We start from the raw sequence: 81,960 nt of genomic DNA on the forward strand, positions 1-81,960 counted from the left end.
CGGCCGGGTCGGGATGGCCGAGTTCAATGCGATCTGGACCGGACCCGACACCCTGCCGCTGCTCGCCGAGATCGACGACCCCGAGAGCTGGATCGCCCGGGTCCTGGCATGAGCCGGCCGCCGTTGCCCGAGGGACCGGCGTTGCTGGAGGTGCGGCACGCCGTCCGGCGCTGGGTCGCCGCGCACGGTGCCGGCACGGGTGTCGCGGTGGCCCTGTCCGGTGGGGCCGACTCGCTGGCGCTGACCGCTGCCGCGGTCGCCGAGGCCGGGCCGGTGCATGCCCTCGTGGTCGACCACCGGCTGCAGGAGGGCTCGGCGGCGGTGGCCGAGCAGGCCGCCGCCCGCGCCCTGGCACTCGGCTGTGCATCGGCGCGGGTGCTGACGGTGAGCGTCGACCGCGACGGCGGGCTGGAGGCCGCCGCCCGCCGCGCCAGGTACGAGGCGCTCGGCGCCGCACGGGCAGACCGGCCGGTCCTGCTCGGGCACACCCTCGACGATCAGGCGGAGACGGTCCTGCTCGGGCTGGCCCGAGGCTCGGGACCGCGCTCGCTCGCCGGCATGCGCGACTTCGACGCGCCATGGGGTCGGCCGCTGCTCATGGTGCGCCGCGGCGTCACGGCCAAGGCCTGCGAGGAGCTCGAGCTCGACCCGTACCGGGATCCGCACAACCGCAGTCCCGAGTTCACCCGGGTGCGGTTGCGCTCGGAGGCGCTGCCGCTGCTCGAACAGATCCTCGGCGGCGGTGTGGCGCAGGCGCTGGCCCGCACCGCCGACCAGCTGCGCGAGGACGGCGAGGTGCTCGATGCGATCGCGGTCCGGGTGCTCGCCGACGCCGGATCGGGCGGGGTCGACACCGCCGATGCGGTGGGCGGGCTCGACGTGGCCGAGCTGGTCGACATCCACCCGGCGGTGCGGCGCAGGGTGCTGCGTCTGTGGCTGCTCGGGAACGGCGCCAGGGACCTGACCGACCGGCAGCTGCGGGCCGCGGACGACCTGATCGGGCGGTGGCGCGGGCAGGGCGGCGTCGCGATCGGCGGGGGTCGCCCGGGAGCCAGGTTGGTGCTGTCGCGGCGGCATGGCAGGCTAACGCTCGGGCTGACAGCGATCGGCCCGGACCGGTGAATGAACAGTTCCGTCCATGACCAGGTCAGTCGAAATGAAGGGATTCGCGCCGTGTACGAAGGCGACATCGCATCGGTGTTGATTTCCGAGGAACAGATCCAGGACAAGATCGCCGAATTGGCCGGGATCATCGCCGAGCGCTATCCGGTCGGCGCACCCGAGGGCGACCTGCTGCTGGTCGGCGTCCTCAAGGGCGCGGTCTTCTTCATGACCGACCTGGCGCGGGCCCTGCCGATCCCGACCCAGATGGAGTTCATGGCGGTGAGCTCCTACGGCTCGTCGACCTCCTCCTCCGGTGTCGTCCGGATCCTCAAGGACCTGGACAAGGACATCGCGGGACGGCACGTGCTGATCGTCGAGGACATCATCGACTCCGGTCTCACGCTTTCCTGGCTGATGCGCAACCTGCGCACCCGCAACCCCGCCTCGCTCGAGGTGGTCACCCTGCTCCGCAAGCCGGACGCCATCAAGGTGGACGTGGAGGTCGCGAACGTCGGCTTCGACATCCCCGACGAGTTCGTCGTCGGCTACGGCCTCGACTACGCCGAGCGGTACCGCGACCTGCCGTACATCGGAACGCTCGAACCCACGGTCTACGGCGGCTGACAGGCCATACTCGTGGCATGTCCACGGATCTGACCGCTGCTGCCATTGCCGCGCAGGTGCGCTCCGGCGCGCTGACCCCCCGCGACGCCGTTCATGCGGCCCTGGCCCGGATCGCCGAGCGGGATCCGGGGCTGGGCGCGTTCGTCACGGTCCGCGCCGAGCAGGCCCTGGCCGAGGCCGACGCGGTCGGAGAGCGCTCCGACCTCGCCGCGCTGCCGCTGGCGGGTGTCCCGATCGCGGTCAAGGACAACGTCCCGGTGGCGGGGCATCCCCTGGGCAACGGCTCGAGGGCGAGTTCCCGCGAGCCCTCGCCCGCGGATCATCCGGTGGTCGCGCGCCTACGTGCGGCCGGCGCGGTCGTTGTCGGTCTCACATCGGTGCCGGAGCTGTGCCTGTGGGGGAGCACCGACACCCCGGACACCGTCACCAGGAACCCGTGGAACCCCGGCCGGACGACCGGCGGTTCCTCCGGTGGTTCGGCGGCCGCGGTCGCGGCCGGGATGGTGCCTGCGGCGCACGGGGCGGACGGGATGGGCTCGATCCGGATCCCCGCCGCCTGCTGCGGGCTGGTCGGCATCAAGCCCGGCCTCGGCGTGGTGCCAGCCGAACTGGGTGTCGACTCCTGGTTCGGGATGGCCGAGAACGGCCCGCTGGCCACGACGGTCGGGGACGCGGCGCTGATGCTGTCGGTGATGGCGGACCGCCCTGAGTTGGCGACCGTCGCCGAGCCCGGTCCGCTGCGGATCGCGGTGGCAACCGGTTCGCCGCTGCCGCTGGTGCGGGTCGATCCGTACTGGCGGGCGGGCGCGGAGAGCGCGGCCGCGGTGCTGGGCGGGGCAGGCCACCACCTCGCGACGGCCCGGCTGCCCTATCCGGCGAACCCGCTGGTGATCTTGGCGCGCTGGATGGGGGGTGCCGCGACCGACGCGACCGGACTCGATCCGGCGTTGCTGCAGCCGCGGACCCGCAGGCACGTCGCCGTCGGACGCGTGCTGACCCGATTCGTCGACCCCGCGCAGGTGCGGAAGGTGGACGCCGCGTTGCGCCGGGTCTTCGCCGACTCCGACGTGGTGATCACCCCGACGCTTGCCCGGTTCCCGATCGAGGCGCTGCGCTGGAGCGAGAAGTCCTGGCTGTCCAACCTCGCGGCCAACATCCGCTATGCCCCGTTCCCGTCGCTGTGGAACCTGGTCGGCTGGCCCGCGGCGAGCGTGCCGGTGGGGATCCATCCGGAGTCGGGCACCCCGCTTGGCGTGCAGATCGCGGCCCCGCCCGGCGGGGAGGCGCTGATCCTGTCGGTGGCGGCGCAGCTGGAGCGCCTGCGGCCGTGGGAGCGTACGGCGCCGAGCTGACGGCGCGGCGTCAGCCCACGCCGAGGGCCGTCAGCAGCACCAGGACGACGGTGACGACAGCGAAGGTCCCGTGGCCGGCGACGGCGGCCACCGGGAAGTGTTTCTCCGGCGCGCCGTTCGGGGCCGAGCCCGGCGCCGAAGCCCCGCCGTTCCCCGCGCTCACCCCGGCCGCGCGGTAGACGGGGATCCAGCGGATCAGCATCGTGAAACCGAGGAGCGCAACCGGGAGCAGCAGCACGAAGGCTGTCCACGCGAGGGCGTCCTCGTCGACGACGAGATACACGATCCAGACGACCAACCCGATCACGGCAAGAAGGAAATGCCCGAAGATCACGGCGGGCGGGAAATGGCTCGTCCGTGGTTGCCGCACACCGCCTTTGGCGATCCAGGTCGCGAGTAGGTAGAAGCCTCCTGCGGCCGTCAGTAGCCAGGTCACGAGAGCTGCGATACCCATGTCATCTCCTATGCGGGGGTGGACGGATCGGGTCTATGGGTGCCGGTCGAGTCGGGAACGGTGCTCGAATGCGTCGGCCTGGGTCGCTTCGTCCGCGACCCGCACCCCGTCGCGGAAGACGAGCCGGCCGCCGAGATAGCCCGCGGCGGCCAACCCGGCCAGCGACACCGCGGAAAGCGCGAGCTGGCCGATGTCCACCGCGTCCGGGGTTCCGTGGTCGGCGTGGCGCCACACGAAGTTCACCGCATACGAGGCGGTGACCGCGAGGTTCAGCGACATGTGCGTCACACCGGTTCGGAATGCCGGGGTCCCCGTGGGGATGGCCATCAGGTCGAGGAATCCGATCGTCGCCGCGGCCAGCGCGCCGAGCACGCCGATCGCGATGAGCCACAGCGACCCCTTGGTCAGGAAGCCCGGATCCCCGACGATTCGGGAAGAGACGTCGAACACCAGGCTGCTGACCCACGCACCGATCGGCACCGTCACCAGGATCGGGTGGAAAGGATGCCCGTACGGCCCCGCGAGTACCGCGCTCACCGGGCGCTTTCCGTGATCTGCTTGCTCAGACATGCATTCACCGACCCACTGGTCTGCAGGTTCACCTATCAGCCTGTTCCTCGCTCACCCGTCGGTCAAGACGCGAGGCCGAGGGAATCTCGGCTACGACCTCACGGCTGCGCCGGTCATGTGGACCGGGTCGCCGGCTCGTGCGAGACGACCCGCTCCAGCGCGCGCAGGTCCTTCTCCAACTGCCGGAACAGCCAGTACACGACGATGAAGGCGGCGATGGCCCCGACACACAGCACCCGGACGGCCACGATCACGGACGTGATCTCGTCGGAGGACAGGAAGGTCACCCCGGCCACCCCGACCAGCGGCACCGAGGCGGCCAGCGCCAGGTAACGGACGCTGCGCCTGCTGAGCCCGCGCAGTTTGCGGGCGTCGTCGCTGCTGGTGATCCCCTGCGGCAGCATCATCGGATAGATGCACCGCATCAGGTAGAAGGTCACCAGGAAGAACGGGTACGCGACCGCGATCGCCCCGCACACGATCAGCGAGCCGATGAAATGTATGTAGGCGTCCCGCGGTATCTCACCCGCGACGGCCTGCAGGGAGATCGGATACGCGATTCCGGCCACCGACCACATCCCGAAGACGACGAGCACGGTCCGGTCGGCCAGCAGCAGGGTGTCGCTTCGAGCCTTCGCCAGCGTCTGTTTGTCATACGTCCGGCCTTTGCGCAGCCCACGCGGCATCCGCATCGGATAGCGGCTCAGGTACAGCACCACCACGATGCCGATCGGGAACGCGATGCTGTTGATCACGGTCTGGACCTGCTCGAACTTCTGCTGGGCCTCCAGTGACAGGTTGCTGACGATCAGCGATTTGTTGTGGTGGTAGTTGTAGACGCTCGCCAGCACGTTCGGGACCAGCACCGCCAGCACGGTGATCGGGACCACCAGGCGTCGCAGCCGCATCCGCCAGCTCCGCGGATCGGGGTCGACGAGGTCCCGGGCCCGCGGGTCCAGACACAGTTCGAACTGCTGGGCCAGCTCTGCACCCGTCGACCACCGGCGGCTCGGGTCCGGTGCGAGGCAGGTCAGCAGCACCCGCTTCATGGCGGCGGGGCAGTCGGAGGGCAGCTGGGCCTGCGCCTCCGCGTCGACGCCGCGCTCGCGGACCGCCAGCATCCGTTCCAGCGACTTCTCCGACTGGCCGCCCGCCTCGGAGTCGTCGAAGGGGCGCGTGCCCGTGAGCAACTCCCACAGCATCACCCCGAGCCCGAAGATGTCGCTGCGGGTGTCGAGGTCGCTCGCCGTGCCCGGCAGGCCCGGATGGCAGGCCTCGAGTTGTTCGGGCGACATGTAGGCCAGGGACCCGCCGAAATACGCGACGGGGCTCGTGCCGGCCACGGTGTCGCTGAAGCTGATGTTGAAGTCGGCGAGCTTCGGCACCCCGTCGGCGGTGAGCAGCACGTTCGCCGGTTTGATGTCGCGGTGCAGCACGCCGTGTTTGCCCGCGTAGTCCAGTGCCTCCGCCAGTCGGCGGCCCAGCCACGCGACGGTCTCCGGCCAGCTCAGGGATGCGATCTCGGGCCGGACGCTGGAATCGGCAGGCCGGATCTCGCCCTTGGCCTCGAGCGCATCGTCGATCACGTCCAACAGGAGCTCTCCGCTGCGGTCCTCGGGCGGTATCGCCTGGACCCGCCGCAGCACCCCGAGCAGGGTGCCCCCGGGCACGTACTGCATGTAGAGCAGTTTCAGCTTGTGTTCGTCGAGGACCCGCTGGTCGAAGACCCGGACGATGTAGTCGTGGTCCAGCTGGGCCAGGGTCTGCGGTTCGGTGCCGTGGTCGTGGGACATCTTCACCGCGACCAGGCGTTGCATCGAGAGTTGGCGGGCGAGGAAGACCCGGGCGAACGCGCCCCGTCCCAGACCCATCAACAGGTCGAAGTCGTCCACCCGCTGGCCGACGTCGATGTCGTCGAGCGCCGTCTCCGCGGCGGGCTTCGCGATCAGCGTGGACTTCTCGTCGCCGGGAATCGGCGATTGCTCGATCACGTGGGACTCCTCCGGAAAGTCCCGCGAGTAGTCGCTGGCCTCCACGGTGAGCCCGCTCTGGCGCCGCAGGCGGAACTCCTCATCGATCAGCTCGGGCGGCAGCGGCTCGGACTTCAGCTCGGGGAACTCCTCGCGATAGGCGGCGAGTCTCTTGGGCTTGTCGTAATCGAGCCATCGGTATCGCAGGTCGACCCTGATCAGTTCGATCAACGAGCCGCGCCGCTGGTCCGCCCGCTCGTCGGGGAGGTAGTCCGCGAGATTCGGGGGAGTGCCGGTCGTCTCCCACTGGGCCGTGAAACGGGCGACCGGGGACTGCGCCGCGACCGTCGAGTCCAGCGATGACTGCGCCGCGACCGTCGAGTCCAGCGATGACTGCGCCGCGACCGTCGAGTCCGGCGAGGATTGCGCCGCGACCGTAGGGTCCGGTGCTGGTCGAATGGTCCGTTTCGTCACGAAAACCTCGGACTGTCTCGTGCGCCTGCGGCGCTCGATGTCGTGAGGGAAGCCCCTCGTCAGGATAGCGCCGCTGGGGTGTGAGCGCGGAGGCTCAATGCGGGACCGGGTTCGCCCGACACCACTCGTTCGAGTGCGTGCAGGTCCTGCTCGAGCTGCCGGAACATCCAGTAGGCCCCGACGAACGCGACGATCGCTCCCAGGCAGAGCACCCGGATCGGCACGACGACCGCCCCCAGCTCGTCGACGGGCAGGAACGTCGCCCCGGCGATCCCCACCAACGGGATGGAGGCGGCGACGGCCAGGTAGCGGGTACTGCGCCGCTCCAGCCCCCGCAGCAGCCCGGCGTCGATGCCGCTGATGATGCCCGGCGGCAGCAGCACCGGGTACACGCAGCGCACGACGTAGAAGGTCACCAGGAAGAACGGGTAGGCCACCGCGATGGCGCCGCACACCACGGTAGAGGCGAGGAAGTGCAGGTACGCCCCCGGCTGGATCGATCCGCCGGCGACATGCAGCAGGATCAGGTTGACGGCGGTCGCGACCCACCAGGCCGCGAAGAAGAGGACCACCACCCGGTCGCCGAGCAGCAGGGCGTCGGTCCGGGCCCGGCCGAGGGTCCTGGCGTCGAAGACACGGCCGCGCGCCAACGCCCGCGACACCCGGATGGGGCGCCTGCACAGGGAGGCCAGCAGCACCGCCATCAGCGGGAAGGTGATCACGGTGATGACCAGCTGGATCTGCCCGAAATGGTCCTGCGCCGCCAGGGACAGCTTGCTGACGATCAGCGTGCGGTTGTGCGTGTAGTTGTAGAGGCCGGCCAAAGCGTTGGGCACAAGGATCCCGGCCACGATGATCGGTACCGCCCACGGGCGCAGCCGCAGCCGCCAGCTGCCGGGCGGCGGATCGACCAGGTCGCGGGCTTGCGGATCCAGGCACAGCTCGAATTGCTGGGCCAGATCCGCGCCCGTCGGCCAGCGGTCCCGCGGGTCGGGTTCGAGGCAGGTCAGCAGTACGCGGCGCAGGGTGGCCGGGCAGTCGGGCGGCAGCTCGGCCTGGATCTGCGGGTCGATCCGATGTCTGCGCAGATCCAGCATGGTGCCGAGCGAGGCGTCCGACTCGTCGGCGTCGATCGCGTCGCGGAAGGGCCGTTTGCCGGTCAGCAGCTCCCACAGCATGACGCCGAGCGCGAAGATGTCGCTGCGGGTATCGAGGTCGGCGGCGGTCCCGGGCTTGTTCGGGTGCCGCGCAGCCAGTTGCTCCGGCGACATGTAGGCCAGCGAGCCGCCGAAGTACGCGACCGGACTCATGCCGTCGAGGCGGTTGCTGAAGCTGATGTTGAAATCCGTGAGTTTGGGGACACCCTCCGCGGTGAGCAGCACGTTCGCCGGCTTGATGTCGCGGTGGATCACGCCGTGCCTGCTCGCGTGGTCGAGCGCCTCGGCGAGGCGCCTGCCCAGCCAGGCGATCGTCTCCGGCCAGGACAGGGCGGCGATCTCGGCCCGCACGCTGGAGTCGGTCGGCCTGATCTCGCCCTTGGCCTCGAGCTCGCTGTCGATCGCGTCGAGCAGCACCTGGCCACCTCGTGGCTCCTGCGGGGCCTTCCGGATCCGGCGCAACACGGCGAGCAGGGTGCCGCCGGGGACGTACTGCATGTAGAGCAGCTTCACCCCGAGGCCCTCGAGTTGGCGTTGGTCGAAGACCCGGACGATGTAGTCGTGGTCGAGCTGGGCCATCGTCTGCGGTTCGGTGCCGTGGTCTCGCGAGATCTTCACCGCGACCAGCCGGTGCATCGAGCGTTGCCGGGCGAGGAAGACCCGGGCGAACGCGCCGCGACCGAGCCTCATGAGCAGGTCGAAGTCGTCGATGCGTTGTCCGACGTCGACATCGATGTCGCCGACCGCCTCGCTCGGACCGAGCGACGATGAGCGTTCGTCGTCGATCCGTTCGGGGGACAGGATGCGCGGGTAGGAATCACCCGTCGAGTCCGCCGCGACCGTCGCCTCGGGCGTCGACCGAACGGTCGGGTCCATCAGCGACTGACCGCCTTCTTGTAGCGATGGATCGCGAACGGCACGAACACCACGAGAATCCCGACGATCCAGGCGAGGGAGGCCACCACCGGGTTCTGCAGGGGCCACACGTCCGGTACCACGAGTGCGGGGTTGGTGTTGCCGAACAGTTCGCGGACCGCCTGCGTCACCGCCGAGACGGGGTTCCACTCGGCGATGACCTTGAGCACCGGGGGCAGATTCGTGGTGGGGACGAAGGTGTTCGCGATGAACGAGAGCGGGAAGATCACCATGAAGCTGGCGTTGCTGTACACCTCCGGCGTGCGGATCCACAGCCCCACCACGGCCATCACCCAGGACAGGGCGTAGGCGAACAGCAGCAGCAGCACGTAGGCGGCCGCGGCCTCGAGCACGGAGGTGTGGATCCGCCAGCCCACCGCCAGTCCGGCCAGCGACATCACGACCAGGCTCACGACGTTGATCAACACGTCGCTGGTGGTGCGCCCGACGAGCACCGCGGACTGGGCCATCGGCAGCGACCGGAACCGGTCGATGAACCCCTTCTGGATGTCCTCGGCGAGCCCGAGCCCGGTCCAGGTGGCGCCGAAGATGACCGACTGGGTGAAGATGCCCGCGATCAGGAACTCCTTGTACGACATCCCCGGCACCTCGATGGAGCTGCCGAAGACGTACGCGAACAGCAACACGAACATGATCGGCGACAGCGTCGTGAAGATCAGCAGGTCCGGCACCCGCCTGATCTTGATGACGTTGCGCTTGGCGATCGTCGCCCCGTCGCGGACCGCCATCTCCAGCCCGTTCACGACGCACGCTCCCGATGCCGACCTTCGCTGCTCTGGTTGCCGACATCGGCCTTGTCGGCTCCGTTCCCGGCCTGCTCGGCCTGGTGGCCGGTCAGCGCGAGGAACACGTCGTCGAGGGTGGGTCTGCGCAGGGCGACGTCGGTGACCGTCACGTTCCGTCCCGCCAGGCTCCCAAGGGCGGCGACGAGGGCGCTGGACCCGTCGGCCACCGGAACGGTGATCCGGCGCGCGTGCTGATCCACCTGGATCTCACCGTCGGCCAGCGCGGTCAGTGCCGCCCGCGCGTCATCGAGGCTGGCGCCCGGGTCGAGGGCGAGCTCGATCCGCTCCCCGCCGACCTGGTCCTTGAGCTCGTCCGAGGTGCCTCTCGCGATCACCCTGCCGTGGTCGACCACGGCGATGGAGTCGGCAAGCCGGTCCGCCTCGTCCATGTACTGGCTGGTGAGCAGCAGCGTGGTGCCGCCAGAGACGAGTTCGTCGATGACGTCCCATAGGCCGAGTCGCGCCCTGGGATCGAGCCCGGTCGTCGGCTCGTCGAGGAACAGCACCGGCGGGTTCGCGACCAGCGCCCCGGCCAGGTCGAGGCGGCGGCGCATACCGCCGGAATACCCCTTGACCGGGCGGTCGGCGGCGTCAACGAGGTCGAACTGATCGAGCAGCTCGCGCGCCCGGTCCCTGCTGAACTTGGTGCCGAGGTGGTACAGGCGCCCGACCATCTCCAGGTTCTCGAAGCCGGTCAGGTACTCGTCCACCGCCGCGTACTGGCCGGATGCACCGATCCGGGAGCGAAGGTCCTTGGCGTCGGCGACCACGTCCAGTCCGTCGACGGTCGCGTGCCCCTCGTCGGGTTCGAGCAGTGTCGTGAACACGCGCACCGCCGTCGTCTTCCCGGCACCGTTCGGTCCGAGTAGCGCGAGGACGGTGGCCTCGGGTACCGCGAGGTCGAGCCCGTCGAGGGCGACCACCTTGCCGTACCGCTTGACCAGTCCCTCGGCCACGATTGCATCAGCCATGCCTACCTCCGCGTGACGTGGATGGTTGGGGCTTGCCCTGCAACGATCGCACTCCGGTCCGGTGGCAGCAACCGTTTTCGCTCCATACGCGGGTCTTGGGAACCTGCCATGGGGTGGTCGATCCCAACCCCTGGGTCCCTGGCGACGCGTGCCGTGAGGCCGGAGGATCGAGTGAACCAACCAGGTGAGGCGGTTATCGCGTATGTCCAACCCTTCGGTGGAGACCCTGTCCACCGGCGCCCGACTCGAATTCACCGCTGCCGCGATCGCGGCCGGGGTGCGCTCGGGTGCGCTGTCGCCGATCGACGCGGTCGAGGACGCGTTGAGGCGGATCTCAGAACGTGATCCCGAGCTGGACTCGTTCGTGATCGTGCGTGGCGAGCAGGCGCGTGCGGAGGCCGCGGCCCTCGCCGGGCGGCCGGACCTGTCGGCGTTGCCCTTGGCGGGCGTGCCCATCGCGATCAAGGACAACATCCCGATCCTGGGGCATCCGCTGGGGAACGGATCCGCGACCACCGTTGCGGAGGCCTCGACCGAGAACCATCCCGTGCTCGATCGGTTGCGCCGGGCGGGTGCGGTTCCGGTGGCCATGACCAGGCTGTCCGAACTGTGTGTGTGGCCGTCGACCGATTCGCACGATTCGATCGTCAAGAACCCGTGGAACCACGAGCTGACGGCGGGTGGGTCATCCGGCGGCGCGGGCGCCTCGGTGGCCGCGGGGATGGTGCCGGTGGCACACGGATCGGATTGTCTCGGCTCGATCCGGATCCCGGCCGCCGCCTGCGGGTTGGTGGGCATCAAACCCGGCAGCGGCCTTGTGCCTCGCGAGCTGGGTGAGAACTGGTTCGGGATGGCGGAGAACGGTCCGCTGACGACGACCGTCGAGGACTCCGCGTTGCTGTTGTCGGTGATGGCGGACCGCCCGGAGTTGGCGGAGCTCGCCGATCCGGGGCGGCTGCGCGTCGCGGTGGCAGCAGGCTCGCCGAGCCCGCTGACGCCAGTGGACCGGCACTGGCGGGCCGGGGCAGAGCGCACCGCACAGGTGCTCGGCGAGACCGGGCACACGGTCATGCCCGCGAAGCTGCCTTACCCGAGGAGCCCGATTCCGTTGGTGTCGCGCTGGACTGCGGGCACGGCCGCCTACGCCGAGGGGCTCGACCACACGTTGCTGCAAGCGCGAACCCGGACGCACATCGCGGTCGGGCACGCCATGCGCAGGCTCGTCCGGGCTCGGCAGGTGGACAAGATGGAGGCCGCGATGTGGGCGTTCTTCGCGGATTTCGACGTGGTGCTGACCCCGACGCTGGCCAGGCCGCCGATGGCGGCGCACGGCTGGAGCGATCGGTCCTGGCCGTCGAACGTCATGGCGGCCGTGCGTTTCGCGCCTTTCACCCCGGTCTGGAACCTGATCGGCTGGCCGGCCGTGACCGTGCCGGTGGGAATGCACCCCGAGTCCGGCACCCCGCTGGGTGTGCAGATCGCGGCGCCGCCGGGCGGGGAGGCGCGGATCCTCGCGCTGGCCGCGCAGCTGCAGGCGCTGCAGCCCTGGCCGCAGGTCGCGGCCGTGTGAGAGCGGCGGGTCAGAACGGCCAGGCCGGCAGCTCGGGGAGCCCTGCGCGCGTCGGCCTGCCGACCAGCCAGGCCAGCAGCTCGGCCCGGGGCAGCTCCGGCGGCACGACCTCGGGCGCCGCCTCGGCGAGTTCGGGCAGATCCCGCGTCAGGATCTCCTCGACGAACGCGTCGGGCCAATCCGGGGCGGTGTATCCGGTGCCGAGGTCGACGTGATGGATCTCGAGCTCGCACCAGCGGAGCGCGGGGATGCCGCGTGCTGCGGTCGGCTTGCGCCACGACACCGGGGTGTCGAGCTGGTCGGCCCCGATTTTCCGCAGTGATTCGATCACCCGTCGCCCGGCGAATCGCAGGTCGGCGTCCAGCAGCTCGACGGGGCGGTCCGCACCCTCCTCGATGGCGGCGCCCCGTGCCTCCCGCCCGCCCGGGTACATCTCGGGCCGGGTCCCGGACAACACACCGGCGGCCAGCCGGTTCAGCGCGTCGGCGTTGCGAGCGAGGTGCGTGACGACGTGACCTCGGCTCCAGCCCGGCAGCAGGGAGTCGCCCCTGGCCTGCTCGTCCGACAGTTCGGCGACCGCGGCCTCCAGCCGCGCCTGCGAGCGCTCGATCTCCGCAAGGACCTCGGGGTACGGCAGCGTCATGGCCGCAGCCTATCGACATCCGGATCCGGCCGCCCGCGGTGGCGGGGCTCACGGAACCATCCGCTGTGCCCGCGCGTTCTACTTGGCAGAAGCCGCTGCGACAGCTGCTCCGCGCCGATGCCCGCGCTAACGGACACTGCCCGCGGCGGTCGCGGTAACCTTGAACCTCCGGTGAGCAGCCGGAACCCGGCGCACTGTGCTCGACCGGAACTGGAAAGGACTGGCCTGCAGAGGCTGAACCTGTATGAATCGCAAGACTGTGTTTCGCAACCTGGCGATTGTCGCCGGCATCCTGCTGATCATTTACGCGTTCAGCTATTTCGGTAACGACACCCGCGGGTACAAGAACGTCGACACCTCGGTGGCCATCGCCCAACTCGACGCGAAGAACGTCACCGATGCGCAGATCGACGACCGCGAGCAACAGCTCCGCCTGACGCTGAAGCAGGGCAACGACGCGACCGACAACTCGAACCAGATCCTCGCGAAGTACCCGAGCGCGGCCTCCGAGCAGATCTTCACCGCCGTCCAGAACGCGGGCGTGGAGAAGTACAACACCAAGGTGAGCCAGGAGAGCTGGCTGACCTCGATCCTGCTGTTCGTGCTGCCGATGGTGATCCTGCTCGGCCTGTTCGTCTTCGTGATGGGTCGGATGCAGGGCGGTGGCCGCGGCGGCGTGATGGGCTTCGGGAAGTCGAAGGCCAAGCAGCTCACCAAGGACATGCCCAAGACCACGTTCGCGGATGTGGCAGGCGCCGACGAGGCCGTCGAAGAGCTGTACGAGATCAAGGACTTCCTGCAGAACCCGGCCCGCTACCAGGCGCTCGGCGCGAAGATCCCGAAGGGCGTCCTGCTCTACGGCCCGCCAGGAACCGGTAAGACGCTGCTCGCGAGGGCCGTCGCGGGCGAGGCCGGGGTGCCGTTCTTCACCATCTCGGGCTCGGACTTCGTCGAGATGTTCGTCGGTGTCGGTGCCTCCCGGGTGCGCGACCTGTTCGAGCAGGCCAAGCAGAACAGCCCATGCATCATCTTCGTCGACGAGATCGACGCGGTCGGCCGTCAGCGTGGCGCAGGCCTCGGCGGCGGACACGACGAGCGCGAGCAGACCCTCAACCAGCTGCTGGTCGAGATGGACGGCTTCGGCGACCGCACCGGCATCATCCTGATCGCCGCGACCAACCGTCCTGACATCCTCGACCCGGCGCTGCTGCGTCCTGGCCGGTTCGACCGGCAGATCCCGGTGAGCAACCCGGACCTGGCGGGCCGCCGGGCGATCCTCAAGGTGCATTCGCAGGGGAAGCCGCTCGATCAGCACGCGGACCTCGAGGGCCTGGCCAAGCGGACCGTCGGTATGTCGGGCGCTGACCTGGCGAATGTCATCAACGAGGCCGCGCTCCTGACCGCACGCGAGAACGGCGCCCTGATCACGGAGGCGGCGCTCGAGGAGTCGGTCGACCGCGTCATCGGCGGCCCGCGCCGCAAGAGCCGGATCATCAGCGAGCACGAGAAGAAGATCACCGCGTACCACGAGGGCGGGCACACCCTTGCCGCCTGGGCGATGCCGGACATCGAGCCGATCTACAAGGTCACCATCCTGGCCCGCGGTCGCACCGGCGGACACGCCATGACGGTGCCCGAGGACGACAAGGGCCTGATGACCCGCTCGGAGATGATCGCCCGGCTGGTGATGGCGATGGGCGGCCGCGCCGCCGAGGAGCTCGTCTTCCACGAGCCGACCACCGGTGCATCGTCCGATATCGACCAGGCCACCAAGATCGCCCGCGCGATGGTCACCGAGTACGGCATGAGCGCCAAGCTGGGTGCGGTCCGCTACGGGCAGGAGCAGGGCGATCCGTTCCTCGGCCGGTCGATGGGGGTGAGCTCCGAGTACTCACACGAGGTCGCAAGGGAGATCGACGAGGAGGTGCGCAACCTCATCGAGGCCGCGCACACCGAGGCGTGGGCGATCCTCAACGAGCACCGCGACCTGCTGGACGTGGTGGCCACCGAGCTGCTCGAGCGCGAGACCCTCACCCGCAAGGATCTGGAGCAGATCTTCTCGAGTGTGGAGAAGCGACCCCGGATCACCGCGTTCAACGACTTCGGTGGTCGGACGCCGTCCGACAAGCCGCCGGTGAAGACGCCGCGTGAGCTGGCGATCGAGCGCGGTGAGCCGTTGCCCGACGACTCGGTGCGGCAGCCGACCTTCAGCAAGCCCCGCGAGACGGTTCCGCCCACGGCTCCGGTCCCGGGTCCGCAGAACGGCTACCCGATGCCGGCTCCGAACGGCGGCGGTTACCAGCCGTACCCGGACCCGCGACAGCAGCAGCCCCAGCACGGCACCATGCCGGACTACGGCGCGCCTGCCGGTTGGTCGGCGCCCGGTTGGCCGCCGCGGGATGCGGGCGAGCACCAGCAGCACCAGCAGCCGCAGCAGCACGCCCAGAACCCGCAGAACCCGTACGGCGGGTATCCGCAGTGGAGTCCGCCGCAGAAGCCCGAGGACGAGGGCGGGCCGGCAACCGAGCGCTGGGAAGGGCCGAACGGCCAGCAGTAGTCCGGCGGTAACTAGGCTTACCCACTGATCGCGTCGCACGGCGTGGTCGGTGGGTAACGGTCGGCGAGAGTGGAGGTTCGGTCGCGTGTCGGTCAATCAACTCGGTGGTGCGAATTCCCGTGACGCATCGACGTCACAGGAACGCGACGCAGCGGAGGCCCCGGAGCGTGTCGCCGCGGCGCCGCTCGAGTGCGTCGAGACCGGGCGGGTCTTCGACCAGCCGCGCGCCGAGGCCGCGATTCGTGAACTGCTGATCGCGGTCGGCGAGAACCCGGATCGGCCGGGTCTGCTCGACACCCCGGCCCGGGTGGCCCGGGCATACCGGGAGGTCTTCGCGGGCCTCTACACGGATCCGGATTCGGTGCTCAACACCACCTTCGACGAGGGACACCAGGAACTGGTGCTGGTCCGCGACATCCCGATGTACTCGACCTGCGAGCATCACCTGGTGTCGTTCCACGGCGTCGCACACGTCGGCTACATCCCGGGCTCCACCGGGCGGGTCACCGGGCTCTCGAAGCTCGCGCGACTGGTCGACCTGTACGCGAAGCGTCCGCAGGTGCAGGAGCGGTTGACCAGTCAGATCGCCGACGCGATGGTGCGCAAGCTCGATCCCCGCGGGGTCATCGTCGTGGTGGAGGCCGAGCACCTGTGCATGGCCATGCGCGGCATCAGGAAGCCGGGCGCCAGCACCACCACCTCCGCCGTGCGCGGTCTGCTGCAGTCGAGTGCCGCCTCGCGTTCCGAGGCTCTGGACCTGATCCTGCGCAAGTGACGGTGCCGATGCCGGGCCGCTGCGTGGTGATGGGAGTCCTCAACGTCACCAGCGACTCGTTCTCGGACGGCGGCCGCTACCTGGACCAGGACGCCGCGATCGAGCACGGCCTCGAGCTGAGCCGGCTGGGCGTGGACATCGTGGACGTTGGCGGCGAATCGACCCGGCCCGGTGCGGCGCGGGTGGATCCGGTGGTCGAGGCCGAGCGCATCCGCCCGGTGATCGCGGCCCTGGCGGCCGAGAAGATCACGGTCAGCGTCGACACCATGCGCGCGTCGGTGGCCGCGGCCGCGATCGAGGCGGGGGCCACGATCGTCAACGACGTCTCCGGTGGCCGCGCCGATCCGGCGATGGCCGCGGTGATGGCGGACGCTGGCCTGCCCTGGATCCTGATGCACTGGCGCTCCGCGGGCGAATACGTGCACGCAGGCGGGGTGGAACACTACGACGACGTGGTGGCGGAGGTCGGCGAGGAACTGCTGACCCAGGTCGACCTCGCGGTTCGGGCAGGCGTCGATCCGAGCCGGCTGATCCTCGATCCCGGGCTGGGATTCGCGAAGACCGCCGAACACAACTGGGCGCTGCTCGGCGCGCTGCCACGGCTCAACGCGCTGGGTTTCCCGGTGCTCATCGGGGCCTCCCGCAAGCGCTTCCTCGGCAGCCTGCTCGCGGATGAACACGGCGACCGCGCACCCGACGGACGCGAGGTCGCAACGGCCGTCGTCTCGGCCCTCGCCGCGCGCGGCGGCGCCTGGGGCGTGCGGGTGCACGACGCACGGGGATCCCTCGACGCGATCGCGGTCGTGAACGCGTGGAGCGCGGCTGAGGAGAAGCACGATGGCTGATCGAATCGAGTTGCGCGGGTTGCGGGTCCGCGGCAATCACGGCGTCTTCGAGCACGAGAAGCGGGACGGCCAGGACTTCGTCGTCGACGTCACGGTGTGGATGGACCTGGCGCCCGCCGCGGCCTCGGACGATCTCGCCGACACCATGCACTACGGCGAGCTCGCCGAGACCGCGGCCGCGATCGTGGCAGGCCCCTCGCGCGACCTCATCGAGACGGTGGCGGGGGAAATCGCCGACGCGGTGCTGACCGACGATCGGGTGAACGCGGTGGAGGTGACGGTCCACAAGCCGTCGGCGCCGATCCCGCTGACCTTCGTCGACGTCGCCGTCGTGGCGCGCCGTTCCCGCAAGGGCCTGCGCGGATGAGTCGCGCGGTGCTCTCCATCGGGTCGAATCTCGGCGACCCGTTCGAGAACCTGCGATCCGTCGTCGACGCGCTCGGCGATCGCCTGGTCGCGGTGTCCGGGGTGTACGCGACGGCGCCGTGGGGCGGCGTCGAGCAGCAGGATTTCCTCAACGCGACGCTGATCGCCGACGATCCCGAGCTGGACTGCCGCGGCTGGCTGCGGTTCGGGCAAGAGCTGGAGGCTGCCGCGGACCGGGTGCGCGAACAGCGCTGGGGTCCGCGCAGCCTGGACGTGGACGTGGTCGACTGCGACGGCCTCGTCAGTGCCGACCCGGAATTGACGTTGCCGCATCCGCGGGCCCACGAGCGGGCGTTCGTGCTCGTCCCGTGGCTGGAGATCGACCCCGATGCCACGCTGACCGTGCGGGGAGCCAGGGTGCCCGCCCGAGAGCTGCTCGGCGACCTCGACGCCACCGAGCGCGACGGGGTGCGGCGGACCGAGCTCCGGTTGGTGCGGCCGTGACGGTGGTGCGCCGGTGATGTCGACCACCCGGATCCGGGACCTGCTCGGGCTGGCGGCCTTCGCGGCCATCGCGACCTGGCTGCTGGTTCGCGCCTTCTATGGGTCGCTCCCGCCGATCCCGCTGTTCGCCGGCGCCTCGCTCTATCCCGTCGCCGCCATCGAGATGGGCGTCGCCTTCATGATCCGTTCGCGGGTCAGGGGGCATCAGCTCGGGCAGGGCCCGCGCCAGCTCCACCCCATCACCGCGGCGCGGGCGGTGGCGCTGGCCAAGGCTTCGGCGCTGGTGGGGGCCGCCACTTCAGGTGTCTGGCTCGGATTGCTCCTGTATCTGCTGCCGCAGCGCTCGACGGTTCAGGCGGCGTCCGATGACACCGCTGGCACCGTCGTCGGTCTTGTCGCGGGCGTGGCGCTGGTCGCCGCGGCGCTCTGGCTCGAGCACTGCTGCAAGGCCCCGGACGAACCGCCGGACGAGCCTGCAGTCTAGCGGCGGCTCAGCCGGATTGACGCTCGACCACCCATGCGGCGATCTGCGTGCGGGAGTTGAATCCCAGCTTCGCCAGCACGTGCTCGACGTGTCCCTGCGCGGTCCGCTGCGCGATCACCAGCTTGGCGGCGATGGCCTTGTTGGTCAGGCCCTGCGCGACCAGCTCGGCGACCTGGAGTTCGCGCGGCGTCAGGGCCGTCGCAGCACCCGCCGGCTGCGGATTCTCCTCGCCGAGGTCCTCCCCGAGCGCGAACGCGATCGTCTCCTGCGCCGTCCAGCGCTCGCCGCTGCGAAAGGCCGACTCGAACGCCTGCTCGCCCAGCGCCCTTCGGGTCCGTCGCTCGCACTCCTCGTGGTACGACTCCAGCTTCGGGACCACCGCTCCCGGGCTACCCACCCGCTGCCACATGGTCCGCGCCGCGCCGAACAGCAGCGCGGCACGGCGGGCCCGGTCCGTGACGATGGCCGTCCATGCCTTGGCCTCCACGCACATCGCGGTCGCGAGCATGTCGTCGGCCTCACGGGAGAGCCGCAGGCCCTTCTCGAGCAGCCCGTCCGCCCGCTGCGGATCGGTCTTCCACAGCGCCAGCCCGAGGGCGCAGACCGCGTAGGCGCGGTAGACGAACTCGCCGGTGGCCTCGCTGATCGCGAGGGCCTGTTCCTGGTACTCGATGGCACGAGCGGCATCGTCGAGCAACCCGTACGCCACGGCGAGTCCGAGCAGGGTCGAGATCTGTCGGATGGGATTCCCCTGCGTGCGGAAGACCTCGAGGGCCTCCTCCAGACAGGCCACCGCGCGGGGGAGATCACCGCTGAAGGCGGCCAGGTACCCGGCAGCGTGCATCACGAGCGCGCGGGTGCCCGGATCGCCGAGTTCGTCGGCGAGCTGGAGCGCCTCCTCCGCCTGTGCCGTCCCTGCGGCGATGTCGCCCTGGTTGCTGGTGAGCAGGCAGTCGGCACACAGCGCCTTGATCCGATGGGCGGTCGGGACCTCTCCGGGCAGGCCGAGTGCGCGGTCGAGCCAGTATCGCCCCTCGCTGAGCAGGCCACGGGAGAGCCAGAACGGGAACAGGGCGATGGCGATCCGCAGGGCGTGGTCCGCCCCGCCGGGCTCGGTCGCACTGAACTGCATGGCCTCGCGCAGATTCGGTTGCTCCCTGGCGATACGGACCATCAGATCCGGCTGTCGGGGGCCGATCCACTCGGAGCGTGCTCCCAGCACCAGCCCCTCGTACCAGTCCCTGTTCCGCCGGAGCAGGTCATCGAACTCGTCCGCTTCGTGCAGTTTCTCGCGCCCGTACTCGCGGAGGGTTTCGAGCATCCGGTACCGCACCGCGGCGCCTGCCTCCTCGCGGATCAGGATCGACTTGTCCACCAGCGAGGCCAGCACGTCGAGCAGGTCGCGCGGATCGACCATCCCGCCCGCACAGACTCCTTCGGCGGCATCCAGCCCGAAGCTGCCCGCGAACACCGAGAGCCGGCGCCACAGCACCTGCTCGGTCTCCGTGCACAGCTCGTGGCTCCAGTCGATGCTCATCTGCAGCGACTGCAGTCGTGTCGGCGCGCCGCGATTGCCGGTGGTCAGCAGCCGGTACCGGTCGGTCAGCCGGTCCAGGATCTGCTCCGCGGTCATCGCCCGCAGTCGCACCGCGGCCAACTCGATCGGTAGCGGCAACCCGTCCAACTGACGACAGATCTGTGCGACGGCCTCCAGGTTCTCCTCGGTGAGAGCGAAGCCGGGCAGCGCCGCGGCGGCGCGCTCGACGAACAGTGTCACCGCCTCGGAGCCCGCCAGGGCCTGCGGCGTCGGGGTGGCATCGGGGACCGTCAGCGCGGGCACCCGCAGCACCGCCTCGCCGCCGATGACGAGCGGTTCCCGGCTCGTCGCGAGGATCCGCAGGTCCGGGCAGGACCGGAGTAGGGAATCCGTGAGCTTCGCGACCGCGTCGATCAGGTGCTCGCAGTTGTCCAGCACCAACAACAGGGTGCGGGTGGCCAGGTACTCGGTCAGCAGGACCAGCGGCGGGTGCGCCGGATGTTCCCGGAGGCCCAACGCGGTGGCGACGGTGTCGGGTACCAGCGCCTCGTCCTGGAGCTCCCCGAACTCGACGAGCCACACCCCGTCCTCGAACGCGCGACGCGAGTCCTCCGCCACCCGTAGTGCGAGACGGGTCTTCCCGACGCCGCCGATCCCGGTCGGTGTCACCAATCGGGCAACAGAGAGCAGCCGTTTGGCCTCGGCGAGTTCGGGCCGACGCCCGACGAAGCTCGTCGGTTCGATGGGTAGGTTCCCGATGACCTTGGCCCGGGTGGCGGGCGGCATCGCACCGTCCCTCTCGTCTCGTGGTCCCCTCTGGCTACGGTACCGTTCGGCCGCACATCCCCGGGTCGTCTCAGCTCAGGACATCCCTCCCGAATTCCACCGAGTCCGCTCCGGCCGGACACGGGCTCGGCCCGTTGCGACGGCGGGTGGTCGGTCCGGACGGCTATCCTCGGCTGCATGACGGTTTCTGGTCGCGCGGGCTCGCTTCGGCGGTACAAGCGCAGCACGAGCCAGATGTTCGTCGCCGCGCTGGTGGCGTTGGCGGTGATCGCGAGCCTGTTCATGATCTTCAGCAACAGCGTCCAATTGCTGCGTGTCGGCCTGGTCGTCGCACTCTGGGCGGCGGTCATCGCGGCCATCGCGATGACCAAGTACCGCCGCGAGTCGGCCGCCGACAAGGCGAAGGTGCGCGATCTGCAGACTGTGTACGAGTTGCAGCTCGAGCGTGAGATCACCGCCAGGCGCGAGTACGAGATGGGCGTCGAGGCCAAGGTCCGCGATGAGGCGAATCTCGATGTCTCCGAGATCGCGGCCCTGCGGGCGGAGTTGGCGGCGCTGCGCGGCAGCCTCGAGGTGTTGTTCGAGGGCAGGCTGCCGGTCGACCGGGTCGCGCTGCAGGCCGATGCCAGCCGGATCCCGGAGCTGGCGAGCCCGGCGCGGCCGAAGACGTTCACCCCCGACCCCGCGTACGCGGCCACCCCAGGCGCGAGGCCGACGTTCGCCACACCGGACGACGATCCGGTCACCGCCGAGGTCATGGTCGTCGGCGAGTCCGAGCCGGAGCCCGCCGCTTCGGCAGAGGCGTTCCCGATCCCGAGGCAGGTGCCCCCACCGCGCCAGGCCCCTCAGCCCGCCGCGACGCAGCCGCCGCCCGAGCCGGTGCCTCCGATCCCGGTTCCCGAGCCGGTGCCGCCCGCTCCGGAACCCGCACCGCTGCCCGAACCGGAGCCCGTTCCGGTGCCCGAGCCGGGGCCGTCGCCCGAGCCCACGCCTACGCCCACGGACGAGGTCTCGTCCCGCAGGGCGCGGCGGCGCGCAGCGGAGTCGGAGCCCGCGGCCGAGGCCGAGGGTGAGCAGGCCGTTCCTGCAGGCGCGCACTCGACGGGGCTCTCGGTCGCCGAGATCATGGCGAACATGAAGACCCCGGAGCCCGAGACGGACGGGCCGAGGTCCGGTCGTCGTCGTCGCGACTGAGCCGATCCCCTCAGGGGGCGTGCCCTAGATCACTCTGTTCCGCCATGGCGGCCGTCCCGGCGCGGCGGCTATCCTCGCTGTGAACGTCTGGTACCCGCCCTGCGGGACTGGAACGAACGAGAGGACAACGGTGACCTCCTCCGAGATCACTCAAGACCCCGCGCCCGCACGATTGACCATCGGAATCGTCTCGGCGGGACGCGTGGGAACGGCGATCGGTGCCGCGCTCGAGCGCGTCGGCCACATCGTCGTCGCCTGTTCCGCGGTGTCCGACGCGTCGATTCGCCGGGCCGAGACCAGGCTTCCCGAGACCGAGATCCTGCCCGCCGCCGAGGTGGCGTCGCGCTGCGAGCTGTTGCTGCTTGCCGTCCCGGACGCAGAGCTCGCTGGGCTGGTCAGCGGCCTGGCCGCCACCCGCTCCGTCAAGCCAGGCACCCTCGTCGCACACACCTCGGGCGCCAACGGCGTCGGTGTGCTCGAGCCGCTGACCGCCCTCGGCGCGCTGCCGATGGCGATCCATCCCGCCATGACCTTCACCGGGCACGACGAGGACACCGCGCGGCTGTCCTCCGCGTGTTTCGGTATCACCGCGGCGGATGAGATCGGCTACGCGATCGCGCAGTCCCTGGTCCTCGAGATCGGTGGGGAGCCCGTCCGGGTCCGCGAGGAGGCCCGTGCGCTGTACCACGCGGCTCTCGCCCACGGCAGCAATCACCTGGTCACCCTGGTCGTGGACGCCGTCGCCGCGCTCCGCGTCGCCCTGGCGGGGGACGAACTCCTCGGCCAGCAGCTCGTCGACGACCAGCCCAACGGGGTGGCCGAGCGGGTGCTGGGCCCGCTGCTGTCGGCCGCCCTTGACAACGCGCTGCGGCGCGGTCCGGCGGCGCTGACCGGGCCGGTGGCCCGCGGCGACGCCGCGGCCGTCGCGACCCACCTCCGGGTCCTCGAGGACGTCGACCCCCGGATCGCGGCCGGCTACCGCGCCCTCTCGCTCCGGTCCGCTCAGCGGACCGGGTCCAAGCCCGAACTGATCGAGATCCTGGAGGGCCGCTCGTGAACGGCTACACACGCGGTGAACTGACCGTGCACCACGAACCCGCCGAGCTGACCAAGGTCACCAAGGCGCTGCGCGGCGTCGGGCGCCAGGTGGCGTTGGTGCCGACCATGGGCGCGCTGCACGCGGGTCACCTGGAGATCGTCCGCCAGGCCAAGCTGCGCGGCAGCGTGGTGGTGGTGTCCATCTTCGTCAACCCGTTGCAGTTCGGTGCGGGCGAGGATCTCGACGCGTACCCGCGCACCCTGGATCGGGACCTCGAACTGCTGCGCGAGGCCGGGGTGGAGCTGGTGTTCGCACCGTCGGCGGCCGCGATGTACCCGGCGGGCAGGCGCACCATGATCCACCCGGGTCCTCTGGGCAGTGAGCTCGAAGGCGCCAGCCGCCCGACGCACTTCGCCGGGATGCTGACCGTCGTGAACAAGCTGTTCCAGATCGTCGGACCCAACCTCGCGTACTTCGGTGAGAAGGACTACCAGCAGCTCGCGCTGATCCGACAGATGGTCCGCGACCTGAACCTGGACGTCGAGGTCTACGGCGTCCCGACGGTGCGCGAGCAGGACGGCCTCGCGCTGTCCTCGCGGAACCGGTACCTCGACGAGGCCCAGCGCACCGCGGCCGCGACCATCTCTGCCGCGCTGGTGGCGGGCGCGCACGCGGCGGCCGGTGGAGCCGAGGCGATCCTCACCACCGCCCGCGAGGTGCTGGCGACGACCCCGGAGGTGGAGGTCGACTACCTCGAGGTCCGTGGCGTCGACCTGGGACCCGCGCCCGAGCGCGGGGACGGGCGGCTGCTCGTCGCGGCCAAGGTCGGTAACACCCGATTGATCGACAACGTCGGCGTCGCCGTCGGCACCGGATTCCTCGAACGGGAAGAGGATTCCCGCACCACGCAGACGACAGCGGCGGGGTAAGAGCGCCCCCTCTTCCGACCCTGATTTCCAGCCAGACCCGAAGGACACAACATGTTTCGCACCATGATGAAGTCGAAGATCCACCGCGCCACCGTGACCCACGCCGACCTGCATTACGTCGGTTCGGTCACCGTGGACCAGGACCTGATGGACGCCGCCGACCTGCTCGAGGGCGAGCAGGTGTGCATCGTGGACATCAACAACGGCGCCCGCCTCGAGACCTACGTGATCGCGGGTGAGCGTGGCTCCGGGGTGATCGGGATCAATGGTGCGGCAGCGCATCTGGTTCATCCCGGCGACCTGGTCATCCTCATCGCCTACGGCGTGATGAACGAGCAGGAGGTCCGCGACTACCAGCCGCGTGTGGTCTTCGTCGACGCAGACAACAAGGCCATCGAGCTCGGTGCCGACCCGGCGCACGCCCCCGAGGGGTCGGGCCTGATCACGCCGCGGATGCTCTCCACCCTCGAAGACGCCTCGGCGCTGGTGTAGCCGTGCTGCTCACCGTCGACGTCCGCAACACCAACATCTCACTCGGGTTGTTCGCCGGCGCGGGTGACCACTCGAAGTTGGTGCGGGACTGGCGGATGCGCACGGATCCGCGGATGACGGCGGACGAGTTGGCCTGGATGCTGCGGGGCCTGCTCGGCGAGAGCGTGGACCAGATCGTGGGTGTGTCGGCGCTGTCGACCGTTCCGTCGGTGCTGCGGGAACTGCGGGTGATGCTGTCCCGCTACTGGGAGCACGTCCCGCACGTGGTGGTCGAACCCGGTGTGCGAACCGGGGTGCCGCTGCTGGTCGACAACCCGAAGGAGGTCGGGGCCGACCGGATCGTCAACAGTCTTGCCGCGCACCACCTTTACGGGGGACCGTGCATCGTCGTGGACTTCGGGGTCGCGACCTGTGTCGATGTGGTCTCGGCGAAGGGCGAGTTCCTGGGTGGCGCGATCGCGCCCGGTCTGGAGACCTCGACGGACGCACTCGCCTCGCACTCGGCGGCGCTGCGGAAGTTCGAGTTGGTGCGTCCGCGGGCGGTGGTCGGCAAGAACAGCGTCGAGTGCATGCAGGCCGGGGCGATCTTCGGGTTCGCCGGGTTGGTGGACGGTCTGGTGCGACGGGTGCGCGCCGAGGTGCCTGCGTTCGCGGGCAACGACGTGAACGTGATCGCCACGGGGGAGAGCGCCCCCCTGGTGATGCCGGAGTCGGAGACCATCGCGCACATCGAACGGGACCTCGCGCTCGAGGGGCTGCGGATCGTCTACGAGCGCAACCAGGCCCGACGGGCCGCGAAGCACCCGCCGGTCGGCTGACAGCCAGCCGATGGCCGGAGGGTTTGCCAATCCGGAGTTCTGTGCCACACTGGTTGCCGTGAATCGCCGCATGGTTGCTCAGGAGTGTTGTCGAGGCTGAACGCCGCCTCGATTCGTTGAGGCACGTCACAACGGCCTTGACCAATTCACCCTCCTGGAGTCTCTCCCATGCTTTCCACATCTGTGGTCTCTTCTTTGGTGCCATCACCAGTCAACGCGCTGTCCTCGCCGAGCCGTTTGCGGCCGGCCGACCTGCTGCGCATCACCGACCAGGGCGCGCAGGACGTGCTCGACGGCCGCTTCGCCGATCTGCTGCCCGGTACCGGGTCGTGGCCGACGGACGAGCGCTGGTCCACCCGCCTGCACGCCGACGATGACGTCGACGTCTGGCTGATCAGCTGGGCTCCCGGCCTCGCGACCGAACTGCACGACCATGCCGGATCGCTCGGCGCGCTCACCGTGCTGAGCGGTGTGCTGGCCGAATATCGTTGGAGCGGCGGTGAACTGAAGTACCGCACGCTCGACGCAGGCGATCAGGCCTCGTTCCCGCTCGGCTGGGTGCACGACGTCATGCAGGCCCCCGGCGACGCTGTTGGTCCGACCGCTCCGACGCTGAGCGTGCACGCCTACTCGCCGCCGCTTTCGGCGATGTCCTACTACGAGGTGACCGATCAGGGCACCCTGCGGCGTACCCGCACCGAGCTGACCGATCTCCCGGAAGGACAGTCGGCATGACCATCGACGAGATGCTCGAGAAGGCCCGCGGCAGCTTCCGCCGCATGTACGTGTTCGAGGTCGCCGAGGCCGTCGCCCGCGGCGCGATCATCGTCGACATCCGGCCGCAGGCCCAGCGTGCCGCCGAGGGCGCGCTGCCGGGCGCGCTGGCGATCGAACGGAACGTGCTCGAGTGGCGCCTCGACCCGGCGAGCAGCGCGCGCATCGCGCTGGCCGCCGACCACGACGTCGAGTGGATCGTGGTCTGCTCGGAGGGCTACACGTCCAGCCTGGCGGCCGCGGCGCTGCAGGAACTGGGTCTGCACCGGGCCACCGACCTCGTCGGCGGGTACCAGGCGCTCCGTTCCGCGGGCTTGCTCGGCGTCGCAACCAGGGCCCGGCACTACGTTCGGGAGGCCGCGGCCGTCGCCGCTCACTGAGGGCGCATTATGCTGGTCACCCGTGAGTGATGCAGCAATCCAGCCGGCCGATGACACCCCCGAGCAGCTCCGGATCCGCCGAGAGAAGCGGGACCGGATCCTGGCGCAGGGGCAGGAGGCCTATCCGGTCTCGGTGCCGCGCACCCACTCGCTCGCACAGGTGCGCGCGCAGCATCCTGACCTGGAGCCGGACACGGCCACGGGCACCGAGGTCGGCGTCGTCGGCCGGGTGATCTTCGTCCGCAACACCGGCAAGCTCTGCTTCGCGACGTTGCAGGAGGGCGACGGCACCCAGCTGCAGGCCATGATCAGCCTGGCCTCCGTCGGCGAGGACGCGCTGGCCGCGTGGAAGTCGGACGTCGACCTGGGCGACTTCGTCTTCGTGCATGGCGAGGTGATCAGCTCTCGCCGCGGTGAGCTCTCGGTGATGGCCGACGCCTGGCAGATCGCCTCGAAGTCGCTGCGTCCGCTGCCGGTCGCGCACAAGGAGATGAACGAGGAGTCGCGGGTCCGTCAGCGCTACGCCGACCTGATCGTGCGGCCCGAGGCGCGGGAGATGGCCCGCAAGCGCGTCGCGGTGGTCCGTGAGCTGCGCAACGCGCTCGAGCGGCGTGGGTTCCTCGAGGTGGAGACCCCGATGCTGCAGACGCTGGCGGGCGGCGCCGCGGCGCGCCCGTTCATCACCCATTCGAATGCGCTCGACATCGATCTGTATCTGCGTATCGCCCCGGAACTGTTCCTGAAGCGATGCGTCGTCGGCGGTATCGAGAAGGTTTTCGAGATCAACAGGAACTTCCGCAACGAGGGCATCGATTCGACGCACTCGCCGGAGTTCGCGATGCTCGAGACCTACGAGGCGTACGGCACCTACGACGATTCCGCGACGATGACCCGCGAATTGATCCAGGAGGTGGCGCAGGCCGCGTTCGGTACCCAGCTGGTGACGCTCGCGGACGGCACCGAGTACGACCTCGGCGGCGAGTGGAAGACGCTCGAGATGTACCCGTCGTTGTCCGAGGCGATCGGGGTGTCCGTCACCCCCGAGATGACCGTCGACGAACTGCTGGCCCTCGCGGAGAAGGTCGGACTCGAGGTGCCCAAGGACAAGGGCTACGGCCACGGCAAGCTCGTCGAGGAGCTGTGGGAGCACCAGTGCGGCGACCAGCTCTTCGCGCCCACCTTCGTCCGGAACTTCCCGGTGGAGACCTCGCCGCTGACCCGTCAGCATCGCAGTGAGCCGGGGGTGACGGAGAAGTGGGACCTCTACGTGCGCGGGTTCGAGCTGGCCACCGGCTACTCGGAACTCGTCGACCCGGTGATCCAGCGCGAGCGGTTCGTCGACCAGGCGCGGCTGGCATCGGCCGGCGACGACGAGGCGATGGCCCTGGACGAGGAGTTCCTCGCCGCGATGGAGCAGGGAATGCCGCCCACGACGGGCACCGGGATGGGGATCGACCGCCTGTTGATGGCGTTGACGGGATTGGGTATCCGCGAAACTATCCTCTTCCCAATTGTGCGACCCTCGGCTCGCTGACCTCTTTCAATTGCTAATTTGCTTTTCTCCGGTATTGCGTCCGTCGGAATGGGCGTAGACTCGTCGCAGCCGGCGCGGGGAAGCGCAAAATTGCAGTTCATTGAAAGGAAACTCGATCCATGGCGAAAAAGGTCACCGTCACCCTGATCGATGATGTGGACCAGGAAGCGGCCGCCGACGAAACGGTCGAGTTCGGTCTCGACGGCGTCACCTACGAGATCGACCTGTCGTCAGCGAATGCCGCAAAACTGCGCGAGCAGCTTGAGGTTTGGGTTTCCCACGCACGACGGTCCACCGGGCGTCGGCGGGCCAAGACCGCGGTAGCAGGCGGCAAGAGTCGGGTGGCGATCGACCGCGAACAGAGTGCGGCGATTCGCGAGTGGGCGCGGCGCAATGGCCACAAGGTTTCGGCCCGCGGTCGTATCTCGGCGGAAATCACCGAGGCGTACAACAAAGCCAACTGATCTTCCCGAAGTTTTGTGCTCTCGTTTCGCCCGCCCCATCGCATGCAGGCTGTTAGCCTCGCGATCGGGCGGGCGGACGAGGGAGCAACTCGAGGGGGAGTGTCATGCGCTGGCGAATTGTGATCGGTTCATTGATTTCGGCGGCCGCGTTGTTCTGGAGCACAGGCGCCGCGGGCGCAGCGCCCCTCCCCGAGCCCGATACCTTTCTTTCCGGCGTCATGCCGGAATTGACCAATCCGGGCGGATCGGCGCCCGGCAGCAATGACTGGTCGTGCCGGCCGACCGCGGAACATCCCACACCCGTCGTCCTGGTGCACGGCACCGCGGGCAATCGGCAGACCAACTGGGCCGCGTACGCGCCGATGCTGGCGAACGAGGGTTTCTGCGTCTTCGCCATCACCTATGGCAACTTCGCCGACCTCCCGGCGCCGCTGAGCGGGATCGGCGGCATGCTCCCCATCGACGAGAGCACCGAGCAGCTCGCGGCGTTCGTGGACCTGGTGCTCGCCGCGACCGGCGCCGACAAGGTGGACCTGGTCGGCCACTCCCAGGGCACCGTGGTGGCCAACAACTATGTGAAGTTCGGTGGCGGGGCGACCAAGGTCGGCCGGATCGTCTCGTTGGCGCCGCCGTGGGACGGCACCTACGGGGTCGACGGGTTCAGCCTCGGCGCCGCGCTGCGCGGGTTGGGCGTCGACGACGAATTCCAGCTCGGGTTCCCTGCGTGCAAAGCATGTCCCGAGATGATGCACGGCTCGGCGTTCGTTGACCGCATGCGGTCCGGCGGCCTGTACGTGCCGGGTATCGAGTACACCAACATCGTCACCCGCTACGACGAGATCGTGGTTCCGTACACCTCCGGCATCGAGCCGGGGCCGCAGGCGACCAATATCGTCGTGCAGGACGGCTGCGAACAGGACTACTCGGACCACCTCTCGATCGCGGGCGAGCGGCGCGCGCGGACGATGGTGCTCAACGCCCTCGATCCCGCGCATCAGCGCGAGGTGCCCTGCGTCTTCGTGCCGCCTATCGCCGGCTGAGTCCTTCTCCCGATCCACTGCGCACACCTTTTGACAAGGTCGCACACGCGTTGGGTGTGCAATCGCTGTGCGATCTTGGGAAAAGGTGTGCGGCCGATGCCGCATCTGCCCCTGTTCGCTGCTGGCGTAGAGCTGACGGGAAACGAAACCCCTGGCTGCTGCGTTAGGACCAGTAAGCAGGCACACTGTCCCGCAGTGAATGGGATGGAGGCGGCGCAGGTCGTACCACTGGCCACTAGAGTAGAGGTGCGGCTCGTGGATTCCGTGTAGGGATCTACCCCAAGAAGAACGTGAGGGAGAGCGATGTTCGAGAGGTTCACCGACCGCGCGCGGCGCGTTGTTGTCCTGGCCCAAGAAGAGGCCCGGATGCTCAACCACAACTACATCGGCACAGAGCACATCCTGCTCGGCCTCATCCACGAGGGTGAGGGCGTGGCGGCGAAGTCGCTGGAGTCGTTGGGTATCTCCCTTGAAGGCGTGCGCAGCCAGGTGGAAGAGATCATCGGCCAGGGTCAGCAGGCCCCGTCCGGTCACATCCCCTTCACCCCGCGCGCCAAGAAGGTGCTGGAGCTGAGCCTGCGCGAGGCGCTGCAGCTCGGCCACAACTACATCGGCACCGAGCACATCCTGCTCGGCCTCATCCGTGAGGGCGAGGGCGTGGCAGCCCAGGTGCTGGTCAAGCTGGGCGCCGACCTGAACAGGGTCCGTCAGCAGGTCATCCAGCTGCTGTCCGGCTACCAGGGTAAGGAACCCTCCGAGGCGGGCGGCACCCGCGGCGAGGCGGGCACCCCGTCGACGTCGCTGGTCCTCGACCAGTTCGGCCGGAACCTGACCCAGGCCGCCCTCGAGGGCAAGCTCGACCCGGTCATCGGCCGCTCGAAGGAAATCGAGCGGGTCATGCAGGTGCTCAGCCGCCGGACCAAGAACAACCCGGTCCTCATCGGCGAGCCGGGCGTCGGCAAGACCGCGGTCGTCGAGGGCCTGGCACAGGCCATCGTCAACGGCGAGGTCCCCGAGACGCTCAAGGACAAGCAGCTGTACACCCTCGACCTGGGTTCCCTGGTCGCGGGCAGCCGCTACCGCGGTGACTTCGAGGAGCGCCTGAAGAAGGTGCTCAAGGAGATCAACACCCGCGGCGACATCATCCTGTTCATCGACGAGCTGCACACGCTGGTCGGTGCGGGCGCGGCCGAGGGCGCCATCGACGCGGCCTCGATCCTCAAGCCCAAGCTGGCCCGCGGCGAGCTGCAGACCATCGGTGCGACCACCCTCGACGAGTACCGCAAGTACATCGAGAAGGACGCCGCCCTCGAGCGCCGGTTCCAGCCGGTCCAGGTCGGCGAGCCCACTGTCGAGCACACCATCGAGATCCTCAAGGGTCTGCGGGACCGCTACGAGGCGCATCACCGCGTCTCGATCACCGACGGCGCGCTGGTGGCCGCGGCCACCCTGGCCGACCGGTACATCAACGACCGCTTCCTGCCGGACAAGGCGATCGACCTCATCGACGAGGCGGGCGCCCGAATGCGCATCCGCCGGATGACCGCGCCGCCGGACCTGCGCGAGTTCGACGACAAGATCGCCGACGCGCGCCGGGAGAAGGAGTCCGCGATCGACGCGCAGGACTTCGAGAAGGCCGCGAACCTCCGCGACAAGGAGAAGCAGCTGGTCGCCCAGCGCTCCGAGCGGGAAAAGCAGTGGCGTTCCGGTGACCTGGACGTCATTGCCGAGGTCGACGACGAGCAGATCGCCGAGGTCCTGGGCAACTGGACCGGCATCCCGGTGTTCAAGCTCACCGAGGAGGAGACCACCCGTCTGCTCCGCATGGAGGACGAGCTGCACAAGCGGATCATCGGCCAGGAGGACGCTGTCAAGGCGGTCTCCAAGGCGATCCGCCGCACCCGTGCCGGCCTGAAGGACCCGAAGCGTCCGTCCGGTTCGTTCATCTTCGCCGGCCCGTCCGGTGTCGGTAAGACCGAGCTGTCCAAGGCGCTGGCGAACTTCCTGTTCGGCGACGACGACGCGCTCATCCAGATCGACATGGGCGAGTTCCACGACCGCTTCACCGCCTCGCGGCTGTTCGGTGCCCCTCCCGGGTACGTCGGCTATGAGGAGGGCGGCCAGCTCACGGAGAAGGTCCGGCGCAAGCCGTTCTCGGTGGTGCTGTTCGACGAGATCGAGAAGGCGCACCAGGAGATCTACAACACCCTCCTGCAGGTGCTCGAGGACGGCCGTCTCACCGACGGTCAGGGCCGCACGGTCGACTTCAAGAACACCGTGCTGATCTTCACCTCGAACCTGGGCACCGCGGACATCTCCAAGGCCGTCGGGCTGGGCTTCACCTCCGGCACGGGCAACGAGTCGAACTACGAGCGGATGAAGCTCAAGGTCAACGATGAGCTCAAGAAGCACTTCCGGCCCGAGTTCCTCAACCGCATCGACGACATCATCGTCTTCCACCAGCTGACCAAGGATCAGATCATCCAGATGGTGGACCTGATGATCGGCCGCGTCGAGAAGCAGTTGAAGAACAAGGACATGGACATCGAGCTGACCGAGCAGGCGAAGTCGCTGCTCGCCAAGCGCGGGTTCGATCCCGTCCTGGGTGCGCGGCCGCTGCGTCGCACCATCCAGCGCGAGATCGAGGACCAGCTCTCCGAGAAGATCCTCTTCAACGAGCTCGGTGCCGGCCAGATCGTGCTGGTCGACGTCGAGGGCTGGGACGGCGAGAGCGCCGGCGAGGACGCGAAGTTCACGTTCACCGGTAGTCCGAAGCCGGTCAAGGTGCCCGATTCGCCCGCGGAGGCGCTGGCGGGTGCCGGTGAGGCCCCCGTCGAGGGCGGTTCCGCAGACTAGGTTTCACGTACGACAAACGCCCCGCGAGCGAGAGCTCGCGGGGCGTTTTCGTGTCTCAGGCGGAATTCGCGGTTCAGGAGAGCGGCGTCACCGGGAAAGGGAGATCCGAGGATCCGCCGCCGTCGTCGATCTTCACCTCGACCAGTACCGTCTCGATGCCGCTGTCCGCGACCTTCTCGCCTGCCGCGTAGGCGCGGGTGCCATCGAAGCCGAAGTCGTTGTCGGAGATCAGGATCAGCCGGTTGCCGTGCATCGCGGCGCCCTCGATCTTGCCGGGCACGCCCGCGACGCCCGCGAGATTCGCGAACAGCGTCTTGTCGGCGCTGGTGATCAGCGCGCGGCCGGGGTCCAGGTCCACGGCGTGGAACCGGGCCTCGGTGTCGGTGCGCTCCTCGACCAGGACCCGGGTCTGCGACAGCGGGATCAGCGCGGAGATCTTCAGGTCGCGGCCCCTGGTGCCCGCGGCGAAGGTGGACGGGTCGTCGAACTGGTAGCCGAACTCGTGCACGGTGGCACGGGTCGCGGTGTCGAAGGTGAGCAGCTCGGTGACGGTGCGGTCCTTGTCGCCGCTGACCACGAGCGAACTCTGCAGCGCGACGGCGACGGTGTGGCCGTCGGGCAGCAGGGCGATGTCCTCGAAGCCCCGGTTGGCCTTCCGGTCGGCCAGGCCTGCGGGGAGGCTGCCGGTCACCGGGTACGCGACCCCGGCCGCGGCGTAATCGTCCTCGAGCCCGGCGGGCACGTGCCGGGCGACGACGCGGCCCTTGGCGTCGGCCTCGACGATGGAGGGACCGTACTCGTCGACCAGCCAGAAATGGCCGTCCGGAGTGCGGACCACGCCCTCGGTGTCGAGTCCGTTGGGGTTCAGCGGGAGCGGTGTGGCGGCATCGGCGGCGTACGGCTTCTCGTCGCGCGGGAGATTCGACAGGCCGGTGACGGGCGCGCCTGCGGGGGTGGTCAACGGCAGGGTCTCGAGGACGGAGATGCGGTCGCCCACGACCCGGATCCGGACCAGTGCGGGGGTGAACTCCGGGACGACGAAGGTGCGGCGGTCCGAGCCGTCCACCTTCACCTCGCCGTTGGGCCCGCGATCGGTGACGGTCCAGTACTCGTTTCCGCCCATGGGGAAGATGCCGCTGCCGATGCCGCCGAGATTGACGCCCCGGTCGTCGGCGATCTGCTTCTGGACGTCGGAGAGTGGGGTGGCGGGCAGCGTCGCGGACGACTTCACGATCGGCGCCGCGGGCGGCGCGGCGGAGGCGGGAGCCGCCGCGACGGCGGCGAGCACCGCGGCGGCGGCCGCGGTCAACATGGTTGTGTGAGTGCGCATGAGGGCTGAACCTAGGGCGGCCGGGTGACCACCAGCCGTCGGCCGGGCGAACATCGGGGTGTGGCGGGTCATCTCGGTCGGGTCGTGATCTCGTCCGTCCGTTCGTCCGGTGCCGGACCGGTCAGGAGATGTTCGATGACGGGACCCGCCCACCGCGTGATCTCGGCGTGGCCGGCCTCGGCTATCCCGGGGGTGGCGAGCACGTAGCGGGCGGTGGCCAGACCGATGATGAACGAGCCGACCATGCCGATCCGCCGGGCGGGTTCGTCGGGTGTGACCACCGACAGTGCGGGCGTCACCTGGGTGACGAAGACCGCTCTCATGGTGGCCGCGGCGCTGTCGCTGGTCATCGCCGAGCGGAGCAGGGCGAGGAATGTGCTCTGGCCCTCCCATACGGCGAAGAAGCGGGGGAGCAGGACCTCGGCCAGCCTGTCGGGTCGCACGCCGCGCAGGTCCGGGAAGTCGAGCGTGACGTGGGCGGCGGCCGCGAAAAGGTCCTTCTTGCTGCCGAAGTAGCGAATCACCAGCGCGGGATCGATTCCCACGTCTGCCGCGACGGCCCGCAGGGTGGTGCGGTCGAATCCGTCCGCGGCGAAGCGGGCTCGGGCCGCGGCGAGGATGTCAGCGCGGGTCTGTTCGGCGTTCCTGGCGCGGGTGGGTCCGGTGTTGTCGACGCTCGTGCTGCTCATTCCCCGAACCTATCCCGCACGATCGGATAAGTCACCGAGCGTGGACTTGAAGGATGGAGCGGCGTACCGTTTATGTCAACAGTCGGTGACATAGCGGGAGCGCGAGTCATGGAACAGGTCGATGTGGTCGTGGTGGGCGGTGGCCCGACGGGCCTGACGATCGCCGGTGATCTGGCCCGCGCCGGACGCGAGGTCGCCGTCCTGGAACGCTGGCCGCAGATCAATCCGTCCAGCCGGGCATTCGCGACGATGGCCCGCACGCTGGAGGTGCTCGACAGCCGCAACCTGGCGGACGGTCTGCTCGAACTGGGCACCACTATTTCCGTGGTGCACCTGTTCGCAGACGCGACACTCGACCTGGCACGGCTGCCGTCGCGATACCGGTATGCCCTGATCACCCCGCAGACCAATATGGATCAGACCCTCCTGCGGTACGCCTGCGAGCAGGGCGCCGTCATTCACCGGGGTACCGAAGTCGTTGGCCTGGAACAGGACGCCGACGGTGTCACCGTCACCGCTCGGCCCAAGGGCGGCGGCACCACCCGAGCCTGGCGGGCCCGTTACGTCGTCGGTGCCGATGGCGCCCACAGCACCGTTCGCGAGTTGCTGGGCGCACCGTTCCCCGGCAAGACCGTCCTCGAGTCCGTCGTCCTCGCGGACGTCCGTCTCGAGAACGGCCCAGGAGGCGGCGGGCCCGTACTCGGCAGCACCGCGAACGAGTTCGCGTTCCTCGTGCCGTACGGCGACGACGGCTGGTATCGGTCCGTGACGTGGGACCGCAACCACCAGCTCCCGGACAGCGCCGGGGTGGAGTCAGGGGAGGTCGAGGAGGTGCTCGGCCGGACCCTTGGCCATACGGTCGGCGTCGCCGAGATCAGCTGGCGGTCGCGGTTCCACTGCGACGAGCGGCAGGTCGAGAACTATCGACACGGACGCGTGTTCCTGGCGGGCGACGCTGCCCACGTGCATTCCCCGATGGGCGGCCAGGGCATGAACACCGGCATCCAGGACGGCGCCAACCTGGCCTGGAAACTCGACCTGGCTCTCGGCGGCGCCGATGACGCGATCCTCGACACCTACCAGTCCGAGCGACACCCGATCGGCCGCCGCGTGCTGTTCCAGAGCGGCGCGATGATGCGGGCCGTGACGCTGAGGCCGGCCCTGGCGCGGTGGGCCCGCGACCTCCTCGCGCCGAGGGTCCTCGAGTTCCTGCCGATCTCGAACCTGATCGCCGGCGCTTTCTCCGGCGTCACCCTGCGCTATCAGCACGGTCGCGGGCAGCACTCGCTCGTCGGCACCCGCGCCACCGAGGTCCCGTTGCGGCAGGGGCGACTGACCGAAATGCAACGCACCCCTGGGTTCGTGCTCGTCCGTCGTCGCGGTGCGACCCGCTGCGACACCGACGTCCTCCAAGCCGAACGAACCGACGCCGGGCCCGATCTGCTGGTGCGCCCCGACGGATACATCGCGTGGGTCGGGACCACGGCAGGTGACGGTGGCTGGCGCACGGCGCTGGGTGCGTGGACGGGGTCACCCTCGCCCGGACGTCAGTGTTGAGCGCTCCGCGGGATCCCCGTTGACGGTCGCCCCGCGTCGCGCGAGCGCGATCGCGCAGGCGGCGGTGCCGACCAGCACGAACAGGCCGGTGTCCCCGGCCAGGTATTCGTTGACGACTACGGGGTGGTCGGTGGTGATCACGTAGGTGGCGAGAACCGCGAACGAGGCGTTGTGCGCGAAGTGCGCGAGGACGGCCGGCCACACGCTGCCGGAGCGAATGCGCAGGTAGCCGAACAGGAACGAGAACGCGACCACCGCGGCGCCGAACAGGATGAGCACGAGGGCGCGCTGCCCCTCGGCGTGGTAGTACGGCGTCAGCAGGATGTAGGGGAGGTGCCAGCAGATCCACACCACGGCCACCACGAGCATCGCCCGCCGCTCGCCGAGGAACTCAAGGCGCGGCTGCAGGTATCCCCGCCAGCCGATCTCCTCGGCGAACGCGAGGATCGGCCCCGTGATGCAGAGGATGAGCGAGGACTGCAGCCAGTCGCCCGAAGGGGCGGTGAGGCTCCCCGCGCCTGCCAGCGCGACGCCGACGATCGCGAGTGCCGATACGCCCGCGGTGGCCAGCAGCGCGAAGGGCCAGTACCGCAGGCCGAGGCGGGTCATGCCGAGCGGGCGCCACCCGTCGCGCCGGTAGCCCTCCCGCGTGACGACCAGCATCATGACCAGAACCACCAGCAGTGGCGAGAAGGCGAGCAGCAGTCCCTCGGCGATGTTCGCGGTGCCGAGCGCGACCACCAGAACCAGGACGATGTAGACGATCGACGCGGTGCGATCGGGCAGGCGTGGGAACACGCGGGGACCTTCTTTCGGGAGACCGACCGGCTCAGCCTCGCGCGGGCACCCCTCCGGGGGCATCCACCCCGGAACTGATCTTGGTCCCGCCGGTCTCCTACCGTGGGCCCAGTGACGGGGACTTCAGGCCCGGCGCCGCACCGGTACTCGTGATGACGACGACGTGGGCGGCCCGCCGCGTCCGGTCCCGCCCGAACAGCGCCGCCTCCTGCCGGGCCCAGCGGTCCCAGTGCGGCCGGAACATGTCGCCGTCGCGCCGCAGGGCGCGCCGCATCCGCTCGTCCGGGTCGGCGTCGACCCACACCCGCACCGCGTAGTACCCCCGCGCCCGCCCGGTCGTCGCGCCGGCGCCCTCGACGATCAGGTATCGATGGCGGTGGACCGCGCGCCACTCCGCGTATCCGCCGCGATGCCAGTCGTAGCGCCGATAGCGCGGGACCAGGCCGCGCCCGGCGGGGGAGAGTACCCACCGCACCAGCCGGGGAACGGCCGCGGCAAGGCCGTCCCAGCCGGGGTACAGGTCGTCCATCCGGACGACCGGCGCATCGCCGAGTGCCGCGGAGACGTGCTCGGCGAGGGCGGATTTCCCTCCGCCTGAAGGGCCGTCGATGCCGACCAGGACCGGCCCCCGCCTCCGCGGCCTCCTCCTGTGGGCCGCGCGCGCCAGCACCACGATCCGGATGGCACCGCCGGCAGGCGCCGGGGTTGTCGGATCGTCATCGGGGATCATGAACAGCACGCTATGCCGTCGTCGCGGTCAGTCGACTCCGAGCCGGTCGAGGGGGTTGAGGCGGAGGGGGATCCGCATCCCGCTGCGCCACAGCACGGCGACCGTCGATCGGGGCCTGACCCGGCTCTCGTGCCTGGCCAGCTCGCCGAACTCCGCGCCCAGCCCGTCGCGGGGGAGTGCCGCGATGACGGAGCGCAGCACGTCCGGAGGCAGGTCCCGGACCCGATACCCGGCGACGTCGAGGTGGGCGGCGTCGTGCAGCAGGGCGGCCTCGGGGCCGTGCCCGGTGGGCGTGCGCGGGTCCATGTGACGCGCGATCGCGGTGGCCACCGTCTCCGCCGAGGCGGCGGGGGCGCCGCGGGCGACCACGAACCGCCTGGCCTCGTCGGCCCCCAGCAGCGCGAAGCAGCCGGCGTGCGCGTCGGCGGGCGCACCCAGTGCCGTGTCGTGCAGGACGCACGCGACGAACAGTGCCTCGGGGTCGGGTTCGAGGCCGTCCACCGCGCGAAATCGCATGGCCCACTGCCAGCATCGCAGGCTGTGCGCGAGGACGCCGGGGCTGAGCAGCTCGCGGGCGTGCTCGAGGGCCTCCCTGGCAAGGGCGGAACCGGGCAGGTCGATCAGTGCCGGGGTCGCCGGGCCGGACTTCGGCACTCTCGCCAATTGGCTTGGCAGCGCGCGGGTCTGGATGGTGGCCGCCTGCAGCATGATCCGGAGCCGGTCGGCCCGGCCCAGTTCACCTCTGAGCATGTGCCGACTCCTTCAATCTGCGGGCGCCGTCCGACCGGGCCATCTCGATGAGCGAATCCGCGCTGGCGCGGGAGATCGTGTGGCGAAGCTCGAGGCTGAGCACGCCGTTGACGGTCGCCCACGCCAGCAGCACGATCTCCTCGGTGCCGGGGAGGGTCGAACCGATCGCCGCCACCAGGTCGCGGGTGATCCCGATCAGCGTCGCGTCGATGCGCATTCGGGCCTGCGTCACGATCTCGGAATCCCGGTCGTCGACGTCCGTCAGGCCGAGGATCCGGAAGGCCAGCGGTCGGGCGCGATGGAACGCGACGTACGCGTCGAAGGTCGCCAGGAGTCGGTCCTCGGCGGTGTCGCCGGTCATCGCCTCGCGCATGCCCTCCGCGTGCTCGCTCGCCGTGCGGCAGGCGAGGGCGGCGTACACGTCGGACTTGCCGCCGGGGAAGTTCGCGTAGATGGAGCTGAGCGCGACATCCGCCTCGTTCGCCAGGGCATCGACGCTCGTCGCGCGGTAGCCGTCCCGGGTGAACAGCAGATCCGCGGCGTCGAGGACGGCCGTGTGTGTGCGGCGGCGCCTGCGGTCGGCCGGCGGGTCTAGGCTCATGCCAGAAACCGTAGTACAGTTCCGAAAACGTAGTCAAACTCTGATTAAGGGGTGAGGTCATGTCCGAGGCAACAATCCAGGCACCCACCACGGGCTCCGAGGCGATGCGGCTGTTCCTGCCGCATTCGCCCTTCGTGCAGCACCTCGGTATCGAGCTCGTCGACATCGGCGACGAGCACGCACGCCTGCGCATGCCGTTCCGCGAAAACCTGGTCACCGTCGGCGAGATGGTCCACGGCGGTGCGCTCGCGGGGTGCATCGACATCGGGATCATGGCCGCGGCGTGGGCCGGGCCGAGGGTCCCCGAGAAGCTGCGGGGCGTCACCGTCGCCATGTCGATCCAGTTCCTGGAGCCGGCGTTCGCCGAGGACGTCGACATCATCGGAACGCGAGTGCGGCAGGGCCGTCGACTGAGCAGTTGCTCCGTCGACATCGTGACCACGGCCGGGGGCACGCTGGTGGCCAGGGGCATGGGGACGTATCAGGTCGGCTGAACGGCGGCGATTCTCGCCGGTGGCGTCATTCGCGCTCGAACCGTTCCCGCACCGCCTCCATCTTCGACCGCAGCTCTTCCTGGTCGATGATGCCCAGGTCCAGCAGGGCGTGCGCGGTCACCACCGCCGAGCGTGCCCGGACCGGGAAATCGAGGTAGATGGTCTCGCCGAGCTCGTCCTCGGCCTCGCGTCGCTCCAGGTTGTCCAGTGCCCCCCGCCAGGACAGGCATTCGCAGGTGGCCTGCATGCTCGACTCCCACGGCGCGGGCTTCCCGTCCAGCTCGGGCAGGCTCGACTCGCGCCGCGATCCGGGCTCGAGCGTGTCGAACAGCACGCGGTATCCGTCGCTCATCACGCACCGACCTTCGACGGGGGCTCGGAGGCGGTCCAGTCGACCTGGGGTAGCGCGACCCCGATCATGGTGTCGCGCGTGACGATGGCGGCGAGCTGTTCCTCGGTCCACCCCTCGGTGCCCTCGGGTCGCATCGGCATCACCATGAACCGCGACTTCTGGTTCGAGTCGTGCACCCGCACCTCGACCTCGGGTGGCATGTGTAATCCGAACTCCGCGAGCACCTCTCGCGGCCAGCGGACCAGGCGCCTCCGATAGTTCGGGGTCCGGTACCAGTCCGGCGACATGCCGAGCACCGGCCGCGGGTAGCAGGAACACAGGGTGCAGACGATCACGTTGTGCACCGTCGGGGTGTTCTCCAGGACGTAGAAGTACGTGTAGTCGCTCGGGGTCCCGGACCCGGTCGGATCCCGCCAGTCGATGCCGACCTCCTTGCAGGTCTCGGTGCCGTCGGCGAGCAGACGTGCCTTGAACTCGGGGTCCGTCCAGGCCTTGGCCACCAGCCGCGATCCGCCAGCGGGACCGACGGACTCGGCCCACTCCGAGAAGCGCCGGTGGTCCTCCGCCGAGAACAGGCCCTTCTCGATCGCCAGTTCCCGGACGGCGGTCTCCAGGATCTCGAACTCGCTGATCTCTCCTGACTCCTGGATCGGTGCGTGGTGATCGTGCGTCTGGCTCACTTCGGCTCCTCCTCGGCGGGTTCCAGCCACCGCTCCGAGCACTCGGTCTCGAGGGTGTCGGCGTCAAATCCGGTGTACTTCGGCCACAGGTCGCGCTGCAGGAACCGCACGACGTAGAAGGGTTCTTTGCGGCCGTCCTCGCGTCCCCACGCCTCGTCCTCGGGGATCACCCACTCCGGGCGGTGCTCGACCACCACCCCGGTCCGGCCGCGGGTGTACGCCTGGGTTCTGGTGTGGAACATCGACGTCGCGTCCTTGACGGTGACGCGGTCTCCGATCTGGAACCTCGTCATGACGCCGCCTCGGTCCGTGCCCGCACCTCGTCCAGCTTGGCCGACAGTTCGTCTGGGGTGATCAGACCCTTGTTGATCAGGGTCTTCGCGGCGACGGTGGCCCAACGGGCGTAGTAGGGGAGTCCGAAGTAGAGCGTCGCGCCGAGGTCGTTCTCCGCCCGGCGCCGCTCCTCGGAGTTCCACACGCCGCGCCAGCCCAGGCATTCGCAGGTGACGTACGTGCTCATCTCCCAGGGCTCTTCGACCTTCTCCTCGTACTCGATCGGGAGGTCGGGTTGGCCGCCGACGTCGTGGAGGACGTGCCGCAACGCCGCGAACATCTCGTTGGAGAGCTCGTAGGGCGAGTCGAGCGGATTGCGGTAGACCGGTGCGATATCCGCGACCCGAGTCTGCAGTGCGTCGAAACTGTTCGGTGAACTCATCGAGGTCTCCGTCGTTCGTGAGCCTCTTGCCGATCGTGTTCGCTGCTTCGGCTAGTGACAGGGCAAGCCGAGCAGGTGACGGCCGTCGTGCATCAGTTCGTGCATGTACATGCCGGTGCGTGAGATCGCTCCCTGGTCGAATCCGACCAGGTAGAGGGTGAGCAGCGCGAGCAGGATCACGCCGACGACGAGGGTGATCGCGCGCAGCGACTCCGCTGTCCCGCTTGGTGAATGGACTAGGGCCATGGTTCCTCCTGGTGACGGGACGTCCCGTGATCCAGCTGAAGCTCGGCGTGTGCCCGCGGCGCGGGGGAGTGATCCCCATCACGTTCACCGCAATCTGAGGCTACACCGCGGCTCCGCGCCGATCCCGGCTTTTCCGCGGAGTCCCGAAGGGCCACGTGGGCGCGCCGATAGGGCGGCGGGCCCGGGTTTGGTGTGAACTTGGCGGGTGGCGATCACTACCTCAGGAGACCGGCCCTCGCGGGCCCCACTCGTCCTGCTCTCGCTCATCACCGTCGCCGCCGTGGCGAACCTGAACCTCGCGGTCGCGAACGTCGCGCTCCCGGACATCGGAAAGGCGTTCGACGCCAGCCAGACCCAGCTGAACCTGATCGCGGTCGGCTACTCGGTCGGTCTAGCGGCGTCGGTGCTGTACCTGGGCGCCCTCGGCGACCGGTACGGCCGCAAGACGATGCTGGTGCTGGGCATGGTGTTGTCGATACCGGCCAGCCTGGTGGCCGCCTTCGCGCCGAGCGTCGAGGTGCTGTTCCTGGCTCGGCTGTTCGGCGGAATCAGCGCGGGGCTGGCCTTCCCGACCACGCTGGCCCTGATCACGGCGCTATGGTCCGGCCCCGCGAGGACCAAGGCGATCGCGCTGTGGTCGTCGATCGGCGGCGGCATCTCGGCGCTGGGGCCGCTCGCGTCGGGGGCGTTGCTGCAGTGGTTCGACTGGGGCTCGGTCTTCTTCATCACGCTGCCGCTGGCGTTGATCGCGCTCGTCCTGGCGATCACCTTCGTACCCAGCCACGTCAACGAGTCCACCGATCCCGTCGATCATCTCGGCGGCATGGTGTCCGTCGTCCTCGTCGCCGCGCTGGTCCTCGGCATCAACTTCGCGCCGGTCGACGGGATGGGCGCCACCGCGGTGGGGCTACTCATCATCGCGTTGGCGGCAGGCGTGGTCTTCGTGTTCCGGCAGCTGCGCGCACCCGCGCCCCTGTTCGACCTGCGGATCGCGAGCCGACGGATCTTCTGGGTGGCCGCGGTGGCGGGCATCGTGGTGTTCGGAACCCTGATGGGCACGATGTACATCGGCCAGCAGTTCATGCAGAACGTGCTGGGGTACTCCACGCTCGCCGCGGGATCGGCGGGGCTGCCCGCAGCCGCGGTGATGGTGCTGGTCGCGCCGCAGTCGGCAAAGCTGGTCGAATCCCACGGTGCCCGGTTCACCCTGCTGCTCGGGTACACGGCAATCCTGGCGGGGCTGGTGGTGGCGTTGCTGCTGTGGAAGGAGGACGCACAGTACTGGAAGATCGCGCTCGGCTACATCTTCCTCGGCATCGGGGTTGGGCTCGCGGGTACGCCTGCTTCCCGGTCGCTGACCGGCTCGGTTCCGGTGTCCAGGGCCGGGATGGCCTCAGGCACCGCGGATCTGCAGCGCGACCTCGGCGGCGCCATCGTCCAGTCCGTGCTCGGCGCGCTTCTGACAGCGGGCTACACGGCCTCGTTCACCGCGGCCCTCAACGCGACGCCAGAGGCGAGCCAGGTCAGCTCGGAGGTGGAGTCCACCCTGGAGAAGTCCTTCGCAGGCGCCGCGAACATCGCAGAGCGGTATCCGCAGTACGCCGAGCCGATCATGACCGCGGCACGGTCGGCCTTCCTCGACGGCGACACCAAGGCGTACGCGGCGGCGATCCTCATCGTGCTGGTCGGCGCCGTCCTGGTCTTCTTCGCGTTCCCGAAGCGCGAGGAGGAACGAACCCTCTTGGCGCGCTACCACGAGGTGGACACCGCCGCGGAGCAGCCGAGCGGCGTGTAGCGCCGGGATCGGGTGCCGGATTCGGGTGGTTCGGGGCGCGAACCCGGGGAACACTGGTCCTGACCGCACTCTCGCCTGACGGAAGGAACACTCATGCCGACACGCACCGCCCGCACGGCCTGGAACGGCACCCTGCAGGAAGGGTCCGGTCAGGTCGAACTCAGCAGTTCCGGTGCGGGCACCTTCGAGGTCTCGTTCCCCAAGCGTGCCGCCGACGATGCCGACGGGACCACGAGCCCGGAGGAGTTGATCGCCGCGGCGCACACGTCCTGCTACGCCATGCAGCTCTCCGCGTTGATCGCCGAGGCGGGCGGCACCCCGCAGAGCCTGGAGATCACCGCGGACGTGACGTTGGGACCCGACGACCCCGGATTCAAGCTGACCGGGATCGCGCTCACCGTCCGAGGCGAGGTCGACGGACTCGACGCCGACGGATTCGCCGCGGCGGCGCAGGCCGCCAAGCAGACCTGCCCGGTGAGCAAGGCCCTGACCGGGGTCCCCATCACCCTCGATGCGGCGCTGGTCACCTAGCGGGTAGTGGCAGGGCGCGGGTGCACGAGAGCACCACCCCTCGAGGTGCATCCGGCGCCCGCACACGGCCTCCCCCCCCACGCGACCGATACGACCGATGCCCTTGGTCGGATGACTCACGACGCCTGACGCATGGTCAGGCCGCCGAGCGCGATGACGTACTCGCGTGCCTGCTCGTCGAAGCGGACGGAGTAGACGGTCGGGTAGTAGCCGGTGCTCTGATACGAGGCCGGCTGCTTCACGTCCTCGCGCAAGGAGGGCCGGGTCTTCAGCCATTCCAGCGTCATCATCGGTTCGATGAAGGTGAACTTCCCGTCCCAGGATCCGGTGAGGAGCACCTCGGTGAAGTCGAAGGACCCGGGGACCGCGTTGTCTGCGTCATCGGTCCAGTGCAGTCCCATGAAGGGCACCGCATTCGCCGCCGCAGGCCCCGGTGGGGGTGCATATCCCTGCGGAATGTATTTCGGATCAGGCAGATTCGCCGCCTGCCGTGCGAAATCCGGTGCAGTGGGATCGATGTCGTGCTGCACGGCCTCCGTGTAGAAATGCATGTCGAAGTGCGGTTTGCCGAAGAGTGCCGCCGGCTCGTGGCCGTGGGGGTTCCAGTCGAGCATGACGTGATCGAAACCCGTGTCGGGTGCGTCCGATGGCAACGCGAGCATCGACATCTGAGTGGTCGCATCGGGACCGTCGGGCAGCCCGTCGAGTGCGGCTTCCGAGATCCGAATGCCGACCTCAGTGGGGCGTCCGGCATCGTCACTGACGACGTAGGTCCTGGAAGTTCCGAGCCCCAGTGGGCTCTCCTCGCCCAACTGGGTGCCCGTGGCGGCACCGGCAGCGCCGGTCGACCCACCATGCGCGTGCGAATGCGACGGTGCGCTGCATCCGGCGAGCAATGCGGTCGCGCACGCCGCGACCGTCATGCGGGCAGCAGTCCGAATTGTGGTCATGGTGAAGCCTCTCGATGCGGTGGTCGGTCGTGCAGTCTCGCGGTTGCGGGTTCACGCCGGAGTGCGCACGACCTGACCGATGCGCAGGACCCCGCGCGGGTCGTGCTCGTTTGCCAGGGCGCTGAGCCAAGCAACGGTGTCCTCGTCGTAGGACCGCGCGATCCGTTCCGGGTCGGCGCTGGCCGCGAAGTTGGGCAGGGTCGCTCCGGTGGTCCACGCCGCCATCGCCTGTTCGACGACGAGAGCGTGTTCGACGACCGACTGTGCGAGTGGCGGAGTCAGCACGCCCGCACCCATCAGTGCGAACGAGGCATCTCGATGGCAGAAGGCGCTGCGGTGCCGTGGTTCGCGGGCCAACGCGCCACCGAGCAGTCGGAGCTCGATCACCGTCTGCGGCGATCCGGAACCCGGTCCTGCCACCGCGAGCAGGGCGTCGACGGCCTCGTGTGACAGCGGCCCGGTGAGGCCACTGAACTCGTGGACCGGCATCGGGTCGACAGGATCGGCGTGTATCGCGGAGAGCGCCGCATAGGGCATCACACCGATGGCATCGATCAGTGGCGTTGCCACCGCGCGCAGTCGCGCGATCAGGTCCTCGGCCTCGTGTTCTTGTGCGACACTCGCGAACCTCACGGCGAGCGTCAGCCGGCCGGCGAGGGGCGGTGGAACCTGCGGCAACGGGGGAAGTTGCAGGAACGCGATCGACGTCGAGCTGTGCTCGGGCAGGTCGCGGCACCAGTCGAGCCACGCATGGGCAACATCCACAGCATCCGAACCGTCGAAATAGAGTGCACCACCGTAGATCTGGGTGATCGGAAGCAGATCGATCTCCACCGCAGTGACAATCCCCAGAGTTGCCTTGCCGCCGCGCAGGCCCCAGAACAGTTCGGCATGCTCGTCGGGGGTGACACGCAGCTTCTCGCCGTCCCCGGTCACGACGTCGAACGCCCGCACCTGGTCGGAGGACAGTCCGTAGGTCCGTACCAGCGGCCCGATTCCGGCTCCGGTGAGAAAGCCTGCGACTCCGACGGTGGCGGAGGAACCCGTCAGCGGTGCCAGGCCGTGTGGTGCCGCCGCGTCGAGGACGTCCTGCCAGATCGTCCCGGCCCCGACTCGCGCGGTGCGGCCGAGGGGATCGACGAAGCACCCGTTCAGTTGCCCGGTGTGTACCAGGAGAACGTCATCGCGAAGTGCGACCGCGCCGTGCCCGGTGCGCTGCACGGCGACCCGGAGACCGTGCTGTGCCGCGAAGCGCATGGTCGCCGCGACATCGTCCGCGTCGGCCACCGCGACGACCGCGCGCGGTGCGACCGGGATCGCCAGGTTCCACGGCGTGGCCAACTCGTAGCCGGGTTCGCCGGGAAGGGAAACCGATCCGTTGAGATGTGCACGCAACGACGCGATGGTGGCATCGGCTGCAGAGGTCTGGAGCTCCATCGAAACTTCCTTTCGTTGTCCGCTTTCGGGACGTGAAGGAAGAATGTCCGGGCCCTCTTGGGTGGTTCTTGCGACGAGCACGACCGCGGATCCAAGATTCCACCAAGTCGGCGGCCCGAGGTCAGACGAGCAGCAACCGTGCCTGCGCCGTCAGCCCGCGCATGCCGCGGCGCTCGGATTCCTCCGCAATGGCGGACAACTCAGCGGCGCGCTCCGGCGAGTCGGGTGCGAGCTGCGCGCGGAGCAGTCTGCATCGCAGCAGCGTCGGCGCACCCGACGTCCGGCCCCCGATCTGCTCGGCCTGCTCCAACAGCGCCGATGCCTGGTCGGTCTGCCCGAGCATCGAGTGCAGACGCGCGACCGCCTCCGCAACCGTCCCGACGACCCCGACCTGCCCGACGGTCGCGATCCGATCCGTGAACGGTGCGAGGAGTCCGAGAAACAGGTCGGCATACTCGGACAGGGACAGGTCGGCGATCACGTGAGCGATCAACGTCTGGTGTCCCAGTGTGGTCCACACGTTCGGTCCCGGATCCGACGTCCAGCGCGCAATGCCGTCGGCCGCGGCCCGCCGGTCCCCCCTCGCCGCCGCGATCGCGATATCCCAGGCCCTCGGCTCGACAAAGCCCGGCGACATGTCGGCCAGCTCGCCCTGCGCCCACTTCAGGCTGTTCACGGCGAGGTCGTCGCTGCCCGCGGTGTACAACTCGGTTTGCAGGTGAATCTGCCGTGCCGTGTCGTATTGCTGCGCGGTCCGCTCGAAGTCGCCGCGCCATTCCGCGAGAGTTCCTTCCATCCACCTCAGTTGGACTCGAACCACGGGTAGGCGCAACAGGTCGCAACCGATGATTCCCTGACGCACGTGCGCGATGGCGGCCTCGGTATCAGCGAGGTTCATCTGCGTCATGCTCGCGACGGCGTGCGCGATCACATCGTCGACCCGCGACTGCTCGTGTGGCAGTTGTAAGAGTTCGGTCAACAATTCGACGGATTCTCGGCTGTGCCGCGCCACCCCCGAGAAGAGGAGTATCCGTCCCAGCAATGCGTCGGCCACCACGTCCGGATCCCCGTGGGTGCGAGCCAGCTCGAGTGCCCGGCGGCTCATCTCGTCGGGCACCTCCCCGTCCGGGTGATAGCAGCTGCCGACGGCGAGCGCCGCGAGGACCTGGGCATGTGCGGCTCGATCGGACGCGACGAACGGTTCCAGTGCTCCGAGGCGTTCGAGCAGGGGCCCCGGATCCCGGCCGTACGACACCCATGGCCACGCCCCTGCAGCACGCAGAAGGGTGGCGGCCAAACGGCCCGCACCCGAGGTGCGGCCCTCACGTACCGCATCGAGCAGACACTCCTCGACGACGTCGAGAACCGTCTGTCCACGGCCTGCGCGCGCCAGTGCCTCCACCCGGGCCACCAGTAGATCGTCACGATCGTCGGGCGAGCGCTCCGATGCCGGCAGCAGGTCGAAGGTTCGTACTGCAACCTCCCACCAGTGCGCCGCGGTCTCCGAGCTCCATCGTTCTGTGGCCTCCCGTGCCGCGACAATGCACGCGTCGAGCACTTTCCGTGGATCCACCAGTGGCAGTGCGGCGCACAGGTGTTGGGCGCGCCGACTGGATCGGTCGGCATCGGAGGATTCCGTCAGGATATCGGCGACACGCGCATGGATGCGCTGTCGACGTAACGGGGGTATGGCCTGCAGAACCTCGTGCCGCAGCAATCCGTGCGCGAAACCGTAGCCCGCGGACCCGGGCGCTGTCACGATGATTCGTTCGTCGGCGGCGTCGTCGAGATAGTCGGCCAGCGTGTCCATGTCGAGGCGGGACGCCGCGGCCAGGACGTCGACCTCGATCGCGTCACCGAGCACGGCGGCCACTCGGAGCACCTGCAACACAGCAGGTTCCACGGCCGCGAGCCGTCGACCCAGCACCGACCGAACGGCTGTCGGGATCCCGTCACCGAGTCGCTCGTCGCGCGGCAGCCGCGCGTACTCCGAGACGAACAGCGGGTTGCCTCCTGTCCGGTCGGTCAGGACGCGCACCTCGGCCGGGCTCAGCTGCTCACCGGCGACATGGCAGGCCAGCTCCTCGACCTCGCTCGGTTCCAGTGCAGGCACCTCGACGTGCCGGTTGCCTTCCCCGCGAAGGACGGCATCGAGGAGTTTGCCGACCGACCCGGCGTCGGAGTCGCGCAGCGTCAGCACGAACCACACCGCGCGGTGGCGGAGTGCCCCGACGAGATACGTCAGGCAACGCAGCGAGGTCGGATCGGCCCACTGGATGTCGTCGATGACGATGGTCAGCGCGGGCTTGCCTGCGGCCGCCGTTTCGATCGCCCCCAGCACCCGTTCGTACACGGCGAACCGCGCCTCGTCCGGATCGACGTCGGTCGGGGGGATCAACACCGAATCCGCCTCGCCGCCGAGTTCCCGCACCATTCGGCGTATCGGCCACCAGGCCGGCGCCCCGTCGTCCTCCGGGCACCGCGCCCAGACCGCCGACCCGCCCACAGCCGTTGCTCGTGCCGCGCACTCCTCGGCCACCCGAGTCTTCCCGATCCCGGCCGGGCCGGTGAGCGTCAACCACCGTGTCGATCCCCCGAGGACATCGTCGAGCATGCGCTCGATCACGTGTGTCTCGCTACCGCGCCCGACGAACACGCGTCTCGGCTCCGCTGCCGCGGCCGCGTCGCCCGATCCGGGTGCGTCATGGTGGGAGGACGGGGACACAGGCAGTGGAACCTGATCTGCCCCAGTCCATCCCGGTGTACGTGGCCACGCTGCCAGGCCCGGGTCATGACGGAGTATCGCGCCCTGGAGTGCGTGCAGTTCGGTCCCCGGCACGAGCCCCAGCTCCGTGTCGAGCCGGATGACGTGCGAGCGGAACTGCTCCAACGCCTCTGACGACCTGCCCGCCCGGTGCAGGGCGAGCATTCGGAGCCAGCACGTGCGGTCCCGGAACGGGAATTCGCTGCACAACTGGGTAGCCTCGACGAGGGCGGGTGGGACCCGCCCCAGCGCGAGCAGCGCCGTGATCCGGGTCTCCCGGCACTCGGTCCGTACCTCGTCGAAACCGGCGGCCTCCACCTGAACCCAGTGCTCGTCACTCAGATCCTCGAGCAGCTGTCCGCGGACCGAGGCGAGTGCTCGATCGGCCGTCTCGAGCGCCCCTTCCCACACCCCGTCCTCCGCGAGTCGCCGCGCGTTCTCGGCATCGTCGAGGAATGTCGCGAGGTCGATCTCGTCGGCAGAGACGTCGAGGACGTAGCCCGGTGGCTGCCGCACGATCGGCGACGTGGCCCCGGTCTCGACGCGAAGCACTCGCCGCAGGTTGGAGATGTAAGCCTGGATGCTCGCCATCGCGCTCGCAGGCGCGTCGTCACCCCAGAGGGCGTCGATCAGGCGGGCGGTGGACACCACCCGGCCGCGACTGAGCAGCAGCACCGCCAGCACCGCGCGCTGCTTGCGCGGTCCCAGGTCGAGAACTCGCCCGCCGGAGTCGGTTCGAGCCACCTCCAGCGGTCCGAGCAGCCGGTAGATCATGCCCGCACCCCCGCGACTGTCGACTCCGGACCGCTCGAGTGTAGGGACCGAGGTGCGTCGATGCGCGATAAAACGGTCATCGAAGCGCGGACACGACCTCACGCTCACCGTCGGAGTCGATACGCGCGGAACGACGCGCGGGCAACGTGACCGCGCAGACCAGCGCGCCCGCCGCCGCAATGAGCGCGGCGACGAACAGGGCCCGGTGCAGTCCCGAGACGAACTCCTCCGGCGATCCCCCGCCCAGCATCGACTGCGCGGGCAGGAACACGCCGAGGCCTGCCACACCCACCGCGATGCCGGTCTGGCGGAACGCGTCGTTGATTCCCGCGGCCAATCCCGCGTGGTCGGCCGTGCTCTCGCCGAGCACCAAACCGCTCATGACCGGATTGAACACCCCTGCGCCAACACACGCGATGACGAATCCGGGCAGGATCGCGTATTTCGAGCTGGACACGTCCACGACGGTCATCATCACCAGGCCTGCGGCCACCAACATCAGCGAGCAGGTCAATGTGATCGACACGGCGATACGTCCGTCGAGTTTCGCGGTGGCGCCCGCGACCACGAACATGGCGACCGTCGCGGGCAGGTACACCAACCCTGCCGCGACGGGCGACAGGTGCAGGATGCTCTGCAGGTAGATCGTGGTGTAGACGAACACAGCGAACAACGACGCCGAGATCGCGAAGGCGGCGATCTGCGCGCCCGCAAACGCTCGGTTCGCGAGCAGGTGCGGGGGCAACATCGGCTCGGCGGCGCGCCGTTCGTATCCGGCGAATCCGACGAGCGCGGCGGCGCCGACCACCAGGGCGGTCACCGGCACCGGCTCGCTCCAACCGGCCTCGTTGCCGCGCAGTAGCCCGAGGACGACGGCCCCCAACCCGATGCAGACCAGAATCTGTCCGATGACGTCGGCGCCGCGCGGATTCGGGTCACGCGATTCCGGCACCCACCGGAGCGTGACTGCCAGGGTGAGCAGTCCGATCGGAACGTTGATCAAGAAGATGGCGCGCCAGTCCACCAACTCGGTCAGAAGCCCGCCCACCAGCGGCCCGACCGCGAACGCGCCCCCGATCGTGGCGCCGTACGCGGCCAGCGCAGTCGCGCGTGCAGGCCCCTTCTCGAACACGTCGGCGAGCAGCGCGAGCGAGCAGGCGAACAGCAGGGCGGCTCCGACCCCCTGTGCGGCGCGCGCGAGGTCGAGTACCCAGATGTTCGGCGCCAGCGCGCACAGCAGGGAGGTGAGGGTGAACAGCACGATTCCCACCAGGAACACATGGCGACGTCCGCGACGATCCGCCCAGGACCCCGCGCTGAGTACCACGGTCGCCAACGCCAGCGTGTAAGCGTCGACGACCCACTGCAGTCCGCTGACACCCGTGTCCAGGTCGGTCGCGATCGACGGCAGAGCGGTGTTGACGACCGCGATGTCGAGCATCAACATCGCCGTGGTCACACACACCACGGTCAGGGTTGCGCGCCTCGTGGCCGCGTTCTTCGGAATGGTCTCGACTGGCATGGGCTGTCCTCGGTCTGTCGTGGGAGAGGTGCGACGTGCTCGCACCGTCACCACCGTGCGCCCGCACGCTTGGCTTGCATCAGGCGAAATCCTTGGACGCGCGCCGGATGCGCCGAGCACCCAGTCGAGCCGTCTGACCGGAGGAACAGAAACGGGATGGTGGACGTTTCAACCATCTGTGAGCCTCGAAACGAACAACAAGCCCGAATCCGCCACCGAGCCCGCCGTGGTGATGGAGGTCTGGTCGGATATCGCCTGCCCGTGGTGCTACATCGGTAAGCGCCGCTTCGCGGCCGCACTGGAACAGTTCGAGCACCGTGACCGGGTGCGGGTGGTGTGGCGTTCCTACCAACTCGCCCCCGAGACGCCGGTCGGTGCCAGGGCAAGCGAGCTCGAGGCACTGGCCCGGCACAAGGGCCTGCCCGCCGATCAGATCAGGCAGATGTTCGCCCACGTCGCGTCCACCGCGGCGGCCGACGGCCTCACGATGGACTTCGACACCGTGATCGCCGCGAACACCTTCGACGCCCACCGGCTCGTCCACCTCGCGGGGGACCGGAGCGAGGACGTGATGGAGGCGCTGTTCCGCGCCCACTTCACCGACGGCCGCGTGGTGGACGACCGCGACGAACTCGTCGCGATCGCCGCCGAGATCGGGCTCGATGCGACCGCGATCCGCGCCGCGCTCGAGACCGACGCCGCGGCGGAGCAGGTGCGCGCGGACATCGAGGAGGCGCGTCTGCTCGGCGTCACCGGGGTGCCGTTCTTCGCCGCCAATCGGGCGATCGGCATCTCCGGCGCGCAGCCCGTCGAGGTGTTCGTCCAGCTGCTCGAGCAGGCCTACGCGCAGTCCGGGGCGATCGCCGTGCTCGGCGACGACGCAGGCAGCTGCGCCGACGACTCCTGCGCCGTCTAGGGCACGTCTCCCAAATCCCCGTACGGCGCCCCTGGCGCCCGATCGCAGCCCAGCTGCGTTGTCGTCGTCGCCGATACAAACCCGGTATCGGCTCCTCCTCCGCCTTGCCGGACAACGATCGCTTCACCAGGTGCATCCGGAAGGATTTGAGAGACGCGCCCTAGCGCGCGAAGTACCTCCTGGCGCCCGCGCCCAGCAGCAGGCCGAGCCCGGTGACCACCGCGATCAGGTGGACGGTGCGCGCCAGACCGATGAGGGTCGACGCGACCGTGAGGTCCGCGACGTCGAATCCGTTCGCGGACAACAGCCAGGCCGCCGGCTCGATGACCAGCGACCCGATTCCCACCGTCCCGAGGCCGACGAGCAGGGTCAGCCGGGCGGGGTTCGAACCGCGCCGCATCGCGACGGCGAGCGCGTACACCGCGCCGTAGATCGCCAGCCGGATCGCGCCCTGGACGGCAATCGCGGACGGACTCGCGCCGCCTTCTTCCAGCGCGCGAGCGGCCTGGAGGATCGCCTCGACGATGCCCGCGAGCAATGCGACGGAGAGCAGGGTGAAGGAGAGCTCGACCTGGTGCGGTGGGCGGGTGCGGATCTCGGTGGTGGTCATGGTTTCCGAGCGTGCCGCTCTGCAGCGGCAGCGGGCATCACCCTGTGGCATGAATCCGGGCTCACCCCACGGTATCGGTCGACCGTGTGGGACAACGGAAGAAGCGGTGGATCCCGGTGCAATCACCGGGATCCACCGCTTCGCTCGCGTGGTGACCGTCAGCGGGCGGTCAGCGCCTCCGACCGGGAGCTCGCCTTCGCGGCGCGCTCGGTGAGGAACGCGAACCCGAGGCCGAGCGCCAGCCACAACGTGGCCTGGATCGTCAGCGAGGACACCCGGAAGTCCCACAGCAGGCTGGCGGGGAAGTCGGGGCCGACCTCGTTGATATCCGGGAGCACCAGGTAGCCGATTCCGGCCACAGCCAGGAAGGCGAGCAGCGGTGCCGCGATCCGGACGGTCAGGAACTGGTTGGCCGCCACCACCTTTGCCACGTACGCGGCGATCGACACCGCGGCGAGGCCGAGCGCCACCGCGGCCAGCCACAGCCAGGTCCGGTTGTTGATGGTCTCCGGGTCCCCGACCGCCGGCGGGTTCGCCGGATACTTGAAGAACGGGACCGCCTCGACCGCAAGCCAGCCGAGACCGGCCAGGGTCAGCGCGAGGATCGGTCCGGACAGGCCGCTGACCCGCCGCGCGTAGTACGCGACCACAGCGAACAGGGCGCCGAGCGCGAGACCGGCGAGGCTGGTCGCGAGGAACAGGCCGAATCGCTGCCCGTCCCTGCTGACCAGCGGCTCCTCGGAATCGCCGTGCGAGTGCCCAGCGGGCTCTTCGGTCACGGCCTCGGTCGCTGCTGCGCCGTGCCCGTGCGGCTCGACGGGCGCAGCCGCGGCCTCCTCGATCGCGATGGCCGCGTCGATGTGTGGTTCGCCGATCACGAACGCGACAGCACCGGCGAGCAGTCCGGCGACGAGGCCGGCCAGCAGACCGCGGATGAGGAGGTTCTTGAAGGTTCCGGTCAGTGGCACGGCAGGCCCAGCAGGTGCCGACCGTCATGCATCAGTTCGTGCATGTACATGCCGGTGCGCGAGACCGCACCCTGGTCGAAGCCGACCAGGTAGAGGGTCAGCATCGCGAGCAGGACCACGCCCGCGATGATCATCGCGATGCCGACAGAATCGGTCGCCGTGCTGGGATTGTGTACGAGTGCCATGGTTCCTCCTGGGATTCCGCGTCCCTTAAAAAGCCCATGCGATGGCCCGGTATCTGGCTGTCGAGGGTGTGCCTCGATCACAGTGGCGCGACCGCTCCGGACTCTCACCGGATTCCCGTCAACCATCGCTATTACCAGCGCACTCTCGCATTCGCCAGCCGGTGGTGTCAATCGCACCGCGTCCGGTCGACCGGCGAGACGTTCGCGCGCACTTCATCGGGCGGTCCGCGACTGTTGGCGGGATCGCCATGCCGACAGGGATCGATGGGTCGGTGCGAATAGTGCAGCTGGCCAACTTCTACGGTCCCCGATCGGGCGGGCTGCGCACCGCGCTGCACAACTGGGGCGCCGGCTACTGCGGACGCGGGCACGAGGTGATCCTGGTGGTTCCTGGCAGGCGCGATGCCGAGGAGGTGATGCCGAGCGGGGTCCTCCGGATCACCCTTGCGGCGGTGCCGATCCCCGCCACCGGTGGTTATCGCGCCGTCAATCCGCACCGGGTGGCCGACGTGGTGCGGGGGCTGCGCCCGGCCGCCCTCGAGGTGTCGGATCGGCTGACGCTGCGCGGCTTCGGGCAGTGGGCGCGGCGGCGTGACGTGTGGAGCGTGGTGGTGTCCCACGAGCGACTCGACCGGCTGCTCGGGCAGGTGCTGCCGCCGCGCACGGCGCGGTCGTGGGCGGACGTCGCCAACGCGCGGATGGTGCGCAACTTCGATGCGGTGGTCTGCACCACCGCGTTCGCGTCCGAGGAGTTCGTCCGGATCGGCGCGGGAAACCTGTTCCGCGTTCCGCTGGGCGTCGACCTGGCGCTCTTCCATCCGGATCGGCGGGACGAGGGCGTGCGCGAGCACTACGCCCGGCCGTCGCAACGCCTGCTGCTGCACTGCGGACGGCTGTCGGTGGAGAAGCAGGTCGATCGCAGCATCGACGCGGTCCGGTCCCTGGTCGGGCAGGGACAGGACATCCGGCTGGTGATCGCCGGGGACGGGCCGAAGCGAGAAGCCTTGCGGCACAGGGCGCGGAAGCTGCCGGTGCACTTCACCGGGTTCATCGGCGACACCGGCCGGCTGGCGACGCTGTTCGCCTCCGCCGACGTCACCCTGGCGCCCGGACCGCACGAGACCTTCTGCCTGTCGGCCCTGGAGTCGCTGGCCGCGGGGACGCCGGTGGTCGCGGCGCGATCGTCCGCCCTGTCCGAGATCATCACCCCGGGGTGCGGGGCGATTGCGCACGGGCGGGGCGTCGCGCTGGCGGACGCCGTCACCGGGGTGCTGGACATCCCGGCGGTCGCGCGCCGGGAATCCGCTCGGCTGCGGGCCGAACAGTTCAGCTGGTCGGCGTCAGTCGACGGGATGCTCTCGGTGCTCGCGGGGAACTGAGGGCGGGGTGGACAGCGCCAGCCGCAACGCGGCCGCGACCCGGCCCATCGCCTCGGGACCCGAGCGGCCGACGCCCACCATGTTCGCGAAGGAGTGGATCAGCCCGGGCTCGAGGACGTACTGCACCTCGACCCCCGCCGCACGGAGCTTCTCGGCGTAGGCCTCGCCCTCGTCGCGCAGCGGATCGAAACCGGCGGTCACGACGTAGGCGGGCGGCAGGCCGGTGAGATCGCCGTAGATCGGTGACAGCAGCGGATCGGTCCGGTCCGCGCCCGCGGGGACGTAGCTCTCGTCGGCCACGTCCATGAACCGCGTGGTCAGGAAGAATTTCGCGAAGGTCGCCCGGCTGGGCCGTTTGACGGCGAAATCCACTGCGGGATAGATCAGCAACTGGAACGCAGGCGGCACCCCGAGTTCCCCGTGCGCGGCGCGCTGGGCCAGTACGGCGGCGAGGTTGCCGCCCGCGCTGTCACCACCGACCGCGATCCGGTCCGGGTCGATGCCAAGGCCGGCCGCGTTGGCGGTCACGAACGAGTACGCCGCCTCGACGTCGTGCACCGCGGCGGGGAAGGGCGACTCGGGGGCCAGCCGATAGTCGACGGCGACGACCCGCACCCCGGCCCGCTCGGCGAGGAAACGGCACAGCGCATCGTGGCTGTCGAGGTCGCAGTAGACCCAGCCGCCACCGTGGATGAAGAACAGTGCAGGCGAGGTGGTGGTCAGGCCGCGGGGGGTGTAGATCCGCAGCCGGAGCGGGCCTGCCGGGCCGTCGATGTCGCGGTCGGTGACCGCGCCGATCGGCAGGTTGCCGCCGACGACCCTGGAACTGGACAGCAGCACGCGCCGACCTTCAGGGATCGGACGCTCCTCGAACGGCCCGCCCTCGACCTTCTGCAACGCGAGGATGAGCTGCATCTCGGGGTCGAGGACGTTGCCTTCGATCTCCACCGGCCGCCCCGCCACGCGGCGGAGGACGCCCGCGGGCATCCGCAGGAGGGTCTGCAGCGTGTGCCGCCTCGCGGCTTCGAGCGCCAGGGTCATACGTGCGAACGTACCCGCTCGACCAGGGGCGTTTGCCCGATTCGGGGCTCAGGCGTCCTTCGCCGCGGCGGCCACGTCGAGCACGACCTCGAACTCGAGCAGGGATGCACCGGTTGCCACCGGCTTGGCGCGCTCACCCGAGTGCGCGGCCCGGGCCGGGCCGTCGGACCACGCCTTGAAGGCCTCCTCGGATTCCCACTGCGTCACGACGAAGTAGCGCTCGTCGCCCTTGACGGGACGCAGCAACTGGAAGCCGAGGAAGCCGGGGGAGTTCTCGACCGCGTGCGCGCGGTTCGCGAAGCGCTTCTCCAGCTCGGGGCCTGCGCCCTCGGGAACCTCGATTGCATTGATCTTCACGACTGCCATGCGGGCGAGCGTACTCCGCTCGCGGTCAGGCGCCGGTGGTGTCGGGTTCCGCGAGATGCTCGGTCAGCACGGCCAATTGGATCTTGCCCGCGTCGGCGTGGACCGCGCGGCCGGCATCGGTGACGTCGACGAAAACCCCGCGACGATCCGATTCGCACAGCGACCGTGCGACCAGCCCCGCCTTCTCCAGCCGCGCGACGCTCCGGGAGAGGGCGCTCGGGCTCAGGTACATGTCCGCGGCGAGCTCCTGCATCCGTGGGTGCTTGCAGGTGACGCTCATCAGGCGGTCGAGGGTCTCGAAGTCGCTCATGCTCAGGCCGTGCGCGTTCTGCATCTGGCGATCGAGGTCGCACGCGATGCCGTTGTACCGGTCGAGCAGCGCTCGCCAGGTGCCGCGGAGCTCAGCTTCTGACGTCATGGCCGCATCCTAGTTCCCGTCCACCGATTGATGCAAGCGAATTAAATGTTAACGAAATTAGTGCTTGCGCATTGATTGCACATGCACATACAGTCCTCGACGTGACTATCACCGAAACCACTCCGAACCTCACCGCCTCGCCGGGTTCGACCGCTCCTGCCGCAGGGCAGGCATGGACGGCCCGCCTCTGGGGGATCCTCGCGGTGCTGTGCGTCGTGATGTTCCTCGATGGGCTCGACGTCTCGATGGTGGGCGTCGCGCTGCCCTCGATCGGCACCGAACTCGGCCTGGACACCACCTCACTGCAGTGGATCATCAACGGCTACGTGCTCGGCTTCGGCGGCCTGCTGCTGCTGGGTGGCCGCACCGCCGACCTGCTCGGCAGGCGCAACGTCTTCCTGGTGGCGTTGGCGGTCTTCGCCGTCGCCTCGCTGGTCGGCGGGCTCGTCGACAACGGCACCCTGCTCATCGTGACCCGCTTCGTGAAGGGCCTCGCCGCGGCCTTCACCGCGCCGACCGCGATGTCGATCCTGACCACCACCTTCAAGGAGGGGCCTGCCCGCAACCGGGCGCTGTCCATCTTCTCCGTGTTCGGTGCCAGCGGCTACTCGTCGGGGCTGATCCTCGGCGGACTGCTCACCAGCGCCGGCTGGCGGTGGACGTTCCTGATGCCGGTGCCGTTCGCCGTCGCAACCCTCGTCGCCGCCGTCGTCCTCATCCCGCGGGACCAGCCTGCCGACACCGGCGGGCACGATCTGGTGGGCGCGGTCACCCTGGTCGCGGGCATGATGCTCGCCGTCTACACCGTTGTCTCCGCGCCCGCACGGGGTTGGGCTGATCCGCTCACGCTCGGACTCTTCGCGCTCGCGGCGGTCCTGCTGGCCTCGTTCGTCTTGGTGGAGAGGCGAATTGCGCATCCGCTCGTCCGGTTGAGCATCCTCAGGGTGGGCGCGATCGTGCGGGCCAACCTGAGCATCATCGCGTTGTTCGGTTCCTACCTGAGCTTCCAGTTCATGGTGACGATCTTCCTGCAGTCCGGGCTCGGCTGGTCGCCGCTGAAGATGGCGATGGCGCTGCTCCCGGCCGGACTGATCGTCGCGTTCGGTTCGCCGTTCGTGGGACGTCTCGTCGACCGGTTCGGCACGCCGCGGATGATCATCGCCGCGCTCGGCTCGCTGAGCCTGGGCTACCTGTGGTTCCTGTTCGTGGGCAGCGACCAGCCGAACTACGCGGTCGCCATCCTGCCCAGCGTGATCCTGCTCGGTCTCGGATTCACGTTCGGCTTCACCTCGATCATGGCCCAGGCCACCTCGGGCGTCGACGACTCCGAGCAGGGCCTGGCCTCGGGTCTGGTCCAGACGTCGATGCAGGTCGGCGCGGCGCTGGTGCTCGCGCTGACCACCGCGCTGGTCACCGCCGGTTCGCACACCGGGGCGGGCACCGCGAGCTTCGAGCAGTTCCGCCCCGGCCTGATCCTGGTCACCGGCGTTGCACTGCTCGGGCTGGCGATCACCGTCTGGCCGCTGATCCGCGGGCGCCGCTACTCGGCCGTGCCGGAGACGAGCCAGGCCTGACCGGGCACACCGACCGCGAGGCAGCACGGCACCGGGATAGCCTCGGTGCCGTGCTGCATGACGAGGGTGGGACCGGTCGGCCGATTCTGTTGCTCCACGGACTGATGGGCAGCGCCAGGACCTGGCGCAGGCACGTGCCGTGGCTGCGCGAGTACGGGCACGTCTACACCTTCGACGCGGCCGGGCACGGCAGGCCAGCCCCCGCCGAACTGACCACCGAGGCATTCGTCGAGGACCTCACGGACGCACTGACGCCGATCACCGAGCCGATGGTGGTGATCGGACATTCGATGGGCGGGCTGCACGCCTGGTGCTTCGCCGCCGCGCACCCCGACCGCGTCAGCGCGCTCGTCGTCGAGGACATGGCGCCCGACTTCCAGGGGCGCACCGCGCGCGACTGGGCCGAGATGATCGGGTCCTGGCCGCAGCCGTTCCGCGACCGCGAGCACATGATCGACTTCTTCGGACCCGTTGCGGCGCAGTACTTCATGGATTCCTTCGAGGAGCGGTCCGACGGTTTCCATCTGCACGGCGAGGTGCCGGTGTGGCGGGACATCTCCGAGGAGTGGGGGACCCGCGACTTCTGGGCGCAGTGGTCCGCGGTCCGGGCACCGGCCCTGCTGCTTGAGGGCGAGTTCACCATCACCCCGGCCGGGCAGATGCGCGCAATGGCCGACACGGCAAGGGAATCGGAGACGCGCTACGAATTGGTCGCGGGTGCCGGTCACCTGGTGCACGACGATCGGCCGGTCGAGTACCGCGTTGCGGTGGAGGCGTTCCTCGAGGAGTTGCCCGTTCGCGCGACCGGTCGGTGAACAAGGCCCCGGGCGTCTGTGGCCAGACGCCGCGGCGCACTGTCGCACCGCCTGGGTACGGTCTCGGCATGGCGACACCCAGTGATTTCGATGCCCTCCGCCCGGTTCTTCTCGTCTCCGGCGACAACAGTTCCAGCATCATCTACTCGCCTGGCGGCCCGGAGTATCACCAGCACCGGTCCGCGCTGGAGGCGCACGGCATCGAGGGCTCCGGGTACGAGTTCGCCGGTGCCCTTCGGGCGGTGCTCACCGACCGAGCCCCTGCCGCCCTCGGCGCGGTCGGCTTCGATCCGGAGGCAGGCATGGTGAGCGTCTACGGGAACGATCTCGATGCACTGCTCGTCGCGGCGCGGACCCTGCACACTCTGGTGCTGGACGCGGACGCCCTCGACGCCGCGCTGACCCGCGCCGTCGAACTCGGCGTCGACGACGACTAGTCCGGGCCGCGCGACTGCCGTCAGGCTTCCCCTGCGAGGGCGAACATCCCGTCCTCGGTCTGCTCGACCAGCCCGTCCACGAGAAGCGAGTCCAGCGCCCGGTCCCGCTGCGCGGGGTCCGTCAGCCACGCCTGGTCGAGCCGCGCCCGTTCGACCGGCGCATGCGTCTCCCGCAGCACGTCCAGCAAGCGGCCGCGGACCTGGCGATCGGTGCCCGCGAACTTCTGCACCTTGCGCGCGGGCCCGGTGTGGGCCGGGCGACCCGCGCCGACCCACGCGCAGTCGGTCAGCGGGCAGCGGTCGCAGTCGGCATTGCGCGCGGTGCACACGGTCGCGCCCAGCTCCATCAGCGCGGCCGAGAACACCGCGGCCCTCGCCCTGGTCCGCGGGAGTAGCGCGTCGACATCGGCGAGGTCGCGAGTGGTCGACGGATTGCCGGGCTCGGCGGCGCCGTGCACGGCCCTTGCCACCACGCGCCGGACGTTGGTGTCCACCACCGGGACCCGCTGCCCGTAGGCGAAACAAGCCACCGCGCGCGCGGTGTACGCGCCGATTCCCGGCAGGCCGAGCAGGATCTCCACGTCGTCGGGTACCTCGTCGCCGTGTTCGGCGGCCAGCACCCGTGCGCACTCGTGCAGCCGCAGGGCCCGGCGCGGGTAGCCGAGCTTGCCCCAGGCACGCAGCACCTCGCCCTGGCTCGACGCGGCCATCAACGAGGGCACCGGCCAGCGCGCCACCCACTGCTCCCAGATCGGCGCGACGCGGACCACCGGCGTCTGCTGCAACATGATCTCGCTCATCAGGATCTGCCACGCGGTGACGCCCTCGCGCCTCCACGGCAGGTCCCGGGCCTGACGCTCGTACCACGCGATCAGTGCGGAGGTGTTCACTTGAACTTCACACCTCCCATTTCACAGTTTTGCCAGGTGGCGAACGAAACGCAGAAAGTACCGGGTGCACAATGGCTGACATGCCCAACTCGAACCCCATCTCGGCCTGGAAGGCACTGAAGCAGGGTAACGACCGCTTCGTGAACGACGCCTCGCTGCACCCCAGCCAGGGCATCGCCGACCGGGCGAAACTCGTCGACGGACAGCACCCAACGGCGGTGCTGTTCGGTTGCGGTGACTCGCGCGTCGCCGCGGAGATCATCTTCGACCAAGGCCTCGGCGACATGTTCGTGGTGCGCACGGCCGGCCACGTCATCGACAGCTCCGTGCTCGGTTCCATCGAGTACGCGGTCGAGATCCTCAACGTGCCGCTGATCGTGGTCCTCGGCCACGACAGCTGCGGCGCGGTCAAGGCGACCCTCGACGCGCTCGACAAGGGGGCGATCCCGAACGGCTTCATCCGCGACGTCGTCGAGCGGGTCGCGCCGTCGATCCTCATGGGCCGCAACGAGGGCCTCAAGGAGATCGACGAGCTCGAGGCCCGGCACGTCGTCGAGACCGGCAGCCTGCTCATGCAGCGATCCCGGATCATCGCGGACCGAGTGGAGCGGGGATCCTGCGCCATCGTCGGCGTCACATACAAGCTCTCCGACGGTCGCGTGAAGCTGCAGGCCTCCGTCGGCGACATCGGAGAGGTTGCCGACTGAGCGACACGCCGGGGCTGGTGGAGGTCCGCCCGGGCCCGGGGACCTAACGTGGGTTCTGTGTTGGAACCAAACGGGCCGCTGCCCCCCGAGATCTACTGGCGACGACGCGCGCTCGCAATCGGGGCGGGTGTGGTCGCGCTCATCCTCTTTGTCTGGATCGTGACGTCGCTCGGTGGCGGCGGCGACGACCCGGAGGCCGAGGCCGCCGCCGCCAGCAGCTCGCAGAGCAGTACCTCGTCCGGCCAGGCGGCGCCCAGTTCCGCGGGCGACGCGGGCGGGTCCGGTTCCGGATCCGGATCCGGTGAGGCTTCCGCGTCCGGTTCGGGATCCGGCGGTTCGGGCGGCGACACCGCGGTGTCCGGGTCCGTCTCGGGTGGGGCGGCGGCGTCCTCGTCGGCAACGGTCCCCGCGGGCCAGTGCCCCGACCAGTCGCTGGCCATCAAGGCCAGCTCGAACCAGCCGAACTATCCGGCGGGCCAGGAGCCGCAGTTCGGCATCGTGGTCACCAACATCGGCTCCGCGACCTGCGAGCGCGATCTCGGCGCGGGCATGCAGCAGGTGCTGGTCTACAGCCTGGACGGGCAGCAGCGGATCTGGTCGAACACCGACTGCTTCCCCAACACGGCGCCGGACATCCGCTCCCTCAAGCCCGGCGAGCAGGCCGCGTTCACGGTCAAGTGGTCGGGCGCCACGTCCGAACCCGGCTGCACCGCCCCGCGCAACCCGGTCGGTGCCGGCGCCTACACGGTCGTCGGCCAGCTCGGCGCGCTGCGCAGCACCCCGGAGCCGTTCAACATCAGCTGACGCCGCTCCGCGCGGTTCGCGGTCAGTCGAACGGGCCGGAGATCGAGGTCTCGGCGAGGCGGGACAGGCCCTCCCTGATGTGCCGGGCCCACAGCCCGCCGATGCCCTCCACTGACTGCAGGTCGGCCGCGGTCGCGGCGAGCAGGCCCTGCAGGGTGCCGAACGATCCGACCAGCCGGTGGATCTGGTGGAACTGCAGGCGCGGCACCCGGGTCAGCACCCGGTAGCCGCGTGGGCTCATCGGCGCCTCGAGCGCCTCGATCGTCGCCGGGTAACCGTAGGCGCGGGCCAGCGTGGTCAGGTCGAGCAGGTCCGCGTCGGTGAGCTTGTCGAGCGCCGCGAGGGTTCGCTCGACGGCCTCGGTCGGGGCCTGGCCCTGGCCTGCCAGGTAGTCGCGGGCAACCAGCTGACGGGCGATGTCGTTGTCGCCGACCAGTTCCTCCAGCTGCAGGGCGAGTTGCCTGCCGTCGGTGCCGAGCTCGAGCACGTCGCGCTCGATCTCCACCGACACGCGGCGCACCATCTCGAGCCGCTGCGCGACGGTGAGGGCGTCGCGCAGGGTCACGAAGTCCTCGATCTCCACGACGGAGAGCTGGTTGGTGACCTGGTTGAGCCTGGATTTGTACCGCTCGAGCGTCGCGACGGCCTGGTTCGCCCTCGACAGAATGGTCGGCGAGCCCTCGAGCACGTGCCGGATACCGCCGACGTACACGCTGACGATGCTCATCGACTGGCTCACCGAGACCACCGGGTAGCCGGTCTGGATCGCGGTCCGCTCCGCCGCGCGGTGCCGGGTGCCGGATTCCACGGTCGGGATCTTGTAATCGGGGACCAGCTGCACGTTGGCCCGCACGATGCGGGTGCCGTCGGTGGACAACACCACGGCCCCGTCCATCTTGGAGAGTTCCCGCAGCCGGGTCGGCGCGAATTCGACGTCCAGCTCGAAGCCGCCGTCGCAGAGTTCCTCGATCTCGGCGTCGTAGCCGAGCACGATCAGGGCGCCGGTACGGCCGCGCATGATCCGTTCCAGGCCGTCGCGGAGCTCGGTCCCCGGCGCCAGCCGAGCGATCGTCTCGCGGACGGTGGCAGACGGCGTGGCGTCGTCCATTGCCGTCCCCCTCGCTCGCGGTGCGCGGCGCCTCATCGCCGGGCGGAGTCGGTCGATCCGCCGTCGCTTCGCGTCCAGGTTACCCAGCGGGGGAGAGGCGGCGGCCTCCCCGGGGCCGGACGCGCCGGTGCGGGACCGGCCAGGGGCGCATCGGGACCGCGATCGGCGAACCGATACTTTGTTAGCTGTGAGTAGTACCTGGACCTTGCCCGATGATCTCGTGTTGCCGATCCGCCCCGACTTCTTCCCCGCGCCGGGCGGTGCCCTCCCGCAGCACTGGTCCAAGTGCTTCGGTTGCGGCGACGACCAGCCCGCCGGGATGGCGATGACCTTCACCGCGGGTGAGGGCCTCGAGGTGTCCGGCCGGCTGACCGTGGCGAACCGATACCAGGGCGGACCAGGGGTGATCCACGGCGGCATCCTGTCCGTCGCCTTCGACGAGGTCCAGGGCATGGCCTGCATGGTGCTCGGCGGCCCCGTGGTCACCGGTCACCTGGAGATCGATTTCGCGAAGCCGATCCCGCTCGGATCGGTGCTCGAGTTCCGCGCCCGGATCGACGGCATGGTCCGGCGCAAGGTCTACACCACCGCCGAGGCCCGGATCGTCGAGGGACCGACCGCCGGTGACGACATCGTCGCCACCTCGCGCGGGCTGTTCCTGACCATCAAGCCCGAGCACTTCGCGCCGATGCAGGACTTCGTGGACGGCGACGCGACCTCGCCGTTCGGCACGTCCTCCTCGCTGTAGGCCCGCTCAGCCCCGGGGCAGCACCCGCAGGGCCTCGCCGAGATTGGTGACCTCGGTGGCCCGCATCCCCGGCGGCGGTGTCCCGGAGTCGCGGGGCACCACCGCGTGGGTGAAGCCGAGCCGCTTCGCCTCGGCGAGCCGCCGGTCGACGCCGGTGACGCGGCGCACCTCGCCCGCCAGCCCGACCTCACCGAGCACCACCACCCCCGGCGGCAGCGCCGCGTCCTTGAACGCGGACGCCACCGCGACGGCAAGGGCCAGGTCCGCGGACGGTTCGGTCAGCCGCATTCCGCCGACCGTCGCCGCGTACACCTCCTTGTCGGAGACCTTGACCCCGCAGCGCCGTTCGAGCACGGCCAGCACCATCGACACCCGCGCCGAGTCCATGCCGCTGACCGCGCGCCGGGGCGAGGGGTTGTGCGAGGTCGCGACGAGGGCCTGCACCTCGCCGAGCAGCGGGCGCTTGCCGTCCATGGTGACGGTGACGGCGGTGCCGGGGACGGTGTCGTCGCGGTGGTGCAGGAAGAGCCCGGACGGGTCGCTGACGCATTCGATGCCGTCCTCGCGCAGTTCGAAGCAGCCCACCTCGTCGGCCGCGCCGAAGCGGTTCTTGACGCCCCGCACCATGCGCAGGGTGGAGTGCTTGTCGCCCTCGAAGTGCAGCACCACGTCCACCAGGTGCTCCAGGGCACGCGGCCCGGCCACCGCACCGTCCTTGGTGACGTGTCCGATCAGCAGTACCGGGATGCCGCTGGACTTCGCCAGCGAGGTGAGCGCGCTGGTGATGGCGCGGACCTGGGTGACGCCGCCGACCACGCCCTCGACATCGGCGGCGAGCATGGTCTGCACCGAGTCCACGATCAGGAGTGTCGGGCGGACCTGCTCGACGTGCCCGAACACGGTGGCCAGGTCCGACTCGGCGGCCAGGAACACCCGCTCGTGCACGGAGTTGGTCCGGTCGGCCCGGAGCCGGACCTGCCCGGCCGACTCCTCGCCGGTGACGTAGAGGGCGCGGTCCTGCGGGTCGCGCTGCGCCCACCGGTGCACGACCTCGAGGAGCAGGGTCGACTTGCCGACGCCGGGCTCGCCTGCGAGCAGCACCACCGAACCGGGGACCAGGCCGCCGCCGAGCACCCGATCGAGCTCGGACACACCCGTGGGTTTGGCCCTGGTGGAGGTGCCGTTGATCTGAGAGATCGGGGTCGCAGGGGAGGTCGGCACCATGGACACCCCGCGGGCGGCGGTGGCGCCCGGCCTGCTCGCGACGGCGGCGAGTACCGCCACCTCCTCGATCGAGCCCCATGACCCGCAGTCGGGGCAGCGGCCGACCCATTTGGCCATCGAGTGCTGACAGGACGAGCAGCGAAAGCTCGATTTGGGTTTGGCCACCACCGCAGCCTAGGGGTGGGGTCCGACACTCCGGCCGGAGTGTCGCGGCCGGAGTGTCGTTCGGGTCGAAATGTGCTGTGCCGCAACGACGAGAACGGCCCCGACGCTGAGCGTCGGGGCCGTTCTCGTCGAACCGTGGGGACTAGTGTCCGCCGCTGCCGAGGGGCTCGGCACCCGCGTTGCCGGACTTGTCCGACTCGTGGCGCTCGGTCCTCGGCCCCGCATCGACCGGCACCGAGACGACGATGTCGCCCGCGCGCTCGAAGCTGAAGGTGATCGGGACGGTCAGGCCGGGGTAGACGCCCTCGTTGATGTCGTTGAGCACCACCAGGACCAGCTGGGTGGGGTCCTCGGGGTTGTCGAGGATGGTCGCGGCGCGGGTGCCTGCGCCGAGGGAGGTCTGCGGCTTGATGATCCGGCCGCCGACCTCGCCCGCGATGGTGACCGAGTCGGCCGCATCGGTGGTGATCTTGGTCAGGCGGTCGGCCTTCTCCTCGTTGTTGTTCACCGCGGTGAACGCGAGAGCGGCCTTTCCGCCGGGCTCGAGGCTGTACTCCTCGCTGTCGGGGTACAGGATGTGCACGTTGCGCAGGGAGATATCACCCTGGTTGGCGTAGTTGCCGTTCACGGCCGCAACCTGGGTTGCGGTCTGGGTGATCTGGCCCGCGCTGCAGGCGGACAGCGAGATCGCCGCGGCTGCGGCCAGGGCAACGGCGGTCGCGACTCGTCGAGTCGGCGCATTCAGGGCTGTCACGGGTTGTCCTCCACGGCGTCGGGTCGTACTCCACTAGGCAGAGTAGTAGTCAGGTCTGCGGACCGGGTCCCGGGGTCGTCCTTCGGGGCTTCGCGGCGGGGTTCGCGACGCCGAAACCTGAGGCCAGATGGTCGGTTTGGGCCCCACTGGATGCACGTTCAGGTCCGGCTGTCAACCCCTCCGGTCACCCCTCTGTGCCCCTGACCAGGGCCGTTGGAAGCTGCGCCGCCAGACCCCGTGTTAAACTGTGAAGATCGAAAGGGGCACGGGACAGATGATTTTTAAGGTCGGAGACACCGTCGTATACCCCCACCACGGAGCGGCGCTGATCGAGGCAATCGAAACTCGCACCATCAAGGGTGAACAAAAGGAATATCTCGTTCTCAAGGTCGCTCAGGGCGACCTGACCGTCCGGGTCCCCGCGGACAACGCCGAGTACGTCGGTGTCCGTGATGTTGTCGGGCAGGAAGGCCTGGACAAGGTCTTCCAGGTGCTGCGCGCGCCGCACACCGAGGAGCCGACCAACTGGTCGCGCCGGTACAAGGCCAACCTCGAGAAGCTCGCCTCCGGCGATGTGAACAAGGTTGCCGAGGTCGTCCGCGACCTGTGGCGTCGTGAGCAGGACCGCGGTCTGTCCGCGGGCGAGAAGCGGATGCTCGCCAAGGCACGTCAGATCCTCGTCGGTGAGCTCGCGCTCGCCGAGGGCACCGACGACGCCAAGGCCGAGATCATCCTCGACGAGGTTCTCGCAGCAGCGTCCTGACACATGAACAACGTCACTGACCCGGCCGAAGTGCGCAGCGGAGGCCGGGTCATTGCTTTGGTGCCCGCTGCCGGGCGCGGGGAGCGCCTCGGGGAGGGCATCCCGAAGGCGTTCGTCACGGTGCGCGGTGTCTCTATGCTCCGGCTCGCCGTCGAAGGACTGATCGAGTCCGGTGTCGTCGACCGTGTCGTGGTGATCGTCCCCGCGGACCGGATCGATTCGGTGCGCGCGGAGCTGCCCGAGGGCGTCGACGTCGTCGCAGGCGGCGCCGAACGGACCGACTCGGTGCGTGCGGGGCTCGCGGCCGCCGAGGACGCGGACCTGCTGCTCGTGCACGATGCTGCCCGGGCCCTGACCCCGCCGCCCCTGATCGCCCGCGTCGTGGCGGAGCTGCGTGCCGGCCGCGACGCGGTGGTGCCCGCGCTGCCGGTCTCCGACACCATCAAGACGGTTGACCTGCTCGGTGCGGTGACCGGCACCCCGGAACGCTCCGAGCTGCGAGCCGTGCAGACGCCGCAGGGATTCACCGCGGATCTGCTGCGGCGCGCCTACGCGGCCGCCGACTCACTTGCCACCGACGACGCGGGCCTGGTCGAACGGATCGGCGGGCGGGTCCGGACCATCGTCGGGGATCCGCTGGCTTTCAAGATCACCACCCCGCTGGACCTGGCGCTGGCCAGGGCGCTGGCGAACGACGAACCGATCGAGCAGTAGGGAGCCGGGCAACCGTGCGAGTGGGAATCGGCACCGACGTCCATCCGATCGAGGTCGGCAGGCCGTGCTGGATCGCCGGGCTGTTGTTCGTGGACGAGGACGGCTGCGCCGGGCACTCCGACGGCGACGTCGCCGCGCACGCGCTGTGCGACGCGCTGTTGTCGGCCGCGGGACTGGGCGACCTCGGCTCGGTGTTCGGCACCGGAAGGCCGGAATGGGACGGGGCCAGCGGTGCGGTGCTCCTGACCGAGGTGCGCAGGCTGATCGAGGCCGACGGCCTGCGGATCGGCAACGCCGCGGTCCAGGTGATCGGGAATCGTCCCAAGATCGGTCCGCGCCGGGTGGAGGCGCAGGACGTGCTCTCCGAGGTGCTCGGGGCTCCCGTCTCCGTCTCCGCGACGACCACCGACGGTCTCGGACTCACCGGCCGGGGCGAGGGCATCGCGGCCGTCGCGACCGCGCTGGTACTTGACACCGGTTCGGGCCGGTAAGATCGCACGTCGTGACCCTGCGCCTATTCGACACCGAGACGCGGGCCCTGCGTGACTTCGTTCCGCTGGCCCCCGGACACGCGTCGATCTATCTCTGTGGTGCGACCGTCCAGGGCGAGCCGCACATCGGCCATGTGCGCAGCGGCGTCGCGTTCGACGTGCTCCGGCGCTGGCTGCTCGCGCACGACTACGACGTCGCGTTCATCCGGAACGTCACCGACATCGACGACAAGATCCTGAACAAGGCAGCCGATGCCGGGCGGCCGTGGTGGGAGTGGGCGGCGACCTACGAGCGCGCCTTCGACTGGGCCTACGACCGGCTCGGCGTGCTGCCGCCCTCGGCGGAGCCCCGCGCGACCGGCCACGTCACCCAGATGGTCGACATGATGCAGCGCCTGATCGACGCGGGCCACGCGTACGCCGCCGCGGGTGACGTGTACTTCGACGTGCGCAGCTACGCGCCGTACGGCGCGCTGTCCGGGCACAAGCTCGACGACGTGCACCAGGGCGAGAGCGCGGCCGCGGGCAAGCGCGACCCGCGGGACTTCACGCTGTGGAAGGCCGAGAAGCCGGGGGAGCCGTCCTGGCCGACGCCGTGGGGGCGCGGACGTCCGGGCTGGCACCTGGAGTGCTCGGCGATGGCGGAGGCCTACCTGGGTGCCGAGTTCGACATCCACTGCGGCGGCCTGGACCTGGTGTTCCCGCACCACGAGAACGAGATGGCGCAGAGCCGGGCGGCGGGCGACGGGTTCGCCCGGTACTGGCTGCACAACGGCTGGGTCACCATGGGCGGCGAGAAGATGTCGAAGTCGCTCGGCAACGTGCTGTCGGTGCCGAACGTGCTGAAGAAGGTTCGGCCGCAAGAGCTCCGGTACTACCTGGGCGGAGCGCACTACCGCTCCATGCTCGAGTACTCGGACCACGCGCTCGAGGTGGCCGCCGAGTCCTACCGCGGCCTGGAGGCCTTCATTCTCAAGACCCGCGAGCGGGCGGGTGAGATCCCGGTCGGCAAGTGGACCGAGGGGTTCGCGGCCGCGCTCGACGACGACCTTGCGGTGCCGAAGGCGCTGGCCGAGATCCACGGCAGCAAGACCGAGGGCAACAAGGCACTCGATGCCGGCGACCTGACCGCGGCGTTGGAGATCGCCGGTCAGGTGCGGGCCATGATGGGCATCCTCGGGGTGGACCCTCTCGACCCGCACTGGGCGGCCGATGCCGATGACGGCTCGGCGGCTCACGCGGCGCTCGATGTTCTGGTGCGCGCGAATCTCGATGCGCGCCAGAAGGCGAAGGCGGACAAGGACTGGGCCGCCGCCGATGAGATCCGGGACCGGCTCGCCGCGGCGGGCGTCGAGGTCACCGACACACCGAGCGGGCCCGAGTGGTCCCTCAAGACGAACCACAACGAAGCGGGACTGTAATGGCAGGCAATTCGAGCAGGCGCGGCGCGATCCGCAAGACCGGCACCAAGAAGGGCCAGGTCGCGGGCTCCGGAGGCAAGGGCAGGCGCAGCCTCGAGGGGCGCGGGGCCACCCCGCCCGCGGTCGAGCGCACCAAGCACCCCGCCGCCAAGCGGGCCAGGGCGGCGGCCCGCGCCGCCGACGCGAGTGGCCGCACCGGTGGCAGCGCGCCGCGCGGCCGCGGCGGTTCGCCGCGCAAGGGCGACGCCGGACCCGAGAACGTGTTGGGCCGCAACCCGGTCGTGGAGTGCCTGCGGGCGGGTGTGCCCGCGACCGCGCTGTACGTCGCGGTCGGCACCGAGAGTGACGAGCGGCTCACCGAGAGCGTGCAGTTGGCGGCCGAGGCGGGTATCTCGATCCTCGAGGTCCCGCGCACGGACCTGGACCGGATGAGCGCCAACGGGTTGCACCAGGGCGTCGCCCTTCAGGTGCCCCCGTACCGGTACGCGCACCCGGACGACCTCATCGCCGAGGCGCGCAAGCACCAGGAGCCCGCGCTGCTGGTGGCGCTCGACAACATCACCGACCCGCGCAACCTGGGCGCCGTGGTGCGTTCGGTGGCGGCGTTCGGCGGTCACGGCGTGGTCATCCCGCAGCGCCGCAGCGCCAGCGTCACCGCGGTCGCGTGGCGCACCAGCGCGGGCGCGGCGGCCCGGCTGCCGATCGCGCAGGCCACCAACCTGACCCGGACGCTGAAGGACTGGGCGGCCAAGGGCGTGCAGATCGTCGGCCTCGATGCCGGGGGCGACACCACCCTCGACGAGTACGACGGCACCGGGCCGGTTGTCGTGGTCGTCGGCTCGGAGGGCAAGGGCCTGTCCCGTTTGGTCCGCGAGTCCTGCGACTCCATCCTCAGCATCCCGATGGCGGGCCCGGTCGAGTCGCTCAACGCCTCGGTCGCCGCGGGCGTCGTGCTCGCCGACATCGCCCGGCAGCGGAGGCGATAGGCGGCTCCGCCGCCCGTGCGTGAATTGCACGCCCATAGGGGCGCAATTCACGCACAGTGCCTGACCAGGAGGTTTCCGTGGTCGACCCGACCGTGTGGCGGGAATTCGGCACGCCCCTGGCCCCGCCGACCGGGCGGGGACCCCTTGACGGGATGACCGTCGCGGTCAAGGAACTGTTCGACGTCGCCGGGTACCCGGTCGGGGCCGGCAACGAGCAGTGGCTCGCCGAATCCCGACCGGCAATGTCGACGGCGCCCGTCGTCGCCGCCCTGCTGGAGGCGGGTGCGGCGATCGCCGGGATCGCGCGAACCGATGAGTTCGCCTACAGCCTGGCGGGCACCAACCCCCACTACGGGACCCCGCCGAATCCGAGCGCGCCGGACCGGATTCCCGGCGGGTCCAGCGCGGGACCGGCCGCGGCGGTCGCGCTCGGCGATGCCACCATCGGGCTCGGCACCGACACCGGCGGCTCGATCCGCGTCCCCGCCTCCTACCAGGGGCTGTTCGGGATCCGTCCCACGCACGGCGTCGTCCGCGCCGACGGCGTGCTCCCGCTTGCGCCGACCTTCGACACCGTCGGGTGGCTGACGCGCGACCCGGACACGCTGCTGATGGTCGGGCAGGTGCTGCTGCCCGACACCCCCGAGCGCGGGTTCGCGCGGGCGGTCGTGTCCGACGAGCTCATCGGGCTGGCCTCGCCGCAGGTGCGCGACGCGATCGACGGCGCGGTGGCACTGTGGCGAGGCGCGGGCGACCTCCCGCCGATCGAGCGGAGCGCCTTCGACGCGAGCGTGCTGCCCGGCTGGGCCGAGGTCTTCCGCACGGTGCAGGGGTGGGAGGCGTGGCGGGCGCACGGTTCATGGATATCCCGGCATCGCGACAGCCTCGGCCAGGACGTCGGCTCACGGTTCGAGACGGCGGCCGGCTATGCCGTCGCGCAGCGGGACCGTGCCGTCGCCCGGATGCGGCAGATCCGCGACGACATCGACCGATGGCTCGGCGACGACCTGCTGGTGCTGCCGTCCGCGTCATCGGTGGCGCCGACCCGGGCGGACGCAACGCTCGGCGGCCCGGTGATCGAGGGCACTCGCGCCACCACCCTGGAGCTGACCTGCATCGCGGGTCTGAGCGGCCGGTGCGCGGTGAGCGTGCCGCTGCCGACAGCCGACGGCGTCCCCGTCGGGTTGTGCATCCTCGGGCCGCGCGGACGCGACCTCGACCTGCTGCGGCTGGCCCCCGCTCTGGTGCCCGCTCTTCAGCCCGGCTGAGTCGACCTGCCCGCCCGCTCGAATCGCACCTGTGCGCCCGGCACCAGCTGCGCGGCCACGCCCAGGTCGGCATCGATGACCACCGCGATCACCGGATAGCCGCCGGTCACGGGATGGTCCGCCAGGAACAGCACCGGCTGTCCGCCGCTCGGCACCTGCAGCGAACCCGGCACCATTCCCTCGCTCGCCAGCTCGGTGGTGTCCCGGCGCCGCAGCGGCTCGGCGCCCTTCAGCCGCGCGCCCACCCGGTTGCTGTCCGTCGACACCGTCCACGGCTGGCCGAACAGCGTGTCGACGGCGGCGGTCTCGAAGAGTTCCGATCGCGGCCCGAGCCGAACCCGCAGCCGAGCGGGGGACGGGTTCGCAGGGGGCGGCGGGATGATCTCGTCGGCAGGCCAGTCCGAGCTCAGTTCGCCGACGGCCAGCCGGTCGCCTGCCCGCACCGGCTCCGGGCCGAGCCCGGCGAGCGTGTCGGTGGCGCGACTGCCGAGCGTCGGCGGGGCGTCCACCCCGCCGCGCACGGCGAGGTAGCAGCGCAGGCCGTCGGTGGCGTTGCCGAGGGCCAGCACGTCGCCGTCGGACAGGTGTACCGCGCTGTAGTCCGCGCTCGGGGTGTGGTTGACCGACAACGGGACCCGGGCTCCGGTGACCGCGACGGTCAGGTCGCCGTGCGCTCGGACCGCGAGCCCGCCGAGCGTCACCTCCAGGGTCGCGGCGCCGGGGTCGTTGCCCACCAATCGGTTTGCGCTGTCGTGGGATCCGCGATCGGCGGCCCCCGACGCGCCGACCCCGAGCGCGGCGAATCCGGGCCTGCCACGGTCCTGGACCGTGGTCAGTGCCCCGGTGCGCAACACCTCGAGCCAAGCCACCCGACGATTGTCGCCCATCCCCGGCCGCGACAGTACCATCGCCGGATGGTCACTGCCGCCCTGTACGGGCTGGGAACCGCAGTCCCGCTGCTCATCGGGGCGATCGTCGGGCTTCGCTACGACCTGCCGCGCCCACTGCTGGCGGCCCTGATGGCGTTCGGCGCGGGCACCATGGTGGCGGCGGTGTCCACAGAGCTGTTCCAGCCGGCCTTCGAGGCCGAGGGCGTGCTGATCGCAGGAACCGCCCTGATGGCGGGCGCGCTCGTCTACGTGGTGTCCGATCACCTCATCGAGAACAAGCTCGGCCCCGCCGCGCTCGGCTGGGCGCTGATGCTCGGCACGCTGCTCGACGGCATCCCGGAGAACACCGCGCTCGGTGTCTCGCTGAGCGCGGGTGGCGGCCTCGTGCTGCTGGTCGCGGTCGCGGTCGGCAATGTGCCCGAGGCGGTCGCGGGCGCGGCGTCGATGCGCAAGCAGCCGAACTTCAACCGCCGCCGGGCAATTCTGCTGTGGACGGTGACCGCGGTCGTGCTGGTGCTGGTCGTGATCGCCGCGAATGCGGCCGCCGACGCCATCCCGGATCGGCAGATCGCGGTGATCCAGGCGTTCGCGGGCGGCGCGACGATCGCGGTGCTCGCGGATTCGCTGATGCCGGAGGCGTATCGGGAGGGCGGTTGGTGGGTCGGGCTGTCCACCGCGCTCGGCTTCCTCGTCGCGTTCGCGCTCGGCGGCTAGCACCCGGCTGCCCGCACCCCCCCGTCCGACGAGTGTGCAGCTGCCGGCGCAGCTACTCGGGCGATGCCCCGGCAACTGCACACTCGACGGGCCGCCCGCCTTGACCTCGACTGAGCTTGAGGTTTTAGCCTGGTTGTCATGGCGCCGACCGACACCTCGACCACTCGGCTCGACCGCGGCTGGCGGCAGCTGCTCGGCGCCGACTACCTCGGGCCGATGGTGGTGCTGGCAGGCGGCGTCGCGCTGTATGCGATCAACATCTACCTGACCACCAGCCTGCTCCCCTCTGCGGTCGACGAGATCGGGGGAGCGCGGTTCTACGCGTGGGCCACCACGATTTTCCTTGTCGCCTCGGTGATCTCGGCGGTCCTGGTGAGCAGGCTGCTCGCGGTCGCGGGGCCGCGGGGCGCCTATCTCGCCGCGATCGGGCTGTTCGCGGCGGGCACGGTGGTGTGCGCCGCCGCGCCCGACATGTTCGCGTTGCTGGCGGGCCGTGGCTTGCAGGGCTTCGGCGGCGGGCTGCTCAGCGGACTGGGCTACGCGCTGATCCGGTCCACGCTGCCGCAGCATCTGTGGGCCCGCGCCTCGGCGCTGGTCTCCGGGATGTGGGGTGTCGGGACGTTCGTTGGTCCCGCCCTGGGTGGGGTGTTCGCCCAGTTCGGGGCCTGGCGGCTGGCGTTTGTCGTGCTCGCGGTCCTGGCGGCAGGCATCGCGGCGATCGTGCCCCGGTACATCACGGGGGAGCGGATCGAGGGGCCCCGGGTCGGCGTGCCTGCCGTGTCGATGCTGCTGCTGTCCGCGGCGGCGCTGCTGGTGAGCGTGGCGGGCATCGCGACGAACGTGGCGCTCACCGCGCTTGGCGTGGTCGCGGGCGTCGCGCTGCTGGTCGCCTTCGTCGCGCACGAGCGCCACGCGGGCACCAGGGTGCTCCCCGCGGCGACGTTCACCCCCGGCAACACCCTGAAGTGGACCTACGCGACGTTCGCACTGCTGGCGGTCGCGTCGACCGCCGAGACCTTCGTGCCGCTGTTCGGTCAGCGGCTCGGCGGCCTCGAACCCCTGGCGGCGGGTTTCCTGGGGGCCGCGCTCGCCGTCGGCTGGACCCTGGGCGAGATATCCAGCGCCGGTGCTTCGCGCAGGTCGACGGTGCGCGTCCTGGTCGTCGCCGGTCCCGCCTTGGTGACGATCGGGTTCCTCGTCGCCGCGGCGACCCAGCGGGAGGGCGCGACGGCGTGGGTGATCGGGGTCTGGGTCGCGGCGCTGGTGCTGGGCGGCGCGGGCATCGGCATGGCGTGGCCGCACCTGTCGACCTTCGCGATGGGCGCCGAGCACGACGAGGTCGAGGGCGGGAAGGCGGCCGCCGCGATCAACACCGTGCAGTTGGTCTCCAATGCGGTGGGCTCGGCGTCGGCGGGCGTCCTGGTCAATCTCGGCGGGACGATGGCGGATTCGGCCAGGCTGTTGTTCGGGTTCTTCGCCGCGTTCGCCGCCGCCGGTGTGCTGACCGCCTGGCGCAGCACGCGGCCGCGCCCCTGACCCCGCCGAGTGTGCACCTGCTGGTGCATCGGCCGAGTGGACGGGTTTGCAGGTGCACACTCGGCGAACCGCTCAGACCGCGACGAACCGAACCGTGTCCCCTGGTCGGAGCAGCGCGGGCGGCTCGCGGTCGGCGTCCCACATCTGCTCGGTGGTGTGGCCGATCAGCTGCCAGCCGCCCGGCGACTTCCGGGGGTAGACGCCGGAGAACTCGCCCGCCAGCCCGACCGCGCCCGCGGGCACCTCGGTGCGGGGGTCGTCCCGGCGGGGCACCCGCAGCCGGGAATCGCCACCGACGAGGTACCCGAACCCGGGGGCGAACCCGGCGAAGGCGACGGTCCAATCGCTGCCCGTGTGCGCCGCGACGACGCCGTCCGGCCCGAGGCCCGTCAGGTCACCGACCGCGGCCAGGTCCGGTCCGTCGTAGTGAACGGGAATCCGCACCAGCGCACCGGTCTCCGCGTAGGTTCCGGACTCCGGCCCGGTCTCGCGCAGCCAGCGCCCGATGCGGGCTCGATCGGTGCGACCGGGGTCGAACCGCACCAGTATCGTCCGGGCGGCCGGGACCAGGTCGACGACGCCCGCCGGGCGGTTCGCGTCCAGCCCCCGATAGTGCGCGACGACGGCGTCCAGGTCGTCGAACTCGGCGAGCACCCCGCCGTCGCCGGCGTCCAGCAGGCGCATCAGACGAAGGGCTCCACGCGGACGCCCGCGTCGTCGAGTCGGGCGCGGATGGCGGCGGCCATCGCGACCGCGGACGGCGAATCCCCGTGCACGCAGACGGATTCGGCAGGCGAGGCGAGGACGGTGCCCTCGACGGCCTCGATCTCCGCGTGCTCGACCATCCGCAACACCCGCGCGGCGACGGACTCCGGGTCCGAGAGCATCGCGCCCGGCAGTCCGCGGGGCACCAGCTCGCCGGTCGGGGTGTAGCCGCGGTCGGCGAATGCCTCTGCCACGGTGCGCAGGCCGGCGGCCTCCGCCTCCGCCAGGAAGACCGAACCCGGCAGCCCGAGCACCGGGAGGGTGGGGTCGTACGCGACGACGGCCGCGACGACGGCGCGGGCCTGCTCGCGGTGGTGCACGATCGCGTTGTACAGGGCGCCATGGGGTTTGACGTAGCCGACGGCGGAGCCGACGGTCTGCGCGAGGGCGTCTAGGCCGCCGATCTGATAGATCACGTCCGCGGTCAGGTCCGTGGGGGCGATGTCGATGAAACGGCGTCCGAATCCGGCCAGGTCCCGATAGCCGACCTGCGCTCCGATCCGCACGGTCCGCTTCGCCGCGGACCGGCAGGTGTTCAGCAGCGTGGTCGGATCACCCGCGTGAAACCCGCACGCGACATTCGCGCTGGTCACCAGGGCAAGCATGGCCTCGTCGTCGCCGAGCCGCCAGGCGCCGAAGCTCTCGCCGAGGTCGCTGTTGAGATCGATGGATGCCACGCCTCGAATCCTAGTGCCGCGTGCCCGAGGTCTTCTTGCGGTTGCCGGGGCCCACGCGGCGCCTTGCTGCGTTGTCGGAGTCCCAGGTAGAACACCGCTACCTGGGACTTCTCCGCCTTGCGATGCATCCACGCGGATCCCCGGCAACCATCAATGGACTTCGAGCACGAGGCACTGGCCGCGGCGCGGATTCAGGCCGGGACCGCGACCCGTCCGGTGCTGCCGCGACGCGACCCGATCGCCCGGCAGGCCAGGTAGATCACGAACGAGATGGTGGTGACGAAGCTGGACACCGGCACGCCAGGGGCCAGCGACAGCAGGATGCCGCCGACCGCGGCGATCTCGGCGAACAGGATCGAGAACAGCGTCGTCCGGAGCGGGCTCGAGGTGATCCTGGCCGCGGCGGCCGCGGGCGTGATCAGCAGCGAGAGCACCAGCAGCGCGCCGACGATCTGCACGCCGAGCGCCGCGGCGACGCCGACCAGCACCGCGAACACGATGGACAGAGCTCGGACCGGAACGCCGCGGGCCCGCGCGACGTCCGGATCGGTGCTCGCGAACAGCAGCGGCCGGTACACCACGACCAGCACCGCCAGCACCAGCACCGCGCACACCAGCAGCAGCTGCAGGCCGCTGTTGCCCACCCCGACGATCTGGCCGACCAGCAGCGAGAAACTGGTGCCGGTGCGCCCCGGGTACAGCCACATGAACAGCACGGACAGGCCGAGGCCGAACGAGAGGACCACGCCGATCACCGAGTCCCGTTCGCGCACTTTGGATCCGAGCAGTGCGAACAGCACGGCGGCGAACACCGAGCCGACGATGGCGCCGAGTCCGACGCTGATCCCGGCCAGCAGCGCGGCGGAGGCGCCGGTCAGCGACAGCTCGCTGGTTCCGTGCACCGCGAACGACATCTGCCTGCTGATGATCAGCGGACCGATCGCACCCGCGAGCAGGCCGAGGATGGCCGCGGCGAGCAGGGCCTGCTGCACGAAGTCGTACTGCAGCAGGTCGATGGTGGCCTGCCAGTCGAACATCTTCGAAAACGTGTCTGCGAGCTTCTCGTTCATTCGTGCGCCTCGTGGTGGATTCCGTCGGCGCCCGTGGAACCGAGCGCGTCGATGGCGTCGCCGGTGCCGACGACGACCAGCCGTCCGCGCACATGCAGCACCTCGACGTCCGTCTGGTACAGCTCGGAGAGCACCTCCGAGGTCATCACCTCGGCGGCCGTCCCGATCCGGAACCGCCCGTCGACCAGGTACAGCACCCGGTCGACCAGCGGCAGGATCGGGTTGATCTCGTGGGTGACGAACAGCACGGCCGTGTCGTGGCCCAGCCGGCGCTGGTTGATCAGGTCGGAGACCCGGTGCTGGTTGGCCAGGTCCAGGCTGAGCAACGGCTCGTCGCAGAGCAGCACCTTGGGATCGCCGACCAGAGCCTGGGCGACCCGCAGTCGCTGCTGCTCGCCGCCGGACAGCGAGCCGACCGGCGCATCGGCGAAGGCCCGGGCGCCCACCTGGTCGATGGCGTCGTCGACGATGGTCCGGCGGGAACGGCGGGAGCGGAACCCGGTGCCCCAGCGGTGACCGTCCACGCCGAGCCCGACCAGGTCGCGCCCGCGCAGCGGCAGGCCCTCGTCCATCGTCTTCTGCTGCGGCACGTATCCGACGTGGGAGTTCCCGGTCCGGGCAGGCGTTCCCGCGATCGTGGCGGTGCCCTCGGACAGCGGGAGCTGGCCGAGCAGGACCTTCAGGAGTGAGGTCTTGCCGGACCCGTTGGGCCCGAGGACCGCGATGAACTCGCCCTGCTCGAAGCTCAGGTCCAGTCCGGACCACAGCGTGCGGTCGCCGTAGGCCAGCCGGGCGCCTCTCAGTTCGACGGCGGGTGTTCGGCTGACGCTCGGTGCGTCGGGGGCAGGGTGGGTCACGGGGCCATTCCGGGTCTGGTTGTCACGCGGCTCGTTGCCGGCACGCGTGACCGGTGGATTCTTCTTCGGCGCGCGGTTTCTCAGTGGGCGGCGTTCAAGGCCGCAGCGAGCGATTCGGCGGTGCGGGTCTGCCACTGAATGTAGTCGAACCCGTCTGGCAGGGTCTCGGTGACTTCGACGACGGGGATGCCCGCCGATTCGGCGGCCTCACGGATGTTCTGGGTCGCCTTGTCCTGCGTCTGGCTGTTGTAGACCAGGACCTTCACCTTCTTGTCGGCGAGCAGATCCCGCGTCGCGGCGACGGCCGCGGGCGGCGGGTCGTTGCCGTCCTCGATGGCCTTCGTGAAGTCCTGCGGCGTCTCGTCCCTGAGGTCGGTCGCCACCAGCAGGTAGTGCGCGATCGGCTCGGTCTGCGCGACCGGTGCCTGTGGATGCGCGGCGGCGATCGAATCCGTGATGGCCGTGACGGCGTGCAGTTGTTCGTGGAAGGTCGCCGCGTTGGCGGTGTATGCGGCGGCGTTGGTGGGGTCGATCGTGCCGAGTTCGGCGGCGATCTGCTTGGCGACAGCGTCCACGGTCGGGATGTCGTACCAGACGTGTTCGTTCACGCCGCCGTTGTCGTGGTCGTGGCCGTCGTGCGAGTCGTGCTCGGCGGCAGCGGGTTCCGCGGGGGCGGTGGTGGCGCCTGCCGGGGCGGCAGCCTCCTCGACCACGTGATCGTGGTCGCCGTGCAGGTCGGTATCGGTGCCGTACAGGGCGAACGCGTCGACGGTCCGCTTGCCCGGCGTGCCTGCGAGGACGTCGTCGATGAACTCGTCGTAGCCGCCGCCGTTGTAGACGACCAGGTCGGCATCGGTGATGGCGGCGGCGTCCCGGGGGCTGGCCTCGAACGAGTGCGGGTCGGCGAACGCGTCGTCGATGATCGAGGTGACGTCGGCCCGGTCGCCCGCGACGGCCGCGGCCACCGAGCCCCAGACGTCGGTGGAGGCGACGATGTTGGCGCGCTGCCCATCGGCGAGCGGGGTGCCCGCGCCTGCGTCCGGGTCGGACGAGCAGGCGGCGAGGGTCAGTGCCCCGACGAGCGCCAGGCCGGCAATGGCGAACGCCGAGCGGCGCCGGGTCGGGGCGGTGAGCGGCGTCAGATCTCCCTTGGGCATGGCCTAGATACTAATGGAAATCGTTTCCGTTGTACATTGGAGGGGGCGTGCTGACGGTCACTCGCGGCATTGCGTACCGTCCCGTTATGCCCAGGTCCCGTCATCCGCGCCGTCAGGCGACGCTGGCGTCCCTGGCGGCGGAGCTCAAGGTCTCCCGTACGACGGTCTCGAACGCCTACAACCGGCCCGATCAGCTTTCGACCGAACTCCGCGAACGGGTGCTCGAGGCGGCCAAGCGGCGCGGTTACCCCGGCCCGGACCCGGTCGCGCGCTCGCTGCGCACCCGCAAGGCGGGCGCGGTCGGCCTGCTGCTCACGGAGGCGCTGAGCTACTCCTTCCGGGATCCGGCCGCGATGAGTTTCCTGGCCGGTCTTGCCGAGTCCTGCGAGGCGGCGGGGGAGGGACTGTTGCTGATCCCGGCCGGGCCGCGGCGTGACGACGTCCAGTCCGCAGCCGTGGTTCAGCAGGCAGGCGTGGACGGTTTCGTCGTCTACTCCGTGGCCGACGACGACCCGTACCTGGCCGCGGTCCTCGAGCGCCGCCTGCCGATGGTGATCTGTGACCAGCCGCGCGAGATCGAGGGCGCGTCGCTGGTCGGGATCGACGATCGCGGCGCGATGCGCAAGATCGCCGACTATCTGTTGTCGTTGGGGCACAAGGACATCGGCGTGATCTGCATGCGGCTCGGCCGGGACCAGCGGGACGGTGTGGCGGGCGCCGACCGTCTCGATTCGCCGAACTTCCACGTCCAGCGCGAACGGATCGCCGGGGTGCGCGACGCCCTTGCCGCTGCCGGGCTGGACCCGCGATCGTTGACCGTCATCGAGCGCGCGGAGCACAGCTCCCGGTCCGGTCACTCGGCGGCCGAGCAGGCGCTCGCGACCGATCCACGGATCACCGCGCTGCTGTGCACCACAGATGTGTTGGCGCTCGGTGCCCTGGACTTTGCGCGGTGGCGCGGCATCGACGTACCCGGCCAGCTGTCCATCACCGGGTTCGACGGCGTCGACGAGGCGCTGCGCGAGGGCTTGACCACAGTCCGTCAGCCCGCGGAGGAAAAGGGCAGGCGGGCCGGGGCGCTGCTCCTGACGCCCTCACATTCCGGTGTGGCCACCGTCGAGATGCTCGACACCGAATTGGTGCGCGGTCACACCGCGGCGCCGCCGCCCGCCTGACCGGGCTCAGTACCTGGCGAGGTTCTGCGTGGCCCAGACCCGGCCATCCAGTGGCGCCGCAAGGGGTACCCCCCCAGAGCGGAGCTCGTGCCGGCCCCGTCCGACTACTCCCGGAACACCAGCAGCGGCACGTGGAGCTCGGCGGAGGTCAGTGATCCGTGATGACCGATGAGCATGGACTGGAGCGGCTCGGCGCCGGTTCGGATCAGCGCGCTCGATCCGCGGGCTATCGCGATCACGTCACCGATCCGTTCGGTGGCTGCGGGGGAGACGGTCGGACCGAACCAGCCGTTGTCGATCGCCTCGGCGCGGGTCAGCACCGCGAATTCATCGCCGAGGCGGTCCCGCCAGGACGCGACGACCTGGTCGGCGGCGCCGTCGTCTGTATAGACGTGGCGGGCCCGGGGCTCGCCGCCGATCAGGTGGACGCCCTCCGTCAGTTCGGGGGACGTATCGATGTCGACGGGGGATCGCACCTCGACCATGCCGTGGTCGGCGGTGACGATCAGCGCGGCGTCGCGTGGCAGCCGCTCGGCGAGCTGGCGTGCCATCAGGTCGACCTGCGCCAATTCCAGCGCCCACGCGGCCGAAGCCGGGCCCCTGGCATGCCCGGTCAGGTCCAATTCGCCGTGATAGGCGTAGACAAGGGATCGAGAACCCAGCCGGAGCGCACTCGCCGACGCGTCGACCAGGTCGCCGAGCGAGAAGCTGGGCAGGAACTCCCCGCCGCGCAGCGCGGCCCGGGTCAGTCCGGAACCGCCCTGGTAGGGCGGGGCCACCCTGGATACGGAGATGCCCGCCGCGGCGGCGCGCTCGAAAGCGGTCGGCGTCGGCTGGAACTCCTCGGGTACCAATTCCTTGAGCAGGTCCACCCGGGGGCCCTCGCCGTGCAGGCGCCACTTCAGCGGATTCATCAAGCGGTCCTGCCCGGCCGCGGGGATGAGGTAGCCGACCACTCCGTGCTGTCCGGAGGGCAGTCCCGTGCCGAGCGAGGCGAGGCTGGTCGCCGTCGTGGTCGGGAAGCCCGCGGTCAGGATGGGGCCGAGTCTCGCGGAGAGAAAGGGTGCCGCCTCGGGGTGTGACGCCAGCAGTTCGGCGCCGAGTCCGTCGATCAACAGCACGCAGACGCGGGAGACGCCCGAGAGGTCGAGCCCGATCCGGTCGGTCTCGCCGGCCACGCCGAGGTGAGCGAGCACGGAGGGGACGAGGTCGGACAGCGTCGCCTGGCCATAACGGGGTGCGAGGAGCATGACGCCAGGCTATCCGCGCCCTCCGAATGAAGGGGCGCAAGCGAAACCAATTCCCAAGAATGGCGCTGACCAGGCGATTTGACGCTGTGTTCTTGTTCGCGTAACTTTTGTCGAGTCAGAGCGACACGGACACCGACCCGCCCGAGAGGCGCGGGACACGAGGTTGGACGTCAGGCGCCAGACCATCCTAGAAGTTGTAGCCGGTTTCGGTCGGCTGCGCTTCACTGCCTTCTTACTGGGGCGGGGCCGGTTTTGACCGGGTCTGCTCGATGAGATAGGCTGGAACAGTTGCCCCGGAGCGGCCGAGAACGAGTTTCTTGGCAGTGATGGTGTGTGCGTGTTCTTTGAGAACTCAACAGTGTGCCGATGAATGTCAGTGCCAATATTTTGGTACTCCACACTCACTCTTTCCAATTGG

At 69.9% G+C, this 81,960-nt stretch carries 83 protein-coding genes and 1 riboswitch (1 of these 84 cut by a window edge); of the genes, 43 read left to right on the plus strand and 40 right to left on the minus strand.

Going from position 1 to position 81,960, the window contains the following annotated elements; translation table 11 throughout:
- The 4 genes in view from C8K38_RS18610 to C8K38_RS18625 are tightly spaced (at most 51 nt apart) and all read left to right on the plus strand, a layout consistent with a single transcriptional unit that may run on beyond the window.
- A protein-coding gene (locus tag C8K38_RS18610) for a zinc-dependent metalloprotease (RefSeq protein WP_373560275.1) crosses the window boundary here: on the plus strand, positions 1-112 show its final stretch. It extends 965 nt beyond the left edge of the window; 112 of the gene's 1,077 nt are visible here — the last part of the coding sequence; its start codon lies beyond the left edge, outside the window; the stop codon is at positions 110-112.
- Positions 109-1,122, plus strand: a complete 1,014-nt coding sequence (gene tilS / locus C8K38_RS18615) for a tRNA lysidine(34) synthetase TilS (RefSeq protein WP_097212902.1) — start codon at positions 109-111, stop codon at positions 1,120-1,122. Before C8K38_RS18610 ends, tilS begins: the two co-directional genes overlap by 4 nt.
- A 51-nt stretch (positions 1,123-1,173) precedes the next feature.
- Positions 1,174-1,728 (plus strand): hypoxanthine phosphoribosyltransferase, encoded by a 555-nt coding sequence (gene hpt / locus C8K38_RS18620; RefSeq protein WP_097212903.1) that lies wholly within the window; start codon positions 1,174-1,176, stop codon positions 1,726-1,728.
- 17 nt (positions 1,729-1,745) lie between these two features.
- Positions 1,746-3,080 carry an amidase gene (locus C8K38_RS18625; protein WP_097212904.1) on the plus strand — a complete coding sequence of 445 codons (1,335 nt, stop codon included), beginning with the start codon at positions 1,746-1,748 and terminating at the stop codon, positions 3,078-3,080.
- A gap of 10 nt (positions 3,081-3,090) precedes the next feature.
- Here C8K38_RS18625 and C8K38_RS18630 read toward each other — a convergent pair whose 3' ends face one another.
- The 6 genes from C8K38_RS18630 to C8K38_RS18655 all read right to left on the minus strand — a co-directional run bounded on the left by C8K38_RS18630 (position 3,091) and on the right by C8K38_RS18655 (position 10,397).
- Positions 3,091-3,534 carry a hypothetical protein gene (locus C8K38_RS18630; RefSeq protein WP_097212905.1) on the minus strand — a complete coding sequence of 148 codons (444 nt, stop codon included), beginning with the start codon at positions 3,532-3,534 and terminating at the stop codon, positions 3,091-3,093.
- 33 nt (positions 3,535-3,567) lie between these two features.
- On the minus strand, positions 3,568-4,104 hold the full coding sequence (locus C8K38_RS18635) for a DUF2231 domain-containing protein (RefSeq protein WP_097212906.1): 537 nt from the start codon (positions 4,102-4,104) through the stop codon (positions 3,568-3,570).
- A 113-nt stretch (positions 4,105-4,217) separates the two neighbouring features.
- Positions 4,218-6,548: a serine/threonine-protein kinase gene (locus C8K38_RS18640; RefSeq protein WP_373560273.1), complete on the minus strand. Its 2,331-nt coding sequence runs from the start codon at positions 6,546-6,548 to the stop codon at positions 4,218-4,220.
- Positions 6,549-6,607: 59 nt separating this feature from the next.
- Entirely contained in the window at positions 6,608-8,581 is a 1,974-nt protein-coding gene (locus C8K38_RS18645) for a serine/threonine-protein kinase (RefSeq protein ID WP_097212907.1), read from the minus strand.
- Positions 8,581-9,369 (minus strand): ABC transporter permease, encoded by a 789-nt coding sequence (locus tag C8K38_RS18650; RefSeq protein ID WP_097212985.1) that lies wholly within the window; start codon positions 9,367-9,369, stop codon positions 8,581-8,583. The genes C8K38_RS18645 and C8K38_RS18650 overlap by 1 nt, the downstream gene beginning before the upstream one ends.
- Positions 9,370-9,380: 11 nt before the next feature.
- The gene (locus C8K38_RS18655; protein WP_097212908.1) at positions 9,381-10,397 is read right to left on the minus strand and encodes an ATP-binding cassette domain-containing protein; all 1,017 of its coding nucleotides are present in this window, start codon (positions 10,395-10,397) and stop codon (positions 9,381-9,383) included.
- Positions 10,398-10,599: 202 nt separating this feature from the next.
- Here C8K38_RS18655 and C8K38_RS18660 point away from each other — a divergent pair, with 202 nt between their 5' ends.
- A complete protein-coding gene (locus C8K38_RS18660) occupies positions 10,600-11,967 on the plus strand; it encodes an amidase (protein WP_097212909.1) in 1,368 nt (455 codons plus the stop codon).
- Between the two features lie 10 nt (positions 11,968-11,977).
- Here C8K38_RS18660 and C8K38_RS18665 read toward each other — a convergent pair whose 3' ends face one another.
- A complete protein-coding gene (locus C8K38_RS18665; protein ID WP_097212910.1) occupies positions 11,978-12,610 on the minus strand; it encodes a maleylpyruvate isomerase family mycothiol-dependent enzyme in 633 nt (210 codons plus the stop codon).
- A gap of 244 nt (positions 12,611-12,854) precedes the next feature.
- Here C8K38_RS18665 and ftsH point away from each other — a divergent pair, with 244 nt between their 5' ends.
- From ftsH to C8K38_RS18695, 6 genes are all read left to right on the plus strand, one after another.
- Positions 12,855-15,167 carry an ATP-dependent zinc metalloprotease FtsH gene (ftsH, locus tag C8K38_RS18670; protein ID WP_097212911.1) on the plus strand — a complete coding sequence of 771 codons (2,313 nt, stop codon included), beginning with the start codon at positions 12,855-12,857 and terminating at the stop codon, positions 15,165-15,167.
- An 85-nt stretch (positions 15,168-15,252) separates the two neighbouring features.
- The gene (folE, locus tag C8K38_RS18675; protein ID WP_257017584.1) at positions 15,253-15,942 is read left to right on the plus strand and encodes a GTP cyclohydrolase I FolE; all 690 of its coding nucleotides are present in this window, start codon (positions 15,253-15,255) and stop codon (positions 15,940-15,942) included.
- A gap of 8 nt (positions 15,943-15,950) precedes the next feature.
- Positions 15,951-16,787: a dihydropteroate synthase gene (gene folP, locus C8K38_RS18680; RefSeq protein WP_077043927.1), complete on the plus strand. Its 837-nt coding sequence runs from the start codon at positions 15,951-15,953 to the stop codon at positions 16,785-16,787.
- A complete protein-coding gene (folB, locus tag C8K38_RS18685) occupies positions 16,780-17,154 on the plus strand; it encodes a dihydroneopterin aldolase (protein WP_077042992.1) in 375 nt (124 codons plus the stop codon). Before folP ends, folB begins: the two co-directional genes overlap by 8 nt.
- Entirely contained in the window at positions 17,151-17,657 is a 507-nt protein-coding gene (gene folK, locus C8K38_RS18690; RefSeq protein WP_097212913.1) for a 2-amino-4-hydroxy-6-hydroxymethyldihydropteridine diphosphokinase, read from the plus strand. The genes folB and folK overlap by 4 nt, the downstream gene beginning before the upstream one ends.
- A 16-nt stretch (positions 17,658-17,673) precedes the next feature.
- On the plus strand, positions 17,674-18,141 hold the full coding sequence (locus tag C8K38_RS18695) for a DUF3180 domain-containing protein (protein ID WP_097212986.1): 468 nt from the start codon (positions 17,674-17,676) through the stop codon (positions 18,139-18,141).
- Between the two features lie 7 nt (positions 18,142-18,148).
- Here C8K38_RS18695 and C8K38_RS18700 read toward each other — a convergent pair whose 3' ends face one another.
- Positions 18,149-20,464, minus strand: coding sequence for an ATP-binding protein (locus C8K38_RS18700; RefSeq protein ID WP_097212914.1), 2,316 nt, complete (start codon positions 20,462-20,464; stop codon positions 18,149-18,151).
- 177 nt (positions 20,465-20,641) lie between these two features.
- Between C8K38_RS18700 and C8K38_RS18705 the strand changes: the two genes are divergently transcribed.
- The 11 genes from C8K38_RS18705 to C8K38_RS18755 all read left to right on the plus strand — a co-directional run bounded on the left by C8K38_RS18705 (position 20,642) and on the right by C8K38_RS18755 (position 31,984).
- Positions 20,642-21,658, plus strand: a complete 1,017-nt coding sequence (locus C8K38_RS18705) for a DUF6779 domain-containing protein (protein WP_097212915.1) — start codon at positions 20,642-20,644, stop codon at positions 21,656-21,658.
- Positions 21,659-21,788: 130 nt separating this feature from the next.
- A complete protein-coding gene (locus tag C8K38_RS18710) occupies positions 21,789-22,715 on the plus strand; it encodes a Rossmann-like and DUF2520 domain-containing protein (protein ID WP_077042989.1) in 927 nt (308 codons plus the stop codon).
- Entirely contained in the window at positions 22,712-23,626 is a 915-nt protein-coding gene (gene panC / locus C8K38_RS18715) for a pantoate--beta-alanine ligase (protein WP_097212916.1), read from the plus strand. The genes C8K38_RS18710 and panC overlap by 4 nt, the downstream gene beginning before the upstream one ends.
- A 51-nt stretch (positions 23,627-23,677) precedes the next feature.
- Positions 23,678-24,118 (plus strand): aspartate 1-decarboxylase, encoded by a 441-nt coding sequence (gene panD / locus C8K38_RS18720; RefSeq protein ID WP_027500490.1) that lies wholly within the window; start codon positions 23,678-23,680, stop codon positions 24,116-24,118.
- A gap of 2 nt (positions 24,119-24,120) precedes the next feature.
- Positions 24,121-24,936, plus strand: a complete 816-nt coding sequence (locus tag C8K38_RS18725) for a type III pantothenate kinase (protein ID WP_097212917.1) — start codon at positions 24,121-24,123, stop codon at positions 24,934-24,936.
- A gap of 168 nt (positions 24,937-25,104) precedes the next feature.
- Positions 25,105-25,671, plus strand: coding sequence for a cysteine dioxygenase (locus C8K38_RS18730; protein WP_097212918.1), 567 nt, complete (start codon positions 25,105-25,107; stop codon positions 25,669-25,671).
- Positions 25,668-26,090, plus strand: a complete 423-nt coding sequence (locus tag C8K38_RS18735; protein WP_097212919.1) for a rhodanese-like domain-containing protein — start codon at positions 25,668-25,670, stop codon at positions 26,088-26,090. Before C8K38_RS18730 ends, C8K38_RS18735 begins: the two co-directional genes overlap by 4 nt.
- A gap of 22 nt (positions 26,091-26,112) precedes the next feature.
- Positions 26,113-27,624, plus strand: a complete 1,512-nt coding sequence (gene lysS / locus C8K38_RS18740; RefSeq protein WP_097212920.1) for a lysine--tRNA ligase — start codon at positions 26,113-26,115, stop codon at positions 27,622-27,624.
- A 119-nt stretch (positions 27,625-27,743) separates the two neighbouring features.
- Complete coding sequence (locus tag C8K38_RS18745; RefSeq protein WP_097212921.1) at positions 27,744-28,088, plus strand: histone-like nucleoid-structuring protein Lsr2; 345 nt, start codon at positions 27,744-27,746, stop codon at positions 28,086-28,088.
- A 104-nt stretch (positions 28,089-28,192) separates the two neighbouring features.
- Positions 28,193-29,128, plus strand: coding sequence for an esterase/lipase family protein (locus tag C8K38_RS18750; RefSeq protein WP_097212922.1), 936 nt, complete (start codon positions 28,193-28,195; stop codon positions 29,126-29,128).
- Between the two features lie 303 nt (positions 29,129-29,431).
- On the plus strand, positions 29,432-31,984 hold the full coding sequence (locus C8K38_RS18755) for an ATP-dependent Clp protease ATP-binding subunit (RefSeq protein ID WP_097212923.1): 2,553 nt from the start codon (positions 29,432-29,434) through the stop codon (positions 31,982-31,984).
- Positions 31,985-32,057: 73 nt separating this feature from the next.
- On the opposite strand, the gene C8K38_RS18760 is transcribed toward C8K38_RS18755, so the two are convergent.
- Complete coding sequence (locus tag C8K38_RS18760; protein ID WP_218840986.1) at positions 32,058-33,314, minus strand: esterase-like activity of phytase family protein; 1,257 nt, start codon at positions 33,312-33,314, stop codon at positions 32,058-32,060.
- Between the two features lie 68 nt (positions 33,315-33,382).
- Positions 33,383-34,003: a TetR/AcrR family transcriptional regulator gene (locus C8K38_RS18765; protein WP_097212925.1), complete on the minus strand. Its 621-nt coding sequence runs from the start codon at positions 34,001-34,003 to the stop codon at positions 33,383-33,385.
- A gap of 108 nt (positions 34,004-34,111) precedes the next feature.
- On the opposite strand from C8K38_RS18765, the gene C8K38_RS18770 reads away from it, so the two are divergent.
- Positions 34,112-35,560 (plus strand): FAD-dependent oxidoreductase, encoded by a 1,449-nt coding sequence (locus tag C8K38_RS18770; RefSeq protein ID WP_097212926.1) that lies wholly within the window; start codon positions 34,112-34,114, stop codon positions 35,558-35,560.
- Here C8K38_RS18770 and C8K38_RS18775 read toward each other — a convergent pair.
- The 4 genes from C8K38_RS18775 to C8K38_RS18790 form a co-directional block, all read right to left on the minus strand.
- A complete protein-coding gene (locus C8K38_RS18775) occupies positions 35,534-36,358 on the minus strand; it encodes a CPBP family intramembrane glutamic endopeptidase (protein ID WP_179800626.1) in 825 nt (274 codons plus the stop codon). The two genes, C8K38_RS18770 and C8K38_RS18775, sit on opposite strands and share 27 nt — an antisense overlap.
- A gap of 97 nt (positions 36,359-36,455) precedes the next feature.
- The gene (locus C8K38_RS18780) at positions 36,456-37,088 is read right to left on the minus strand and encodes a hypothetical protein (protein WP_097212987.1); all 633 of its coding nucleotides are present in this window, start codon (positions 37,086-37,088) and stop codon (positions 36,456-36,458) included.
- 27 nt (positions 37,089-37,115) lie between these two features.
- Positions 37,116-37,838: an HD domain-containing protein gene (locus C8K38_RS18785; protein WP_257017585.1), complete on the minus strand. Its 723-nt coding sequence runs from the start codon at positions 37,836-37,838 to the stop codon at positions 37,116-37,118.
- Positions 37,825-38,439: a TetR/AcrR family transcriptional regulator gene (locus tag C8K38_RS18790; protein ID WP_097212928.1), complete on the minus strand. Its 615-nt coding sequence runs from the start codon at positions 38,437-38,439 to the stop codon at positions 37,825-37,827. Before C8K38_RS18790 ends, C8K38_RS18785 begins: the two co-directional genes overlap by 14 nt.
- A 59-nt stretch (positions 38,440-38,498) precedes the next feature.
- Here C8K38_RS18790 and C8K38_RS18795 point away from each other — a divergent pair, with 59 nt between their 5' ends.
- Positions 38,499-38,933, plus strand: a complete 435-nt coding sequence (locus C8K38_RS18795; protein ID WP_097212929.1) for a PaaI family thioesterase — start codon at positions 38,499-38,501, stop codon at positions 38,931-38,933.
- 25 nt (positions 38,934-38,958) lie between these two features.
- On the opposite strand, the gene C8K38_RS18800 is transcribed toward C8K38_RS18795, so the two are convergent.
- Genes C8K38_RS18800 through C8K38_RS18820 form a run of 5 tightly spaced genes read right to left on the minus strand, consistent with a single transcriptional unit; the run spans position 38,959 to position 40,926 of the window.
- The gene (locus C8K38_RS18800; RefSeq protein WP_097212930.1) at positions 38,959-39,288 is read right to left on the minus strand and encodes a ScnB; all 330 of its coding nucleotides are present in this window, start codon (positions 39,286-39,288) and stop codon (positions 38,959-38,961) included.
- Positions 39,285-39,965 (minus strand): thiocyanate hydrolase subunit gamma, encoded by a 681-nt coding sequence (scnC, locus tag C8K38_RS18805; protein ID WP_077042974.1) that lies wholly within the window; start codon positions 39,963-39,965, stop codon positions 39,285-39,287. The genes C8K38_RS18800 and scnC overlap by 4 nt, the downstream gene beginning before the upstream one ends.
- Entirely contained in the window at positions 39,962-40,258 is a 297-nt protein-coding gene (locus tag C8K38_RS28120) for an SH3-like domain-containing protein (RefSeq protein ID WP_097212931.1), read from the minus strand. The genes scnC and C8K38_RS28120 overlap by 4 nt, the downstream gene beginning before the upstream one ends.
- A complete protein-coding gene (locus tag C8K38_RS28125; RefSeq protein WP_097212932.1) occupies positions 40,255-40,680 on the minus strand; it encodes an SH3-like domain-containing protein in 426 nt (141 codons plus the stop codon). Before C8K38_RS28125 ends, C8K38_RS28120 begins: the two co-directional genes overlap by 4 nt.
- Before the next feature lie 51 nt (positions 40,681-40,731).
- Positions 40,732-40,926 (minus strand): CbtB domain-containing protein, encoded by a 195-nt coding sequence (locus C8K38_RS18820; protein WP_097212933.1) that lies wholly within the window; start codon positions 40,924-40,926, stop codon positions 40,732-40,734.
- A 205-nt stretch (positions 40,927-41,131) separates the two neighbouring features.
- Here C8K38_RS18820 and C8K38_RS18825 point away from each other — a divergent pair, with 205 nt between their 5' ends.
- Both C8K38_RS18825 and C8K38_RS18830 read left to right on the plus strand, forming a co-directional pair.
- Positions 41,132-42,721 (plus strand): MFS transporter, encoded by a 1,590-nt coding sequence (locus C8K38_RS18825; RefSeq protein ID WP_097212934.1) that lies wholly within the window; start codon positions 41,132-41,134, stop codon positions 42,719-42,721.
- A 93-nt stretch (positions 42,722-42,814) separates the two neighbouring features.
- The gene (locus tag C8K38_RS18830) at positions 42,815-43,252 is read left to right on the plus strand and encodes an OsmC family peroxiredoxin (protein WP_097212935.1); all 438 of its coding nucleotides are present in this window, start codon (positions 42,815-42,817) and stop codon (positions 43,250-43,252) included.
- A gap of 116 nt (positions 43,253-43,368) precedes the next feature.
- Here C8K38_RS18830 and C8K38_RS18835 read toward each other — a convergent pair whose 3' ends face one another.
- The 4 genes from C8K38_RS18835 to C8K38_RS18850 all read right to left on the minus strand — a co-directional run bounded on the left by C8K38_RS18835 (position 43,369) and on the right by C8K38_RS18850 (position 50,699).
- Complete coding sequence (locus C8K38_RS18835) at positions 43,369-44,202, minus strand: DUF5602 domain-containing protein (protein ID WP_097212936.1); 834 nt, start codon at positions 44,200-44,202, stop codon at positions 43,369-43,371.
- 51 nt (positions 44,203-44,253) lie between these two features.
- Positions 44,254-45,639 carry an FAD-binding oxidoreductase gene (locus C8K38_RS18840; protein ID WP_097212937.1) on the minus strand — a complete coding sequence of 462 codons (1,386 nt, stop codon included), beginning with the start codon at positions 45,637-45,639 and terminating at the stop codon, positions 44,254-44,256.
- A gap of 121 nt (positions 45,640-45,760) precedes the next feature.
- Positions 45,761-49,177 (minus strand): BTAD domain-containing putative transcriptional regulator, encoded by a 3,417-nt coding sequence (locus C8K38_RS18845; RefSeq protein ID WP_097212938.1) that lies wholly within the window; start codon positions 49,175-49,177, stop codon positions 45,761-45,763.
- Positions 49,178-49,253: 76 nt separating this feature from the next.
- Complete coding sequence (locus tag C8K38_RS18850; protein WP_097212939.1) at positions 49,254-50,699, minus strand: MFS transporter; 1,446 nt, start codon at positions 50,697-50,699, stop codon at positions 49,254-49,256.
- Between the two features lie 232 nt (positions 50,700-50,931).
- Here C8K38_RS18850 and C8K38_RS18855 point away from each other — a divergent pair, with 232 nt between their 5' ends.
- Positions 50,932-51,615 carry a DsbA family oxidoreductase gene (locus C8K38_RS18855; RefSeq protein ID WP_097212990.1) on the plus strand — a complete coding sequence of 228 codons (684 nt, stop codon included), beginning with the start codon at positions 50,932-50,934 and terminating at the stop codon, positions 51,613-51,615.
- Positions 51,616-51,775: 160 nt separating this feature from the next.
- Here the strand turns inward: C8K38_RS18855 and C8K38_RS18860 are convergent, their stop codons facing one another.
- From C8K38_RS18860 to C8K38_RS18870, 3 genes are all read right to left on the minus strand, one after another.
- Positions 51,776-52,225: a hypothetical protein gene (locus tag C8K38_RS18860; protein WP_097212940.1), complete on the minus strand. Its 450-nt coding sequence runs from the start codon at positions 52,223-52,225 to the stop codon at positions 51,776-51,778.
- Between the two features lie 158 nt (positions 52,226-52,383).
- Positions 52,384-53,193, minus strand: a complete 810-nt coding sequence (locus C8K38_RS18865; RefSeq protein WP_097212941.1) for a CbtA family protein — start codon at positions 53,191-53,193, stop codon at positions 52,384-52,386.
- Positions 53,184-53,378, minus strand: a complete 195-nt coding sequence (locus C8K38_RS18870) for a CbtB domain-containing protein (protein WP_027500515.1) — start codon at positions 53,376-53,378, stop codon at positions 53,184-53,186. Before C8K38_RS18870 ends, C8K38_RS18865 begins: the two co-directional genes overlap by 10 nt.
- Before the next feature lie 26 nt (positions 53,379-53,404).
- A riboswitch (cobalamin riboswitch) is annotated at positions 53,405-53,520 on the minus strand.
- 130 nt (positions 53,521-53,650) lie between these two features.
- Here C8K38_RS18870 and C8K38_RS18875 point away from each other — a divergent pair.
- Positions 53,651-54,757: a glycosyltransferase gene (locus C8K38_RS18875; protein ID WP_097212991.1), complete on the plus strand. Its 1,107-nt coding sequence runs from the start codon at positions 53,651-53,653 to the stop codon at positions 54,755-54,757.
- Here C8K38_RS18875 and C8K38_RS18880 read toward each other — a convergent pair.
- Genes C8K38_RS18880 through C8K38_RS18890 form a run of 3 tightly spaced genes read right to left on the minus strand, consistent with a single transcriptional unit; the run spans position 54,719 to position 56,582 of the window.
- Positions 54,719-55,798, minus strand: a complete 1,080-nt coding sequence (locus tag C8K38_RS18880) for an alpha/beta hydrolase (protein WP_097212942.1) — start codon at positions 55,796-55,798, stop codon at positions 54,719-54,721. The two genes, C8K38_RS18875 and C8K38_RS18880, sit on opposite strands and share 39 nt — an antisense overlap.
- Positions 55,799-55,846: 48 nt before the next feature.
- Complete coding sequence (mhuD, locus tag C8K38_RS18885; protein ID WP_027500517.1) at positions 55,847-56,164, minus strand: mycobilin-forming heme oxygenase MhuD; 318 nt, start codon at positions 56,162-56,164, stop codon at positions 55,847-55,849.
- Positions 56,165-56,189: 25 nt separating this feature from the next.
- Positions 56,190-56,582 (minus strand): MarR family winged helix-turn-helix transcriptional regulator, encoded by a 393-nt coding sequence (locus tag C8K38_RS18890; RefSeq protein ID WP_077042964.1) that lies wholly within the window; start codon positions 56,580-56,582, stop codon positions 56,190-56,192.
- Between the two features lie 101 nt (positions 56,583-56,683).
- Here C8K38_RS18890 and C8K38_RS18895 point away from each other — a divergent pair, with 101 nt between their 5' ends.
- The 3 genes from C8K38_RS18895 to C8K38_RS18905 all read left to right on the plus strand — a co-directional run bounded on the left by C8K38_RS18895 (position 56,684) and on the right by C8K38_RS18905 (position 59,408).
- Positions 56,684-58,156: an MFS transporter gene (locus C8K38_RS18895; protein WP_097212943.1), complete on the plus strand. Its 1,473-nt coding sequence runs from the start codon at positions 56,684-56,686 to the stop codon at positions 58,154-58,156.
- A gap of 50 nt (positions 58,157-58,206) precedes the next feature.
- Positions 58,207-58,971 carry an alpha/beta fold hydrolase gene (locus tag C8K38_RS18900; protein WP_097212944.1) on the plus strand — a complete coding sequence of 255 codons (765 nt, stop codon included), beginning with the start codon at positions 58,207-58,209 and terminating at the stop codon, positions 58,969-58,971.
- A gap of 68 nt (positions 58,972-59,039) precedes the next feature.
- Entirely contained in the window at positions 59,040-59,408 is a 369-nt protein-coding gene (locus C8K38_RS18905) for an Imm51 family immunity protein (RefSeq protein ID WP_097212945.1), read from the plus strand.
- Positions 59,409-59,428: 20 nt separating this feature from the next.
- Here the strand turns inward: C8K38_RS18905 and C8K38_RS18910 are convergent, their stop codons facing one another.
- Positions 59,429-60,298 carry an A/G-specific adenine glycosylase gene (locus C8K38_RS18910; protein WP_097212946.1) on the minus strand — a complete coding sequence of 290 codons (870 nt, stop codon included), beginning with the start codon at positions 60,296-60,298 and terminating at the stop codon, positions 59,429-59,431.
- Positions 60,299-60,378: 80 nt separating this feature from the next.
- Here C8K38_RS18910 and C8K38_RS18915 point away from each other — a divergent pair, with 80 nt between their 5' ends.
- On the plus strand, positions 60,379-61,005 hold the full coding sequence (locus C8K38_RS18915) for a carbonic anhydrase (RefSeq protein WP_097212947.1): 627 nt from the start codon (positions 60,379-60,381) through the stop codon (positions 61,003-61,005).
- A gap of 57 nt (positions 61,006-61,062) precedes the next feature.
- Positions 61,063-61,809: a hypothetical protein gene (locus tag C8K38_RS18920; RefSeq protein ID WP_097212948.1), complete on the plus strand. Its 747-nt coding sequence runs from the start codon at positions 61,063-61,065 to the stop codon at positions 61,807-61,809.
- Between the two features lie 22 nt (positions 61,810-61,831).
- Here the strand turns inward: C8K38_RS18920 and disA are convergent, their stop codons facing one another.
- On the minus strand, positions 61,832-62,917 hold the full coding sequence (gene disA / locus C8K38_RS18925; RefSeq protein WP_097212949.1) for a DNA integrity scanning diadenylate cyclase DisA: 1,086 nt from the start codon (positions 62,915-62,917) through the stop codon (positions 61,832-61,834).
- A gap of 187 nt (positions 62,918-63,104) precedes the next feature.
- Here disA and C8K38_RS18930 point away from each other — a divergent pair, with 187 nt between their 5' ends.
- Entirely contained in the window at positions 63,105-63,665 is a 561-nt protein-coding gene (locus C8K38_RS18930) for a PaaI family thioesterase (protein WP_077042956.1), read from the plus strand.
- 6 nt (positions 63,666-63,671) lie between these two features.
- Here C8K38_RS18930 and radA read toward each other — a convergent pair whose 3' ends face one another.
- Both radA and C8K38_RS18940 read right to left on the minus strand, forming a co-directional pair.
- Positions 63,672-65,054 carry a DNA repair protein RadA gene (gene radA, locus C8K38_RS18935; protein ID WP_097212993.1) on the minus strand — a complete coding sequence of 461 codons (1,383 nt, stop codon included), beginning with the start codon at positions 65,052-65,054 and terminating at the stop codon, positions 63,672-63,674.
- A 142-nt stretch (positions 65,055-65,196) separates the two neighbouring features.
- Entirely contained in the window at positions 65,197-65,808 is a 612-nt protein-coding gene (locus C8K38_RS18940) for a hypothetical protein (RefSeq protein WP_097212951.1), read from the minus strand.
- A gap of 274 nt (positions 65,809-66,082) precedes the next feature.
- On the opposite strand from C8K38_RS18940, the gene carD reads away from it, so the two are divergent.
- The 6 genes from carD to C8K38_RS18970 all read left to right on the plus strand — a co-directional run bounded on the left by carD (position 66,083) and on the right by C8K38_RS18970 (position 71,451).
- Positions 66,083-66,571: an RNA polymerase-binding transcription factor CarD gene (gene carD / locus C8K38_RS18945; RefSeq protein ID WP_007528440.1), complete on the plus strand. Its 489-nt coding sequence runs from the start codon at positions 66,083-66,085 to the stop codon at positions 66,569-66,571.
- A gap of 3 nt (positions 66,572-66,574) precedes the next feature.
- Complete coding sequence (gene ispD / locus C8K38_RS18950) at positions 66,575-67,285, plus strand: 2-C-methyl-D-erythritol 4-phosphate cytidylyltransferase (protein ID WP_097212952.1); 711 nt, start codon at positions 66,575-66,577, stop codon at positions 67,283-67,285.
- A 14-nt stretch (positions 67,286-67,299) separates the two neighbouring features.
- Positions 67,300-67,776: a 2-C-methyl-D-erythritol 2,4-cyclodiphosphate synthase gene (ispF, locus tag C8K38_RS18955; protein ID WP_097212953.1), complete on the plus strand. Its 477-nt coding sequence runs from the start codon at positions 67,300-67,302 to the stop codon at positions 67,774-67,776.
- A gap of 11 nt (positions 67,777-67,787) precedes the next feature.
- Positions 67,788-69,197 carry a cysteine--tRNA ligase gene (gene cysS, locus C8K38_RS18960; protein ID WP_097212954.1) on the plus strand — a complete coding sequence of 470 codons (1,410 nt, stop codon included), beginning with the start codon at positions 67,788-67,790 and terminating at the stop codon, positions 69,195-69,197.
- Positions 69,197-70,183, plus strand: a complete 987-nt coding sequence (rlmB, locus tag C8K38_RS18965) for a 23S rRNA (guanosine(2251)-2'-O)-methyltransferase RlmB (RefSeq protein WP_097212955.1) — start codon at positions 69,197-69,199, stop codon at positions 70,181-70,183. Before cysS ends, rlmB begins: the two co-directional genes overlap by 1 nt.
- Positions 70,184-70,260: 77 nt before the next feature.
- Positions 70,261-71,451 (plus strand): amidase, encoded by a 1,191-nt coding sequence (locus C8K38_RS18970; protein ID WP_257017586.1) that lies wholly within the window; start codon positions 70,261-70,263, stop codon positions 71,449-71,451.
- Here the strand turns inward: C8K38_RS18970 and C8K38_RS18975 are convergent.
- A complete protein-coding gene (locus tag C8K38_RS18975) occupies positions 71,439-72,320 on the minus strand; it encodes a biotin-dependent carboxyltransferase family protein (RefSeq protein ID WP_179800628.1) in 882 nt (293 codons plus the stop codon). The two genes, C8K38_RS18970 and C8K38_RS18975, sit on opposite strands and share 13 nt — an antisense overlap.
- A 45-nt stretch (positions 72,321-72,365) precedes the next feature.
- Between C8K38_RS18975 and C8K38_RS18980 the strand changes: the two genes are divergently transcribed.
- The gene (locus C8K38_RS18980) at positions 72,366-73,055 is read left to right on the plus strand and encodes a ZIP family metal transporter (RefSeq protein ID WP_097212958.1); all 690 of its coding nucleotides are present in this window, start codon (positions 72,366-72,368) and stop codon (positions 73,053-73,055) included.
- Between the two features lie 138 nt (positions 73,056-73,193).
- Positions 73,194-74,591 (plus strand): MFS transporter, encoded by a 1,398-nt coding sequence (locus tag C8K38_RS18985; RefSeq protein ID WP_097212959.1) that lies wholly within the window; start codon positions 73,194-73,196, stop codon positions 74,589-74,591.
- A 72-nt stretch (positions 74,592-74,663) separates the two neighbouring features.
- On the opposite strand, the gene C8K38_RS18990 is transcribed toward C8K38_RS18985, so the two are convergent.
- From C8K38_RS18990 to C8K38_RS19010, 5 genes are all read right to left on the minus strand, one after another.
- Positions 74,664-75,275 (minus strand): 5-oxoprolinase subunit B family protein, encoded by a 612-nt coding sequence (locus tag C8K38_RS18990; RefSeq protein WP_097212960.1) that lies wholly within the window; start codon positions 75,273-75,275, stop codon positions 74,664-74,666.
- Positions 75,275-76,033, minus strand: coding sequence for a LamB/YcsF family protein (locus C8K38_RS18995; protein WP_097212961.1), 759 nt, complete (start codon positions 76,031-76,033; stop codon positions 75,275-75,277). Before C8K38_RS18995 ends, C8K38_RS18990 begins: the two co-directional genes overlap by 1 nt.
- A gap of 191 nt (positions 76,034-76,224) precedes the next feature.
- Positions 76,225-77,103: a metal ABC transporter permease gene (locus C8K38_RS19000; protein WP_077042945.1), complete on the minus strand. Its 879-nt coding sequence runs from the start codon at positions 77,101-77,103 to the stop codon at positions 76,225-76,227.
- The gene (locus tag C8K38_RS19005) at positions 77,100-77,960 is read right to left on the minus strand and encodes a metal ABC transporter ATP-binding protein (protein WP_097212962.1); all 861 of its coding nucleotides are present in this window, start codon (positions 77,958-77,960) and stop codon (positions 77,100-77,102) included. Before C8K38_RS19005 ends, C8K38_RS19000 begins: the two co-directional genes overlap by 4 nt.
- An 80-nt stretch (positions 77,961-78,040) precedes the next feature.
- The gene (locus C8K38_RS19010; RefSeq protein WP_097212963.1) at positions 78,041-79,117 is read right to left on the minus strand and encodes a metal ABC transporter solute-binding protein, Zn/Mn family; all 1,077 of its coding nucleotides are present in this window, start codon (positions 79,115-79,117) and stop codon (positions 78,041-78,043) included.
- Positions 79,118-79,203: 86 nt separating this feature from the next.
- On the opposite strand from C8K38_RS19010, the gene C8K38_RS19015 reads away from it, so the two are divergent.
- Positions 79,204-80,292, plus strand: a complete 1,089-nt coding sequence (locus tag C8K38_RS19015) for a LacI family DNA-binding transcriptional regulator (protein WP_097212964.1) — start codon at positions 79,204-79,206, stop codon at positions 80,290-80,292.
- A 104-nt stretch (positions 80,293-80,396) separates the two neighbouring features.
- Here C8K38_RS19015 and C8K38_RS19020 read toward each other — a convergent pair whose 3' ends face one another.
- Entirely contained in the window at positions 80,397-81,542 is a 1,146-nt protein-coding gene (locus C8K38_RS19020) for an alkaline phosphatase family protein (protein ID WP_097212965.1), read from the minus strand.
- Between the last annotated feature and the right edge of the window lie 418 nt (positions 81,543-81,960).

Source organism: Rhodococcus sp. OK611, assembly GCF_003050885.1.
Classification (GTDB): Bacteria; Actinomycetota; Actinomycetes; order Mycobacteriales; family Mycobacteriaceae; genus Rhodococcus_G; species Rhodococcus_G oryzae.

Excerpts from the sequence above, each read along its gene's own strand:
- C8K38_RS18750 (WP_097212922.1), top strand. The coding sequence starts at position 28,193 with ATGCGCTGGCGAATTGTGATCGGTTCATTGATTTCGGCGGCCGCGTTG.
- C8K38_RS18985 (WP_097212959.1), top strand. The coding sequence starts at position 73,194 with ATGGCGCCGACCGACACCTCGACCACTCGGCTCGACCGCGGCTGGCGG.
- C8K38_RS18990 (WP_097212960.1), bottom strand. The coding sequence starts at position 75,275 with ATGCGCCTGCTGGACGCCGGCGACGGCGGGGTGCTCGCCGAGTTCGAC.
- folK (WP_097212913.1), top strand. The coding sequence starts at position 17,151 with ATGAGTCGCGCGGTGCTCTCCATCGGGTCGAATCTCGGCGACCCGTTC.
- C8K38_RS28120 (WP_097212931.1), bottom strand. The coding sequence starts at position 40,258 with ATGACGAGGTTCCAGATCGGAGACCGCGTCACCGTCAAGGACGCGACG.
- C8K38_RS18835 (WP_097212936.1), bottom strand. The coding sequence starts at position 44,202 with ATGACCACAATTCGGACTGCTGCCCGCATGACGGTCGCGGCGTGCGCG.
- disA (WP_097212949.1), bottom strand. The coding sequence starts at position 62,917 with ATGGACGACGCCACGCCGTCTGCCACCGTCCGCGAGACGATCGCTCGG.
- C8K38_RS18980 (WP_097212958.1), top strand. The coding sequence starts at position 72,366 with ATGGTCACTGCCGCCCTGTACGGGCTGGGAACCGCAGTCCCGCTGCTC.
- C8K38_RS18695 (WP_097212986.1), top strand. The coding sequence starts at position 17,674 with ATGTCGACCACCCGGATCCGGGACCTGCTCGGGCTGGCGGCCTTCGCG.
- C8K38_RS18650 (WP_097212985.1), bottom strand. The coding sequence starts at position 9,369 with ATGGCGGTCCGCGACGGGGCGACGATCGCCAAGCGCAACGTCATCAAG.
- C8K38_RS18785 (WP_257017585.1), bottom strand. The coding sequence starts at position 37,838 with ATGCTCAGAGGTGAACTGGGCCGGGCCGACCGGCTCCGGATCATGCTG.
- C8K38_RS19000 (WP_077042945.1), bottom strand. The coding sequence starts at position 77,103 with ATGAACGAGAAGCTCGCAGACACGTTTTCGAAGATGTTCGACTGGCAG.
- C8K38_RS18735 (WP_097212919.1), top strand. The coding sequence starts at position 25,668 with ATGACCATCGACGAGATGCTCGAGAAGGCCCGCGGCAGCTTCCGCCGC.
- C8K38_RS18855 (WP_097212990.1), top strand. The coding sequence starts at position 50,932 with ATGGAGGTCTGGTCGGATATCGCCTGCCCGTGGTGCTACATCGGTAAG.
- C8K38_RS19015 (WP_097212964.1), top strand. The coding sequence starts at position 79,204 with ATGCCCAGGTCCCGTCATCCGCGCCGTCAGGCGACGCTGGCGTCCCTG.
- C8K38_RS19010 (WP_097212963.1), bottom strand. The coding sequence starts at position 79,117 with ATGCCCAAGGGAGATCTGACGCCGCTCACCGCCCCGACCCGGCGCCGC.
- C8K38_RS18915 (WP_097212947.1), top strand. The coding sequence starts at position 60,379 with ATGCCCAACTCGAACCCCATCTCGGCCTGGAAGGCACTGAAGCAGGGT.
- C8K38_RS18755 (WP_097212923.1), top strand. The coding sequence starts at position 29,432 with ATGTTCGAGAGGTTCACCGACCGCGCGCGGCGCGTTGTTGTCCTGGCC.
- C8K38_RS18645 (WP_097212907.1), bottom strand. The coding sequence starts at position 8,581 with ATGGACCCGACCGTTCGGTCGACGCCCGAGGCGACGGTCGCGGCGGAC.
- C8K38_RS19020 (WP_097212965.1), bottom strand. The coding sequence starts at position 81,542 with ATGCTCCTCGCACCCCGTTATGGCCAGGCGACGCTGTCCGACCTCGTC.
- C8K38_RS18660 (WP_097212909.1), top strand. The coding sequence starts at position 10,600 with ATGTCCAACCCTTCGGTGGAGACCCTGTCCACCGGCGCCCGACTCGAA.
- C8K38_RS18860 (WP_097212940.1), bottom strand. The coding sequence starts at position 52,225 with ATGACCACCACCGAGATCCGCACCCGCCCACCGCACCAGGTCGAGCTC.
- C8K38_RS18655 (WP_097212908.1), bottom strand. The coding sequence starts at position 10,397 with ATGGCTGATGCAATCGTGGCCGAGGGACTGGTCAAGCGGTACGGCAAG.
- C8K38_RS18625 (WP_097212904.1), top strand. The coding sequence starts at position 1,746 with ATGTCCACGGATCTGACCGCTGCTGCCATTGCCGCGCAGGTGCGCTCC.
- carD (WP_007528440.1), top strand. The coding sequence starts at position 66,083 with ATGATTTTTAAGGTCGGAGACACCGTCGTATACCCCCACCACGGAGCG.
- mhuD (WP_027500517.1), bottom strand. The coding sequence starts at position 56,164 with ATGGCAGTCGTGAAGATCAATGCAATCGAGGTTCCCGAGGGCGCAGGC.
- C8K38_RS18770 (WP_097212926.1), top strand. The coding sequence starts at position 34,112 with ATGGAACAGGTCGATGTGGTCGTGGTGGGCGGTGGCCCGACGGGCCTG.
- C8K38_RS18880 (WP_097212942.1), bottom strand. The coding sequence starts at position 55,798 with ATGACCCTGGCGCTCGAAGCCGCGAGGCGGCACACGCTGCAGACCCTC.
- C8K38_RS18840 (WP_097212937.1), bottom strand. The coding sequence starts at position 45,639 with ATGGAGCTCCAGACCTCTGCAGCCGATGCCACCATCGCGTCGTTGCGT.
- ftsH (WP_097212911.1), top strand. The coding sequence starts at position 12,855 with ATGAATCGCAAGACTGTGTTTCGCAACCTGGCGATTGTCGCCGGCATC.
- C8K38_RS18780 (WP_097212987.1), bottom strand. The coding sequence starts at position 37,088 with ATGATCCCCGATGACGATCCGACAACCCCGGCGCCTGCCGGCGGTGCC.
- C8K38_RS18765 (WP_097212925.1), bottom strand. The coding sequence starts at position 34,003 with ATGAGCAGCACGAGCGTCGACAACACCGGACCCACCCGCGCCAGGAAC.
- C8K38_RS18870 (WP_027500515.1), bottom strand. The coding sequence starts at position 53,378 with ATGGCACTCGTACACAATCCCAGCACGGCGACCGATTCTGTCGGCATC.
- C8K38_RS18845 (WP_097212938.1), bottom strand. The coding sequence starts at position 49,177 with ATGATCTACCGGCTGCTCGGACCGCTGGAGGTGGCTCGAACCGACTCC.
- C8K38_RS18890 (WP_077042964.1), bottom strand. The coding sequence starts at position 56,582 with ATGACGTCAGAAGCTGAGCTCCGCGGCACCTGGCGAGCGCTGCTCGAC.
- C8K38_RS18745 (WP_097212921.1), top strand. The coding sequence starts at position 27,744 with ATGGCGAAAAAGGTCACCGTCACCCTGATCGATGATGTGGACCAGGAA.
- C8K38_RS18700 (WP_097212914.1), bottom strand. The coding sequence starts at position 20,464 with ATGCCGCCCGCCACCCGGGCCAAGGTCATCGGGAACCTACCCATCGAA.
- C8K38_RS18730 (WP_097212918.1), top strand. The coding sequence starts at position 25,105 with ATGCTTTCCACATCTGTGGTCTCTTCTTTGGTGCCATCACCAGTCAAC.
- C8K38_RS18820 (WP_097212933.1), bottom strand. The coding sequence starts at position 40,926 with ATGGCCCTAGTCCATTCACCAAGCGGGACAGCGGAGTCGCTGCGCGCG.
- folB (WP_077042992.1), top strand. The coding sequence starts at position 16,780 with ATGGCTGATCGAATCGAGTTGCGCGGGTTGCGGGTCCGCGGCAATCAC.
- ispD (WP_097212952.1), top strand. The coding sequence starts at position 66,575 with ATGAACAACGTCACTGACCCGGCCGAAGTGCGCAGCGGAGGCCGGGTC.
- C8K38_RS18795 (WP_097212929.1), top strand. The coding sequence starts at position 38,499 with ATGTCCGAGGCAACAATCCAGGCACCCACCACGGGCTCCGAGGCGATG.
- rlmB (WP_097212955.1), top strand. The coding sequence starts at position 69,197 with ATGGCAGGCAATTCGAGCAGGCGCGGCGCGATCCGCAAGACCGGCACC.
- tilS (WP_097212902.1), top strand. The coding sequence starts at position 109 with ATGAGCCGGCCGCCGTTGCCCGAGGGACCGGCGTTGCTGGAGGTGCGG.
- C8K38_RS18630 (WP_097212905.1), bottom strand. The coding sequence starts at position 3,534 with ATGGGTATCGCAGCTCTCGTGACCTGGCTACTGACGGCCGCAGGAGGC.
- panD (WP_027500490.1), top strand. The coding sequence starts at position 23,678 with ATGTTTCGCACCATGATGAAGTCGAAGATCCACCGCGCCACCGTGACC.
- C8K38_RS18905 (WP_097212945.1), top strand. The coding sequence starts at position 59,040 with ATGGCGACACCCAGTGATTTCGATGCCCTCCGCCCGGTTCTTCTCGTC.
- C8K38_RS18665 (WP_097212910.1), bottom strand. The coding sequence starts at position 12,610 with ATGACGCTGCCGTACCCCGAGGTCCTTGCGGAGATCGAGCGCTCGCAG.
- C8K38_RS18850 (WP_097212939.1), bottom strand. The coding sequence starts at position 50,699 with ATGCCAGTCGAGACCATTCCGAAGAACGCGGCCACGAGGCGCGCAACC.
- folP (WP_077043927.1), top strand. The coding sequence starts at position 15,951 with ATGCCGGGCCGCTGCGTGGTGATGGGAGTCCTCAACGTCACCAGCGAC.
- C8K38_RS18830 (WP_097212935.1), top strand. The coding sequence starts at position 42,815 with ATGCCGACACGCACCGCCCGCACGGCCTGGAACGGCACCCTGCAGGAA.
- C8K38_RS18760 (WP_218840986.1), bottom strand. The coding sequence starts at position 33,314 with ATGCGCACTCACACAACCATGTTGACCGCGGCCGCCGCCGCGGTGCTC.
- C8K38_RS18790 (WP_097212928.1), bottom strand. The coding sequence starts at position 38,439 with ATGAGCCTAGACCCGCCGGCCGACCGCAGGCGCCGCCGCACACACACG.
- C8K38_RS18705 (WP_097212915.1), top strand. The coding sequence starts at position 20,642 with ATGACGGTTTCTGGTCGCGCGGGCTCGCTTCGGCGGTACAAGCGCAGC.
- C8K38_RS28125 (WP_097212932.1), bottom strand. The coding sequence starts at position 40,680 with ATGAGTTCACCGAACAGTTTCGACGCACTGCAGACTCGGGTCGCGGAT.
- C8K38_RS18635 (WP_097212906.1), bottom strand. The coding sequence starts at position 4,104 with ATGTCTGAGCAAGCAGATCACGGAAAGCGCCCGGTGAGCGCGGTACTC.